This window comes from Streptomyces sp. NPDC046303 (assembly GCF_055588085.1).
The window spans coordinates 1-102,390 of the sequence record NZ_JBVJFA010000004.1; the positions used below are offsets into that span (position 1 = coordinate 1).

At 72.3% G+C, this 102,390-nt stretch carries 84 protein-coding genes, 2 tRNA genes and 1 riboswitch; of the genes, 33 read left to right on the forward strand and 53 right to left on the reverse strand.

What is annotated here, in order from left to right; translation table 11 throughout:
- Positions 1 to 92: 92 nt before the first annotated feature.
- The gene (locus ACZ6I1_RS05115) at positions 93 to 935 is read right to left on the reverse strand and encodes a MurR/RpiR family transcriptional regulator (protein ID WP_469283253.1); all 843 of its coding nucleotides are present in this window, start codon (positions 933 to 935) and stop codon (positions 93 to 95) included.
- Between the two features lie 140 nt (positions 936 to 1,075).
- Between ACZ6I1_RS05115 and ACZ6I1_RS05120 the strand changes: the two genes are divergently transcribed.
- Positions 1,076 to 1,447 carry a hypothetical protein gene (locus ACZ6I1_RS05120; RefSeq protein ID WP_469283255.1) on the forward strand — a complete coding sequence of 124 codons (372 nt, stop codon included), beginning with the start codon at positions 1,076 to 1,078 and terminating at the stop codon, positions 1,445 to 1,447.
- Positions 1,448 to 1,771: 324 nt separating this feature from the next.
- Here ACZ6I1_RS05120 and ACZ6I1_RS05125 read toward each other — a convergent pair whose 3' ends face one another.
- On the reverse strand, positions 1,772 to 3,157 hold the full coding sequence (locus tag ACZ6I1_RS05125) for a cystathionine beta-synthase (protein ID WP_469283794.1): 1,386 nt from the start codon (positions 3,155 to 3,157) through the stop codon (positions 1,772 to 1,774).
- Between the two features lie 134 nt (positions 3,158 to 3,291).
- Between ACZ6I1_RS05125 and ACZ6I1_RS05130 the strand changes: the two genes are divergently transcribed.
- The 3 genes from ACZ6I1_RS05130 to ACZ6I1_RS05140 all read left to right on the forward strand — a co-directional run bounded on the left by ACZ6I1_RS05130 (position 3,292) and on the right by ACZ6I1_RS05140 (position 6,881).
- Positions 3,292 to 4,326: an SGNH/GDSL hydrolase family protein gene (locus ACZ6I1_RS05130; RefSeq protein WP_469283257.1), complete on the forward strand. Its 1,035-nt coding sequence runs from the start codon at positions 3,292 to 3,294 to the stop codon at positions 4,324 to 4,326.
- Positions 4,327 to 4,542: 216 nt separating this feature from the next.
- Complete coding sequence (locus tag ACZ6I1_RS05135; protein WP_469283259.1) at positions 4,543 to 5,763, forward strand: acetyl-CoA C-acetyltransferase; 1,221 nt, start codon at positions 4,543 to 4,545, stop codon at positions 5,761 to 5,763.
- A gap of 287 nt (positions 5,764 to 6,050) precedes the next feature.
- Positions 6,051 to 6,881, forward strand: a complete 831-nt coding sequence (locus ACZ6I1_RS05140) for a hypothetical protein (protein WP_469283796.1) — start codon at positions 6,051 to 6,053, stop codon at positions 6,879 to 6,881.
- On the opposite strand, the gene ACZ6I1_RS05145 is transcribed toward ACZ6I1_RS05140, so the two are convergent.
- A complete protein-coding gene (locus ACZ6I1_RS05145) occupies positions 6,865 to 7,200 on the reverse strand; it encodes a hypothetical protein (RefSeq protein WP_469283261.1) in 336 nt (111 codons plus the stop codon). The two genes, ACZ6I1_RS05140 and ACZ6I1_RS05145, sit on opposite strands and share 17 nt — an antisense overlap.
- A gap of 101 nt (positions 7,201 to 7,301) precedes the next feature.
- Between ACZ6I1_RS05145 and ACZ6I1_RS05150 the strand changes: the two genes are divergently transcribed.
- Positions 7,302 to 7,532 (forward strand): DUF4287 domain-containing protein, encoded by a 231-nt coding sequence (locus ACZ6I1_RS05150; RefSeq protein WP_069920555.1) that lies wholly within the window; start codon positions 7,302 to 7,304, stop codon positions 7,530 to 7,532.
- Positions 7,533 to 7,652: 120 nt separating this feature from the next.
- On the opposite strand, the gene ACZ6I1_RS05155 is transcribed toward ACZ6I1_RS05150, so the two are convergent.
- Positions 7,653 to 8,507 carry a Bax inhibitor-1/YccA family protein gene (locus tag ACZ6I1_RS05155; protein WP_469283264.1) on the reverse strand — a complete coding sequence of 285 codons (855 nt, stop codon included), beginning with the start codon at positions 8,505 to 8,507 and terminating at the stop codon, positions 7,653 to 7,655.
- 146 nt (positions 8,508 to 8,653) lie between these two features.
- A tRNA-Leu gene (locus ACZ6I1_RS05160) sits at positions 8,654 to 8,735 on the reverse strand.
- Between the two features lie 486 nt (positions 8,736 to 9,221).
- Here ACZ6I1_RS05160 and ACZ6I1_RS05165 point away from each other — a divergent pair.
- Together ACZ6I1_RS05165 and ACZ6I1_RS05170 are read left to right on the forward strand one after the other, a co-directional pair.
- Positions 9,222 to 9,986, forward strand: coding sequence for an ABC transporter ATP-binding protein (locus tag ACZ6I1_RS05165; RefSeq protein WP_469283798.1), 765 nt, complete (start codon positions 9,222 to 9,224; stop codon positions 9,984 to 9,986).
- A gap of 53 nt (positions 9,987 to 10,039) precedes the next feature.
- Positions 10,040 to 12,592, forward strand: a complete 2,553-nt coding sequence (locus ACZ6I1_RS05170) for an ABC transporter permease (protein WP_469283265.1) — start codon at positions 10,040 to 10,042, stop codon at positions 12,590 to 12,592.
- Positions 12,593 to 12,669: 77 nt separating this feature from the next.
- Here the strand turns inward: ACZ6I1_RS05170 and ACZ6I1_RS05175 are convergent, their stop codons facing one another.
- The 9 genes from ACZ6I1_RS05175 to ACZ6I1_RS05215 form a co-directional block, all read right to left on the reverse strand.
- Positions 12,670 to 14,007, reverse strand: coding sequence for a class I SAM-dependent methyltransferase (locus ACZ6I1_RS05175; protein ID WP_469283268.1), 1,338 nt, complete (start codon positions 14,005 to 14,007; stop codon positions 12,670 to 12,672).
- Between the two features lie 136 nt (positions 14,008 to 14,143).
- A complete protein-coding gene (locus ACZ6I1_RS05180; RefSeq protein ID WP_469283270.1) occupies positions 14,144 to 15,529 on the reverse strand; it encodes an NAD(P)/FAD-dependent oxidoreductase in 1,386 nt (461 codons plus the stop codon).
- A 473-nt stretch (positions 15,530 to 16,002) separates the two neighbouring features.
- Positions 16,003 to 16,989 (reverse strand): Ppx/GppA phosphatase family protein, encoded by a 987-nt coding sequence (locus tag ACZ6I1_RS05185; protein ID WP_469283272.1) that lies wholly within the window; start codon positions 16,987 to 16,989, stop codon positions 16,003 to 16,005.
- Complete coding sequence (locus ACZ6I1_RS05190) at positions 16,986 to 17,525, reverse strand: DUF501 domain-containing protein (RefSeq protein WP_469283274.1); 540 nt, start codon at positions 17,523 to 17,525, stop codon at positions 16,986 to 16,988. Before ACZ6I1_RS05190 ends, ACZ6I1_RS05185 begins: the two co-directional genes overlap by 4 nt.
- Positions 17,526 to 17,568: 43 nt before the next feature.
- A complete protein-coding gene (locus tag ACZ6I1_RS05195) occupies positions 17,569 to 18,060 on the reverse strand; it encodes an FtsB family cell division protein (protein ID WP_384225154.1) in 492 nt (163 codons plus the stop codon).
- 105 nt (positions 18,061 to 18,165) lie between these two features.
- Entirely contained in the window at positions 18,166 to 19,461 is a 1,296-nt protein-coding gene (eno, locus tag ACZ6I1_RS05200; RefSeq protein WP_469283276.1) for a phosphopyruvate hydratase, read from the reverse strand.
- Between the two features lie 286 nt (positions 19,462 to 19,747).
- The gene (locus ACZ6I1_RS05205; RefSeq protein WP_469283279.1) at positions 19,748 to 20,449 is read right to left on the reverse strand and encodes a transglycosylase family protein; all 702 of its coding nucleotides are present in this window, start codon (positions 20,447 to 20,449) and stop codon (positions 19,748 to 19,750) included.
- Positions 20,450 to 20,452: 3 nt separating this feature from the next.
- A riboswitch (cyclic di-AMP (ydaO/yuaA leader) is annotated at positions 20,453 to 20,624 on the reverse strand.
- A 276-nt stretch (positions 20,625 to 20,900) separates the two neighbouring features.
- Positions 20,901 to 21,947: a LysM peptidoglycan-binding domain-containing protein gene (locus ACZ6I1_RS05210; RefSeq protein WP_469283282.1), complete on the reverse strand. Its 1,047-nt coding sequence runs from the start codon at positions 21,945 to 21,947 to the stop codon at positions 20,901 to 20,903.
- Between the two features lie 103 nt (positions 21,948 to 22,050).
- Positions 22,051 to 23,349, reverse strand: coding sequence for a cytochrome P450 family protein (locus tag ACZ6I1_RS05215; RefSeq protein ID WP_469283284.1), 1,299 nt, complete (start codon positions 23,347 to 23,349; stop codon positions 22,051 to 22,053).
- Between the two features lie 122 nt (positions 23,350 to 23,471).
- Here ACZ6I1_RS05215 and ACZ6I1_RS05220 point away from each other — a divergent pair, with 122 nt between their 5' ends.
- Positions 23,472 to 24,683: a globin domain-containing protein gene (locus ACZ6I1_RS05220; protein ID WP_469283286.1), complete on the forward strand. Its 1,212-nt coding sequence runs from the start codon at positions 23,472 to 23,474 to the stop codon at positions 24,681 to 24,683.
- Between the two features lie 64 nt (positions 24,684 to 24,747).
- On the opposite strand, the gene ACZ6I1_RS05225 is transcribed toward ACZ6I1_RS05220, so the two are convergent.
- A complete protein-coding gene (locus ACZ6I1_RS05225; RefSeq protein ID WP_469283289.1) occupies positions 24,748 to 25,749 on the reverse strand; it encodes a nucleoside triphosphate pyrophosphohydrolase in 1,002 nt (333 codons plus the stop codon).
- A 28-nt stretch (positions 25,750 to 25,777) separates the two neighbouring features.
- Entirely contained in the window at positions 25,778 to 26,401 is a 624-nt protein-coding gene (locus ACZ6I1_RS05230; RefSeq protein ID WP_469283290.1) for a SurA N-terminal domain-containing protein, read from the reverse strand.
- Positions 26,402 to 26,578: 177 nt separating this feature from the next.
- Between ACZ6I1_RS05230 and ACZ6I1_RS05235 the strand changes: the two genes are divergently transcribed.
- Positions 26,579 to 28,927, forward strand: coding sequence for a YfhO family protein (locus ACZ6I1_RS05235; RefSeq protein ID WP_469283294.1), 2,349 nt, complete (start codon positions 26,579 to 26,581; stop codon positions 28,925 to 28,927).
- On the opposite strand, the gene ACZ6I1_RS05240 is transcribed toward ACZ6I1_RS05235, so the two are convergent.
- Together ACZ6I1_RS05240 and ACZ6I1_RS05245 are read right to left on the reverse strand one after the other, a co-directional pair.
- Positions 28,915 to 30,429: a protein kinase domain-containing protein gene (locus ACZ6I1_RS05240; RefSeq protein WP_469283296.1), complete on the reverse strand. Its 1,515-nt coding sequence runs from the start codon at positions 30,427 to 30,429 to the stop codon at positions 28,915 to 28,917. The genes ACZ6I1_RS05235 and ACZ6I1_RS05240 overlap by 13 nt on opposite strands.
- A complete protein-coding gene (locus tag ACZ6I1_RS05245) occupies positions 30,426 to 31,085 on the reverse strand; it encodes a hypothetical protein (protein ID WP_469283299.1) in 660 nt (219 codons plus the stop codon). Before ACZ6I1_RS05245 ends, ACZ6I1_RS05240 begins: the two co-directional genes overlap by 4 nt.
- Positions 31,086 to 31,293: 208 nt before the next feature.
- On the opposite strand from ACZ6I1_RS05245, the gene ACZ6I1_RS05250 reads away from it, so the two are divergent.
- Positions 31,294 to 31,467 (forward strand): antitoxin, encoded by a 174-nt coding sequence (locus ACZ6I1_RS05250; protein ID WP_469283301.1) that lies wholly within the window; start codon positions 31,294 to 31,296, stop codon positions 31,465 to 31,467.
- A 58-nt stretch (positions 31,468 to 31,525) separates the two neighbouring features.
- Here the strand turns inward: ACZ6I1_RS05250 and mfd are convergent, their stop codons facing one another.
- The gene (gene mfd / locus ACZ6I1_RS05255; RefSeq protein WP_469283800.1) at positions 31,526 to 35,086 is read right to left on the reverse strand and encodes a transcription-repair coupling factor; all 3,561 of its coding nucleotides are present in this window, start codon (positions 35,084 to 35,086) and stop codon (positions 31,526 to 31,528) included.
- A 548-nt stretch (positions 35,087 to 35,634) separates the two neighbouring features.
- Between mfd and ACZ6I1_RS05260 the strand changes: the two genes are divergently transcribed.
- Positions 35,635 to 36,897, forward strand: coding sequence for a DUF2079 domain-containing protein (locus tag ACZ6I1_RS05260; RefSeq protein WP_469283803.1), 1,263 nt, complete (start codon positions 35,635 to 35,637; stop codon positions 36,895 to 36,897).
- Between the two features lie 121 nt (positions 36,898 to 37,018).
- On the opposite strand, the gene ACZ6I1_RS05265 is transcribed toward ACZ6I1_RS05260, so the two are convergent.
- Positions 37,019 to 39,601, reverse strand: coding sequence for an ABC transporter permease (locus ACZ6I1_RS05265; protein WP_469283303.1), 2,583 nt, complete (start codon positions 39,599 to 39,601; stop codon positions 37,019 to 37,021).
- A complete protein-coding gene (locus tag ACZ6I1_RS05270) occupies positions 39,598 to 40,374 on the reverse strand; it encodes an ABC transporter ATP-binding protein (RefSeq protein ID WP_469283305.1) in 777 nt (258 codons plus the stop codon). Before ACZ6I1_RS05270 ends, ACZ6I1_RS05265 begins: the two co-directional genes overlap by 4 nt.
- A gap of 472 nt (positions 40,375 to 40,846) precedes the next feature.
- Here ACZ6I1_RS05270 and ACZ6I1_RS05275 point away from each other — a divergent pair, with 472 nt between their 5' ends.
- Complete coding sequence (locus ACZ6I1_RS05275; protein ID WP_469283805.1) at positions 40,847 to 42,403, forward strand: MFS transporter; 1,557 nt, start codon at positions 40,847 to 40,849, stop codon at positions 42,401 to 42,403.
- 82 nt (positions 42,404 to 42,485) lie between these two features.
- A complete protein-coding gene (locus ACZ6I1_RS05280; protein WP_469283307.1) occupies positions 42,486 to 43,355 on the forward strand; it encodes a hypothetical protein in 870 nt (289 codons plus the stop codon).
- A 57-nt stretch (positions 43,356 to 43,412) separates the two neighbouring features.
- Here the strand turns inward: ACZ6I1_RS05280 and ACZ6I1_RS05285 are convergent, their stop codons facing one another.
- The 3 genes from ACZ6I1_RS05285 to ACZ6I1_RS05295 form a co-directional block, all read right to left on the reverse strand.
- Positions 43,413 to 44,285, reverse strand: coding sequence for a cellulose-binding protein (locus ACZ6I1_RS05285; RefSeq protein ID WP_469283308.1), 873 nt, complete (start codon positions 44,283 to 44,285; stop codon positions 43,413 to 43,415).
- Between the two features lie 123 nt (positions 44,286 to 44,408).
- The gene (locus ACZ6I1_RS05290; protein ID WP_469283311.1) at positions 44,409 to 46,928 is read right to left on the reverse strand and encodes an SUKH-4 family immunity protein; all 2,520 of its coding nucleotides are present in this window, start codon (positions 46,926 to 46,928) and stop codon (positions 44,409 to 44,411) included.
- 7 nt (positions 46,929 to 46,935) lie between these two features.
- Positions 46,936 to 47,943: an SMI1/KNR4 family protein gene (locus ACZ6I1_RS05295; protein WP_469283313.1), complete on the reverse strand. Its 1,008-nt coding sequence runs from the start codon at positions 47,941 to 47,943 to the stop codon at positions 46,936 to 46,938.
- 398 nt (positions 47,944 to 48,341) lie between these two features.
- Here ACZ6I1_RS05295 and ACZ6I1_RS05300 point away from each other — a divergent pair, with 398 nt between their 5' ends.
- Complete coding sequence (locus tag ACZ6I1_RS05300; RefSeq protein WP_469283807.1) at positions 48,342 to 48,839, forward strand: YwqJ-related putative deaminase; 498 nt, start codon at positions 48,342 to 48,344, stop codon at positions 48,837 to 48,839.
- Between the two features lie 2 nt (positions 48,840 to 48,841).
- Positions 48,842 to 49,351 carry an SUKH-3 domain-containing protein gene (locus ACZ6I1_RS05305; protein ID WP_469283315.1) on the forward strand — a complete coding sequence of 170 codons (510 nt, stop codon included), beginning with the start codon at positions 48,842 to 48,844 and terminating at the stop codon, positions 49,349 to 49,351.
- A gap of 3 nt (positions 49,352 to 49,354) precedes the next feature.
- Here the strand turns inward: ACZ6I1_RS05305 and ACZ6I1_RS05310 are convergent, their stop codons facing one another.
- On the reverse strand, positions 49,355 to 50,626 hold the full coding sequence (locus tag ACZ6I1_RS05310) for a sensor histidine kinase (RefSeq protein WP_469283318.1): 1,272 nt from the start codon (positions 50,624 to 50,626) through the stop codon (positions 49,355 to 49,357).
- A 131-nt stretch (positions 50,627 to 50,757) separates the two neighbouring features.
- On the opposite strand from ACZ6I1_RS05310, the gene ACZ6I1_RS05315 reads away from it, so the two are divergent.
- The 7 genes from ACZ6I1_RS05315 (at position 50,758) to ACZ6I1_RS05345 (ending at position 56,787) form a co-directional block, all read left to right on the forward strand.
- Positions 50,758 to 51,651 (forward strand): hypothetical protein, encoded by an 894-nt coding sequence (locus ACZ6I1_RS05315; protein ID WP_469283320.1) that lies wholly within the window; start codon positions 50,758 to 50,760, stop codon positions 51,649 to 51,651.
- Positions 51,652 to 51,666: 15 nt separating this feature from the next.
- A tRNA-Gln gene (locus ACZ6I1_RS05320) sits at positions 51,667 to 51,746 on the forward strand.
- 105 nt (positions 51,747 to 51,851) lie between these two features.
- Entirely contained in the window at positions 51,852 to 53,297 is a 1,446-nt protein-coding gene (gene glmU, locus ACZ6I1_RS05325) for a bifunctional UDP-N-acetylglucosamine diphosphorylase/glucosamine-1-phosphate N-acetyltransferase GlmU (protein WP_469283321.1), read from the forward strand.
- A 134-nt stretch (positions 53,298 to 53,431) separates the two neighbouring features.
- The gene (locus ACZ6I1_RS05330) at positions 53,432 to 54,409 is read left to right on the forward strand and encodes a ribose-phosphate diphosphokinase (RefSeq protein WP_031138975.1); all 978 of its coding nucleotides are present in this window, start codon (positions 53,432 to 53,434) and stop codon (positions 54,407 to 54,409) included.
- A 176-nt stretch (positions 54,410 to 54,585) separates the two neighbouring features.
- Entirely contained in the window at positions 54,586 to 55,170 is a 585-nt protein-coding gene (locus ACZ6I1_RS05335; RefSeq protein ID WP_469283324.1) for a 50S ribosomal protein L25/general stress protein Ctc, read from the forward strand.
- Positions 55,171 to 55,260: 90 nt separating this feature from the next.
- Positions 55,261 to 55,851, forward strand: coding sequence for an aminoacyl-tRNA hydrolase (gene pth, locus ACZ6I1_RS05340; RefSeq protein ID WP_469283326.1), 591 nt, complete (start codon positions 55,261 to 55,263; stop codon positions 55,849 to 55,851).
- 186 nt (positions 55,852 to 56,037) lie between these two features.
- Positions 56,038 to 56,787, forward strand: a complete 750-nt coding sequence (locus ACZ6I1_RS05345) for an LPXTG cell wall anchor domain-containing protein (RefSeq protein ID WP_469283328.1) — start codon at positions 56,038 to 56,040, stop codon at positions 56,785 to 56,787.
- A gap of 92 nt (positions 56,788 to 56,879) precedes the next feature.
- On the opposite strand, the gene ppc is transcribed toward ACZ6I1_RS05345, so the two are convergent.
- Positions 56,880 to 59,651 carry a phosphoenolpyruvate carboxylase gene (gene ppc / locus ACZ6I1_RS05350; RefSeq protein ID WP_469283329.1) on the reverse strand — a complete coding sequence of 924 codons (2,772 nt, stop codon included), beginning with the start codon at positions 59,649 to 59,651 and terminating at the stop codon, positions 56,880 to 56,882.
- Positions 59,652 to 60,000: 349 nt separating this feature from the next.
- On the opposite strand from ppc, the gene ACZ6I1_RS05355 reads away from it, so the two are divergent.
- Positions 60,001 to 60,981, forward strand: coding sequence for an acyl-CoA desaturase (locus tag ACZ6I1_RS05355; protein WP_469283331.1), 981 nt, complete (start codon positions 60,001 to 60,003; stop codon positions 60,979 to 60,981).
- Positions 60,981 to 61,652 (forward strand): TetR/AcrR family transcriptional regulator, encoded by a 672-nt coding sequence (locus ACZ6I1_RS05360; protein WP_030723342.1) that lies wholly within the window; start codon positions 60,981 to 60,983, stop codon positions 61,650 to 61,652. The genes ACZ6I1_RS05355 and ACZ6I1_RS05360 overlap by 1 nt, the downstream gene beginning before the upstream one ends.
- A 98-nt stretch (positions 61,653 to 61,750) precedes the next feature.
- Here the strand turns inward: ACZ6I1_RS05360 and ACZ6I1_RS05365 are convergent, their stop codons facing one another.
- Both ACZ6I1_RS05365 and ACZ6I1_RS05370 read right to left on the reverse strand, forming a co-directional pair.
- Positions 61,751 to 62,128 (reverse strand): VOC family protein, encoded by a 378-nt coding sequence (locus tag ACZ6I1_RS05365; protein ID WP_469283333.1) that lies wholly within the window; start codon positions 62,126 to 62,128, stop codon positions 61,751 to 61,753.
- A gap of 2 nt (positions 62,129 to 62,130) precedes the next feature.
- Positions 62,131 to 62,988, reverse strand: coding sequence for a trans-aconitate 2-methyltransferase (locus ACZ6I1_RS05370; RefSeq protein ID WP_469283335.1), 858 nt, complete (start codon positions 62,986 to 62,988; stop codon positions 62,131 to 62,133).
- 161 nt (positions 62,989 to 63,149) lie between these two features.
- Between ACZ6I1_RS05370 and ACZ6I1_RS05375 the strand changes: the two genes are divergently transcribed.
- Positions 63,150 to 63,647: a MarR family winged helix-turn-helix transcriptional regulator gene (locus ACZ6I1_RS05375; RefSeq protein ID WP_362591802.1), complete on the forward strand. Its 498-nt coding sequence runs from the start codon at positions 63,150 to 63,152 to the stop codon at positions 63,645 to 63,647.
- Here the strand turns inward: ACZ6I1_RS05375 and ACZ6I1_RS05380 are convergent.
- The 13 genes from ACZ6I1_RS05380 to rsmI form a co-directional block, all read right to left on the reverse strand.
- Positions 63,606 to 64,379 carry a LuxR C-terminal-related transcriptional regulator gene (locus ACZ6I1_RS05380; RefSeq protein WP_469283339.1) on the reverse strand — a complete coding sequence of 258 codons (774 nt, stop codon included), beginning with the start codon at positions 64,377 to 64,379 and terminating at the stop codon, positions 63,606 to 63,608. The two genes, ACZ6I1_RS05375 and ACZ6I1_RS05380, sit on opposite strands and share 42 nt — an antisense overlap.
- Positions 64,380 to 64,867: 488 nt before the next feature.
- Positions 64,868 to 65,827, reverse strand: a complete 960-nt coding sequence (gene galE, locus ACZ6I1_RS05385) for a UDP-glucose 4-epimerase GalE (protein WP_469283810.1) — start codon at positions 65,825 to 65,827, stop codon at positions 64,868 to 64,870.
- 74 nt (positions 65,828 to 65,901) lie between these two features.
- On the reverse strand, positions 65,902 to 66,591 hold the full coding sequence (locus ACZ6I1_RS05390; RefSeq protein WP_469283812.1) for a response regulator transcription factor: 690 nt from the start codon (positions 66,589 to 66,591) through the stop codon (positions 65,902 to 65,904).
- Between the two features lie 124 nt (positions 66,592 to 66,715).
- The gene (locus ACZ6I1_RS05395; protein WP_469283341.1) at positions 66,716 to 68,473 is read right to left on the reverse strand and encodes an outer membrane protein assembly factor BamB family protein; all 1,758 of its coding nucleotides are present in this window, start codon (positions 68,471 to 68,473) and stop codon (positions 66,716 to 66,718) included.
- Positions 68,474 to 68,514: 41 nt separating this feature from the next.
- The gene (locus ACZ6I1_RS05400; RefSeq protein WP_469283343.1) at positions 68,515 to 70,182 is read right to left on the reverse strand and encodes an outer membrane protein assembly factor BamB family protein; all 1,668 of its coding nucleotides are present in this window, start codon (positions 70,180 to 70,182) and stop codon (positions 68,515 to 68,517) included.
- Positions 70,183 to 70,337: 155 nt separating this feature from the next.
- Positions 70,338 to 72,146, reverse strand: a complete 1,809-nt coding sequence (locus ACZ6I1_RS05405) for an ABC-F family ATP-binding cassette domain-containing protein (RefSeq protein WP_469283345.1) — start codon at positions 72,144 to 72,146, stop codon at positions 70,338 to 70,340.
- Between the two features lie 28 nt (positions 72,147 to 72,174).
- Positions 72,175 to 73,536, reverse strand: coding sequence for an acyltransferase family protein (locus tag ACZ6I1_RS05410; RefSeq protein ID WP_469283347.1), 1,362 nt, complete (start codon positions 73,534 to 73,536; stop codon positions 72,175 to 72,177).
- 86 nt (positions 73,537 to 73,622) lie between these two features.
- On the reverse strand, positions 73,623 to 74,531 hold the full coding sequence (locus ACZ6I1_RS05415; protein WP_469283349.1) for a 4-(cytidine 5'-diphospho)-2-C-methyl-D-erythritol kinase: 909 nt from the start codon (positions 74,529 to 74,531) through the stop codon (positions 73,623 to 73,625).
- Entirely contained in the window at positions 74,528 to 75,430 is a 903-nt protein-coding gene (gene rsmA, locus ACZ6I1_RS05420) for a 16S rRNA (adenine(1518)-N(6)/adenine(1519)-N(6))-dimethyltransferase RsmA (RefSeq protein WP_469283351.1), read from the reverse strand. Before rsmA ends, ACZ6I1_RS05415 begins: the two co-directional genes overlap by 4 nt.
- 62 nt (positions 75,431 to 75,492) lie before the next feature.
- Positions 75,493 to 76,986, reverse strand: a complete 1,494-nt coding sequence (locus ACZ6I1_RS05425) for a ubiquitin-like domain-containing protein (RefSeq protein ID WP_469283354.1) — start codon at positions 76,984 to 76,986, stop codon at positions 75,493 to 75,495.
- Positions 76,987 to 77,112: 126 nt separating this feature from the next.
- Positions 77,113 to 78,009 (reverse strand): TatD family hydrolase, encoded by an 897-nt coding sequence (locus ACZ6I1_RS05430; protein ID WP_469283356.1) that lies wholly within the window; start codon positions 78,007 to 78,009, stop codon positions 77,113 to 77,115.
- A gap of 10 nt (positions 78,010 to 78,019) precedes the next feature.
- Complete coding sequence (locus tag ACZ6I1_RS05435; protein WP_469283357.1) at positions 78,020 to 78,517, reverse strand: hypothetical protein; 498 nt, start codon at positions 78,515 to 78,517, stop codon at positions 78,020 to 78,022.
- 160 nt (positions 78,518 to 78,677) lie between these two features.
- Positions 78,678 to 79,586 (reverse strand): 16S rRNA (cytidine(1402)-2'-O)-methyltransferase, encoded by a 909-nt coding sequence (gene rsmI, locus ACZ6I1_RS05440; RefSeq protein WP_469283360.1) that lies wholly within the window; start codon positions 79,584 to 79,586, stop codon positions 78,678 to 78,680.
- Positions 79,587 to 79,673: 87 nt separating this feature from the next.
- Here rsmI and ACZ6I1_RS05445 point away from each other — a divergent pair, with 87 nt between their 5' ends.
- On the forward strand, positions 79,674 to 81,446 hold the full coding sequence (locus ACZ6I1_RS05445) for a dolichyl-phosphate-mannose--protein mannosyltransferase (protein ID WP_469283362.1): 1,773 nt from the start codon (positions 79,674 to 79,676) through the stop codon (positions 81,444 to 81,446).
- Between the two features lie 67 nt (positions 81,447 to 81,513).
- Here the strand turns inward: ACZ6I1_RS05445 and ACZ6I1_RS05450 are convergent, their stop codons facing one another.
- On the reverse strand, positions 81,514 to 82,179 hold the full coding sequence (locus ACZ6I1_RS05450; protein WP_469283364.1) for a histone deacetylase: 666 nt from the start codon (positions 82,177 to 82,179) through the stop codon (positions 81,514 to 81,516).
- A gap of 186 nt (positions 82,180 to 82,365) precedes the next feature.
- On the opposite strand from ACZ6I1_RS05450, the gene ACZ6I1_RS05455 reads away from it, so the two are divergent.
- The 3 genes from ACZ6I1_RS05455 to ACZ6I1_RS05465 all read left to right on the forward strand — a co-directional run bounded on the left by ACZ6I1_RS05455 (position 82,366) and on the right by ACZ6I1_RS05465 (position 85,194).
- On the forward strand, positions 82,366 to 84,009 hold the full coding sequence (locus ACZ6I1_RS05455) for a penicillin-binding transpeptidase domain-containing protein (RefSeq protein ID WP_469283366.1): 1,644 nt from the start codon (positions 82,366 to 82,368) through the stop codon (positions 84,007 to 84,009).
- A gap of 157 nt (positions 84,010 to 84,166) precedes the next feature.
- On the forward strand, positions 84,167 to 84,667 hold the full coding sequence (locus tag ACZ6I1_RS05460; protein WP_469283369.1) for a hypothetical protein: 501 nt from the start codon (positions 84,167 to 84,169) through the stop codon (positions 84,665 to 84,667).
- A 47-nt stretch (positions 84,668 to 84,714) separates the two neighbouring features.
- A complete protein-coding gene (locus tag ACZ6I1_RS05465) occupies positions 84,715 to 85,194 on the forward strand; it encodes a YbaK/EbsC family protein (protein WP_469283371.1) in 480 nt (159 codons plus the stop codon).
- 139 nt (positions 85,195 to 85,333) lie between these two features.
- Here ACZ6I1_RS05465 and ACZ6I1_RS05470 read toward each other — a convergent pair whose 3' ends face one another.
- The 4 genes from ACZ6I1_RS05470 to ACZ6I1_RS05485 are packed head-to-tail and all read right to left on the reverse strand — an operon-like array spanning position 85,334 to position 89,126.
- Entirely contained in the window at positions 85,334 to 86,500 is a 1,167-nt protein-coding gene (locus ACZ6I1_RS05470) for a serine hydrolase domain-containing protein (RefSeq protein WP_469283814.1), read from the reverse strand.
- A gap of 22 nt (positions 86,501 to 86,522) precedes the next feature.
- Positions 86,523 to 87,290, reverse strand: coding sequence for an energy-coupling factor ABC transporter ATP-binding protein (locus tag ACZ6I1_RS05475; RefSeq protein WP_469283372.1), 768 nt, complete (start codon positions 87,288 to 87,290; stop codon positions 86,523 to 86,525).
- Positions 87,278 to 88,039 (reverse strand): cobalt ECF transporter T component CbiQ, encoded by a 762-nt coding sequence (cbiQ, locus tag ACZ6I1_RS05480; RefSeq protein WP_469283374.1) that lies wholly within the window; start codon positions 88,037 to 88,039, stop codon positions 87,278 to 87,280. Before cbiQ ends, ACZ6I1_RS05475 begins: the two co-directional genes overlap by 13 nt.
- A gap of 1 nt (position 88,040) precedes the next feature.
- Complete coding sequence (locus tag ACZ6I1_RS05485) at positions 88,041 to 89,126, reverse strand: energy-coupling factor ABC transporter permease (protein WP_469283376.1); 1,086 nt, start codon at positions 89,124 to 89,126, stop codon at positions 88,041 to 88,043.
- A 179-nt stretch (positions 89,127 to 89,305) separates the two neighbouring features.
- Between ACZ6I1_RS05485 and ACZ6I1_RS05490 the strand changes: the two genes are divergently transcribed.
- Positions 89,306 to 89,731: an SsgA family sporulation/cell division regulator gene (locus ACZ6I1_RS05490; RefSeq protein WP_469283378.1), complete on the forward strand. Its 426-nt coding sequence runs from the start codon at positions 89,306 to 89,308 to the stop codon at positions 89,729 to 89,731.
- 89 nt (positions 89,732 to 89,820) lie between these two features.
- Here the strand turns inward: ACZ6I1_RS05490 and ACZ6I1_RS05495 are convergent, their stop codons facing one another.
- Both ACZ6I1_RS05495 and ACZ6I1_RS05500 read right to left on the reverse strand, forming a co-directional pair.
- Positions 89,821 to 92,037 carry an MMPL family transporter gene (locus ACZ6I1_RS05495; RefSeq protein WP_469283380.1) on the reverse strand — a complete coding sequence of 739 codons (2,217 nt, stop codon included), beginning with the start codon at positions 92,035 to 92,037 and terminating at the stop codon, positions 89,821 to 89,823.
- Between the two features lie 141 nt (positions 92,038 to 92,178).
- On the reverse strand, positions 92,179 to 92,769 hold the full coding sequence (locus ACZ6I1_RS05500; protein ID WP_469283381.1) for a TetR/AcrR family transcriptional regulator: 591 nt from the start codon (positions 92,767 to 92,769) through the stop codon (positions 92,179 to 92,181).
- A 169-nt stretch (positions 92,770 to 92,938) separates the two neighbouring features.
- Between ACZ6I1_RS05500 and ACZ6I1_RS05505 the strand changes: the two genes are divergently transcribed.
- The gene (locus ACZ6I1_RS05505; protein WP_469283383.1) at positions 92,939 to 96,229 is read left to right on the forward strand and encodes a S41 family peptidase; all 3,291 of its coding nucleotides are present in this window, start codon (positions 92,939 to 92,941) and stop codon (positions 96,227 to 96,229) included.
- Between the two features lie 78 nt (positions 96,230 to 96,307).
- Here ACZ6I1_RS05505 and ACZ6I1_RS05510 read toward each other — a convergent pair whose 3' ends face one another.
- From ACZ6I1_RS05510 to ACZ6I1_RS05525, 4 genes are all read right to left on the reverse strand, one after another.
- Complete coding sequence (locus ACZ6I1_RS05510; protein WP_469283385.1) at positions 96,308 to 96,538, reverse strand: hypothetical protein; 231 nt, start codon at positions 96,536 to 96,538, stop codon at positions 96,308 to 96,310.
- 76 nt (positions 96,539 to 96,614) lie between these two features.
- Positions 96,615 to 97,499: an SDR family oxidoreductase gene (locus ACZ6I1_RS05515; RefSeq protein ID WP_469283387.1), complete on the reverse strand. Its 885-nt coding sequence runs from the start codon at positions 97,497 to 97,499 to the stop codon at positions 96,615 to 96,617.
- A complete protein-coding gene (locus ACZ6I1_RS05520; protein WP_469283389.1) occupies positions 97,496 to 98,431 on the reverse strand; it encodes an alpha/beta fold hydrolase in 936 nt (311 codons plus the stop codon). Before ACZ6I1_RS05520 ends, ACZ6I1_RS05515 begins: the two co-directional genes overlap by 4 nt.
- Positions 98,428 to 100,032 carry a flavin-containing monooxygenase gene (locus ACZ6I1_RS05525; protein ID WP_469283816.1) on the reverse strand — a complete coding sequence of 535 codons (1,605 nt, stop codon included), beginning with the start codon at positions 100,030 to 100,032 and terminating at the stop codon, positions 98,428 to 98,430. Before ACZ6I1_RS05525 ends, ACZ6I1_RS05520 begins: the two co-directional genes overlap by 4 nt.
- A gap of 191 nt (positions 100,033 to 100,223) precedes the next feature.
- Between ACZ6I1_RS05525 and ACZ6I1_RS05530 the strand changes: the two genes are divergently transcribed.
- Positions 100,224 to 100,883: a MerR family transcriptional regulator gene (locus ACZ6I1_RS05530; RefSeq protein WP_469283391.1), complete on the forward strand. Its 660-nt coding sequence runs from the start codon at positions 100,224 to 100,226 to the stop codon at positions 100,881 to 100,883.
- On the opposite strand, the gene ACZ6I1_RS05535 is transcribed toward ACZ6I1_RS05530, so the two are convergent.
- Positions 100,865 to 101,668 (reverse strand): exodeoxyribonuclease III, encoded by an 804-nt coding sequence (locus ACZ6I1_RS05535; protein ID WP_469283393.1) that lies wholly within the window; start codon positions 101,666 to 101,668, stop codon positions 100,865 to 100,867. The two genes, ACZ6I1_RS05530 and ACZ6I1_RS05535, sit on opposite strands and share 19 nt — an antisense overlap.
- A gap of 38 nt (positions 101,669 to 101,706) precedes the next feature.
- On the opposite strand from ACZ6I1_RS05535, the gene ACZ6I1_RS05540 reads away from it, so the two are divergent.
- Entirely contained in the window at positions 101,707 to 102,210 is a 504-nt protein-coding gene (locus tag ACZ6I1_RS05540; RefSeq protein WP_469283394.1) for a GNAT family N-acetyltransferase, read from the forward strand.
- The last annotated feature ends 180 nt before the right edge of the window (positions 102,211 to 102,390 follow it).

Here is a 102,390-nt window from a genome sequence, read left to right on the forward strand (position 1 = left end):
TGCCCGCGTACTGGACGTACGTGGGCTTTCGGCCGGTGCGGCGAGAGTGCGTGCCGGGCATCGCGACGCCGCGGACCTCCGTCAGACACCCCCTAATCCACGAACAGCCCGCGGGCGGCGGCCCTCGCGTCGAAGGCCTCCAGCCGCGCCTGGGCGTCCGGCAGCGCGTCCGCCATCGCCTCCAGCAGCACCCGGCCCAGCAGCATCGGCGCACACGCCGTGTCGAAGGCCAGGCCGGTGCCGACCGGTGCCGGAATCAGCAGGTCCGAGTGGCGGGCCACCGGGGCGAAGGCCGAGTCCGCGACCGTCACCACGGTCAGCCCGGCCCGCCGGGAGCGCTCCAGGGCGTCCACGACCTCCCGGGGGTGGCGCGGCAGCGCGAAGCAGAGCAGCGCCGAGGCTCCCGCGCCGACGGCGGCGTCGATCCGGTCCTCCAGCATCGAGCCGCCCTCGTCGAGGAGGCGTACGTCCGGATGCACCTTGGCGGCGAAGTACGCGAACCCGCGCGCCTGCGAGGACGCCGCCCGCAGTCCGAGCACCGGCAGCGGGGTGGAGGCGGCCAGCATCCGGCCCGCCTCCTGGACGGGCGAGGGGTCGGCGAGCATCGCCGCGAGCTGCCGCAGGTTCTCGATCTCGCCCTGCACGGCCTGCTGGTACTCGTTGTACGCGTCCTCGTGCACGGTCTCCGGCCGCTCCGCGGGGGCCACCTCGCGCAGGTGCCGGCGCAGCGCGGGATACCCGTCGAAGCCCAGCGCCACCGCGAACCGGGTCACCGAGGGCTGGCTCACCCCGGCCAGCTCGGCGAGTTCCACGCTCGACAGGAAGGGCACCTCCGCCGCCCCGCGCACCATGCAGTGGGCGATCCGCCGCTGGGTCGGCGTCAGCCGGTGCCCCTCGAACAGCTTCTGCAGCCGCGCGGCCGGGCTGTCGCTCATTCCCGTCCCCTCCGTCCCGGTGAGTTATTCAGTCACCGAGCACTCTGCATGTGGTTATGCAGCACGGCAAGCCGCGACCGCGGGGCGATACGGGGGCTAGCCCCAGTGCCGGGGCCTGCGGTGCTTCCTACGGTGGGGGCATGGACGCGCACGCCGCAGAGCTGAAGAAGGAACTCGATGCCGCGCTGGACGCCCGGCGGGAGCTGGGTCCGGAGTACGAGGCCGCACTGGTGGACTCGTTCGTCGAGAAGGTCGAGACGCAGGTCCGGCGGCGACTCGCGGAGGAACGCCTGTCCGCGGCCCGCGGGGGCCGCCGCCCCGATCCGGAGGAGGGGAACTTCGGCGAACGCTTCGGCTTCGCGATCATCACGCTGGTGCTGGCGATTCCGCTGTCGGCCATCGCCGCCACCCAAGCGCATCTGGCGGGCCTGCTGGTCGCCTGGGGCGGCATCCTGGGCGTGAACTTCGTCCACGCCGCCAAGCGCCTCGGGCGGCGGCGGTCCGCCGAATAGAGCACCGGCGGGCCGGTCCTGGCCCGCACAAGAGAGGTGTGCGGGGACCGCCGCACCCCGGTTGCCCGGGGGCGGGACGACGGCGGTCCCCGCCCAGGACACGGGCCGGGTCAGGGCCGTCCGCATCCGGTGGCGTACACGCGGTCCGGGAGCCGCTCCGGAGGTGCGTGGGAGCGTTTTCCGCTCCTGCCGACGACCACTACTGTGCCGGAGCCGTGTTAAGCCGGTGCTGCCGCTACGTGTCGGGCCCGTACCGTTTGCGCGACATCCCCGCCGGGCCCCGCGCACGCGTCCCGCCCGGCCGTGGGCCGGGCGGGACGACGGCTACTTCGCGGCCTTGGCCAGGAACGCCAGCAGGTCCTGGCGGCTGACGACACCCGTCGGCTTGCCCTCGACCAGCACGATCGCCGCATCCGCCTCGCCGAGCACCGCCATCAGCTCGGACACCGGCTCGCCGGAGCCCACCTGCGGCAGGGGGGCGCTCATGTGCTTCTCCAGCGGGTCGTTCAGGGAGGCCCGCTGCGCGAACAGCGCGGCGAGGAGCTCCTTCTCGACCACGGAGCCGATGACCTCGGCGGCCATCACGTCCGGGTGGCCCGCGCCCGGCTTGACGATCGGCATCTGCGAGACGCCGTACTCGCGCAGGACCTCGATGGCCTCGCCGACCGTCTCCTCGGGGTGCATGTGGACGAGGGAGGGGATGCCGCCCTCCTTGTCGCTGAGCACGTCGCCGATGCGCGCGGAGGGCCCGGCCTCCTCGAGGAAGCCGTGACCGGCCATCCACTCGTCGCTGAAGATCTTGCTGAGGTAGCCGCGGCCGCTGTCGGGCAGCAGGACGACGACCACGTCGTCGGGGCCGAGGCCCTCGGCGGCCTTCAGCGCGGCGACGACCGCCATGCCGCAGGAGCCGCCGACCAGCAGGCCCTCTTCCTTCGCCAGGCGGCGGGTCATCTGGAAGGAGTCCTTGTCGGACACCGCGATGATCTCGTCGGTCACGTTCGGGTCGTACGCCGTCGGCCAGAAGTCCTCGCCGACGCCCTCGACGAGGTACGGACGGCCCGAGCCGCCGGAGTAGACCGAGCCCTCGGGGTCGGCGCCGATGACCTTGACCTTCCCGCCGCTGACCTCCTTGAGGTAGTTGCCGGTACCGGAGATCGTGCCGCCCGTGCCGACGCCCGCGACGAAGTGGGTGATCTTCCCGTCCGTCTGCTCCCACAGCTCGGGACCGGTGGTCTCGTAGTGCGAACGGGGGTTGTTCGGGTTGCTGTACTGGTCGGGCTTCCAGGCCCCCGGCGTCTCGCGCACGAGGCGGTCGGACACGTTGTAATACGAGTCCGGGTGCTCGGGGTCGACGGCGGTCGGGCAGACCACGACCTCGGCCCCGTAGGCGCGCAGGACGTTGATCTTGTCCAGGGAGACCTTGTCAGGGCAGACGAAGATGCACTTGTAGCCCTTCTGCTGGGCCACGATGGCGAGTCCTACACCCGTGTTGCCGCTGGTCGGCTCAACGATGGTGCCACCGGGCTTGAGCGCTCCGCTCTGCTCGGCGGCCTCGATCATCCGTACGGCGATCCGGTCCTTCACGGACCCACCGGGATTGAAGTACTCGACCTTCGCAAGGACGGTGGCCTGGAGGCCTTCGGTCACACGGTTGAGCTTCACCAGCGGGGTGTTGCCGACGAGGCTGATCATCGAGTCGTGGAATTGCACCATGTTCTCCAAGGAGGGGACTCCACGGGTTCTCCGGGAGGCAGGGCCAGAGTATGCGGAAAGGGATTGGCCGACCGTGCGTACGGGGCAGGAAGGTCAACAGGAGCAGGCAGGGAAGCGAGGTGGCCTGAAGGGTGTCCAGGGCGAGAACGGCCCGCCGGATCGCGGCGGGGGCAGCGTACGGCGGGGGCGGACTCGGGCTGGTCGGGGTCGCCGCGGTGGGACTGGTGCTGGCCGAGATGCAGTTCGCCAAGCGCACGGTGGGGACCGGGCTGCCGGATCCGCCGCGCGCGGACGGGCTGTACGGGAGCGAGTTCAGCGGCTCGGCGCAGGGCCCGGGACCGCTACGCCTGGCCATGCTGGGCGACTCCACGGCCGCGGGACTGGGCGTACGGCGGGCCCGGCAGACTCCGGCGGCCCTGCTCGCCTCCGGGCTGGCGGCGGTGGCCGAGCGGCCCGTCGAACTGCGCAACGTGGCCCTGTCGGGAGCCATGTCGGACGACCTGGAACGGCAGGTGGGCCTGCTGCTCGACGGGCCGGCCGGCGAGGGCGGGCCGGCTCCGGACGTGTGCGTGATCATGATCGGTGCCAACGACGTGACGCGGCGGATGCCGCCGACCCAGTCGGTGCGCTGCCTGACCTCGGCCGTGCGCAGGCTGCGGCTCGCGGGCGCCGAGGTCGTGGTCGGGACCTGCCCGGACCTGGGGACGATCGAGCCGGTGTACCAGCCGCTGCGCTGGGTGGCCCGGCGGGTCTCGCGCCAGCTGGCCGCCGCGCAGACCATAGGAGTGGTCGCGCTGGGCGCCCGTACGGTCTCCATGGGAGATCTGCTGGGCCCCGAGTTCGCCGCGAATCCGCGCGAGATGTTCGGCCCGGACTCCTACCACCCCTCGGCCGAGGGGTATGCGACCGCCGCCATGGCCGTGCTGCCGACCCTGTGCGCGGCGCTCGGGCTGTGGCCGGAGTCCGACCGGCTGGACGTGTCCCGGGACGAGGACATGCTGCTGGTGGCGAAGGCGGCGTCGGCCGCGGCCGGCCAGGCGGGCACCGAGGTCACGCCGGCCCGCGGGCCCTGGGCTCTGCTCAAGCACCGGCGCCGTCGGCGGGTGCAGGCCGAGGACGTCACCTCCCCGACCGCCCCTCCCGCGGGCGTCTCCGGCCCGGCCTGACCGGCCGGCCCGGCGGGTGGCCGGGGGAGTTTGGGGAACGGGGACCCGGGGCAGGCCCCAGCAGCGGGCCGCGCAACCGCACACCCGTACGGGCCCGCCCAGGGCCGCGCGCGTGCGGGAGCGACCGGCATCACACCCTCCGCCCGGTGAATTCGACCGTACGGGGCGGTAACTTCGCATGCGGTCCCGCAACGACGCACCCCCCTTGGAGCCCCGATGCCCGAAGCCGTCATCGTTTCCACCGCCCGCTCGCCCATCGGGCGCGCCTTCAAGGGGTCGCTCAAGGACGTCCGCCCGGACGACCTGACCGCCACGATCATCCAGGCCGCGCTCGCCAAGGTCCCGGAGCTGGATCCGCGCCAGATCGACGACCTGATGCTCGGCTGCGGCCTCCCCGGCGGGGAGCAGGGCCACAACCTCGGCCGTATCGTCGCCGTGCAGATGGGCATGGACCACCTGCCGGGCCTCACGGTCACCCGGTACTGCTCCTCCTCGCTCCAGACCTCCCGGATGGCCCTGCACGCCATCAAGGCCGGTGAGGGCGACGTCTTCATCTCGGCCGGTGTCGAGATGGTCTCCCGGTCGGTGAACGGCTCCTCGGACGGCATGCCGGGCACCCACAACCCGCTCTTCGCGGACGCGGAGGCCCGTACGGCCGCCGTCGCCCAGAGCGAGGGCGCCTCCTGGCACGACCCGCGGGAGGACGGCCTGATCCCCGACGCGTACATCGCGATGGGGCAGACCGCCGAGAACCTGGCCCGCCTCAAGGGCGTCACCCGCCAGGACATGGACGAGTTCGGCGTCCGCTCGCAGAACCTGGCCGAGGCCGCCCTCAAGAACGGCTTCTGGGAGCGGGAGATCACCCCGGTCACCACCCCGGACGGCACGGTCGTCTCCGCCGACGACGGCCCGCGCGCCGGCGTGACCCTGGAGGGCGTCTCGGGCCTCAAGCCCGTCTTCCGCCCCGACGGCCTGGTCACGGCCGCCAACTGCTGCCCGCTCAACGACGGCGCCGCGGCGCTGGTCATCATGAGCGACACCAAGGCGCGCGAGCTGGGCCTGACCCCGCTGGCCCGGATCGTCTCCACCGGCGTCACCGGCCTCTCCCCCGAGATCATGGGCCTGGGCCCGGTCGAGGCGTCGAAGCAGGCCCTGAAGCGGGCCGGCCTGACGGTCGGCGACATCGACCTGTTCGAGATCAACGAGGCCTTCGCGGCGCAGGTCATCCCGTCCTACCGGGACCTGGAGATCCCGCTGGACAAGCTGAACGTCAACGGCGGGGCCATCGCCGTCGGTCACCCGTTCGGGATGACCGGTGCCCGCATCACCGGCACTCTGATCAACAGCCTGCAGTTCCACGACAAGCAGTTCGGCCTCGAAACCATGTGCGTGGGCGGCGGCCAGGGCATGGCGATGGTGATCGAGCGCCTGAGCTGAGGCCCTCGTCCCCAGACACCGCAAGGGGTCTCGCTTGATCCCTTGCGGCGTACTGGCGTCGGATCCAACCCCGTCGCGGCCAACCTGTGACCGAATCTCCCCCAGGATGTGACCTATCTCCTGGGGGATCGGCATTTATGCAGGTCAGACGATATGCGGACGGGGGCTTCGGGACGAAAGCCCTGTCCAATTCATGACGTAATGCACTGCATGCCATTCCCAGGTCAGGTCAAGCTGATGTAGGAAGTCGGGGGACCGAATCAATCAGGAGTTAGTCAGTGAGCGCCATGTCTCTTGCCCTGCTGCTGACCACGGCCGCTGCCACGGCCGTGGGCGCTGCTGCGCTGCACGCCGTCCACGGTCTGCGTAAGCAGGTCACGGCCCTGCGCGGCGAGCTGGCCACGCCGGTCCACTCGCGCGGTGCGAGCGTCCCGCACGCCCGCAGCGCCGTGCAGTCCCCCGCCGCCGAGATACGAGCCGCCGTGGCCGAGGCCCTGGCCGAGGAGCGCGAGCGCGAGCTCGCCGAGGCGCGGGCCTTCTGGGCCGCCCAGGAGGCCCGTGACGCCGCCGACGCCTCGCCCCGCCTCGCCGGGGAGGCCCCCAGCGCGCTGCTGGGCGGTCTGCCGGGCTTCGGCGAGGACAGCCCGGTCTTCCTGCCCCGGCAGGCCGATCTGGTGGGTCTGGAGCCCGTCCTGGGCGAGGAGTCCGTGGAGGAGTACCCCGAGGACTCGGCCGAGCTGGCCGCCGCCCGCCGGCGCCACCCCTCGCACCCCGACTTCGTGCCGGTCCAGCGCCACCACGGGGCCGACCACGAGCGCACCGTCAGCCGCCTCGAGGAGCTCGCGGAGGCCCGTACGGCCCTCGCGGACGTCCGCCCCGGCCCGCTGGGCACCCTGGACGTGTACGTGTTCACGGACGGCACCACGCTCTGCATGACCCCGGGGCACCGGGAGACCGCGGAGCGGCTCGCCGAGGCGCTGCGTTCGGGCACCGCGCCGGTGCTGCTGGGCGGCTCGGGCATCTCCGGCGCCTATGCGCTCACCTTCTCCTGCGGTGACGCCGAGGACCCGGACAGCAACGTCTACATCCTCGCGGACCGCGTCATCGCATCGCTCTGACTTCCGCCTGCTCCACCAGGCGCACGGCCTCGTCCAGCAGTTCGGACGGGGCCTTCGCGCTGTCCGGCGCGCGTACGGAGCGCAGCGCCTCGGCGAGGTCCCGCCCGGCCACCGCCACCTGGTCCCCGACGACGAAGATCCCCGCGTCCGGCATCTCGTGCGGCGGGAGGCCCTCCAGGGTCCGCGCCCGCGCGGCGAGCTCGCGGGCCAGCTCCAGCGCCGCGGCGGCGGCTCCTTGCCGGAGGCGGCTCTGCGGCGCGGCCCGCAGCCGGTCGGCGAAACGTTCCACGACGGCGGTCAGGGGCGAAGTATCAAGCACCCGGCCGACCTTACGCGCCGTCCCGGCACCATTGCCAACGGGCGAACTCTCCGGCACGGTGGCGTGAAGAGAACAGCACGGCAAACCTTCCGGAGGCGCCCATGTCCGTAGAGTTCTCCGAGCAGACACACCGGAACATGATCGACAGAATCCCCCAGGCCACCGGTCGTGAGCTCTCCGACTGGCTCCGCACCGTCGACGAAGGCCCCTCCCTCGTCCGGTTCGAGGAGAAGGTCAGCTGGCTGCGCGGCGCGCACGAGCTGTCCTACGGCCAGGCCAAGGCGATCATCCACGAGTACGACCTGCGCAGAGCCGCCCGCCGGTTCGGCTGAGCCCTCCCCCTCGCCCCCCGATCCCTGTTCCCCTCGAACGCGGGAAGGCCCCGCGAGCAGTCGCTCGCGGGGCCTTCCCCCTGCTGTGGGACCGGCAGCCTGCAGCGGCTGCCGGCCCTGCTAGTCGTCGCCCGAGAGGATCTGGAAGATGCGCAGCATCTCCAGGTAGATCCACACCAGGGTCAGCGTCAGACCGAAGGCGGCCAGCCAGGCCTCCTCGCGCGGGGCGCCGTACGCCAGCCCGTCCTCGACCTGCTTGAAGTCGAGGGCCAGGAAGCAGGCACCCAGGATGACGCCGATGGCGCCGAACAGCAGGCCGAGGCCGCCGCTGCGGAAGCCGAGGCCGTCACCGCCGCCGAAGAGGGCGAACAGCGAGTTCGCGACCATGAGCAGGATGAAGCCCATGGCGGCGGCCATCACGAAGCCGGCGAAGCGCCGGTTGACCCGGATCCAGCCCATCTTGTAGGCGAGGAGCACGGCGGCGAAGACGCACATCGTGCCCATCACGGCCTGGATGACGACACCCGGGCTCAGGTAGGTGCTGGTGGCCGCGCTGATGACGCCGAGGAAGACACCCTCCAGCGCCGCGTATCCCAGGATCAGGGCCGGGACCGGCTTGCGCTTGAAGGACTGCACCATGGCCAGCACGAACGCGACGAGCGCCGCGCCGATGCCGATGCCGTACGACTTGCCCAGGTTGGCCGGGTCGACCGGCAGCATGATCCAGGACAGGGTCGCCGTCACGATGAGCGTGCCGAGCGTCATGCCCGTGCGGCTCACCACGTCGTCCATGGTCATCGCGTTCGCGCGGACCGGCGCCTGCGGCATGCCCGTGGCCGGGTCGGTCGCATACGGGTTCGTCGCGTACGGGTTCGTCGCGGTCCCGGCCTGCTGGTGCTGCGCGTCAAACCCCGCGTAGCCACCGGTGTCGCGGCTGAACCCCCGTCGCGAGAAGACCGGGTTGCTGCTCCTCATCTCACTCCTCCGTGGCCACCGAGCGCGGCCTTGCATCAAGAGTAATGCGCTCGCAAAGAAAGCACCCTACTGCTGGAGGAGGATCTTAGGAGAAGGCACGGCACAGCGCAGGGGATAAAGAGCCCGGCCCCTCGCGGCCTACGGAGTGCCCGGAGCCGGACTCGAACCGGCACGGCCCGAAGGCCAGCGAGGTTTAAGCTCGCCGTGTCTGCATTCCACCATCCGGGCAGGGCGTGGCGGCCCCCGTGGAAAAAGCCTTGAACGCTGTGCCGAGCCTATCCGGAACGCCCTCGTCGCCAACGGGCCGTCTATCCGATGTTGTCTGATTTTATTGGCGCTTGAGGGATCGTCAGGCCCCAGAACGCACGGTCCGCCCCTTCTCGGCGACGATCACGCCCGAGCTGGGAATGACGGGATTTCGATGGCCCGCTCCCGGCCCGTCACCCGGCCCGCGCCACCCCGCGCGCCACCCTCACCGCCACCCGCCCGTCGCCCCGCCGCCGCCCCGCGCCGCCACCCCGTCGTCAGGGCCCTGTCATACCAGAGGAGGAGACGGGCCCACCCGCGGTCAGACTCCAGTGGGCCTGGGAACGGGCACCGCGGCTGATCCGGAGCGGGGGTGGGCGCGGCGACGATGGAGGAGTCCCGCAGACCAGCGGACCGCAGCCGCCCGTCCGCAGCCCCGCCCCGACAGGAGTCGCTCCCGTGACCACCATGAACTACGCCCCGCACACCACCCAGGCCGTGGCCGCCCGCGCCACCGGCCTCTCGAAGGTGTACGGCCAGGGCGAGACCCAGGTGGTCGCCCTCGACAACGTCACCGTGGACTTCGCGCAGGGCCAGTTCACCGCGATCATGGGTCCCTCGGGCTCCGGCAAGTCCACGCTGATGCACTGCGTGGCCGGCCTGGACACCTTCTCCGCCGGCTCCGTGCGCATCGGCGAGACCGAACTGGGCTCCCTCAAGGACAAGCAGCTCACCCAGCTGCGCCGGGACAAGATCGGCTTCATCTTCCAGGCCTTCAACCTGCTGCCGACCCTGACGGCCCTGGAGAACATCACGCTGCCCATGGACATCGCGGGCCGCAAGCCCGACCGGCAGTGGCTGGACTCGGTGATCAGCATGGTCGGCCTCTCCGAGCGCCTCTCCCACCGCCCCACCCAGCTCTCCGGCGGCCAGCAGCAGCGCGTGGCCGTCGCCCGCGCCCTGGCCTCCCGCCCCGAGATCATCTTCGGCGACGAGCCCACCGGAAACCTCGACTCCCGCTCCGGCGCCGAGGTCCTGGGCTTCCTGCGCAACTCCGTCCGCGAGCTCGGCCAGACCGTCGTGATGGTCACCCACGACCCGGTCGCCGCCTCCTACGCGGACCGCGTCATCTTCCTCGCCGACGGCCGGATCGTCGACGAGGTGATCAGCCCCACCGCCGACGGCGTGCTGGACCGCATGAAGGCGTTCGACGCCAAGGGCCGCACCAGCTGACCGGGGTCATCCCCAGCCCTCCTCCAGACTTCCAGATCCAGGACTGAGACCCCATGTTCCGTACCGCCCTGCGCAACGTGCTCGCGCACAAGGCCAGGCTGCTGATGACGGTGCTCGCCGTCACCCTCGGCGTCGCCTTCGTCTCCGGCACCCTCGTCTTCACCGACACCCTCGAGAAGTCCCTGTCCGGCCAGTCCGCCAAGAGCTACGAAGGCGTGGCCGTCTCGGTCACCTCGTACGGCCAGGGCCGCGACGAGAACGGCCAGAAGGAGGGCGAGCCCGGCCTCAGCCAGGCGACCCTCGACAAGGTCAAGGCCCTCAAGGACGTGGACTCCGTCTCCGGCCGCGTCTCCGGCTTCGCCGGTGTGGGCGACGAGAACGGCAAGCTGATCGGCGCCGGCTGGTCCAACAAGGGCGCCAACTACGCGCCCGTCAAGGACGGCAAGGACCCGCGCTACGCCTTCGTCCAGGGCGCCGGCCCCGTCAAGGCCGGCGAGGTCGCGCTCGACAAGGCGACCGCGGACGCGGGCAAGTACAAGGTCGGCGACAGGGTCCGCGTCGCGACCAACGGCCCGGTCAAGGAGTACGCCCTCGCCGGTGTCTTCACCACCGAGGACGGCGCCGTCCAGGCCGGCGGCAGCCTGGTGCTCTTCGACACCAAGGTCGCCCAGGAGCTCTACCTCAAGCCCGGCTACTACCAGGAGCTGTCGGTCGCCGCCAAGGCGGGCGCCTCCGCCGACCGGCTGCTCGCCGAGATCAAGCCGCTGCTCGACAGCGAGAACACCAAGGCGCAGACCGGCGCGGCGCTCGCCAAGGAGCAGGCCAAGGAGATCGAGAAGGGTCTGGGCCAGCTGGGCACCATGCTGCTCGTCTTCGCCGGGATCGCGCTCTTCGTCGGCGTCTTCCTCATCTACAACACCTTCACCATGCTGGTCACCCAGCGCACCAAGGAGCTGGCCCTGCTGCGCGCCGTCGGCGCCAACCGCGGCCAGGTCATGCGCTCGGTCCTCGCCGAGGCCCTGGTCGTCGGCACCCTGTCCGCCGTCATCGGCCTGGTCAGCGGCGTCGGCCTGGCCGTGGCCATCCGCTCCCTCATCGGCTCCTTCGGCGCCAAGCTCCCCGGCGGCGCCCTCGTGATCGCGCCGGGCACCGTGGCCGCGGCCCTGGTCGTCGGCATCCTGGTCACCACGATCGCCGCGGTGCTGCCGGCCTGGCGCACCGGCCGGATCGCCCCGGTCGCCGCCATGGGCAGCGCCCACCTGCCGGCCAGCGCGAAGTCCCTGGTGCTGCGCAACGTCATCGGCTCGGTCATCGGCGTCCTCGCCGTCGGCCTGGTCCTGCTCGGCGTGTCCATGGGCAAGGACGAGGGCCGCATGGTCATCGGCGCGGGCGCGTTCTTCATGCTCATCGGCATGATCGTGCTGCTGCCGCTGCTGTCCAGGCCGGTCATCGCCGCCGTCCGCCCGCTGCTGCAGAAGGTGTTCGGGGTCCCCGGCAAGCTGGCCGCCCAGAACGCCGTCCGCAACCCGCGCCGCACCGCCGTCACCGCCGCCTCCCTGGCGATCGGCCTGACCCTGGTCACCACCCTGTCGGTGCTCGGCATCACCGTGGGCAAGGTCGTCGACCGGATGAGCACCGAGAAGCTCAGGGCGGACTACCGGGTCTCCATGGCGAGCGACATGGGCGGCCTGGACAAGTCGGTGGCCGAGACCCTGGCCAAGGCACCCGGGATCAAGGCGGTCTCCCCGCAGGCGGCCGGCTACTTCATGGTCGGCGAGGACTTCCGCTCGGCCTCCGGCGTCAACCCCGCCACCATCGGCCAGATGCTGAACATCGAGGTCACGAGCGGTTCGCTGGACAGCCTCGGCAAGGGCGAGCTGGCCGTCGCCGAGAAGACCGCGAAGAAGCAGAACCTCGCCGTCGGCTCCACCCTCCAGGTCCGGTACGACGACGGCAGCCAGGGCACCCTGAAGGTCGGCGCGGTCTACAAGGACATGGACGGGCTGCTCTCCCCGTACGTCATCGACAACAAGATCCTCAGCGAGCACAGCGAGGAGCAGTACGTCCGCGAGGTGTACGTCAACGTCGACGGCGGGGAGTCCGCGGCCGGCCAGCAGAAGGTCGTCGACGCCCTGGGCAAGAACCCGGCGATCACCGTCGCCACCCAGCAGGACATGCGCAACGAGATGGGCGGCATGATCAACACGATGCTGAACATCATGTACGGCCTGCTCGGCATGGCGCTGATCATCTCGGTGCTCGGTGTGGTCAACACCCTGGCGATGTCCGTCTTCGAGCGGACCCAGGAGATCGGCATGCTGCGGGCGATCGGCCTCGACCGGAGCCGGGTCAAGAACATGATCCGCCTGGAGGCCGTGGTGATCTCCCTCTTCGGCGCGGTCCTCGGCGTCGCCATCGGCGTCTTCCTCGCCTGGGCCGTGGGCACCACGCTGGCGAACGCCATGCCGAACTACGAGCTCGTCCTCCCGTGGGACCGGATCGGGATCTTCCTCCTGCTGGCCGCCGTGGTCGGTGTCCTGGCCGCCATGTGGCCGGCCCGCAGCGCCGCCCGGCTGAACATGCTCACCGCCATCAAGACGGAGTAGCGGAGCGGCTGTTCCCTGATGCACGAAGGGCCCCGGGGCACGCGCCCCGGGGCCCTTGCCATGGGCCGTACGGGACGTCAGGCGCCGCCCCAGGTGCGCAGCCGCAGCGGCAGCCCGGAGTCCCCGGCCGCCCCGGGGCGCACCGCGAGGACCTGGTTGACGCCGAGCCGGCCGTGCTCGAAGCCGAGCGCGGAGGCCGCCATGTACAGCAGCCAGACCCGGGCCCTGCCGGGCGAGGTGAGGCGCACGGCCTCGTCCCAGTGGGCCTGCAGGCGGGCCACCCAGGCGCGCAGGGTCAGCGCGTAGTGCTCGCGCAGCGCCTCCACGTCGCGGACCTCGAAGCCGGCCCGCTCCAGCTCGCCGACGGTGCTGCCGAGCGGTGAGAGCTCGCCGTCGGGGAAGACGTACGCGTCGATGAACTCGTCGATCCGGTAGGCCTCTTCGTCGGGCTCCGGGGGCCGGGCGATCTGGTGGTTCAGCAGGCGGCCGCCGGGGCGCAGCAGGGCGTGCAGGGTGCGGGCGTACTCGCGGTAGCGGTCGGCGCCGACGTGCTCGGCCATGCCGATGGACGAAATGGCGTCGTACGGGCCGTCCTTGACGTCCCGGTAGTCCTGGACGCGGATCTCCACGCGGTCGGCCAGGCCCTCCTCGGCGACCCGCTTGCGGGCGTACGCGGCCTGTTCGCTCGAGAGCGTGATGCCGGTGACCTGGACCCCGTATTCCCGGGCGGCGTGCAGGGCCATGGAGCCCCAGCCGCAGCCGACGTCCAGGAGGCGGGCGCCGGGCGTGAGGGCGAGCTTGCGGCAGACCAGGTCGAGCTTGTCGCGCTGGGCCTCCTCCAGGGTGGCCCCGGGGCTCCAGTAGGCGCAGGAGTACACCATGGACGGCCCGAGCACGTGACCGTAGAACTCGTTGCCGACGTCGTAGTGGTGGCTGACGGCCGCGCGGTCGCGGACCTTGGAGTGTATGGGCCCGCTGCGGCGGGGGGCCTCCTCGGACGGCGGGGCGGGCGCGGGCCACGGCCGGGCCAGCGTGGCGAGGTCGCGTACGGCGGCCCGCGCGGCCGGGTCGCGCAGCAGGGCGAGGGTGCTGCCGGCGCGGGCGAGCCGGGCGTGCTTGGCGGGGGCGGTGGGCGCGGCGGCGGCCTCCCGCTCCCAGAGCAGCCCGGCCACCCGGTCGAGCAGGTCGAAGAGGTCGCCCTCGACGACGAGGTCCCCGGCGACCCAGGCGCGCGCCAGCCCCAGCTCGCCCGGCTTCCACAGCATGCGGCGCAGGGCCCGGCGGTGGGTCAGCACCAGCGTGGGACCGGTGGGGGCCCCGGCCTCGCTGCCGTCCCAGGCCCGTATGCGGACGGGCAGCGGGGCGCCCAGCAGGGTCTCGGCTAGTGCGGCCAGCCGCGGCGCGGCGTCGGTCATCGTAGGCACCTCCAGAAAGCTCCGACAGAGCGGCCTACCCATTCGCGGGGCGGGACATGCCGAAGGGGCCGCCCGCACCACGGATGGCGGGCGGCCCCTTCGGGGACGTGCTGGGGGTGTTCCGGTCAGGCCCGGGTCAGGAGGCCTTGGCCTTCTGGGCCGGCGCCGCGGCCGCGGCGGGAGCCGGGGCCGGCTTGGCGGCCTCGTAGAACTCCTCGCGCGGGGATTCCAGCGCACCGAGGGAGACGACCTCGCGCTTGAGGAACATGCCGAGGGTCCAGTCGGCGAAGACGCGGATCTTGCGGTTCCAGGTCGGCATGGCCATGCCGTGGTAGCCGCGGTGCATGTACCAGGCGAGCCGGCCCTTGAGCTTGATCTTCATCTTGCCCATGACGATCATCGCGACGCCCTTGTGGAGGCCGAGGCCCGCCACCGCACCCTTGTTGGAGTGGGCGTAGTCGGTCTGCGGGAAGCCCCGCATGCCGGAGATGACGTTGTCGCCGAGGACCTTGGCCTGGCGCAGCGCGTGCTGGGCGTTCGGCGGGCACCAGGCGTTCTCCACGCCGGCCTTGCGGGCGGCGAGGTCGGGCACCTGGGCGTTGTCGCCGGCGGTCCAGATGTAGTCCGTGCCCTTGACCTGGAGGGTGGGCTCGGCGTCGACGTGGCCGCGCGGGCCCAGCGGCAGGCCGTAGCGGGCCAGCACCGGGTTGGGCTTGACGCCCGCGGTCCACACGATGGTGTTGGAGTCGACCTCGAGGCCGTTCTTCAGCACCACGTGGCCGTCCACGCAGGAGTCCATGGAGGTGTTGAGGTAGATCTCGATGCCGCGGGACTCGAGGTGCTCCTTGCCCCAGGTGCCGAGCTTGGGCCCGACCTCGGGAAGGATCTTGTCGGCCGCGTCGACCAGGATGAAGCGCATGTCCTCGCGCTTGATCGTGGCGTAGTACTTCGCGGCGTCGCGGGCCATGTCCTCGACCTCGCCGATGGTCTCCGCGCCGGCGAAGCCGCCGCCCACGAAGACGAAGGTGAGGGCCTTGCGGCGGACGTCCTCGTCCGTCGTGGACTCGGCCTTGTCCAGCTGCTCGAGTACGTGGTTGCGCAGGCCGATGCCCTCTTCGACGCCCTTCATGCCGATGCCCTGTTCGGCGAGGCCGGGGATCGGGAAGGTGCGGGAGACGGCGCCGAGCGCGATCACCAGGTAGTCGAAGGGCAGCTCGTACGCCTCGCCGACCAGCGGCGTGACGACGGCGACCTTGCGGTCCTGGTCGATGCTGGTGACCCGGCCGGTAAGTACCTCAGCCTTGGGCAGCACGCGTCGCAGCGGGACGACGACGTGCCGAGGCGAGATGCTGCCTGCGGCCACTTCGGGGAGGAAGGGCTGGTAGGTCATGTACGAGCGCGGGTCGACGACCGTGACGGTCGCCTCGCCGTAACGCATCTTCTTCATGATGCGCTTGGCTGCGTACAGGCCTACGTACCCACCTCCTACAACGAGGATCCTGGGACGCTCCGTGGTGCTCATGGAACGAGTATCCAGCACCCAATGGGGTGTCGCTCGTGAGCCCCTTCACAAGGTGTCGGAAGGCCTCTGCTACACTCCGCCGCCCACGTGACGGAGGTCATGGCGCGCAACGGGAACCACGGTGTAACGGGAGTCGTTGTTCACCCGTCCTGAACTGGCCTCCAGGCCTTCAACCGGACTGGACCACCGGCCTTCGTCCATACCTCCGACACGGAACCCGTCGCGTCCGCCGATCGCACGAACGGGCACGAAAAAGGGCCTGAGAGCCTCGGGAAGGGCCCCGAAGGCCCTTCCGTTGGCCCATCAGGCCTCTTTTCCTTGTGAAGAACTTCACGAACTTCGTGTGGATCACGGCGTCCGGGACCCCTCGGAGGGCCTTTCGGGACCCCCCGAGCCCCTCTCGAAACCCCCTACGCCCCCTGGCCCACCCGCCGTTCGGCCTCTTCGCGCCGCACCGATGCGTGTACCGATGTTCAGCGGTCCGGCAGGCCGGAACGCTGCTCGTCGGCCTCGACCTCTTCCGCGGCCTTGATCGCGATGCCGTCGAGGATGTCGTGCTCGGAGACGATGACCTCCGAGGCGCCGATGCGCTCCATGATCGCCAGGAGGACCAGGGCGCCGGCTCCGATCACGTCCACCCGGCCCGGGTGCACCACCGGGATCGCCAGGCGCTCGGCGTGGGTCGTCGTCAGCATGCGGCCGGCGATCTCGCGGACCTGCTCGTAGGAGATCCGGGAGTGGTGGATCTCCGACGACATGTACTCCGGCAGCCCCAGCGCGATCGCCGCGACCGTGGTCACCGAGCCCGCCAGGCCCACCAGGGTGCGGGCCTCGGCCAGCGGGACCGTCTCGGCGGCCAGGTCCAGCGCCGCCTCGATGTCGGCCCGTATGGCCGCCACCTGCGCCTCGGTCGGCGGGTCGCTGACGACCCCGTCCTGGACCAGGTGGCGCTCGGTCATCCGCACGCAGCCCACGTCCACGGAACGGGCCGCCCGCACGTGCTCCTCGCCGACCACGAACTCGGTCGAGCCGCCGCCGATGTCCACCACCAGGAACGGCCGCTCCAGGTGGTCGTGGGCGGTGAGCTCCTTGGTGGCGCCGGTGAAGGAGAACTCCGCCTCCTGCTCCCCGGAGATCACCTCGGGCTCGACGCCCAGGATGTCCAGGACGCCCTGGACGAACTCGGCACGGTTCTCCGCGTCCCGGGAGGCCGAGGTCGCCACGAAGCGGACCTTCTGCGCACCCAGCTCCTTGATGACCTCCGCGTACTCGCGGCAGGCCGCGAAGGTGCGCTCCAGCGCCTCCGGGGCGAGCCGCCCGGTCCTGTCCACGCCCTGGCCGAGCCGGACGATGGTCATCCGCCGGTCCAGTTCGACCAGGTCGCCGGTGGCCGGGTCGTAGTCCGCGACCAGGAGGCGGATGGAGTTCGTGCCGCAGTCGACGGCCGCGACCCGGGTCACTGCGCCTCTTCCTTCTTCTGCGCGCACGGGGTGACGCAGGCGCCCTTGGCCCACCACTCCGGCAGCATGGCGAGGGCCTCGTCGCCGAACGGGTTCACGCCGGGGCCCGCGGCCAGCGAATGGCCGACCAGCACGTGCAGGCACTTGACCCGGTCCGGCATCCCGCCGGCGCTGGGGAAGCCCTGGAGCACCTCGATGGCGTCGCGGCGCCGGATGTAGTCCTCGTGCGCGGCCCGGTAGGCGGCGGCGAGTTCGGGGTCCTCGGCGAGCCGGGCCTGCATCTCCTTCATCACGCCGTTGGCCTCGAGCGTGCCGATCGCGGAGGCCGCGCGCGGGCACGTCAGGTAGTACAGCGTCGGGAAGGGGGTGCCGTCGGGGAGCCGCGGCGCGGTCTCCACCACGTCCGGCTGGCCGCAGGGGCAGCGGTGGGCGATGGCGCGCAGCCCGCGCGGCGGGCGGCCGAGCTGCTGCTCGAACGCCTCGATGTCCGCGTCGGTCGGCTCGGTCCGGTCGGTCTGGGGCGGGGGCGTCTGCATGCCTGGAGTAAGTCTCTTCGTTTCGGTGTGCTGGGAGTGTGGGTCAGTCGCCCGGGCGGTCGGCCTTGTCGACGCCGTCCCAGACGTTGGAGTACCAGGGACGGTCGGAGCCGGCCTGGCCGGTCCGGTGCCGCTCGGCGGCCGCCTGGGCCCCGGGGTCGGTCATGATGTAGCCGATCTCCCCCGGGCGCAGGAAGTGCAGGTGCTTGCGCGCCTGCTGCTCGGCGTAGGCGTCGTCCTGCCAGCGGGCCTTCTCGTCGCGGAGCCGCTCCAGGCGCTCCCGCGCGGCGGCTGCGGCCCGCTGCTGCTCCGCGATCTCCGAACGCTGGGAGACGTACTGGCGCATCGGATACGCGAGGGCGACGACCAGGGTACAGAGGACGAGCACCAGCAGCGCGGCCCTGCCGGTCAGCCGGCTGCGGCGGACCTGGCGGCGCGACTGCGAGCGGTAGACGTGGGCGGCGGTCCGCTCGCCGAGCTGCTTGAGCCTGGTCGCGGTGGAGAAGGTGGAGAACCGATCCCGGTTCCCGGCCATTGGTCCGCCTCCCCTGTGTACGCACTACGCAATACGTCCCCGCACACGGTACGGGACCGAGTGCGGGGACGTACGGAGGCAGAGCGTGATTAGCCCTTGCCGCGCTTACTGGTTCGCCGGGCGAAACCGCGGGAAGGCGCTGCGGCCCGCGTACACCGCGGCGTCGTCGAGGATCTCCTCGATGCGCAGCAGCTGGTTGTACTTGGCGACGCGGTCCGAACGGGCCGGGGCGCCGGTCTTGATCTGACCGCAGTTCACGGCGACGGCGAGGTCGGCGATGGTGACGTCCTCGGTCTCACCGGAGCGGTGCGACATCATGCACTTGAAGCCGTTGCGCTGGGCCATCTCGACGGCGTCGAGGGTCTCGGTCAGCGAACCGATCTGGTTCACCTTCACGAGCAGGGCGTTCGCGGAGCCCTCCTCGATGCCGCGGGCCAGGCGCTCGGGGTTGGTGACGAACAGGTCGTCGCCGACGATCTGGACCTTGGCGCCCAGGCGGTCGGTGATGGTCTTCCAGCCGGCCCAGTCGTCCTCGAACAGCGGGTCCTCGATGGAGACGAGCGGGTACGCCTCGACGAGCTCGGCGTAGTAGTCGGTCATCTCGGCGGCCGAGCGGGACTGGCCCTCGAACTCGTACTTGCCGTCCTTGTAGAACTCGGACGCGGCGACGTCGAGGGCGAGCGCGATGTCCTTGCCCGGGGTGTAGCCGGCCTGCTTGATGGCCTCGATGATGAGGTCGAGCGCGGCGCGGTTGGACTCCAGGTTCGGGGCGAAGCCGCCCTCGTCACCGAGACCGGTGGACAGGCCCTTGGTGTGCAGGACCTTCTTGAGGGTGTGGTAGACCTCGGCGCCCCAGCGCAGCGCCTCGGAGAAGGACTCCGCACCGATCGGGGCGATCATGAACTCCTGGATGTCCACGTTGGAGTCGGCGTGCGACCCACCGTTGAGGATGTTCATCATCGGAACGGGCAGCAGGTGCGCGTTCGGGCCGCCGAGGTAGCGGAAGAGCGGGAGGTCCGAGGCCTCGGACGCGGCGTGCGCGACGGCGAGGGACACGCCGAGGATGGCGTTGGCGCCGAGCGAGCCCTTGTTGTCGGTGGCGTCCAGGTCGAACATGGCCTGGTCGATCAGGCGCTGCTCGGTGGCGTCGTAGCCGACGAGCTCCGGGCCGATCTGCTCGATGACGGCGAGGACGGCCTTCTCGACACCCTTGCCGAAGTAACGGTTGGGGTCACCGTCACGGAGCTCGATGGCCTCGAAGGCACCGGTGGAGGCGCCGGACGGAACTGCAGCACGGCCGGTGCTGCCATCGTCGAGGCCCACCTCGACCTCGACCGTGGGGTTGCCTCGGGAGTCCAGGATTTCCCGGGCTACGACGACGTCGATGGACGGCACGAGCATCTCCTTCTGGGATGTGACGCTGGGTGTGCGGTGGCATCAGGCCGTGGGATGGCCTTGCCGCCTAGAGCCTAACCGGATCCGGGTGCTCGACCAGCCGACCGCCCGGGTCCTGGGACGAAAAAGGGACCGAATACCCCTCTTCCGGGACATAGGGCTCCGGATCCGAGCGGTCCGATCCGCACGGCCGTGTCCGCGCACACGCCGCCGCCCGGCGCGTGGGGGGAGACGCGCCGGGCGGTGGGGAGGGTGCGTGCCGCGGGAGCTGCCGCGGCTATTGCCGCGGTGTTCAGCTGAGCTTCAGCTTCTGACCCGGGAAGATCAGGTCGGCGTCCGAGACGATGTCCTTGTTCAGCTCGAACAGCTTCTCCCAGCCGCCCTGGACGCCGTTGGCCTCGGCGATGGTGCCCAGGGTGTCACCGGACTTGACCTCGTACGAGCCGTTGCCGGTCTTCGGGGCCGGGGCCTCGGAGCGCTCGGAACGGGTGGTCGGAGCCTCGGAGCGCTTCGTCTCCTTCTTCGGCTCGGTCTTCTTCGGCTGGGTCTTCTTGGGCTCGGTCTTCTTCTCGGGCTTCGGGGCGGTCTCGGTCGAGCCGCCGCCGGTGTAGGAGGAGTTCGACAGGCCCTTGCCGCAGTGCGGCCAGGCGCCCTTGCCCTGGCCCTTGAGGACCTTCTCCGCGACGGCTATCTGCTGGGCCTTGGAGGCCTGGTTGGCCTGCGCGGCGTACGCCTTGCCGCCGTACGCGGCCCACGTGGAGGACGAGAACTGCAGGCCGCCGTAGTAGCCGTTGCCCGTGTTGATGGCCCAGTTGCCACCGGACTCGCACTGCGCGACCTTGTCCCACTCGGAAGCGGTGGCGGCGCTGGCGGTGCCCGCGGCCATCAGGGGGGCGGCGACGGCCACACCGGCGACACCGGCGAGCGTGACGAGGCGGGCGGTGCGCTCGATGGCGGTACCGCGGCGGTGCTTGCCCTTGCCGGAAAGCAGCATGGAGATTCTCCTCACCGACGCCTGCGAGGTGAGCTGTCGGGTTCGGGCGAGTGAGTTGCCCGGCCGTGCGTCCAGCGCACGTCTTGACCCCTAGCCGGTGGCGTGACCGTCTCTCAACGGCCGCTCCCGGCACCTACCTTGGTTCCCCCGCTCCTGCCTTCGGCGCTTGACGCGACGACTGTTCCCCCCGTCCGCCGGCAGGATTCGGCGATGCGGTCGAAGGAGCTCGCGGTGGCGAGCGATTCAGAAGGTAGACAGGTCCCTCCCCGATGTTCAACGAGCCCCATCGGGGAGAAACAGGCCCTACTTGCGCTCTTCGTACGGGTGTTTGCGCAGGTGAGGGCGGGGTTTGCGGAAGCTCCCGGGCGGGACACGCCAGTTGACCGGAAGAGACACATGTCTCACTTGCAGGAAACGGACAATCAACTCTTTACGGCCGCCCGAAGTGCCCTTATTCGGCGGTTAGATCCAGGTTCTGTCCGGGCTTGATCAGATCGGCGTCTCCGCCGATGACCTGCTCATTGGCCTTGTAGAGCGCGTTCCAGCCGCCCTTGAGTCCGTTGGCGTCCGCGATGGCGGCCAGGCTGTCGCCCGATTTGACCGTGTAGGTGGGCTCGGACGGGGTATCAGATGCGGCCGGCACCTCGACGGCCGGCGCACCGCGGTGCTTGCCGCTGCCGTCGGGGGCCGTCGCGGGCGGCGCGGTGGAGTCGGCCGGGGCGCCCGGGGTCGCCGGGGCCGTCGGGTCCGCCGGTGCCGTCGGGTCCGCCGGGACCACGGGGGCGCCCGGGGTCACCGGGGGCAGGCCGGGGGCGACCGGCGGCGCGGTGGTCTCGCCGGGCTGGACGGGGGTGGTCGGCGCGGTCGGGTCCACCGGGGCCGGAGCGGTGGAGGGGGCGTCCGGGGAGGGCATGACGGGCAGTCCGAGGGAGGGCGCCAGCGGGCCGTCGGGGAGCGCGTACGACGGGGTGCCGGAGGGGCTCGGCGCGGGGTGCGTCGGAGCACCGAAGTCCGTGGGCGCCTTGCCGGGGCCGGTGGTGGGCACGGTGTCGTCCGGGCGGGAGGGCGCGGTCGGGGTCACGGAGCCGCCGGGCAGGCCGGGGTCGACCTCGGCGGCGGCGCCCTGTCCGTCCAGCCCGGCCGAAGCCGCGCACAGCGGCCAGGCCTGCGGGCCCTGGGAGGCCAGTACGCGCTCGGCCACGGCGATCTGCTGGGAACGGCTCGCCAGGTCGGCCCGCTCGGCGAAGTCGAGGCCGCCCGCGTTCTTCCACTGCTCCTGGGTGAACTGCAGGCCGCCGTACTGGCCGCTGCCGAAGTTCGCACTCCAGGCGCCACCGCTCTCGCACTCGGCGACCTTGTCCCACGTGGACGTGTCGGCCGCACTGGCGTTGGTGGCGGCGAGCAGCGGCAGGGCCAGCGCGGAGCCGGTGACTCCGGCGGTGACGACTATCGCGGGCACCTGACGGGGCCGTCTGTGGCGGCCGTTCCCGGAACGCATGAGGCTGCACCTTTCGCATAACGGCTGGGTAACGGCAGAACCTAGCGGCCTTCGAACGGTTGTCACAACTCCGGTCGGCGGCTGACTTCCGGTCAGTTGTGCTTCAGACGTTTCGGGGTGTGAAGCGCACGGGAAGGGTGCGCAGGCCACGCATGATCAGTCCGCCGCGCCAGCGCAGCTCCGCGGGCGGAACAGCCAGTTCCAGATCTGGCAGACGCGTGAGCAAAGTCGCAAGCGCCGTCTGTCCTTCAAGTCGCGCGAGCGGAGCGCCCAGACAGTAGTGGATGCCGTGGCCGTACCCGAGGTGCTGGTTGTCCGTCCGGGACAGGTCGAGGGTGTCCGGCTCGGCGAACCGCCCGGGGTCGCGGTCGGCGGCCGCGAGGACGACCAGGACCGGATCCCCGGCCGCTACCGACTGCCCGCCGAGGGTGAGCGGCTCGGTGGCGAACCGCCACGTGGCCAGCTCCACCGGGCCGTCGTAGCGCAGCAGTTCCTCGACGCCGGTCTCCAGCAGAGCGCTCTCGCCGGCCGCGAGCGAGGCCTGGAGGCGCTCGCGCTCGCCGGGGTTCATGAAGAGGGAGTGGACGCCGTTGCCGATGAGGTTCACGGTGGTTTCGAAACCGGCGAAAAGCAGGATGAAAGCCATGGCCGTCGCCTCGGCCTCCGTCAAGTGGTCTCCGTGGTCGCTTGCCCGGATCAGATCGGAAATGAGGTCATTGCCCAGATCATCCCGCTTGCGGTGGATGAGCTCTCCGAGATAGGTCCGCATCTGCTTCACGGAACGGGCGACGCCGCCGCGCGGACCCCCGCCGTGCCGGATCATCATCCCGGCCCAGTCGCGGAAGTCGTCCTGGTCCTCTCGCGGTACGCCGAGCATCTCGCAGATGGCGTAGATGGGGAGCGGGAAGGCGAACTCGTGGATGAGGTCCGCCTCCCCCCTCCCCGCGAACCCATCGATGAGGTGGTCGGTCAGCTCCTGCACCCGCGGGGTGAACTCGGCGACCCTGCGCGGGGTGAACGCCTTCGACACCAGCCGCCGCAGCCGGGTGTGGTCCGGCGGGTCGATGTTGAGCAGGTGGGTCATCAGCTCCGCCTTGCGCTCGCCCGGGATCCCGGTCTTGCCCTTGGCGTGGGCGGGCTCGGCGTGGTGCGCCGGATTCTTGCTGAGCCGCTGGTCGGCGAGGGCCTGGCGGGCGTCGGCGTACCGGGTGACCAGCCAGGCCTCGACTCCGCTGGGGAGCTTGGTGCGGTGCACCGGGGAGTGCTCGCGCAGCCAGGCGTAGGCCGGATAGGGATCGGTCGCGAACTCCCAGTCGAACAGGGTCGGTCCCCCGCCCGAAGGGGAGGCCGAGGAGGAGGCCGAGGGAGTGTCTGCGGAGGCTGCGGGGGTCTGCTCGTGCACTCGATGACCGTATCCCGGCCGCCGGCCCCCATCCCATATGGGGTGCTTCGTCGCGGCTGTCCGTAGATCCGCCGTCGCTTGACCTCGACTTCCCCGACATTCCTACTTTCGGTTTTGTGGATGTGAGGATCTTGAAAAGCAGCTTCGCGGTGGTGGAGAGACGGGCCGAGCACGCGGTCAAGTTCTTCTACTCCCACCTCTTCTGGCACAACCCCACCGTCCGTGAACTCTTCCCGGCCTCCTTCGAGGACATGGAACGGCAGCGGGACCGGCTCTTCGCCGCGCTCACCCACGTGATCGCCCACCTGGAGGACGACAGCCTCGTCCCCTATCTCCGCGACCTGGGCCGCGACCACCGCAAGTTCCGGGCCGGGCCCGAGCACTACGCGGCCGTGGGCACCAGCCTGCTCGCCGCCCTCGCCGAGACCTCCGGCGAGGCCTGGACCCCTCGGGTGGAGAAGGCCTGGGCGGAGGCGTACCAGGTGATCGCCGACACGATGCTGGCCGGCGCCGCCGCGAGCACGGACCCGCCGTGGTGGGACGCCGAGGTCGTGCGCCACCTCCAGTACGGGCAGGACATCGGCGTGCTGACCCTGCGGCCGCACGCACCCTTCCCCTATCTGCCCGGCCAGTACGCGAGCGTCAGCAGCGAGCGCGTCCCGACGACCTGGCGCACGTACTCCCTCGGCAACGCCCCCCGCCCCGACGGCACGCTGGACCTGCACGTCAGCCGCATCGAGCGGGGGCGGCTGAGCACCGCGCTGGTCCGCGACGTGCAGCCGGGCGAGAGGCTGCGGCTCGGTGCGGCGGGCGGGCAGCTGACCTTCCGGCGCGCGGACCGCCCGGCCAGCCTGATCGCCGCCGGCACCGGCTGGGCCCCGATGCGGGCCATCGTGGAGGACCTCGCGGAGCGCCCTCCCGACCAGGACGTACGGCTCTTCGTGGTCGCGCGGGACGCCGCGCACCTGTACGACCGCCCGCTCATCGACGCGTACGCCGACGCCTGCCCCTGGCTCGCCGTCACCTACATCACGCCGGCGCCCGGGCAGCACCGCAACGAGGCCACCGGCCGGCTGGCCACCGCGCTCGGCACCCGGGGGCTGTGGCCGGAGCAGGACGTCTACCTCAGCGGACCGCCGCTGTTCGTCGAGGAGACCGCCCTCCTGCTGGAGGAGCTGGGCGCCGACCCGGGCCGGATCTTCCACGACGAGGTACCCGCCGCCGGAAGGGGCCACGGCCCGAACGGCCGCCCGCTGGGCTTCGGCGAGTGGTTCCTGAACCGCCCCTCGCCGCACTGGCACAACCCCGCGGGCCGCTCGCCGCGGGACTGCTGAGCCCCCGCAGCGGATTCTCTACGGCCGGGGTCCGGGGTGCTGCCGGGGGTACCAGGGCCGCGCCCTAACCGCCGAGGCCCTCCGCGGCCCGGATCGCGTCCCGGTAGACGCGGGCCGCCGCACGCAGCGCGGTCTCGGGGTCGATCCCCGCCGCCTCGGCGCGTGCCGCCAGCTCCAGCAGCTCGTACCCGATGCCCTCGCCCCGGGGCAGTTCCACGGGCACACCGCCCGTACGGACCCGCCCGGCGAGCTTGGCCGCGAGCGCGAGCCCCGGCTGGCCCAGCGGAATCCCGTCCGTGACGGACTCCCGGCGCTTCTCGGCCGCCTTGGTGCGCTGCCAGTGCGCGCTGACCTCTTCCGGGGTCTCGGCCTTCTCGTCACCGAAGACGTGCGGGTGCCGGTGGATCAGCTTCTCGACGAGGGTCCCGGCCACGTCGTCGATGGAGAACGCCTCCTCGTGGTCCTCGGCGATCCGGGCGTGGAACACCACCTGGAGCAGGACGTCCCCGAGCTCCTCGCGCAGCTCCTCCCGGTCCCCGGCCTCGATGGCCTCGACCAGTTCGTACGCCTCCTCGATCGCGTACTTGGCCAGGCCCCGGTGGGTCTGCCGGGAGGTCCACGGGCACTCGCGCCGTACCCGGTCCATCACCTGGACCAGGTCGAGCAGGCGGGCGCCCGGCAGGTCGTAGGAGCCGGGCAGCAGTTCCAGGTCGGGCATGGCGACCCGGCCCGAGCCCGCCAGGCGGGCCAGCCCGTCGGTGAGCCGCTGGTCGCCCTCGCCGCTCAGAAGCACCACGACCGTGCCGCCGCCGGCGCAGGCCCCGACCAGCTCCTGTGCGTCCGGGCGCTCGTGGAGCACCTCGACGCCCGCCTCCCGCAGGTACGGGAGCTGCGGGTGGCCGGGGTCGGCGCACAGCACCCGGTCCGCGGCGTGCAGCGTCCGCCACGCGGGCCAGGACAGCACGCCGGGGGCGACCCGGTGGCTGGTGGTCAGCAGGACGATGCGGCCGGTCGCCTCGGCGGCGGGCTCGGCCGTGGTGGATTCGGAGGGGTCGTGGTCGGTCACCCTCCGAACCTACCTCCGCGGGCGGGCCTCAGGCTCCGGCGGGGGCCTGCTCGGGCCGGGTCCGCTGGGTGATCCAGGGGGTCTGCCCGACGCCGAGCTTGATCTGCTGGACGTCGAAGGACCCGTAGCGCGGGTTGACCTCGATGCGCAGGGCCTTCGCGGCGGTCCGGGCGGGCTCCTCCAGCTTCCCGTTGCCGTACTTGGCGGTCAGCTTGGTCAGCAGGACCCGGTCCCGCAGGAAGCGGTCGACCTGGCCGGGGGCCATGGCGCCCTTCTGCAGCAGCAGCGCCTCGAACTGCTCGGCCCCCTGGTTCTCCTCGACGTACGCCTTGCGCTCGTCCTGGATCTCCTTGGCGGAGACGGAGATCCCGGCGGTCGTGGCCATCTTGTCGATGATGCGGCTCTGGAGCATCGAGTCGAGCTTCTGACGCTCCAGGTTGGGGGTGCTCGCGATGAGCTCGGCGGCGGCCTGCCCGGTGCGGTTCTGGGCGGCGCGCACCTCGCTCACCTGGGCCTGGAGGGCGGAGGTGGTGATCCGTTCACCGCCGACGACGGCCGCGGTACCGGGGCGCGCCTGCCCCGAGCAGGCGGACAGCAGGGGAGCCGCCAGCAGCAGGGCGGTGGAGACGGAGAGCGCAGTGCGACGGTGCAAAGGAGCCTCCAGGGCCGGGAGATTGTGCGTCGGTGCACAAGGGCCGTGCGGTGATCGATGGTATGCAGTCAGGATGGTCCGAGCCACTGGTTCGACCAACGATTCCCGGGGTGTTGGGGTGCGCGTTCACCCTCCGGCCATCCCGCGGCCCCCCGGCGGTGCCACAGTCGGCGCACCATGTCGACACCGCACCGCTCGCCGCGACGCCTGAGCCTGACCGCCTCCGCGCTCGCCGCCGTGCTCACGGTGGTGGCCGTGGCCGCCGGGGACGCCGTCGCCCGCGTCTTCCCGTACGGCCCGCGCCACCGCAGCATCAACGACCTCGGCAACCAGTTCGTCCCCTTCCACGCGCACCTGTGGGACCTCCTGCACGGCCGCGCGGAGGGCGGGCTGCTGTTCAACTGGCAGTCCGGATACGGCACGAGCTTCCTGCCGGACCTGGGCACCTATCTGGCCAGCCCCTTCGCGGTGCTGGTCGCCCTGTTCCCGCGCGCGGACATAGACCTCGCGGTGTACGTGGTCACGGTGCTCAAGACGGCGGCCGCGGCGGCGGCCATGACCTGGCTGCTGCGCACGCAGCGCCCGGGGGCCTGGTGGGCGGCGGGGCTGCTCGGGGCCTCGTACGCGCTGTGCGGCTGGTCGGTGATCGAGGCCTCCTACAACCCGATGTGGCTCGACGGGCTGATCGCCTTCCCCCTGCTGTGCCTGACCGGCGAGTGGGCGCTGCGCGGGCGGCGGCTCCCGGCCGCCGCGCTGATCGCGGCCGTCTGCTGGACGGCGAACTTCTACACCGCCTACATGGCCACCCTCGGCGCGGCGCTGGTGCTGCTGGTCCGGGTGGTGCTGACCCGGGAGGGGGCCGGGGACCGGCTCGCCGTGATCGGCCGGGCAGCCGCCACGACCGTGCTGGGGATCGCGCTCGCGGCGCCGGTGCTGGCTCCCCTCTTCCTCAGCTCCGGGCAGGCCTACCCGGGCTGGGTCAAGGAGTTCCGGCCGGTGTCCTGGGCGGACTTCTTCGCCCGGCTGTTCCCGGCGACGTACTCCTTCTCCTCCCCCGCCGTCTTCCTGGCCGCCGGGACCCTGCTGCTGGTGGCCGCGCTGCCCTTCCACCGGGCGGCGCCGGCCCGTACCCGGCTGGCCTGGTGCGGGCTGACGGCGGCCGTGGCGCTCTCCCTCCAGTGGGCTCCGGCGCACCTGGCCTGGCACCTGTTCGCGACCCCGAACGGAAGCCCCTACCGGCAGACCTTCGTACTCGCCGGGATCGCCGTGATCGCCGCCTGGGCGGGGCTGTCGGCGGGACTTCCCGGTCCGCGCGCGCTGGCGGCGGGGGCGGGCCTGCCGGCGGCCGCCGCCCTGTGGGCGGGCGGCAGCACGCTGGTGACGGCCTGGGGGTACGTGCTGTTCTGCGGCGGGCTGCTGGCGGCGGCCGGGGCCTGGTGGGCGCTGCGCCACCGCCGCCTCGCGGTTCCGGCGGCCGCGCTGCTGGCGGCCGTACTCGTCGGGCAGGGGGCCGCGACGACGGCGTACGGCCACAAGGGCAAGCTGGGCGGCCTCGACGACTACCCGTCCTGGGGCCGTGCGCACACCGCCCGCGCCGAGGCCCTGGCGGGCGCCGGGGGCTGGCCGGCCTACCGCACCGACCCGGGCCGGCCGGCCCTGACGGGCAACGACCCGCTGCTGCTGGGCGGGGAGGGCGGCGCGTACTACAGCAGCCACACCCCCGAGGTGTTCACGCGCACGATGGCCGCCCTGGGGGCCGGCTGGACCTCGCGCGGGCGCAGCGTCCAGAGCATCGACAGCCCGGTGACGGACGCGGTCTTCGCGGTCGGCGCACGCCTGCGGCCGGACGGCACGGTCCGCCGCGCCGAGGTCCCCCCGCTGGTGACGACCCGGCCGCCGGGCCCACCCCTCGCCTACGGCGATTCGCCCTTCGCCAACCAGGAACTGCTGCTGGGCGCGCGGGTGTACGAGGAGCCGCTCGCGCCCGGCGTCTGCCGCGCGGGCACGGAGGCCTACCTGTGGGCGCCGGAGTACCACGCGACGGCCCGCCTCGCCGACGGCCCGGCCTTCCGGCTGAACGGCAACGCCCCGCGCAACCGGGCCGCCGTCCAGCCGATGGGCATCTCCCGGGGCCCCTCGTCGGCGCTGGTCTTCGACGGGCCCGCGCCCGCCCGGTGGACCCTGTCCTGCCTGGACCGGGACCGGCTGGACACCGCCGTGGCCCGGCTGCGCGCCACGGCCGCGACCTCGGTCGCGGTCGGCCCGGCGCAGGTCCGTGCCGAGCTCCCGCCGGGCAGCACCGGCACGGCCGTCCTCTCGGTCCCCGCGATCGCGGGCTGGAGGTGCAACGGCCGCCCCGCTTCGGCCCGCCTGGGCCTGGTGGCGGTCCCCCTGGACGGCCGGACCACCGAGGTGACCTGCACCTTCCGCCCGCCGGGCCTGCTGCCGGGCACGGCGGCCGGCGCGCTGGCCCTGGCGGTCGTCCTGGGCCTGGAGCTCGCGCGCAGGAGGCGTCAGCGGACCTGACCGAGCCAGTGGAGGGTGCGCCGGATCTCCCCCGGGAAGGGGTGGTTGGGACCGTGCAGGCGCTCCGCGTCGAACAGCAGGCGGGCCAGGGTGTCACGGGCCGAGGGCCGGTCGCCGAGGGAGAGCAGCAGGTGGGCTATCCGCCGGCGGACCTCCAGGGGGAGTCCGGGGTCCGGGTTGGCGTAGTGGTTCTCGAAGAGGGGCAGCAGCGAGCGGTACTCCGCCAGGGCCGCGGCCGGTTCGCCGAGTTGCTCCAGGCACTGCGCGGCGTCGTAGCGGAAGCGCAGCGACTGGGGGTCGCCGGCCGGGAACTCGTCGGCGAGGCGCCGCAGTTCGGGCAGGGCGCGGCGGTACTGGCCGTCGTCCATCAGCGTGGCGGCGTATTGCTTGCGCAGGGAGCGGACCACCGGCGAGTGCTCGCCGTGCTGGGCGGCCGCGGCCGGGAGGATGCCGCCGAGGATGTCCCCGGCCTGGGTCAGCCGGCCCTGGTCCAGCAGTGTGCGCGCCTCGTCCACGGCGCCGGGGATGTCGGGCTGCGCGGGCACCGGGCTCGGCGGGGAGGTCGGCTGCGGGGGGATCACGGTGGCCCGGTCGGGCCACGGGGCCTGCGGGCGCAGGAAGGGGCGGGTGGGGTCGAGCGGGCCGGCGGGGGCGCGGCTGCCCCGGGCGGGCAGCAGCGGAGCGAGGGCCTCGTAGACCGCCTGCGCGGAGGCCGGGCGGTCCTGCGGGTCCTTGGCGAGGAGGCGGAGCATGAGCGCCTCCAGTTCCGGCGGGATCTCCGGGCGCTGGGGGCGGACCGGCGCCGGGGGCTCGTACAGGTGGCGGTGGAGCACGCCCAGGGCGGTGGATCCCGCGAAGGGGACGTTGCCGCTGAGGAGTTCGTACAGCAGCACGCCCAGCGCGTAGAGGTCGGTGTAGGGGCCGACCGAGCCGCTCATGGCCTGTTCGGGCGCCATGTACGCTGGACTGCCGATCGGGGTGCCGGTGCTGGTGAGGCGGGTGGTGTCGGTGTCCATGACGGAGGCCACGCCGAGGTCGAGGACCAGGACGGTGCCGTCCGGCCGGACCATCACGTTGCGCGGCTTCAGGTCCCGGTGCACGATCGGCACCGCGTGCACGGCCGCGAGCACCGAGCACAGCTGCGCGACGACGGCGACCGCCCACTGCCAGGGGTAGGGGTCGTGCGCCGCGAGGTGGTCGGCGAGGTCGGAGCCCTCCACGTATCCCATGACGAGGAAGAGTTCGTCGGCGTCGCTGCCCGCGTCGTGCACGGTGACCAGGCCGGGGTGGTCGACCTGCGCCGTGACCCGGCACTCGCGCACGAAGCGGCGGCGCAGTTCCTCGGCGACGGTGCCGGGGCCGGCGACCTTGTCGGGGCGCAGCAGTTTGACGGCGACCCGCCGGTCCAGGCGCCGGTCGTACGCCGTCCAGACCTGGCCCATGCCTCCCTGGCCCAGGATGGACGACAGTTGGTAGCGGTCTCCGATGAGCCGGTCGGTCACTGGTTCGGGTCCTGGATCGCGGTCTGGTGGTTCGGGTCCTGGTGCGGGGCGCCGGGCGGCGGGGTCTGCTTGCGCAGCAGTTCGCTGAGCTCGTCGAGTTCGGCGCGGACCTGCCCGATGCGCGGGGGCGGGGTGGGCTGCGGGGGCTGCGGCGGGACCTGCGGGGGAACCTGCGGGGGAACCTGCGGGGACAGGTGCGCCGGGACGGTCGTCTGGGTGGACGGGTAGCCGTAGGCGGGCGTGGCGGCCTGCTGCGGGCGGGCGTACGGGGCGGGCTGCGCCGGGTACCAGTGCGCCCGGGGGCCAGCGGTCCGCAGGCGTTCGTGGTGGCGGATGTCGGCCACGAGGAAGTACACGCAGGTCGCGAAGCCGGTGAGGATGATGACGCCGGCCCCGGTGTTGCCCTGCCAGCCGTTGGTGTCCGGGGTCGGGTCCAGGCCGATCAGCACGACGGAGCCGACGGAGAGCGCGCAGCTCAGCGCGAGCAGCGTCCAGTCGCGGGCGGTGCGGGTCACGATCGCGAGCCGCAGCATCGAACCCCAGGCGAAGAAGCCGCAACTCAGGATCGGCAGCAGCGCGAAGACCACGCGCAGGGCCACCACGCCCCCGGTACTGGGCTGGTGACCGTGCTGCGGCGGGATGCCGGGGGCGTGCATCGGTGCTCCTGACGGGCCGTGCGGAAAAGGGTTTCGGGTATGAGCGTATACAGCGATTCCGGCCACGGTGAGGGGATGTGCCCAACCGTTGTACGGTCGCCGCGCGATCGCCGCCCAGGCGGTCTGAGCAGCGGGTTCCGGACCCCGGCGAGCGGATCACCCCAAACGGGCGTACCGTCGCAAACGGGATACGGAAGGAGCCCGCGACATGGGGATCTTCGACAGGTTCAGGGACCAGGCCAAGACCAAGGGCAAGGACATGTCCGACCGGGTCGAGCGAGAGGCCGACGAGCGGACCGGCGGCAAGCACACCGAAAAGATCGACCAGGCCCAGCAGCAGATGGAAACGAGGCTGGGCATCGACGAGGATCCGACGAAGTAGCCCGCCGTTCGGGCCGGGAGGCCGGCAGCCCCGGGAGGGCTGCCGGCCTCCCGGCGCGTCAGGAGCCGAGGACGGTCGTCAGGAACTCGCCGGTCCAGGCCAGCAGTTCCCGCCCGACCAGCGGCTTCCCGCCGACCCGGCCGGTCTTGGGGCGCGGGATGAGGACCTGCGAGGTGGCGGGCTTGAGCACCGCCCCCGGGTAGAGCCGCTTGAGGCGCAGCTCCTGCGACTCGCGCAACTCCACCGGCCCGAAGCGGATGTTGGGCCCCTGGAGGGTGATGTCGGCGACCCCGCAGGCCCGCGCGAGCATCCGCAGCCCGGCGACCAGCAGCAGGTTCTCCACCGGCTCGGGCAGCTTGCCGTAGCGGTCGGTGAGCTCCTCGCGCACGGCCTTGACGTCCGCCTCGGAGTTCGCCGACGCGATGGACCGGTACGCCTGGAGGCGCAGCCGCTCGCCAGGCGCGTAGTCGTGCGGGACGTGCGCGTCCACCGGCAGCTCGATCTTGACCTCGAGCGGCGGCTCCTCCTCCACCTGGCCCTCGACGGCGGCCCGGTAGTCGGCGACGGCCTCGCCGACCATGCGGATGTACAGGTCGAAGCCGACGCCCGCGATGTGGCCGGACTGTTCGCCGCCGAGCAGGTTGCCCGCGCCGCGGATCTCGAGGTCCTTCATCGCCACGTACATGCCGGCGCCCATCTCGGTGTGCTGGGCGATCGTCGCGAGCCGCTCGTGGGCGGTCTCGGTCAGCGGCTTCTCCGGCGGGTAGAGGAAGTACGCGTACCCGCGCTCGCGGCCGCGGCCCACGCGGCCGCGCAGCTGGTGCAGCTGGGAGAGGCCGAAGTTGTCGCCGCGCTCCACGATCAGGGTGTTCGCGTTGGAGATGTCGATGCCGGACTCGACGATCGTCGTCGACACGAGCACGTCGAACTTCTTCTCCCAGAAGTCCACCACGACCTGCTCCAGGGCCTGTTCGGACATCTGCCCGTGCGCGGTCGCGATCCGCGCCTCGGGCACGATCTCACGGAGCTTGGCCGCGGCCCGGTCGATGGACTCGACCCGGTTGTGGATGTAGAAGCACTGGCCCTCGCGCAGCAGTTCGCGGCGGATGGCCGCGCCGATCTGCTTCTCCTCGTACGGGCCGACGAAGGTGAGGACCGGGTGGCGCTCCTCGGGCGGGGTGGTGATCGTCGACATCTCGCGGATGCCGGTCACCGCCATCTCCAGGGTGCGCGGGATCGGGGTCGCGGACATCGTCAGGACGTCCACGTTGGCGCGCAGCTTCTTCAGCTGCTCCTTGTGCTCGACGCCGAACCGCTGCTCCTCGTCGACGATGACCAGGCCCAGGTCCTTGAACTTGGTCTCCTGCGAGAAGAGCCGGTGGGTGCCGATGACCACGTCCACCGAGCCGTCCTTCAGCCCCTCCAGGGTGGCCTTGGACTCGGCCTCGCCCTGGAAGCGGGACAGCGCCTTCGTGACGACCGGGAACTGCGCGTACCGCTCGGAGAAGGTTCCGAAGTGCTGCTGCACGAGCAGGGTGGTGGGGACGAGGACGGCGACCTGCTTGCCGTCCTGCACCGCCTTGAACGCCGCCCGGACCGCGATCTCGGTCTTGCCGTAGCCGACGTCGCCGCAGATCAGCCGGTCCATCGGGACCGACTTCTCCATGTCCTCCTTGACCTCGGCGATGGTCGTGAGCTGGTCGGGCGTCTCCGCGTACGGGAAGGCGTCCTCCAGCTCGCGCTGCCAGGGGGTGTCCGGGCCGAAGGTGTGGCCGGGCGCCGCCATGCGCGCGCTGTAGAGCTTGATGAGGTCGGCGGCGATCTCCTTGACCGCCTTCTTGGCGCGCGCCTTGGTCTTGGTCCAGTCGGCGCCGCCGAGCCGGTGCAGGGTGGGGGCCTCCCCGCCGACGTACTTGGTGACCTGCTCCAGCTGGTCGGTGGGGATGTAGAGCCGGTCGCCGGGCTGGCCGCGCTTGGCGGGGGCGTACTCGACGAGGAGGTACTCGCGGGTCGCTCCCTGGACGGTGCGCTGCACCATCTCGATGTAGCGGCCGACGCCGTGCTGCTCGTGGACGATGTAGTCGCCGGCCTCCAGGGTCAGCGGGTCGATCGTCTTGCGTCGGCGGGTCGGCATCCGGCCGAGGTCCTTGGTGGCGGTGCGCTGCCCGGTCAGGTCGGTCTCGGTCAGGACGGCGAGCTTCAGGGCCGGGTCGACGAAGCCGTTGTCGAGCGAGCCGCAGGCGACGTGGACGATCGACGGCTCCAGGGTGCCCAGCTCGGCCTCCAGCCGGGCGGGGATCCCCTCGCCGCCGAGCACCTCGACGGTGCGGGCGGCCGGGCCGTGGCCCTCGGTGAGGTAGACGGTGTGCCAGCCGTCGGCGATCCAGCCCTTGGTGTCGGCGAGGGCGCGGGCGGTGTCGCCGCGGTAGGCCTCGGGAGCGTGCATGCCGAGCTTGAGGACCGCCGGCTCGCCGGCTGATGTCACCGTGCTGCCCGGGTCCGCCTCGCCGGCGGCGAAGGGGGAGACGGACCACCACATCATGCCGAGCTCGCGGGCGTGGTCGCGTACGTCGGCGATGCCGCGCAGGGAGGCGGCGCCGACGTCGATGGGGGCCTCGCCGCCGCCCGCGGTGGCCGCCCAGGAGGCCATCAGGAACTCCTGGCTGGTGGCGACCAGGTCGGCGGCCCGGGTCCGGACCCGCTCGGGGTCGCAGACCACGGCCATCGCCCCGGCGGGCAGGACGTCGATGAGCAGTTCCATGTCGTCGACCAGGACCGGGGCCAGGGATTCCATGCCCTCGACCGCGATCCCCTCGGCGATCTTGTTCAGCAGCTCGCCGAGCTCGGGGTGGTCCTCGGCGAGGGCCGCGGCCCGCTCCCGCACCTCGTCGGTGAGCAGCAGCTCGCGGCAGGGCGGGGCCCACAGGCCGTGCTCGGCGATCTCCAGCGACCGCTGGTCGGCGACCTTGAAGTAGCGGATCTCCTCGACCTCGTCGCCCCAGAACTCGATGCGCAGCGGGTGTTCCTCGGTGGGCGGGAACACGTCGAGGATGCCCCCGCGCACGGCGAACTCGCCGCGCTTCTCCACGAGCTCCACGCGGGCGTACGCGGCGGCCGCCAGGGCCTGGGTCACGTCGCCGAGGTCGACGCTCTGGCCCTGCCGCAGGGCCACGGGAACCAGGTCCCCGAGCCCCTTGACCTGCGGCTGGAGCACGGAGCGGATCGGCGCGACGACCACGGAGACGGGCCCGGCGGCCGGGTCGTCCTGGCTCGGGTGCGCCAGGCGGCGCAGGACGGCGATGCGGCGGCCGACGGTGTCGCTGCGCGGGCTGAGCCGTTCGTGCGGGAGCGTCTCCCAGGACGGGTAGTCCACGACCTGGTCGGGCGAGGGCAGCAGTGAGCGCAGGGCCGCGGCCAGGTCCTCGGCCTCGCGACCGGTGGCCGTGACGGCGAGGATGGTCCGCTCGGTCTGCCGGGCCAGCGCGGCGATCGCGAAGGGCCGGGCGGCGGCGGGGCCGACCAGGTCCACATGCATGCGGTTGCCGTCCCCGGCCGCGGTGACCGCCTCGGCGAGGGCGGGGTCCCGGGTGACGGCGTCGAGCAGTCCGTGCAGGCTCATGTAGAGGCTTTCCATCCGGTGAGGGTCGTGAAAGGGCAACGCGAAGGACCCGACACGTCGCACGGGCCGGGGGTTCCCACCCTACGACGGGGCCCGCCGCCACGCGCGGGGGATTCGGGTCACCCGCGGGGGTGACGGAGCCGGCGCAGTCGGGTCCGCCGCGGTGAGACCGGAAAACCGACCCGTCAGCCCCGGCCCGCCCTTGGAGTGTCCAACCCGTTCACCGGGCAGCACCCGGTCCACGAGTGAGCCGGATCCGTGCCCCCGGGGGGCGGCGCCCGCTCTGCTCCCGGCGGGAGGTGGGGAGGATGTCAAGATGGTTCCGTGGTGACCGTGCCGTCTGAGCTCACCGGGTCGCTTCCACTGGAGTTCACGCCGACCGGCCGAGGGAGCAGCAGTTCGTGACGAGCGATGCGATAGCCCGGCCCGACGCCGCGGCCGGGCAGGGGGCGGCCAGGCCGGGCAGGGGCTGGTGGGCCGGGCCGTACGCGGTGGCCGGCGCGCTGTTCGCCGTGTACCTGGTGCTGTCCGTCGGGCGGTTCCGGCGGATGGAATGGGCCTCCTGGGACCTGGGGATCTTCGAGCAGGCCATCCGCGCCTACGCGCACCTCCAGGCGCCCATCGCCGATCTGAAGGGGCCCGGGGCGAACATCCTCGGGGACCACTTCTCCCCGATCATCGCGCTCATCGCCCCCGTCTACCGGATCTTCCCCGGCCCCCTCACCCTGCTGGTCGCGCAGGCCGCGCTCTTCGCCGTGTCCGCGGTCCCCGTCACCCGGGCGGCCGGACGGCTCCTCGGCCGGGCCCGCGGGCTCGCCGTCGGGATTGCGTACGGGCTGTCCTGGGGGATCCAGCGGGCCGTGGAGTTCGACTTCCACGAGATCGCCTTCGCCGTGCCGCTGCTCGCCTTCGCGCTGGAGGCGGTGCTCGACCGGCGCTGGCGGGCCGCCCTGCTGTGGGGACTGCCCCTGCTCCTCGTCAAGGAGGACCTGGGCTTCACGCTCGCCGCGCTGGCCGTGGTCGTCGCCTGGCGGGCCATGCCCACCGACCGGCGGGCCGGCCGGCTCGCGCTCGGGACCGCCGCCGGGGCCGCCGTCTTCGCCGTCCTGGTGTTCACCGTGTTCATACCCGCCTTCGCGACGGCCGGCTACGGCTACTGGGACAAGATCGGCGGCGCCGGCCCCTTCGCCGGCCTCGACACCAAGCTGACCACCCTGGCCTGGGTGCTGATCCCCACCTCCGGGCTGCTCGCCCTGCGCTCGCCGCTGCTGCTGGTCGCCGGCCCCACCCTCGGCTGGCGGTTCCTGTCCGGCGACGACCACTACTGGTCCACCGACTGGCACTACAGCGCCGTGCTCATGCCCGTCGTCGCCCTCGCCCTGGTCGACGCCATCGACACCGTCCGGCGCGGCGAGCGGCCCTGGCTGCGCGCGTACGCCCTCCAGCTGCCGACCGCCGTCCTGGCGGCGGGCCTCGCGCTGAGCGCGACCAGCCTGCCGACCGAGAAGCTCGCCCGGGCCGCCACGTACGAGAAGCCGGCCCGCGTCACCGCCATCGAACGGCTCCTCCGCACGATCCCGGACGGGGCCACGGTGGAGGCCGACACCGGCCCGCTGACCCGGCTGACCTCCCGCTGCCGGGTGCTGTGGATCGGCGGCAGCAAGGGCGTCGTCCCGGACTGGATCGCCCTCGACAACTCCTCCCGGTGGGCCGGCGAGGATCCGACCGGCTACGCGCACCAGCTGCACCCCGGCGCACGGTTCACCCTGGTGGGCGAAGCGGAGGGCGTCGTCCTGATGCGGCGGGTCTGAAGCGCCCCCTCCTGCCCTCCTGCCCTCCTGCACGACTGGACCCCGCGCCGGGGCCGGAAACGACGCCGGTCCGGAACCCTGAGGTCCCGGACCGGCGTACCCCCGTACGACCGCGGTCCCGCTACTCGCTCGCGATCGCGTTCAGGACGTTCATCCGCCCCGCCCGGAAGGCCGGGACCAGCGCGGCGAACAGGCCCACGAGCGCCGAGGCGGCGAACACCCCGAGGATCGTCGGCCACGGGATCTCCAGCACCTTCAGCCCCTCCAGGGCGAGGAGCTGCTGCGCGGTGGCGCCCCAGCCCATGCCCAGCCCCAGGCCCAGCAGGGCGCCGAAGAGGGCGATGACCACCGACTCCAGGCGGATCATGCGGCGCAGCTGGCGGCGGGAGAGGCCGATGGCGCGCATCAGGCCGATCTCGCGGGTCCGCTCGACCACCGACAGGGCCAGGGTGTTCACGACGCCCAGGACCGCGACGATGATGGCGAGGGCGAGCAGCCCGTAGACCATGTTCAGGAGCTGGCCGACCTGGTCCTTCAGGGACTGCTTGTAGTCGGTCTGGTTGCGCACCTTGTACTGCGGGTACTCCGCCAGCGCCGCCTTGACCGCCGTGTACGCGGTGTCCTGCTGCCCGTCCTTCGCACTGGCCAGCAGCATGAAGGGGCGCGGCATCCGGTCGGCCGGGACGTTCGCCTCGGCGAGCGCGGTGCTGACGTACTTCATGGACTTGTCGAGGTTGCCCTCGTCGCTGGTGATCGCCGCGACCTTCAGCCGGACGGTGTTGCCGCCGGTGAAGGCCACCGTCAGCTCGTCCCCGAGCGTGATGCCGTGCCGGGTCGCGTACTCGGAGCCCACCGACATGGAGTCCTTCCCGTACGCCGCCGCGTGCTCACCGGCGACCATCTTGCGCCGGATGTCCTTGGCGTAGGTGGGGTCGGTGGCACCCAGGCCCACCGTTTCGGTGGCGCCGCCGGGCGCGGTGACCTTGGCCTCCACCTCCCGGTAGGCGGTGACGTGGTCGAGTCCGGCGGTGGCGCGCAGCGCCTGCTCGGCCTGCGGCATGACGGGCTGGCCCGTCTCGGAGTTGACGATGTAGTCGGCGCCGACCGACTTGTCGAGCTCGTCGGTGGCGGAGGCCACCATCGAGGAGCCGACCACGGACAGGCAGGCGACCAGCGCCAGGCCGATCATCAGCGCGGCGGCGGTGGCCCCGGTGCGGCGCGGGTTGCGCAGCGCGTTGCGCTCGGCGAGCCGGCCCACGGAGCCGAAGGGCCGCAGCACCACACCGGAGAGCACCCGCACCACGCCCGCGGCGAGCAGCGGGCCGATCACGATGAACCCGATGAGGGTGAGGACGACGCCCAGGCCCAGCCAGAGCGAGCCGGGTCCGGCCTCGTCGGCCGCGGAGGCCAGGGAGAGGCCCGCGCCGCCCAGGCCGGTGAGGACCAGGCCGAGGACGGCACGGACGGCGCCGGCCCTCTTGTCGCCGGGAGTGCCCGACTCGCGCAGCGCGGCCATCGGGGAGACCTTGCCCGCCCGGCGGGCCGGGACGAAGGCGGCGATGACAGTGACCACCACGCCGAGGAACACGCCGACGACCGGGGTGGTCCAGGCGACCGTGAGGTCGTCGGTGGACAGGTGCATGCCCATCTGGCCCATGAGTTCCATGAGTCCGATGGCCAGCCCGATGCCCGCCCCGACACCCAGCAGCGAACCGACGACACCCAGCAGGAAGGCCTCGACGACCACGGACTTCAGCACCTGCCCGCTGTCGGCGCCGATGGCGCGCATCAGGCCGATCTCGCGGGTCCGCTGGGCGACCAGCATGGAGAAGGTGTTGAAGATCAGGAAGATGCCGACGAGGAAGGCGACCCCGGCGAAACCGAGCATCACGTACTTCATGACGTCGAGGAAGGAACCGACGTCCTTGCGGTTGGCGTCCGAGGCCTCCTTGGAGGTCTGGAGCTTGTAGGTGTCCGCGCCGACGGCCGCGGCGATGTTCGCCTTGAGCTGCGCGTCGCTCACCCCGTCCACGGCGGTGACGTTGACGTGCGTGAACACGCCCTGGGCGCCGAGCAGGTGCCGCTGGGCCGTGGGGGTGTCGAAGTAGACCATCGCCGCGCCCGGGTTGGTCACGGTGAAGGCGGCGATACCGCTGATCTTGGCGCGGAGGTCGCCGGTGACGGCGATGGTGCGCAGTTCGTCACCGAGCTTGAGGTGGTGCTTGTCCGCGGTGTCGGCGTCGACCATCACCTCGGTGGGGCCGCGCGGGGCGTGACCCGAGGTGATCTTCATGGACTTGAGCTCGTTGTCGTTCCAGTTGCCCGCGATGGTCGGGGCGCCGCTGGACGAGCCCATGTTCTCGTTCTCGGCGTTGACGACCGTGACGGACATCGACATGACCGCGCCCTCGGCCTTCGCCACGCCCTCGGCCTTGGCGACCTGCTGCACGGCGCTGCCGTCCAGCATCTCGGGCTTGCCGCGCTCCGAGATCTCCTCGCCGTCCTTCGCGGCCTTCGGGCTCACGGTCACGTCGGACGTGGTGATGGCGAACAGCTTCTCGAAGGTGGTGTTCATGGTGTCGGTGAACACCAGCGTGCCGCAGACGAAGGCGACGGAGAGCATGACCGCGACGGCGGACAGCGCCATCCGGCCCTTGTGCGCGACGAAGTTGCGCCGCGAGGTCTTCAGGACGGTATTGCTCATGACGTCCGCCCGCGTGCGTCGAAGTCCTTCATGCGGTCGAGGACCTGCTCGGCGGTGGGCCCGTACATCTCGTCGACGATCCGGCCGTCGGCGAGGAAGATGACGCGGTCCGCGTAGGAGGCGGCGACCGGGTCGTGGGTGACCATCACGATGGTCTGGCCGAGCTCGTCCACGGAGCGGCGCAGGAAGCCGAGGACCTCGGCGCCGGCCCGGGAGTCCAGGTTTCCGGTGGGCTCGTCCCCGAAGATGATCTGCGGGCGGGCGGCGAGGGCGCGGGCGACGGCCACGCGCTGCTGCTGGCCGCCGGAGAGCTGGGTGGGGCGGTGCTTGAGGCGGCCGGCGAGACCGACGGTCTCCACGACCCGGTTCAGCCACTGCGCGTCGGGCTTGCGGCCCGCGATGTCCATGGGGAGCGTGATGTTCTCCAGGGCGTTGAGCGTCGGCAGCAGGTTGAAGGCCTGGAAGATGAAACCGATCTTGTCCCGGCGCAGCTGCGTGAGCTTCTTGTCCTTCAGCCCGGTGATCTCGGTGTCGTCGAGGTGGATCTGCCCGCTGGTCACCGTGTCCAGGCCGGCGAGGCAGTGCATCAGCGTGGACTTGCCGGAGCCCGAGGGGCCCATGATCGCGGTGAACTGGCCGCGGTGGATGTCCACGTCCACGTCGTCGAGGGCGACGACCCGCGTCTCCCCGGAGCCGTAGGCCTTGACGACCTTCCGCGCCCGGGCCGCGACGGCAGCATGCCCTCCAGTACCCCCGTGCCTGGTTTCGGTCATAGCCGTTGTCACGGTCTTTCTCCTTCTCGATGTGCCGCTGTGTCCGTGCGTCGCCGCGCCCACAGTCTGTTGCGGACCGGGCCGCGGCGCGCTGGTGCCCATCGCCGTATCCACCCGGGGGTTAACCCCACCCCCCGGGGGCTCCGACCCATGTGAACCAGTTAAGGAGGCGCCGGATCCTTCCACCTCCTCCGCCGGGACGAGCGGTCCCTGGACCGTTGTGCGGAGCCTCCCCTAGGGGTCCTCCACCGTTCGGCGGAGCTGCCGTGGGGGATACCGCCGGATACGGCCGCGGTGAGAAGGTGTTCCCCGCGAGTACGTGCAGGGGGAAGGAATCTCGGTGGCGGCAGCGGAGAGCGCGGACGGAAGACCGGACGGCACACCCGGGGGCGCCGCCGCCGCGTCCGGCACGGCCGGTACGGGAGGCACGGGCGGTACGGGCGGTGCGCGCGGCCCGGGCGGTGCGCGCGGCATGGACAGTGCCCAAGGCACGGGCGGCACGGGCGCCGGATCCGGGACCAGGCCCGCGCCCGCGCAGGGTCGGCCGCCCGCCGCCGTGGTCGCGGCGCTGATGCTCGGCATGTCGCTCGTCGCCATCGACAGCACCATCGTCGCCACCGCCGTCCCCCAGATCGTGGGCGACCTCGGCGGGTTCTCCGTCTTCTCCTGGCTCTTCTCCGGCTACCTGCTCGCCGTCACCGTCACCCTGCCCGTCTACGGCAAGCTGTCCGACACCTTCGGCCGCAAGCCCGTACTGCTCTTCGGCATCGGCCTGTTCCTCGTCGGCTCGCTGCTGTGCGCGCTCGCCTGGAACATGGCCGCCCTCATCGCCTTCCGGATCGTCCAGGGCCTGGGCGGCGGCGCCCTCCAGGGCACGGTCCAGACGCTGGCCGCCGATCTCTACCCGCTCAAGGACCGGCCGAAGATCCAGGCGCGGATGTCCACCATATGGGCCCTGTCGGCGGTGGCCGGCCCGGCGCTCGGCGGCCTGCTCGCCTCGTACGCCCACTGGCGCTGGATCTTCCTGATCAACCTGCCGCTGGGCGCCTTCGCCCTGTGGATGACCACCCGTCACCTGAAGGAGCCCGTGCGGTCCCCCGGGCGCCGCGGCCCGGTCGACTGGGCGGGGGCCCTGTCGATCTTCGCCTGCGGCGGGCTGCTGCTCTTCGCGCTCGTCCAGGGCGGGGTCGCCTGGCCCTGGCTGTCCGCGCCCTCGCTGGGGCTGCTCGGTGCGAGCGCGCTGCTGGCCGCGGTGGTGGTACGGGTGGAACGCCGGGCCGAGGAACCGATCCTGCCGGGCTGGGTGTGGCGCCGGCGCACCATCGCCGCCGTCAACCTCGCCATGGGGGCGCTCGGCCTGCTGATGGTCGCCCCGATGGTGTTCATGCCGACGTACGCCCAGTCCGTGCTCGGCCTCGGGCCCGTCGGCGCGGGCCTGGTGATGTCCGTGATGACCCTGAGCTGGCCCATCACCGCCGCCGTCAGCCAGCACGTCTACCGGCGGATCGGCTTCCGCAACACCGCGGCCGTCGGCATCGGGCTCGCCGCGGTGATCCTGTACTCCTTCACCCTGCTCCCCCATCCCGCCCGCCCCTGGCAGCCCGCGCTGATCATGCTGCTGCTGGGCGGCGCCCTCGGCCTCTTCCAGCTCCCGCTGATCGTCGGGGTCCAGTCCACCGTCGGCTGGGCGGAACGCGGAACGGCGACCGCCTCCGTGCTGTTCTCCCGCCAGGTCGGCCAGAGCATCGGCGCGGCCCTGCTGGCGGCCGTCGCCAACGCCACCATCGCCGCCCGCCTGGTGGACGCCCCCGTGCCCGGACTGCCGGACGCCCTGGACGACGTGACGAAGGCCCTGGACCAGCCGGGACTGCTCGCCCCGGCAGCCGCCGACTACCTGCGCGAGGCCGTGGCCGCCGCCGTCGACCACATCTTCCTCGGCGCGACCGGCGCGGCCGTGGCCTCCCTGCTGGTGCTGCTGCTGGTGGCGCCGCGCAGGTTCCCGGTGCTGCCGGAGCACCTCGAGGAGTAACGGCCCCCGCCCCACGGCGACTTGTCATGCCTCCCATCAACGGGTTAAGTCGGAGCCAAGACCGTTTCCGGGGGGACGACGCATGGCTTCCGCATTGCTCGCACTGCTCCTGCTGGCCGCACTGGCCGGCCCGATCGCCCGGCGGCTGTACCGCAACCCCGCCTTCATCACCGGCCGCGACGGCCGGCTCTCCACCTCCACGGCCATGGCCCTCGCCTGGACGGTGATCCTGGTCTGGCTACTGCTCGCCACCCTCGGCTACGGGCTCACCGCGGGCGGCGGAGCCGCCTACTTCCAGGGCTCCCCCGGCCCGCTGTCCTCGCTGACGACCGTCTACCTGCCGCTGCTCGGCGGCCCGTACGTGGCCATGATCGCCGCGAAGACGGTGGTCGGCATGCGCGTCGAGAAGGGCAGCATGGCCAAGCCGGCCGCCAAGCCCACCGCGTCGGGACGGCGGCCGCTGCGGGAGCTCATCGCGAACGACGGCGGGCGCACCGACCTGGTCGACCTCCAGTACGTCGCCCTCAGCACGGTCACGATGCTCTACGTCGTCCTGTTCTTCCTCTCCGACACCGGCGCCGGACTCCCGCCCCTGCCCTCCGAGATCTGGGCCCTGACCGGCGCCCCGGCGGGGGCGTACCTGGTGAACAAAATGGCCGTCCGCCCCACCCCGGTCATCACCGACGTCAGCGTCTGCGAGGGCCGCCTCACGGTGCGGGGCGGCGGCCTCACCCCGCCCGGCCCCACCACGCCCGGCTCCGCCGCCCCCGGCTCCGCCACCGCGCCCTCCGCCGCTCCCGAACTCACCGTCAACGGCTCCCCCGTCCCCGCCGAACCCGACCCGCTGAGCGGCGCCCTGACCGCCCCGCTCCCCGCCTCGGCCACACCCCCCTTCACGGTGGTCGTCACCGCCCGCGGCCTGCGCAGCGACCCCTACCGCTACGAAGGCTGACCGGGGCCGCGCCGCGGCCGCCCCGGCCGCAGCGCAGCCCCCGTCCGCGCGCCCGGGTCAGCCCTCCGCGGGAGCGCGCCCCGTGAGGGCGGCCAGACTGGTGCGGACGTGGTCCATATGGGCCCGCATCTCCTCCTGCGCCTCCGCGTGCTCCCGCAGGATCCGCTCCGTTTCCCGGCCCACCCGCTCCTCCGCCACCCGCGCCTCCGCGATCAGCTCGGCGGCCAGCGCCTCCGCGTCCTCCTGACCGTGCCGCCCCGCCTCCTCCGCCTCCGCGAACCCCCGGCGCGCCTCCGCCAGACGGGCCTCCGCGTACCGTTCCAGCTCCGCGTGGCGCGCCTCCATCTCCGCCTCCCGCGCCCCCAGTTCCCGCTCCGCCGCCTCCCACCGCTCCCGCTGCTCGTGCTCCCGCTCCGCGAGCAGCGCCTCCGCCCTGCGCCGCGTCTGCGCCAGCCCCTCCTGGGCCTCCGCCCGCCACGCCTGCGCCTCCTCCCGCGCCTCCGCCCGCGCGTCGTCCGCCTCCCGCTGCGCCCGCAACAGCCCCTGCCGCGCCCGCACCTCGGTCTGCTCGCGCACCGCCTCCGCGTCCTGGCGCGCCAGCTCCGCCACCCGCTGCGCATACGCCTCCGCCGCGCCCAGCGCCTCCGCAGCGTCCACCCGCGCCTCGCCCCGCAGGGCCTCCGCCTCCTCCTGCGCCAGCAGCAGGATCCGGCGGGCACGCTCGCTCAGGTCCTCGTACGTCTGCGGAGCCAGCGCGGCCACCGCCTCGCGCAGCCGCCCCGCCTCCCCCTCCATCTGCTTCGCCAGGACGGTCAGCCGCGCCACCCGCTCCCAGGCCTCGTCACGGCTGCCGGACAGCCGGGCGAGGTACCGGTCGACCTGATCCGTCCGATAGCCACGGCCGCGCACAGTCGCAATGGGTGCACTCATCCTGGAAGCGCCTCTCTCGCGGGGATTCCTGTCAAGGATGCGTCATTTGCTCCCAGAAGCCGGAATGGCCGGGCCGAGACCCCGTTCGAGGGTCTCGGCCCGGCCATTCAACCGATCATCCGATCAGAGCAGTCCGTCCCACATCTGCTCCAGCAGCACCGACCACCAGCTCTCCGGCGAAGCCAGCGCCGCACTGTCGAGCCCGGCCAGATTCGCCTGGAAATCGACGGTCCAGCGCCCCGCCTGCTCCGGCGTCAGATGCTGCCGCAGCCGCCACATGTGACCCAGCATCGCCAGGGACCGTACGAACTGCGGCAAGCTCGAATTCACGAACTGCGGAGGCACCGGAGCACCGCCCGGACCGCCCTCCACCGGCACCGCCACGATGTTCGCCGTGCCGTACTGCACGCACAGCGCCTTGCCGAAGTCACTACCGATGACGAGGTACGAACCCGCGTCCGACGCCGGCTGCACCTGCCGCTGCGCCGCCATCTCGGCCAGCGTCGGCACCGGCTGGCCCGGCACCGCCTGCGCCCAGAAGAACGGCCCGAAGTCGACGGGCAGCCCCGCCCACATCAGCGTCTGCGCCACGATCTCCGGCACACCCTGACGGGACACGGCCCGCTGATCGAAGCGGAACACCCCCTGCGGGCCGAACGCGCCCGCCAGCTCGCTCCGGATCGCATCCAGCGGGATCGCCGGCTGCAACGGGACCTGCGGCAGCGGCGCCCGCACCGGCGCGGGGCGCGCCGGCCCGTCCGCCACTTGGTGCAGCTCGCCCTGATGGGTGAGCAGGTGCCGCATGCCCTGCTGACGGCCCGCATGGTCCTTGCCGTACGGAGCCACGCTCGTGATCCGCACCTGCGGCCACGTCTCCCGGATCATCCGGGCGCAGTAACCACCGGGCAGCTCACAGGACTCCAGCTCCGTGTGCAGCTCCAGCACCTGCTGCGGCGGCACGTTCATCGCCCGCAGCTCGTACAGGATCTGCCACTCGGGGTGCGGGGTACCGGGCGCCGAACGGCGGATGATCTGCTGCTCGGAGCCGTCGGGGGCGCGGTAGCGGAGCACGGCCTGGTAGCCCGGACCGACCGTGGGCGCCCCGGTGGGCGCCGGCTGCGGCACGGGCGCACCCGGCCCGACCGGTGCACCCGGTGCACCCGGCGGCGGGCCGGGGGGCGCGAGCGGCTGACCCGTCACGGCGGGACCGGCCAGCATCGTGGCGGCATGATCCAGCCCGCCACCGGGCACGCCGGGCGGACCGGGAGGCTGCGGCGCGCCGGCACCGGGCGCCCCCGGCGGGCCGGGGGGCGCGGGCGGCTGACCCGTCACCGCGGGACCCGCCAGCATCGTCGCCGCGTGATCCAGCCCACGACCCAGCGATCCGGGAGCACCCGGCGGACCGGGAGGACCAGGCGGACCGGGCGGACCGGGCGGCTGAGGTACGCCGGCCCCGGGCGCCCCGGGCGGACCGGGAGGCGCCGGCGGCTGACCCGTCACCGCAGGACCTGCCAGCATCGTCGCCGCGTGATCCAGCCCACGACCCAGCGACCCCGGAGCCCCGGGCGGACCGGGAGGACCAGGCGGACCGGGCGGCTGGGGTACGCCGGCACCCGGAGCCCCGGGCGGACCGGGAGGCGCCGGCGGCTGACCCGTCACCGCGGGACCCGCCAGCATCGTCGCCGCGTGATCCAGCCCACGACCCAGCGACCCCGGAGCCCCCGGCGGACCGGGAGGCGTCGGCGGACCGGGCGGAGTCGAGGGCCGGCCCGCACCGGGCGCCGGCTCGGCCGGCCGGGAGACCTGCGCCTTGCTCGTCGGCGCATCGGCGATGGAGCTCGCCTCGGGCGTCTCCAGCGCCGGTACGACCGCGGTCCGCGGCAGCCGGCTGCCGCCCGGCATCAGCGTGGTCTTCGCCTCCGGAGCCACCGCCGACGGCGGCGCCTCCTCCAGGTCCGAACCGGACAGCGGCGGCGCGAACACGGTCGCGGGCAGCGGCACGGACGCGTCGTCCGCACCGGGGTTCACATCGGTCCCGGCCCACGGCGTGGACCCGGCCGGAACCCCGTCGTTGGCGGTCGGCTCGTACGGGATCTCGCCCCCGCGCCGCAGCGGCACCGCGTCCACGGGCGCCGCAGCCGCAGCCGCAGCAGCCGCCGGAGCGGGCTCGGCCTCGACCGCCGCCACGGATGCCGGAGCCTCCACCGGAGCCGGAGACGCAGCCGGAGCCGGAGCAGCCGCAGCCGCAGCCGGGGCAGCCGGCGGAATCCCCGCACGGTCCGCCGCCTCCTGCAGCCACTCCGGCGGGCTCAGCATGAACGACGTCTGCTCGGAGTCGATCCGCGGCGGCGGAACCGAAGCCTCCGAAGCCGGAGCGGCAGCCGCCGCCCCGTACTCCTCCTCGTACCGGCGGATCACCTCACCCACCGGCAGCCCCGGCCACAGCGTCACCTCCCCGCTGTCCCGCGCGATGACCAGCCGCTGCCGGCCACCACCGGACACGGGACCGGCCGCACGGTCCTCGGCCCACACCACGAACCCCAGCCCGAACTCCCGCACCCGCACCTCCCGGTGCTGGTACGCGGGCACGTCGCCGTTGATCCATTCCTCGGCGCGCTCCTGCGCCTGCGCGAACGTCACCACCGCGCCATCACCCCTCATCCGAACCGGCACGGGGACCCGGCCCCGCCACGGGAACCGAGCGTGCGAATCCGCCGTCCACCATCAGACCGGCCACCGTCTCCAGTTCCGGCGGGTTGCCCGCCAACCGCTCCAGAAAGGCGTCGAAATCACCGCCGCACGGCAACAACAGCCGCTCCACGCGCTCCTGCACGGACCAGCCGTCACGGTCGCGCGCATCGTCGTACGGGGAGAACCACACCGAACCGATGCCCTCCCCCTTCACCTTCAGCGCGAGCAGCCCGCCCTGCACGAAGGCCACGCACAAGTAGTCCTTCGTCAGGTGGTCCCGCAGACACTTGTTGACGTAGACGAGGTCGTTGACCGCCGCCTCCTCACGCACCGTGAAGAACGGCTGGTCCACCAGCAGGCCCAGGTCCACGTCCAGCCCGGCACCCACCGGCGCGCAACCGCCCGCGGCCTTCAGGAACGAGCGGTACGCCTCCGGCAGCCGGTAGCCCAGGTCCTCCTCGACCCCCTGCACCTGCTCCTCGGACACCGACACCACGGACTTCGGCAGCCCCATGTGCACCGGACGCACCTCCTGCAACGGCCGCGTGCCGCGCTTCCCGTGGTCCACGGGCGCCGTCGCCAGCCCCGCGTGGTGCCGCAGCAGCGTCTTCACCTCGACCGGAACCAGCTCCATGCGCCGCGAACCCGCGACGTGGTGCCAAGTCCAGCCGTGCGGGGTCGCCACCGGACCGACCGTGTCCCACAGCTCGTGCCCCGCCGCCCGCATGGCCGCGTTCGCGGAGACGTAGTCCGTCAGCCGCAGCTCGTCCACGCCGAACCCCTCCGGCGGCTCTGCGATCTCCACCGCAGCACGCGCGTACGCGGAGAAGTCCGGATGCCCGTTGCCGTCCATCCGCACTCCGTGGGGATGCCGAGCGGCCCGGACCGGGTCCGGGAAATGCACGACCTGCCCCGAATAAGCGGCGTTGGGTGGCGCGGCCTGCTGCCCGAGCCGACCTGTCGTCATGGCGGTAGCCCCCTGCTGGATCTGGCTGGTTCACCACAGCCTATGCGCTGGGGCAAGGGGCTCACCCGCACGCGACCCCCACGCCCGGCCGACGGCCGGGAACATCCGAATTGATACGAATATTCGACCCCGCTTCCGCATGACAGGTGACATTTGGCAGGCTGTCCCCGCAGCACGGGGGCGTGCGCGACAGCGGCCACCACCGCCGCCACGGGAGGGAAAGCGCGACCATGCACAACACGGCAACACGCACGAATCCGGGCGGCTCCACCCCGGAATCCGCAGCTACCGCAGGTATCACGGCCATCGCGGGCACCCCGGCCACCCCGGGAAACCCCGCAGGCCCGCAAGCCGCCGGACCGTCAGGAACCGCCCCCGAAACGGGCGGCCCCGCCGGCATCCCCACCGGCATCCCCGCCGGCGACCCACGCCTGCGCTGGAGCAGCACCGACGGCCGCCCCACCGTGCCCGTCCTGCGCTTCCGCCGCGACGGCATCCTCCCCACCGTCGCCGCCGCCCTCTCCGTACGCGGCGAAACCCTCACCGGCACCGCCGGAAAGGCCGACCAGCCACCCGTACTCCACCCCCTCGTACAGGACTTCCTCGACACCCTCACCAGCGGCCAGCGCGAACGATTCACCGGCCGCTGCCCCGAAGCCATCCTGCTCTCCCGCCACCTCACCGCCGTCGAAAGCGCCCGCTCCCGACGCGCCTCACGCAAACCCCTCTCCCCCAGCGAAGCCCGCCGCTCCCTCAAACACGCGAAGATCACCGCCCGCCGCATCCGCGAAGACGGCGACCCCCTCCACGGCACCTACGCACCCCCCTGCCGGTCCTGCGACGCACTCCTCACCCACTTCGGCGTCCGCCCCGTCGACCTCACCCCCTCCGAGTAGCCATGACCACCGCCTCAGCCTCCTACGACCGCTCCTCCGCGACCCGCTTCCCGGTCCCCGTCGACTCCGCCCTGCGCACCGCCGGCTGGGAACCCGGCCGCTGGGACATCAAGCAGGCCGAGTACTGGGCCGACGCACTCCGCGACCACACCACCCCCGCCGGCCACCAGCACACCGTCTTCCCCGCCGCCGTCGAGGCCTGGGCCGAATTCGGCGGCCTCACCATCGCCGCCCCCGGCCCCGGCCGCCAGATAGCGCCCGTCACGGTCCGCCTCGACCCGCTCACCGGCCTGCACCTGGCCCGCACCTTCGCCGACCTGGGCCGCGCCCTCTCCACACAGCTCTGCCCCCTCGGCGTCGAGGCCGACGCAGGCTCCCACCTCGCCCTCGACCGCGAAGGCCGCGTCTACGGGATCGACCACACCGGCGACTGGTACCTCGGCGCGGGCATCGACGAAGCCCTGACCCTGCTCCTCACCGGCCTCCAGCCGACCCGCCTCACCACCGGCTGACCCCTAGCCCGCGGGAAGCACCGCCGACACCTTGAACCCGCCCTCGTCGGTCGGCCCCGACACGAACACCCCACCCAACCCCACAACGCGCTCCCGCATCCCCACCAGCCCGTTGCCCCCGCTCGGCAAACCGGGCTCCGCGGCCTTCCCGTCACACGGCCCGTTCTCCACCTGCATCGCCACCTCCCCCTCCCGGTGCGCGAGGCGCACGGTCACCCGCGCCCCGGGAGCATGCTTGTGGCAATTGGTGAGCGCCTCCTGCACCACCCGGTACGCCGTCTGCTCCACCTCCGCCGCGTACGCCACCCACTCCCCGTGCACCACCATCTCGACGGCCATCCCAGCCGCCCTCGACTGCCCGACCAGCACCTCCAGCTCATCGAGCGAGGGCCCCTCGTCGAAACTCCCCACCAACGCCACGGACACCGGCCGCGCCTGCGCCTGCGCCTGCACCTGCGGCTGCCGCACCGGCTTCTCGGCCGCCCGCAGCACGCCCAGCATCTCCCGCAGCTCGGTCAGCGCCTGCCGCCCCATGTCCCCCACCAACGCCGCGTTCCTCGCGGCACGCGCCGGATCCTTCGCCGCTATCGCCTCCAGCGCAGCCGCGTGCACCACCATCAGCGACACCCGGTGCGCCACCACGTCGTGCATCTCGCGCGCGATCCGGGTGCGCTCCTCCTTACGCGCCCACTCGGCCCGCTCCTCGGCCCGGTCCGCCAGAAGCGACAGCTCCCGCTCCAGCGAATCCGCCCGCTCCCGCAGGCTCTCCATCAACCGCCGCCGAGCCCCGATGTACAGCCCGAACAGCAGCGGCGGCACGGTCAGCGCCACCGCCACGAACCCGGACAGCGCGACCACGAGCAGCGGATCGGCCTCGACATCGGTCCGAGTCCGCAAATACATCACCACGAACGTCGCGGCCAGCGTCATCGAAGCCAGCGTGGCGATGATCCGCCGGGGCACCTCGGAGGAGGCCAGCGTGTACAGGCCCACCACCCCGAGCAGGAACCCCATCGCGGCAGGCGCCACGGCGATCCCCACCAGCACCACGGCGACCGGCCACCGCCGCCGCAGCAGCAGCGTCGCGCCCACCAGGAACCCGAACAGCACCCCGACCGCCGTCGGCACCCCCGCCTCACCGGCGAAGGCCACCCCCTCCGACGCGCACTCCACGACGGACACCCCGCCGAGCCCCACGTCCACCACGGCATCCCGCCGCCGCACCCACCACAACGGCGGCCCAGCGCGGCCTTCCACATCCCCCGTACTGGTCATGGCGACCAGCGTACGCAGCGCCCCCAGCACACGGTCGAACGAAAATCCCGAGAACCGCCAGTAATCGCACGTACGACGGAAACGTCCGCTGACCGAGACCTGAATCCCGCATTCCGGACGACATTGGCGTCATGACCGACATCCGACGTCGCCCCGGCGACGGCACCGGCGGCCTCCGCAGCGGAACCGCGACCTTCGAATCCCTCCGCGAGCAGGCGGTGGCCCTGCGCCGCGAGGGCCTCAGCCTGCGCCAGATCCGCGACCGCCTAGGGGTCCACAACAACAACATCCTCAACGCGCTGGTGAAGGGTGAGCCCCCACCCGAGTGGACGAAGCGCCCGAACGCCAAGGACGACCTCCGCGCGAAGGCCCGCGAGCTCCGCCTCCAAGGCATGACCTACGACGAAATCCAGGTCGAGCTGGGCTGCTCGAAGAGCTCGATCTCCCTCTGGGTCCGTGATCTCCCGAAGCCGGAACCCCGCTACACGGAGGAGGAACACAGGGCCCTCATGAACGCTGGCCTGAAGCGGCTGCGGCAGTCCCAGGCCGACACCCGCCAGGCAACCAGGACAGCCGCCGAGGCGGAAATCGGCACCCTCACCGAACGCGAACTGTTCCTCGTCGGCATCGGCCTCTATTGGGCGGAGGGTCAGAAGAGCAAGCCATACGCCCGTCGCGAGCGAGTGATCTTCGTCAACAGCGACCCCGGCATGGTCCAGGTCTTCTTGGCCTGGCTCGACCTCCTTGGAATCGAGCCGGAGCGCATCCGGTATCGCGTGATGATCCACGAGTCGGCCGATGTCGTGGGCGCCGAGCGCTACTGGGCTGACCAGGTACAAGTGGATCACGCCCACCTGCAACGGACGACCCTCAAGAAGCACAATCCGAAGACAGTCCGCAAGAACGTGGGCGAGAACTACAGGGGTTGCCTGGTCGTCGGCGTGCTGGACAGCGCCGAGCTCTACTGCCGCATCGAAGGGTGGTGGTCGAGCATGGCAGTGGAGGCGCGCGACAGAAACGCGTAGGCTGGCGGCGGCCATTCCCGGGTTGCTCTGTCGGCAGGGGCGACCAGACTTTGAATCTGGGTACGACGCAGGTTCGACTCCTGCCCCGGGAGCCAGCAGGTTCGGGTCCTGACCTCCACGGTCGGGACCCGGCCTCGTTTCGGGCCCTTAACGCCCCGGTATCCTTCACGGGTCCACCCCCGAAGCCGAAGGGCATCCCCGTGAGCGCCAACCGCCCGGCAGCCGTCGTCGTACTCGCAGCGGGTGAAGGCACCCGCATGAAGTCGGCCACTCCCAAGGTTCTGCACGAGATCTGCGGGCGCTCGCTCGTCGGTCACGTCGTCGCCGCCTCCCGTGAGCTGGACCCCGCCCACCTCGTCGTGGTCGTCGGGCACGCCCGGGAGCAGGTCACCGCGCACCTCGCCGGCATCGACGCCGGGGTCCGCACCGCCGTCCAGTACGAGCAGAACGGCACCGGGCATGCCGTCCGGATGGCCCTCGAAGAGCTCGGCGGGGTCGTCGACGGCACCGTGATCGTCGTCTGCGGCGACACCCCGCTGCTGACCGGGGAGACGCTCCGGCAGCTCGCGCGGACGCACGAGGCCGACGGCAACGCCGTCACCGTGCTCACCGCCGAGGTGCCGGACTCCACCGGCTACGGGCGGATCGTGCGGGACGCCGGCGGCGCCGTGACGGCCATCGTGGAGCACAAGGACGCGACCGACTCCCAGCGTGCCATCCGCGAGATCAACTCGGGTGTCTTCGCCTTCGACGGCGCCCTGCTCGCCGACGCGCTGGGCAAGGTCCGTACGGACAACAGCCAGGGCGAGGAGTACCTCACCGACGTGCTGGGGATCCTGCGCGAGGCGGGTCACCGGGTCGGCGCGGCCGTCGGCTCCGACCACCGGCAGATCCTCGGGATCAACAACCGGGTCCAGCTCGCCGAGGCCCGTGCCCTGCTGAACGCGCGGCTGCTGGAGCAGGCCATGCTGGCGGGTGTGACGGTCGTGGACCCCGCCGGGACGTTCGTGGACGTGACGGTCACGTTCGGGCAGGACGCGACGGTGCACCCGGGGACGCAGCTGCTCGGCGCCACCCACATCGCCGAGGGGGCCGAGGTCGGCCCGAACACCCGGCTGAAGGACACCCGGGTGGGTCAGGGGGCGCGGGTGGACAACACGGTGGCCGAGGGTGCGGTGATCGGCGACGGGGCGTCGGTGGGGCCGTTCGCGTACCTGCGTCCCGGTACGGTCCTGGGCGCGAAGGCGAAGGCGGGCACGTACGTCGAGATGAAGAACGCGACGATCGGTGAGGGCACGAAGGTGCCGCACCTGTCGTACGTGGGCGACGCGACGATCGGCGAGTACACGAACATCGGTGCTGCGAGCGTCTTCGTGAACTACGACGGTGAGCACAAGCACCACACCACCGTCGGCTCACACTGCAAGACGGGCTCGGACAACATGTTTGTGGCACCCGTCACGATCGGGGACGGTGCCTACACGGCTGCCGGGTCTGTGATCACGAAGGACGTGCCGCCCGGTGCGCTGGCCGTGGCCCGTGGCCAGCAGCGGAATATCGAGGGTTGGGTGGCCCGGAAGCGTCCGGGGAGTGCTGCCGCGACGGCGGCTCAGTCGGCGGTTGAGGTGGACTCCGACAGCCGTTGAGGTGAACCGGGCGGAAACGAGTGGGTCCGCGACGGCGTACCGTGATAGGTGCACGCAATTCGGCTGGCTCACCGTGTGCGGGACGGACGCACATGGGGGCGAGCAGCTTTCAACACGTCTGAGGAGACAGTGCTGTGACCGGGATCAAGACGACCGGCGAGAAGAAGCTGATGCTCTTCTCCGGCCGCGCCCACCCCGAGCTGGCCGAGGAGGTCGCGCACCAGCTGGGAGTCGGCCTCGTGCCGACCAAGGCTTTCGACTTCGCGAACGGTGAGATCTACGTCCGCTTCCAGGAGTCCGCTCGTGGTGCGGACTGCTTCTTGATCCAGAGCCACACGGCTCCGATCAACAAGTGGATCATGGAGCAGTTGATCATGATCGATGCGCTGAAGCGCGCATCGGCCCGTTCCATCACGGTGATCGTGCCGTCGTACGGGTATGCCCGTCAGGACAAGAAGCACAAGGGCCGTGAGCCGATTTCGGCCCGTCTGGTCGCCGATCTGCTGAAGACGGCGGGTGCTGACCGCATCCTGACGGTGGACCTGCACACGGACCAGATCCAGGGGTTCTTCGACGGTCCGGTGGACCACCTGTCGGCGCTGTCGGTGCTGGCGGATTACGTGGGTGCGAAGGTGGACCGCACCAAGCTGACGATCGTGTCGCCGGACGCCGGCCGTGTGCGGGTGGCGGACCGCTGGTGTGACCGTCTGGACGCGCCGCTGGCGATCGTGCACAAGCGTCGTGACAAGGACGTCGCCAACCAGGTGACCGTTCACGAGGTGGTCGGTGAGGTCCGGGGTCGTGTGTGTGTCCTGGTGGACGACATGATCGACACGGGTGGCACGATCTGTGCCGCGGCGGATGCGCTGTTCGCGCACGGTGCGGAGGATGTGATCGTGACGGCGACGCACGGCATCCTGTCGGGTCCTGCTGCCGATCGTCTGAAGAATTCCAAGGTCAGTGAGTTCGTGTTCACGAACACGCTGCCGGACCCGTCGGACCTGGAGCTGGACAAGATCACGGTGCTGTCGATCGCTCCGATGATCGCGCGTGCCGTGCGTGAGGTGTTCGAGGACGGTTCGGTCACGAGCCTGTTCGAAGAGCAGCAGTAGGCGTCACAGGAGATCCTTTTGGAGGCGGCCTCCCCGCCGGGTAGACTCATGAAGTTGCTCGGCGAGGGAGGCCGCACTTTCATGTGCGGGCACTCCGTTATCGACGCGCTCTTCGTAGCAGGCCGTTCCGGCCGGGTGACTGTTGTCCGTTTTCCGTCACCCCACGAGGAGTGAGCATGTCCGAGATCAAGCTTTCCGCCCAGTCCCGCACCGACTTCGGCAAGGGTGCTGCCCGTCAGGCCCGTCGTGACGCCCTGACGCCCGCGGTCATCTACGGCCACGGCACCGACCCGAAGCACGTCAACGTGGACGCCCACGCCCTTCAGCTGGCGCTGCGCACCCCGAACGTCCTGATCTCCCTGGACATCAAGGACGGCGGCACCGAGCTGGTCATCCCGAAGGCGGTGCAGAAGCACCCGCTGAAGCGTTCGGTTTCGCACGTGGACTTCCTGATCGTCAAGAAGGGCGAGAAGGTCACCGTCGACGTCGCGATCGTCACCGAGGGTGAGCTGGCTGCGGGCGGCAACATGCTGGAGACCCTGCAGAACACGGTCTCCGTCGAGGCCGAGGCCACCCACATCCCGACCGAGGTCACCGTCTCGATCGCGGGCCTGGAGGCCGGTGCGACCATCCACGCCAAGGACCTGGTCCTGCCGGCGGGCACCACCCTGGCCGTCGACGGCGACATCGCCGTCCTGCAGGTCGTCGCTCCGCAGGCCGAGGAGCCGGCCGCCGAGGGTGCCGAGGGTGCCGAGGCCTGAGCCTCGCCGCACTCCCTCAGCAGTTGCTGACCGACCGCCGTCCGGCTCCACTGGAGCGGGACGGCGGTCGTCTCGTTTAAGGAGCTTTTGATGTCGGACGATGCGGCGCCCTGGCTGATCGTGGGTCTTGGCAATCCGGGGCCTGAGTATGCGGGCAACCGCCACAACATCGGGTTCATGGTGGCCGACCTGCTGGCGGACCGGATCCGGGGGAAGTTCAAGGCGCACAAGGCGCGGGCGCAGGTGGTGGAGGGTCGCATCGGGCCGCCGGGGCCGGCGAACCGGCGGGTGGTGCTGGCCAAGCCCATGACGTACATGAATCTGTCCGGGGGGCCGGTGACGGCGCTGCGGGATTTCTACAAGGTTCCGCTGGAGCGGATCGTGGCGGTCCATGACGAGCTGGACATCGACTACCCGACGTTGCGGTTGAAGCTGGGTGGCGGGGACAACGGTCACAACGGGTTGAAGTCGATGACGAAGGCCATGGGTGCGGACTATCACCGGGTACGGTGCGGTATCGGGCGGCCGCCGGGGCGGATGCAGGTGGCGGACTTCGTGCTGAAGGACTTTTCGTCTGCTGAGCGCAAGGAGTTGGACTGGTTCGTGGACCGGGCTGCCGACTCGGTGGAGTGTCTGATCCAGGAGGGTCTGGAGCGGGCGCAGTCGGCGTACAACTCCTGACGTGGTGTGGGCGGCGCTCCGTCAGGGCGCCGCCGTGCAGGGATCGTTACACCGGACATATCGGTGGTGACGGGGCCAACTCCGCACGAATACTGACGAGTACCTCTTGACCGCAGTGGCTTCCTGTCAGGAAGCTGAGCGCCGCCCCCCACGGCTCTTCCTCCTCATCAGTGTCAGAGGTTTTTCATGGCCCTTTCCAGGATCCGCCGGGCGGCCTTCGCCGTCGCCGCGTCCTCGTTCCTCGTCGCCGCCGGTTCGGTCCCCGCCTTCGCGACCGACTCGTACACCATTCCGCTGCACCAGCCGGTGCCGATCACGGCGGGTTCGTTCGAGAAGACCGAGCCCAAGTGCGCCGACATCCCGGCGACTCAGGACGGCTGGCACTTCATCGCGCCGGGCAGCCCGAACGAGATCTCCTTCGTGAAGCTGACGGTGACGTTCGAGCCGGGCGGCCAGCAGGTGATCACGAGCTTCGGCCCGCCGAACGACAACCACGCGTACGTGGCCTCCGCGGCCGGCGCCAAGCTGACCTCGGCCGTGGCGGAGGTGAAGGGCGGGAAGCTGGAGTGGTTCAACCTGTCGCACACCTGCCCGGCCACCGTCACGCCGACCCCGACGAAGACGACGACCGTCTCGCCGTCCGCGTCGGTTTCCACGTCCGCGTCCGCGTCGGCCTCGGCGTCGGCCTCGGCGTCGACTTCGGCGTCGGCCGGCACGTCCGCTTCGGCTTCGTCGAGCGTGTCGCCGTCCGGGTCGGTCTCCTCCCCGGCTCCGTCGGGTTCGGCTGCCGCGACCGGTGGTTCCACCGGTGGGGGCGACCTGGCGAACACCGGTTCCGACGCGCCGGTCGGCCTGATCGCCACGATGGCGGCCGCGCTGATCGCCGCCGGTGCCGTGCTGGTGGTCCGCCGCCGCAAGGCCGGCGCCGCGAGCTGAGCCGCGTAGCCCGGTAACGACGGGGCCCCCGCACCAGATCGTGGTGCGGGGGCCTTGTCGTGCGGAGGTGTGCGGAGGTGTGCCGGTGCGTGTCAGCCGGTGTTGCGCAGGCCCGCGGCCACGCCGTTGACCGTGAGCAGCAGGGCGCGGGCGAGCAGCGGGTCCGCTTCTTCGCCGCGGGCGGCCGCCGCGCGCTGGCGGGCCAGCAGGGAGACCTGGAGGTAGGAGATGGGGTCCAGGTAGGCGTCGCGGACGGCGAAGGTCTGCTGGAGTACCGGGTGGGAGTCGAGGAGCTTTTCGCCGCCGGTGATGCGCAGGACTTCGCGGACGGTCAGCTCGTGTTCGGCTTCGATGCGGGTGAAGACGTGCTTGAGGTGGTCGGGTACGAGGGTGTCGACGTAGTGGCGGGCGATCCGCAGGTCGGTCTTGGCCAGGGTCATCTCGACGTTGGACAGGAAGTTGCGGAAGAAGTGCCAGCGTCCGCCCATTTCGGTGAGGACGTCTTCCTGTCCGGCTTCGCGCAGGGCCTTGAGGCCGGAGCCGACGCCGTACCAGCCGGGGACGATCTGGCGGGACTGGGTCCAGCCGAAGACCCAGGGGATGGCACGCAGGCCGTCGAGGCCGGCGCCGGAGTCGGGGCGGCGGGAGGGGCGTGAGCCGAGGTGCAGGTCGGCGAGCTGGTCGACGGGGGTGGCGGCGAAGAAGTACGCGGGGAGGTCCGGGTCTTCGACGAGCGCCCGGTACGCGGCGTGGGCGGCGTCCGAGACGGTGTCCATGGCCGCGTCCCAGCGGGCGAGGGCTTCGTCGGACTGGCGGGGCGCGGTGTGCAGGGCGGAGGCCTGCAGGGTGGCTGCGACGGTCAGTTCGAGGTTTTCCCGGGCCAGGGAGGGCACGAGGTACTTGTCGGAGATGACCTCGCCCTGTTCGGTGACCTTGATCTCGCCTTCCAGGGTGCCCCAGGGCTGGGCGAGGATCGCGTCGTGGGAGGGGCCGCCGCCGCGGCCGACGGTGCCGCCGCGGCCGTGGAAGAGGCGCAGCCGGACGCCGTAGCGGTGTGCGACGTCGCGCAGTCGGCGCTGGGCGCGGTGGATTTCCCACTGGGAGGTGGTGATGCCGCCGAACTTGGAGGAGTCGGAGTAGCCGAGCATGACCTCCTGGACGTCGCCGCGCAGGGAGACCAGGCGGCGGTAGGAGGGGTCGGCGAGCATGTCGTCGAGGATGACGTCGGCGGCGCGCAGCTCGTCGGTGGTCTCCAGGAGGGGCACGATGCCGATCTTGGCCCAGCCGCTGTGGAGGTCGATGAGGCCGGCTTCGCGGGCGAGGACGGCGGCGGCGAAGACGTCGTCGGCGCCCTGGCACATCGAGATGATGTAGGACTCGATGACTTCGGGGCCGAACTTCTCGAAGGCGTCCTTGATCGCGAAGAAGACGCCGAGGGTCTTGTGGCCGGCGGCGTCGAGGGGGGCCGGGGTGGGGGCGAGCGGGCGGCGTGAGCGCAGCTCCTTGGCGAGGAGCTTTTGCCGGTAGTCGCGCGGCATGTCGGCGTAGCGCCAGGATTCTTCGCCGAGGCGGTCGAAGAGCTGGCCCAGGGCGTGGTGGTGGGCGTCGGCGTGCTCGCGTACGTCCATGGTGGCGAGCTGGAGGCCGAAGGCGGCCAGGGTGCGGATGGTGCGGTCCATGCGGCCGTCGGCGAAGAGGGCGCCGCGGTGTTCGCGCAGGGAGGTCTGGATGAGGGTGAGGTCGGTGAGGAGCTCGGCGGTGCCGAGGTAGTCGCGGCCTTCCTCGTGGGGGGTGCCCTTGGCGAGGCGCTCGCGGGTGTTGACGAGCTTCTGCCGGATGCAGGTGGCCTTGAGGCGGTAGGGCTCTTCGGCGTTGAGCCGCTTGTAGCGGGGGCTGATCTCGGGGAGGCGTTCGAGGTCGGCCTGGAGGGAGGCGAGGAGTTCTTCGGTGGCGCCGGTGTAGCGGATGGAGTTGGAGAGCAGTCCGCGCAGGAAGTCGATGAGTTCGAGGGCGTCGGTGATGCCGTGCTCGTGCTGGAGGATCAGCACGTCCCGGGTGACGTCGGGGGTGACGTTGGGGTTGCCGTCGCGGTCGCCGCCGATCCAGGTTCCGAAGGTGAGCGGGCGGGTTCCGGCGGGGAGCTCGACGCCGACGCGCTGGAGCTCGGCGGCCAGGTCCTCGAGTACGTCGCCGACGGCGCCGGCGTGCAGTTCGTCGAGGTAGTAGATGGCGTTGCGGGCTTCGTCGGCGGGCTCGGGGCGGACGACGCGCAGTTCGTCGGTCTGCCAGACGAGGTCGATGTTCTCGGCGAGGCGCAGGTCGTGGCGGCGGCGGTCGCCGGCTCCGGTGACGGGCTCTTCGAGCAGGGCGGCGATGCGGCGCAGCTTGTTGAGGACGCTGCGGCGGGCCGCTTCGGTGGGGTGGGCGGTGAAGACGGGGCGGACGTTGAGGTTCCTGACCGTTTCGCGCAGGTGTTCGGGGTCGGCGTCCTTGAGCATGTCGGCGGTGCGGGCCAGGAGGCCGCCTTCGGCGGCGCGGTGGGCGCGCAGCTCCTTGCCGCGGTGCACCTGTTCGGTGACGTTGGCCAGGTGGAAGTAGGTGGAGAAGGCGCGCACCAGCTTGGCGGCGGTCTCCAGGTCGGTCTCGCCGAGGAGGGCGGCGGCGGCTTCGCCGTCGGTGCGCGTCAGTGCGCGCACTTGTTCGACGAGGTCGAGGAGGTCCTGGCCTTCCTGGCGTACGAGGGTCTCGCCGAGGAGGTCGCCGAGCCGGCGGATGTCCGCGCGCAACTCTGCGTTCGCGGTGGCGGCCGGGGTGGCGGGGGCGGCCGGCTGGGTGGCCAGGGGGGCCTGGTCAGCACTGCTCACAGGTGCGGCTCCTTGCAGTGTTCGAGCGCTACTGGGCGGTGGGCTCCCGACCGCGCACGGCGATGCCGGTCCTGCTGCGCAGCTCGGGCTGCCCGTGCGGACCGCGCTGTCCGACGACAACAGGATAGGTGTCCGAGGCGTGTGCCTGGGCAAATGTCTCATCAGGCGGCTCGTTGGGAGCACCTCCCAGCGGTGGCTGGGGGAGGCTGGGGCGTCCCGGTGGGGCCCTCGGCGGTGCTCCTGTTGCCGCGGGCCCCTGCTTTGCCATACTTACGTTGCCGTAGGTTACGGGTCCGTAGGGTCCGTGACCGGGAGCCTGCCGACATCTCTCACCCCCCAGGGGACACCCATGACCACCAGTCCCGATCTGATGGAGGGCGCTTCCGCGTCCTCCGGCACATCTGCGCCGTCCGCCACGCTCGGAGGCGAGAACAAGCGGTCCATCGAGCAGATCGCCCTTCTGCTGTTCATCACCGTTCCCTTCCTGGCGCTGCTGGCGGCGGTGCCGCTGGCGTGGGGCTGGGGGGTGAGCTGGCTCGACCTCGGCCTGATGGTCTTCATGTACTTCCTGGCGTGCCACGGGGTCACCATCGGTTTCCACCGCTACTTCACGCACGGTTCCTTCAAGGCGAAGCGGCCGCTGCGGATCGTCCTGGCCGTGATGGGTTCGATGGCGGTGGAGGGCCCCCTGGTGCGCTGGGTGGCGGACCACCGCAAGCACCACAAGTTCTCCGACCACGAGGGCGACCCGCATTCGCCGTGGCGGTTCGGGGAGACCGTGCCGGCCCTGATGAAGGGCCTGTGGTGGGCGCACATCGGCTGGCTCTTCGACGAGGAGCAGACCGATCAGCAGAAGTACGCCCCCGACCTGATCAAGGATCCGGCGATCCGGCGGATCTCGCGCGACTTCATCTACTGGACGATCTTCTCGCTGGCGATCCCGCCGCTGGTGGGCGGTCTGGTGACGATGTCCTGGTGGGGCGCGTTCACGGCGTTCTTCTGGGGCTCGCTGGTGCGTGTCGCGCTGCTGCACCACGTGACGTGGTCGATCAACTCGATCTGTCATGCGGTGGGCAAGCGGCCGTTCAAGTCGCGTGACCGCTCGGGCAACGTGTGGTGGCTGGCGGTGCTGTCGTGCGGGGAGTCCTGGCACAACCTGCACCACGCCGACCCGACCTCGGCCCGGCACGGGGTGCTGCGTGGCCAGGTCGACTCCAGTGCGCGGCTGATCCGCTGGTTCGAGCAGCTGGGCTGGGCCACGGACGTGCGCTGGCCCTCGGCGGAGCGCATCGAAGCCCGGCGCAGGGAATCCGAGCCGAACGCGGCATGATGGGAGGCGTGGCGATCGACGGCGGTAATTCCAGCAGCGACAAGCCCAGGCGTGGCCGCCGGGTGCGGATGACGGGCGCCGAGCGGCGCCAGCAACTGCTGGACATCGGCCGGGCCCTGTTCGCGGAGAAGGGCTTCGAAGGCACCTCGGTGGAGGAGATCGCGGCGAAGGCCGGGGTGTCCAAGCCGGTGGTGTACGAGCACTTCGGCGGCAAGGAGGGCCTGTACGCGGTCGTCGTCGACCGGGAGATGCGCCAGCTGCTGGACGGGGTGACGGGCGCGCTGACGGCCGGCCATCCCCGGGAGCTGCTGGAGCAGGCGGCGTTCGCGCTGCTGGACTACATCGAGTCCTATACGGACGGGTTCCGGATCCTCGTACGCGATTCCCCGGTCGCCCAGTCCACCGGCACGTTCGCCTCGCTGATCAGTGACATCGCCACGCAGGTCGAGGACATCCTGGGTCTGGAGTTCAAGGCGCGGGGCTTCGACCCGAAGCTGGCGCCGCTGTACGCGCAGGCGCTGGTCGGGATGGTGGCGCTGACCGGCCAGTGGTGGCTGGACGTCCGCCGTCCGAAGAAGGCGGAGGTCGCGGCGCACCTGGTGAACCTGGCCTGGCACGGTCTGGACGGCCTGGAGTCGAAGCCGCAGCTGGTGGGCCGCCGCAAGAGCTGAGCCCGCCGCGCGTGCACGCGGGTACGGCGGCGCCCCGTCACCGGCAGGTCCGGTGGCGGGGCGCCGTCGCGTGGGGGCGCGTCGCGTGGGGGCGCGCGTCAGGCCGCGGGGTGCGGGCCGTGCGGTTCGAGGAACTCGAGCCGGTTGCCCACGGGGTCTTCGGAGAAGAAGCGGCGGTGGCCGGGCAGGTCGTCGTCCCAGACGACCAGGGCACCGTGTTCCTCCAGTCTCTTCGCGTAGGCCGCGATGCCGGTCACCCGCAGCCCGGGGTGGGCCTTGCGGGCGGGCCGGAAGCCTTCCTCGACGCCGAGGTGCAGCTGCACCGGTCCGGCGGTGAACCAGCAGCCCCCGCGCGCGGCGAGGACGTCCGGTTTGGAGATCTCCGTCATGCCGAGGACGTCTGTGTAGTAGGCGCGCAGCCGGTCCTCCGACCCGGGCGGTGCGGCGAGTTGGACGTGGTCGACTGCGGTGAGCACGCTCAGGCCTCCTTGCGGGCGATGGCGAAGATCCGGCGGAAGGGGAACACGGTGCCGCGCGGGCCGGGCGGGTAGGCCTCGCGCAGCCGGTCGCGGTATTCGGTGAGGAAGGCGTCCACGGCGTCCTGGTCGTCTCCCAGGGCGGTGAGGACGGGCCGCAGCGCGGTGCCCTTGACCCAGTCGAGCACCGGATCGGGTCCGTGGAGCATCTGGTGGTAGGTGGTCTCCCAGACGTCCACGGCGCAGCCGAGCTCGGTGAAGCGGGCCAGGTATTCGGCGGGTTCGAGCAGGTGGGTGTAGCGGGCGCCGTGTCCGGCGAGCCGGCCCCGCCAGCGGGGGGCGTCGCAGAGTTCGGCGAGCAGCGCGTGGCTGGGGGCGTGGAAGTTGCCGGGGATCTGGAAGGCGAAGGTGCCGCCGGGGCGCAGGCCGTTGATCCAGGCGCCGAAGGAGCCGGGGTGGCTGGGGACCCACTGGAGGGCGGCGTTGGAGACGATCAGGTCGTAGGGCTCCTCGGGCAGCCAGGTGGCGAGGTCGCCGTGGCGGAACTCGAGGCTCCCGCCGGCCTTGGTGGGGCCGGCGTATTCCTGTGCGGCCCGGTGGAGCATCTCGGGCGAGAGGTCGAAGCCGGTGATGCGGGCCTCGGGCCACCGGTCGGCGAGCAGGGTGGTGACATTGCCGGGGCCGCAGCCGAGGTCGGCGATGCGGGCGGGCCGGGTGGGGAGTTCGGGTATGCGGGTCAGCAGGTCCAGGAAGGGGCGTGTGCGGTGTCCGGCGTGCCGGAGGTACTGCTGGGGGTCCCAGGTGGGCGCGGAGGGCGCGGTGGCGGTGGGGATCCCGGCCTGCGCGCTATCGGAATACATGTTCGAGCCTCCCTGCTGGCGGGGCGGTCGGAAGCGGAATCAGTTCCGGCCCCCTCCATGCCCCATGGTCGCCGCATTTATATCTTGATGTCAAGATACTTGATCACGAGAAGCATGACGTGAAGAGACTTCACATCGACAGACCCCTTACACTGATCGGCATGGAGGACGAGGTCGACCGACTGGTAGCGGCATGGCGGCGGGAGCGCCCTGACCTCGACGTGGAACCGCTCGAGGTGCTCAGCCGCGTCAGCAGGCTCGCCCGGCACCTCGACCGCGCCCGCCGGCTCGCCTTCTCCGAGCACGGCCTGGAGCCGTGGGAGTTCGACGTCCTCACCTCCCTGCGCCGCGCCGGCGCGCCGTACCAGCTCTCTCCCGGACAGTTGCTGACGCAGACCCTGGTCACCTCCGGGACCATGACCAACCGGATCGACCGGCTCGCCAAGAAGGGCCTCGTCGAGCGGCTGCCCGACCCCAGCGACCGCCGGGGGGTCCTGGTGCGGCTGACCCCCGAGGGCCGTGACCGCGCCGACCAGGCCCTCGCCGGGCTGCTGGCGCAGGAGCGGGCGATCCTGGCCCAGCTCTCGCGCATCCAGCGTGGCGACCTCGCCGCGCTGCTACGCCAGTTGACCGCTCCGTTCGACAACATCCCCGGCTAGGTCGGCCGGTCGTACCCCGGCCCGCCGGGCCAGCGCCACCGCCGCGAGCGTGGAGTGCACGCCGAGCTTGCCCAGCACGTTCTGCATGTGGGTGCGGACGGTGTGCGGGGACAGGAACAGCCGCGCCGCCACGTCCTTGCGGCCCAGCCCCGCCACCATGCAGCGCAGCACCTCGTGTTCGCGCGGGGTGAGCGACTCGACGAGCCGTTCGCTGTCCGTACGGTGCTTGCGGGCGGCGGTCAGTTCGCGGAGCACTCCCGTCAGCAGCGCGGGCGGAAGGTGGGTCTCCTCGCGCAGGACCCCCCGGATGACGGCAAGCAGCCGCTGCAGCGAGCAGTCCTTCGCCACCCATCCCGAAGCCCCGGCCTGCAGGGCCAGGGCCGCCCGCCGGGGGTCGTCCCGCTCGGCGAGGACGACGGTGCGCACCCCGGGGTGGGACACGCGCACGCCCGCGACCAGCGCGATCCCGTCCGAGGAGGGCGGCGGCGGCCCGGACCCGGAGCCGGGCTCCCGCTGGGCGGGCACGCCTGCGGCGACGGCGCCGAGATCGGCGTCGACCAGCATGACGTCGAAGCGGCGGCCCTCGGCCACCGCGCGTTCGAGGCAGCGCAGCGCGGCAGGGCCGCTGCCGGCTGCGGACACCTCCACGTCCGGCTCGGCCGCGAGTGCGGCGGCGAGCGATTCGGCGAAGATGCGGTGATCGTCGACCACGAGAACCCGGATACGAACCACAAAACCCCCAAGGGTCGGGGAACGGACGACGGCGGGTACGGCGCCCGGACCGGGTGATCCGCAGCTGCCCCGGCCGCCGCCGTGACATCTCTGCACTACCCCGGACCGGACGCCGTACCCGACTTGTCTCGACCCCTGAATCAACACCGGCCCCCACCGGTGTCACGCATCAGCGTAGGGCGCGCCGCGGCGCGCGGTTGGCCGAATAGCAGAAGTTTTTCCGGGGATTTTCCGGCGCGGGCGTCCTGAACGGCCGTGATGGTGGCTTGATTTCGCCTGCTCCGACGGTGCGCGGGGCGGCTTTCCGACCGGCGTGTGCCACGGGCAGTTGCACGGTGCGCAGTTCACCCGGCGTGTGCACGCCGGGCGCCCGCGCACAGCGCCCGCCCACAGCGCGCCGCGGACACGCGCGCGCCCCCCGCACCGGGATCGGTGCGGGGGGCGCGCGGGAAGAGCGTGTGCGGGACGGTGCGGCAGGTGCGCAGGGGTCAGGAGGTGTGCGTCCGCGCGAAGTTCCACGCGTCCGTGATGATGCCGGTGAGGTCCGAGCGGCTCGGCGTCCAGCCCAGCCGCTCGTGGGCCGTCCTGGCCGAGGCGACCAGTGCCGCCGGGTCGCCCGCCCGGCGCGGGGCGACGACCTCGGGGATCTCGTGGCCGGTCACCTTGCGGACCGTCTCGACGACCTCCCGGACCGAGAACCCGCTGCCGTTGCCCAGGTTGCAGATCAGGTGCTCGCCCGCGGTGGCGTGCTCCAGGGCAGCCAGGTGGGCCTCGGCCAGGTCCGCGACGTGGATGTAGTCGCGCACGCAGGTGCCGTCGGGCGTGGGGTAGTCCTCGCCGAACACCGAGATCGAGGCGCGCTCGCCCAGCGCCACCTGGAGGACCAGCGGGATCAGGTGGGTCTCGGGGCTGTGCCGCTCGCCGAACTCGCGGTAGGCGCCCGCCACGTTGAAGTAGCGCAGGGACACCGCGGCCAGGCCGTGCGCCACGCACTCCCCCGCGATCATGTGGTCCACGGCCAGCTTCGAGGCCCCGTACGGGTTGGTCGGCGCGGTCACCGAGGCCTCGGTGAGCAGTCCCTCCGACGGCTCCCCGTACGTGGCGGCGGTGGAGGAGAACACCAGCTTGCCCACGCCCGCCCCGCGCATCGCCGCCAGCAGGGCGAGGGTGCCGCCGACGTTGTTCTCCCAGTACTTGCCCGGGTTCGCCACGGACTCGCCGACCTGCGAGGAGGCCGCGAAGTGCAGTACCGCGTCGTAGGAGGGGTCCAGGTAGCGGGCGGCGTCCTGGATCCGCCCCTCGATGAAGGCGGCGCCCGCCGGCACCCCCTCGCGGAAGCCGGTGCTGAGGTCGTCGAGGACGGTGACCTCGTGGCCCGCCTCCAGCAGATGGGCCGCGACCACACTGCCGACGTAGCCGGCGCCGCCGGTCACCAGGTATTTGTGCATCGCCGTCTCGCTCACTCGCCTACTGCCTCTCGCGGGGGACACGCGCGGCTGCGCGCGCGTGCTGGGTCTCCCCGTCAAACTACCGTCTGCCCGGCCCCCGCCGGAGCCGCCCGGTCCAGCAGGCCGGTACGGGCGGCCAGCGCGGCCGCCTCCAGCCGCGAGCCCACGCCCAGCTTCATCAGCACCCGCTGGACGTGCGTACGGGCGGTGCTCGGCGCGATGGCCATGCCCGCGGCGATGAGCCGGGTGTCCTCGCCCTCGGCGACCCGCACCAGCACCTCCACCTCGCGCGGGGTGAGCAGCCGCAGCAGCCTGCTGCCCTCGTCGTCGGGCTGGGCGGCGGGGTTGAGCAGTTCGGCGAAGGCGCCTTGCAGCAGCTGCGGGGCGATCGCCACCTCGCCCGCCCGTGCCTTGGCCAGCGCCCGCTCCACGCCTTCGATCCGCTCGTCGTGGCGTACGTAGCCCGAGGCGCCCGCGGCGAAGGCGGCCGCGATCCCGCGGGGGCTGGGCACCGGGCCGAGGACGACGACGGCGATCTGCGGGCGCTCCCGCTTGATCCGGACGACGGGTTCGAACACGCCCGGCTCGGCGGGGACGGCGGTACCGAGCAGGCAGACCTCCGGGGCGCGGCCGATGACCAGTTCGGCGGCTCCCGCGGCCGGTGCGGCGGCGGCGAGCACCCGGTGACCCCGCAGTTTCAGGGCCGAGGCGAGCGCCTCGGCCAGCAGCCGGTGCTCGTCGACCACCACGACCCGTACGCCCATTGCGGCACCCACCCCCGACCCTTCTGACCCGGCAAGCTACACGCTTGTTCGACGGTGCGCCGGGGTTACCGCGCAGAAGCCCCCGGAAGGCGGACCTTCCGGGGGCTTCGTGGACGCGGGCCGGTCAGCTCGCGGTGAACGAGGAGAAGATGTACTCCGGGTCCGAGGTGGCCGAGTACGGCTTCTTCACCGCCGTACGGGCGAGGAACAGCTTGCCGTTGTGGTAGCGGTACTCGTGGTGGCCGGGCGAGAAGGACGTCTCGATGCGCTGGGTCGTCTTGTCCGACGGGTTCTCCATCAGGACGGTTTCCTTCATCGTCGTGCCGTCGATGCTGACGATCTGGCCGCCCTTGTCGTACGGGGGCTCCTTGTAGGCGATGATGTTGGACCCGTCCATGCGCAGCGGGAACAGCTTGTACCGCTCGCCCGCCGGGGCGGCGTCGTTGGTCTGCTTGCCGGTCTCCAGGTCGAAGGACAGCAGCTCGTTGGTCTTGCCGTAGGGGTCCTTGCCCTGGTGCTCGTACGAGGGCACGTAGAGCTTGCCGTTGCCGACGACCATGCCGGAGCACCGCTCGACCTCGGTCTCGCACTCACCGCCGAAGTTGCCGGAGGAGAGCGAGATGCGCGACTTCAGCTGGCCCGCGGCGTCGATGACGAAGAGGTCGCTGACGCCGCTCGCGTTCTTGGCGGTCTTGCCGACGTCGGCGGCGACGATGAGGGGCTTGGTGGAGAGGATGCTGGCGTAGTCGATGCCCGCGGAGAGCTTGTACGAGGACTGCGGCGCGCCGGTGGCCGGGTCGAGGACCTGCGCGAAGAGGGTCGGGCTGGAGCTGGAGCCGCACTTGCGCAGGGCGGCGAGGGCCTCGCCGCCCGCGTAGCCGGCGTCGCGGCAGCCTTCGCCGTCGGTCTTGGGCAGCCACAGCGACTTGCCGTCGGCGAGGTTCCAGGCGGCGCCGCCCGAGGTGCCGCCCGCGGCGACCGTCTGCCCGCTGATGGTGATCTCGTCGTAGGAGACGGGCTTGTCACCGCTGGTGGCGCTCTTGGCGTTGCCGGTCCACACCAGCTTGCCGGCTTCCAGGTCGATGACGGCGACCTCGGTGCACGGCGGGTACTTGGCCTCCGGCGTGGGCTTCGCGGGCCGGAAGAGCACCGCCGACTTCTTGTCGGTGACGTGCGGGGTGGCGCCGCAGAGTTCACCCGGGAGGGGAACTTCCCACTTCTTGCCGCCGTCGACGAGGTTGTAGCCGACGATCTTGTATACGTCGGACTTGACGTAGGTGGAGTCGGTCAGCCAGGAGCCGGGGACCTGGACCATCTCCTCCGGCGTCGGGCTCGGCTGGTTGAGCAGCACCTTCGACTTGGTGTTGGCGGGCACCTTCTCGGTGCCGCCCGCGCCGGGCTTGGCCTTGTCGTCGCCCGGCTTGGCGGGACCGCTGTCCGCGGTGTCGTTCGTGCCGTCGCCGTCGCCGGAGACGTACCAGAAGCCGCCGCCGACGATGAGGACGATGGCCAGCAGGGCCGCGCCGACGATCATCAGCTGGTTGCGCACGTCGTTGGCGCCGCCGCCCGTGGCTCCGCCCGTGCCGCCGGCCGGGGGCTGGGCGGTGTACATGGGCGTGGTGGGCGGGCCGAAGGGCGGTGGCGTACCGGGCTGCTGGGGGTAGCCGTATCCCGGCTCGGGCTGCTGCGGGTAGCCGTACGCGGGCTGCGTGGGCGGCTGCTGGGGCGCTGCCGGCGGCATCTGCGGGGCGGTCGGCGGCATCTGCGGCGTGGGCGGGAGGTCCTTCGGCGCCCCGAAACCGCCGGACGGCGGCTGTTGGGGATCCTGCGGCGCTCCGAAGCCGCCGGACGGCGGCTGGCTGGGGGGCGGCGGGGTACTCATGGGTTGCTACTGCCTCTCGCTGGGCGGCTCGGGGGGCGCGTTCACTTTCCGAAGACCATCAGGAACTTCTCGTCCTTGCCCTGGGCGAGCAGACGGACGGTGGAGATGAAGAACCGCCCGTCCACGTAGTCGACCTCCGGGGCGTAGAAGGTGCTCTCCACCTCGGCGGCCGGGCCGGACGGGTGGCGCAGCACCGCGGTGGGGGTGCCGCCGCCGGCCGGGATCGTGAGGACCTCGCCGCCCGTGGAGTCCAGCGCCTGGCGGTAGGCGACGAGCTGGCCGTTGGCGGCCTTGAGCGGCACGATGGTGCGCTTGTCCCCTGCGGGAACACGCCACTTGACCTTGCCCGTGCCCAGGTCGAAGGCGACGATCTCGTTGGCGGTGAGGAGGCCGGTCGACGTGGGCATGTAGAGGGTGCCGGAGTCGACGACGGTGGTGGCGCAGCTCTGCAGGGAGTCGTCGTGCCTCGTCCCGCACTCGGTCGAGAAGCTGCCCTCGCCGGTGAGGGTGGCGCGCTGCTTGCCGTCGGGGCCGAGGACGACGATGGAGCGTTCCTTGGAGTTGTTCCTGTTGACGAGGTCGAGGACGATCGGGTCGAGCGAGAAGACCCGGTTGACCTTCCAGCCCTTGGGGAGCCGGTAGGACCAGGTGCTCTTGCCGGTGGCCGGGTCGGCGTCGCGCACCTCGACGGTGCTGTCGGCGTCGTGGCAGGTGGCGATCGCGAGCATCTTGCCGTTGCCCGCGGGGTAGGCGCCGGGCATGCAGCCCTCGGCCGGGCTGGCGAAGAGCTTGTCGCCGGTGGAGAGCTTGAAGGCGGTGGCGCGGGTGAGGCGGCTGACGGAGAAGGTATCGCCGGTGATGGCCAGGCTGGGGTCGACGAAGAGGTCGAACGCGCCCTCCTTGGGCACCTCCTTCGACCAGCCCTCCTTGCCCGCCTTCAGGTCGATCAGCCGCATCTGGTTGCAGTTGGCGGAGTCCGACTCGCCGTCGCGGTACATGACGACGGTCGTGCCGTCGGCGCTGGTCTGGCGCGTGACGGCGCAGACCTTGGCGGGAAGGGTGATCGTCCACTTCTGCTTGCCGTCGGCGACCGCGTAGCCGGTGACGGCCTTGTCGACGGTCTTGACGACGGTGTCGCCGACGACCCACTGGCCGTCGGCGTCCACTCCGGCGCCGGGGCCGTCGATCTTGACGGTCTTGAGCCAGAGGACCTTGTCCTCGCCCTGCTTGCGGCCGGAGTTGAGGTCGGCGTCGGCGCCGCCGTTGCCGCTGCCGTCCCCCTTGTCGACGGACGGGGAGCCGGAGGGCTTGGCGTCGGGCGAGGAGGACTCCTGCGCGACGGGCGGCTTGGGGTCCTTGTCGTCGCCCCGGAAGAAGGCGAAGTACGTGCCGGCGCCCAGGACGAGGGCGCCCGCGACCGCCGCGGCGATCAGCACGGTGGTCTTCTTCCTGGCGGGCGGCGGCGTGCCGGGGGCGCCCATCGGCATCGTGGGCGCGCCCGGGGGCGGCGGCGGGTATCCGGCGGCCGGCTGCTGCGGGACGGTCGGCGGCTGCTGGGCGTAGGGGTTCGCGCCCTGCGGCGGCTGGCCGTAACCGGAGGTCGGCGGGCCGGGCAGGTGCCCGTAACCCGAAGGGGTAGGCGGGCCGGGCAGGTGCCCGTAACCCGAAGGGGTAGGCGGCTGGTTCGGCGGCTGGGGCGGCTCGGTCATCAGCGCGTACCTTCGAAGTCAGGGGGCGGGGAGGATGACCTTTCTATCACTCGCGCAGGCCGTGTGCCGGGCCGGTCCGCCCCCTGTTCCCAAGGGCGGACCGGGCCGTGATGACGTCGTTATCCGGCCAGTTGGCCGCGCGGGCGGAGCGCGGGTCAGGCGTCCTCGGCCAGCTCCAGCCAGCGCATCTCCAAGTCGTCGCGCTCGGAGAGCAGTTCCCGCAGCTCGGCGTCGAGCTTGGCGACCTTGTCGTAGTCGGTGGAGTTCTCGGCGATCTGCGCGTGCAGGTTGCTCTCGCGGTCGGAGAGCTTGTTCAGCTGCCGCTCGATCTTCTGGAGCTCCTTCTTCGCGGCGCGGGAGTCGCCGGAGGAGGTGGTGGTCTTCGCGGCGGCCGCGGCGGCCGGGGCGGGCGCCGGGGCGGCCTCCTCGATCATCCGCTGACGGCGTTCGAGGTACTCGTCCAGGCCGCGCGGCAGCATCCGCAGGCTGGCGTCGCCGAGCAGCGCCATCACCGTGTCGGTGGTGCGCTCGATGAAGAACCGGTCGTGGGAGATCACGATCATCGAGCCCGGCCAGCCGTCGAGGAGGTCCTCGAGCTGGGTCAGGGTTTCGATGTCGAGGTCGTTGGTGGGCTCGTCGAGGAAGAGGACGTTGGGCTCGTCCATCAGCAGGCGCAGGATCTGCAGCCGGCGGCGCTCGCCGCCGGAGAGGTCGCCGACCGGCGTCCACTGCTTCTCCTTGGTGAAGCCGAACTGCTCGCACAGCTGGCCCGCCGTCATCTCGCGGCCCTTGCCGAGGTCGACGCGGTCGCGGACGCGCTGGACGGCCTCCAGGACGCGCAGGGACGGGTCGAGTTCGCCGACTTCCTGGGAGAGGTAGGCCAGCTTGACGGTCTTGCCGACGGAGACCTTGCCCGCGGCGGGCTGGACCTCTCCCTGGGTGCGGGCGGCCTCGGCGAGGGCGCGCAGCAGGGAGGTCTTGCCGGCGCCGTTGACGCCGACGAGGCCGATGCGGTCGCCGGGGCCCAGGTGCCAGGTGAGGTGCTTGAGGAGGGTCTTGGGACCGGCCTGGACGGTCACGTCCTCCAGCTCGAACACGGTCTTGCCGAGACGGGCGTTGGCGAAGCGCATCAGCTCGGAGCGGTCGCGCGGGGGCGGCACGTCGGCGATGAGCTCGTTGGCGGCCTCGATGCGGTAGCGGGGCTTGGAGGTGCGCGCGGGGGCGCCGCGGCGCAGCCAGGCCAGCTCCTTGCGCATGAGGTTCTGCCGCTTCTGCTCCTCGGTGGCGGCGATGCGCTCGCGTTCGGCGCGGGCGAAGACGTAGTCGCTGTAGCCGCCCTCGTACTCGTGCACCTCGCCGCGCTGCACGTCCCACATGCGGGTGCAGACCTGGTCGAGGAACCAGCGGTCGTGGGTGACGCAGACCAGGGCGGAGCGGCGCTCCTGGAGGTGGCGGGCCAGCCAGGAGATGCCCTCGACGTCGAGGTGGTTGGTGGGCTCGTCGAGGACGAGGAGGTCCTGGTCGGCGATGAGCAGCTTGGCGAGTGCGATGCGGCGGCGCTCGCCGCCGGAGAGCGGGCCGATGACGGTGTCGAGGCCCTGTCCGAAGCCGGGCAGGTCGAGGCCGCCGAACAGGCCGGTCAGCACGTCGCGGATCTTGGCGTTGCCGGCCCACTCGTGGTCGGCCATGTCGCGGATGATCTCGTGGCGGATGGTGGCCGCGGGGTCGAGGGAGTCGTGCTGGGTGAGCACGCCCATGCGCAGGCCGCCGGACTGGGTGACCCGTCCGCTGTCGGGTTCCTCCAGCTTGGCGAGCATCCGGATGAGGGTGGTCTTGCCGTCGCCGTTGCGGCCGACGACACCGATCCGGTCTCCCTCGGACACGCCGAGGGAGATGCCGTCGAGCAGGGTACGTGTGCCGTACACCTTGCTGACTGCCTCGACATTGACCAGATTGACGGCCATCAGACGCGCTCCAGAGAAAGGGTGTGGATCAGCCCCTCAGCCTAACCCTCCGGGCGGGGCCGGACCGTTCCACGAGGAGCCAGCCGCCCAGGGCCATGCCGATGGCGGCCGGGGCGGTGACCGGGAGGGCGATCAGGGTGGCGCTGTGCCCTTCGAGCAGGCCCCCGAGGCCGGTCATCGACAGGCCGAGGATGCCGAGCAGGCACAGGGTGATGCCGAGGGCGGCGCGGGGGCCGCTGCCGGGGGGTGCGGCGGCGGGGCCGCTGTCGGGGGGCGCGGTGGCGGGGCCGCCGCGGCGGCCGCCGGGGGCCTCGAAGCGCCGGAAGAGGGCGACGAGTACGCCGGTCAGCGCGGCGGCGAGCAGGATTCGTACGGGCACCTGCGCCCACCAGGCGGCGCTCGCGGGCTCGGGGAGCGGGACGCCGAGGGCGAGCTGCGCCCCGTACACGCCGAGCATCGCGGTGAGGTGCCAGAGGAAGGCGGTCATGGCGATCCCGTTGGCGGCGACCACGCCCCGCCAGACGCGGGGGCGGGCCAGCCAGGCGCCGGCGGGCCGGGCGAGCAGCTGGACGGCGCCGACGAGCCACAGGCCGTGCGCGAGCAGCGCGAGGGTCGGCGGAGCCATGTTGGACACCTTCTCGCCCGGCATCCCGACCATGGACAGCGGGTACGGGCCGTAGGCGACGAGCAGGGCCGCCGAGGCGAGTCCGGCGGCGGCCGGCACGGCGGGCCGGCGGATGCGGCCGTCGGCGCGCAGGAAGCCCAGCTGGTGGACGGCGAGCCAGACGAAGGCGAAGTTGAGGAACTCCACGTACGGGACTCCGAGCGCGAAGCGCAGCACGTCGACGGCGGCGGCCGCGCCGGCCAGCCCGGCGAAGGCGGCCCATCCGTGGCGCTCGTGCAGCCTGAGCAGCGCCGGGGTGAACGCGACCATCGCGAGGTAGATCCCGATGAACCAGAGCGGCTGGGTCACCAGCCGCAGCGCGGCCCCGCCCAGCCCGCCCGCGCCCCGCCCGGCGAGCTGCACGGCGAGCGCGGCGGCGGCCCAGACGAGGACGAAGACCAGCGTGGGCCGCAGCAGCCTGCGGAGCCGGGCCCGCAGGAACGCGGCGTAGACGGGCCCCTCGGAGCGGCGGGCCAGGGAGCGGTAGGACAGGGCGTGCGAGAACCCGCCGACGAAGAAGAACACGGGCATGACCTGCAGCCCCCAGGTGACCACCTGGAGCCCGGGCACGAGCGCGAGCAGGTTCCCTATGCCGTCCCCGCTGACGGCGGCCATCAGCCAGTGCCCCAGCACGACGGTCCCCAGCGAGGCGACCCTGAGCAGGTCGACGTACCGGTCCCGCGTGGCGGGGGTGGCTGCGGCCATGTCACGTGCGCTGGCTGTCATGGCCTTGAGGCTCGCCGCCGCCCGCCTCCCCCGACAGGGTGCAGGTACTCAACTCCCGCCTGAGTACGGCGACAGAAGGCGTCGGGTCAGGTGGAGAGGACCGTGGCTCCCGGGGCCGGGCTGGAGGCCACGCGGGTGGTGCGGCACGTGCCCGAGGCCTCGAGCCCGGCGGCGACCTTGGCGGCGGCTTCCGCGTCGCGGACCAGGAAGGCCGTCGTCGGGCCGGAGCCCGAGACGAGTGCGGCCAGCGCCCCGGCCTCGGTCCCGGCCGCCAGCGTCGCGGCCAGCGCGGGCCGCAGCGACACCGCGGCCGGCTGGAGGTCGTTGGCCAGGACGGGCGCCAGTACGTCCGGGTCCCCCGAGGCCAGGGCCGCCAGCAGGGCCGGCGAGGCCACGGGCTCCGGGATCGGCGTGCCGGCCGTCAGCCGGTCGAACTCCCGGAAGACGGCCGGGGTGGACAGGCCGCCGTCGGCGACCGCGAACACCCAGTGGAACGCCCCCGCGGCCACCGGGGTCAGCAGTTCGCCCCGGCCCGTCCCGAGCGCCGCCCCGCCGACCAGGCTGAACGGCACGTCGCTGCCCAGTTCCGCGCAGATGTCGAGCAGTTCGGCGCGCGGCGTGTCCAGCCCCCACAGGGTGTCGCAGGCCAGCAGCGCCGCCGCCCCGTCCGCGCTGCCGCCGGCCATGCCGCCCGCGACCGGGATGTTCTTCGTGATGTGGAGGTGCACCGAGGGGGAGATGCCGCCCCGCGCCGCGAGGATCTCGGCCGCGCGCGCCGCGAGGTTGGTGCGGTCCAGCGGCACCTGGTCGGCGTCCGGACCGGCGCAGGTCACGGTCAGCTCGTCCGCCGCCGTCGCCGTGACCTCGTCGAACAGCGAGACGGCGAGGAAGACGTTCGCCAGGTCGTGGAAGCCGTCGGGGCGCGCCGCGCCCACCGCCAGCTGGACGTTGACCTTGGCGGGGACGCGTACGGTCACGCGCGTACGGGGGCTCACAGCGCCGGCCTCTGCGCCTCGGGCTTGTGCTCGGCGATCGCGGCGAACTCCTCGACCGTCAGCGATTCACCGCGCGCCTGCGGCGAGACCCCGGCGGCGACCAGCGCCGCCTCGGCGCCCGCCGCCGACCCGGCCCAGCCGGCCAGGGCGGCGCGCAGCGTCTTGCGGCGCTGCGCGAAGGCCGCGTCCACGACCGCGAAGACCTCCGCCTTCGAGGCGGTGGTCTTGATCGGCTCCGCCCGCCGCACCAGCGAGACCAGCCCGGAGTCGACGTTGGGCGCGGGCCAGAACACCTTGCGGCCGATAGCCCCGGCGCGTTTGACGTGCGCGTACCAGTTGGCCTTGACGGAGGGCACCCCGTAGACCTTGTTGCCGGGTTCGGCGGCGAGCCGGTCGGCGACCTCCGCCTGCACCATCACCAGGGTCCGCTCGATGGTCGGGAACCGGTCGAGCATGGTCAGCAGCACCGGCACGGCCACGTTGTACGGGAGGTTCGCCACGAGCGCGGTCGGCGCCGGGCCGGGCAGCTCGGTGACCAGCATCGCGTCGGAGTGGACCAGCGCGAAGCGGTCCTTGCGGCCGGGCATCCGGGCCTCGATGGTGGCGGGCAGCGCCGCGGCGAGGATGTCGTCGATCTCGACGGCGGTGACCCGGTCGGCGGCCTCCAGCAGTGCGAGGGTCAGCGAGCCCAGGCCGGGGCCGACCTCGACGACCACGTCATCGGGCCGCACCTCGGCGGTGCGCACGATCCGGCGCACCGTGTTGGCGTCGATGACGAAGTTCTGGCCCTTCTGCTTGGTCGGGCGCACCCCGAGCGCTGCGGCCAGTTCCCGGATGTCGGCCGGCCCGAGGAGGGCGTCGGAAGGGGTCTCGTTGGGCTGCTGCTCTGCGGTGCTCACCCGCTAAGCGTCTCAGATCGGCGGAGTGATCCCGCGCCGGGCACTGGGTCGTCTCTTTCGGCCTAGGTGAGCCTGCGGCCGCAGTGCGGCCACGGACTCGCGCCCCGCTGCACGTAGAGCTTCTTCGCCCGGTACGTCTGTTCCGCGGCGGGCGCGTCCTGGGGGCGGCCGCTGCCCCCGAGGCTCTGCCAGGTCCGTACGTCGAACTGGTAGAGGCCGCCGTACGTGCCCGAGGGGTCGGTGGCCGAGGGGCGGCCGCCCGACTCGCACTGGGCGAGGGCCCCCCAGTTGAGGCCGTCCGCGCCGGAGACGGAGGTCGGCAGCGGCTTCGTACCGACCTTGACGAGTTGGGTGACGGGCTCGCGGACGGTCTCCTCCGCGATGCGGCGGGGCTTCTGCCGGACCCCGTTGACGGTGCGCAGGCTGTAGGTGACCCGGCGGGCCCCGGGCCGGCCGGCCCGCTCGACGACCTCGGTGCCGGCGAAGAGGGTGTCGTCCCTGACCTTCTCCGTCGCGTACGGGATGCGCTCCTCGCGGACCTCGCGGGTGCCGGTGATGCGCAGCACGGTGATGGTCTGGCCGTCGCGGGGGAAGTCGGTGGGCGGTACGGAGGTGGTGTCCTGGCCGTGCAGGGCGATGCCGGCCTGGTCGAGGGCCTCCTGGACGGTGGCGGCGTTGGTGCGGATGGTGCGTTCGCGGCCGTCGGCCATGAAGGTGACGCTGCGCTCGGTGCGGACGCTGAGGGCGAGTCCGGCGCGCGGGACGGGCGCGGTGCGCGGTGCGGAGAGGTAGGCGCCTTCGGCGCGGATGCCGAACTGGCGCAGCGCGCCCTCGACGGTGCGGGCGGTGGTCCACACCTGGCGCTGCTGTCCGTCGAGGGTCAGGCGCAGGGGGCGGCCGTAGCGGACGACGATCTGTTCCCCGTCGTCGAGGGCTTCGCCGGGGGCGGGGGCGACGAGGTCGTGGGGGCCGACATCAAGGCCTTCGGAGGCGAGCAGTTCGTCGACGTCGTCGGCGAAGGTGTGCAGGGTGCGCGGGACCCCGTCGACGGTGAGCCGTACCGACTTGTCGGCGGCGACGAACGCGGTGGTGCCGCCGGCGAGGAAGGCGACGACCAGGGCCTGGGGGACCATCCGCCGCCAGTTCCCTCCGGGGGCGGGCTCGGGTGCGGCTGCGGCCCGCCGGCGGCCGGTGCCCGGTCCGGCGGGGGTCAGCAGGGCGGCGGGCGCCCCGCTGCGGCGGCGGCCGGTCCCCGGCGGGGCCGCGGTGCCCGCCGTCTCGGCCGGCGCGCCGCGCCGCCGCCCGGACCCCGGCGGGGGCTGCCCGGGGGCCGGGCTGCGGCCGGGACCGTTCGGGTCGTCCTCCGGCGCGGGTCCCGCGGCGGCCTGGCCGCGGGCCCGGCGGCGGGAGGGGCGGTGGTCGGCGCGCGGGGCGGGGACGCCGGGCCCGGGGTCCGCGGCGGCGGCGCCGGCGCCGGCGGGCCAGCCCGGGAGGGTGGGTTCGTACGCCCCCGGAACGGGACCGCCACGGCGGTGACTGCCCTGTGTATCGCTCACGACGCTCGCTCCACTGGTGTTCCGCCGCCCGCTGGTTCGGGCACGGCACCTTAGCGGAGGAGTCGTCACACACCAAAGCCGGACCGCTACACAGCGTGTCGTCGGCCGGGGGTGGCCGTCAGGCGGTCAGTAGGCGAAGGCGCGCGCCGTGTTGGCCGCCAGCGCGGTGGCCATCGCGTCCTCGCCGATGCCGCGGACCGCCGCCATCGCCCGGACCGTCAGCGGAATGAGGTACGGGGCGTTGGGCCGTCCGCGGTACGGCGCCGGGGTCAGGTACGGGGCGTCCGTCTCGACGAGCACCAGCTCCAGCGGGGCCACGGCCAGGGCCTCGCGCAGCGGGGCCGCGTTCTTGAAGGTGACCGTTCCGGCGAAGGACAGGTAGTAGCCGGCGGCGGCGCACTCCCGGGCCATGTCGGCGTCCCCGGAGTAGCAGTGGAAGACGGTGCGCTCGGGCGCGCCTTCCTCCCGCAGGATGCGCAGCACGTCCGCGTGGGCGTCGCGGTCGTGGATCACCAGGGCCTTGCCCTGGCGCTTGGCGATCTCGATGTGGGCGCGGAAGGAACGCTCCTGCGCGGCCATTCCCTCCGGCCCGGTGCGGAAGTAGTCCAGTCCGGTCTCGCCGACCGCCTTGACGTGGTCCAGCGCGGCCAGGGCCTCGATCTCGGCCAGGGCCTCGTCGAGCGCGGCCTGCCCGCCGCCGGTCCTGGCGCCCTGGCGGGACCAGCCGTCGGGGTCTCCGTGGACGATCCGGGGGGCCTCGTTCGGGTGCAGGGCCACGGCCGCGTGGACGTTCGCGTACACGGCGGCCGTCTCGGCGGCCCAGCGGGAGCCCTTCACGTCGCAGCCGACCTGGACGACCGTGGTCACGCCCACCGACGCGGCCTTCGCGAGGCCTTCCTCGACGGTGCCGGACTGCATGTCCAGGTGGGTGTGCGAGTCCGCCACCGGCACCCGGAGCGGTTCGGGCAGCGGCGGCGGCGCGTCCTTGGAGGCTTTGGAGGACGAGGCTGGCGGAGTGCTCATACGGCCGATCTTATGACCGGCGAAGGATCCCCAGCAGGCGGGAGAGGAGGCCCGGGTTCTTCTCGGCCTCGTCGATGGCGACGGGCCCGGGGGCGTCGTGCGTAGGGGGCGTCTTGTGCGGCTTGGGCGGCCGGGGGACGTTCGCGCCGGCCGGGACGGGTCCGGCGATCCCCGGGGCGATGCGGTGGTGGTAGAGCTGGTCGAGCATGCCGAGGACCGAGGAGACCTGTCCGGCGCGCATGATCCGGACCACGTGGCCGCCGCAGTTGTGGCAGGTCGGGTTGGACAGCGGGGACGGCACCCGCTCGCCGGCGACCTTGTACATGATGAACGGCTCGCCCTTGCCGTCCACGTGGTGCTCTATGGCGTAGGCCTGCTCCCAGGCGTACGCGCACCTCATGCAGGCGAAGGAGTACGCCTCGTGCACCGTCTGCACCGGGGCGCCGACGGGGGTGCCGGGCGCCCCGGGCGCGGTGACGGTTGCCGGGGTGTCAGCGATCTCACTCATGCCAGCTCCTCTTGTTCCACTGGTGCCATGGCCAGTGGACGCCTCTTCGGGCGGGAGCGCATCAGTCCCTGTCCAGTGTTGGACGGACCTTGGGCGACTCATGCCCAAAGCGCCCGGCGCGCGGTCTGAGCTTTGCTTTTCAGGTTAGCCCTTTACCGATTTACGGCACCTTTTGTGCCGCGTTCTTTGCCGCCACGACGGCATCGAACACCTCGCGCTTGGGTACTCCGGCCTCGGCGGCGACCGCGGCGATGGCCTCCTTGCGCCGCTCCCCCGCCTCCTCGCGCACCCGCACCCTGCGCACCAGCTCCTCGTCGTCCACGTCGCCGGGCGCTGCCGCCGGGGCACCTTCCACGACGATGGTGATCTCCCCTCGGACGCCCTCGGCGGCCCAGGCCGCCAGCTCGCCGAGCCCGCCGCGCTTGACCTCCTCGTACGTCTTGGTCAGCTCCCGGCACACGGCGGCGCGGCGCTCGGCGCCGAAGACCTCGGCCATGGCCGCCAGGGTGTCGTCGAGCCGGTGCGGGGCCTCGAAGTAGACGAGCGTGCGCCGCTCGGCCTCGACCTCGCGGAGCCGGCCGAGGCGCTCGCCCGCCTTGCGCGGCAGGAACCCCTCGAAGCAGAAGCGGTCCACCGGCAGTCCGGACATGGCCAGCGCGGTGAGCACCGCGGACGGCCCGGGGACGGCGGTCACCTTGATGTCCTTCTCCACGGCGGCGGCGACCAGCCGGTAGCCGGGGTCGGACACCGAGGGCATGCCGGCGTCGGTGACCAGCAGGACCCGCTTGCCGTCCTGGAGGGCCTCGACCAGCTCGGGGGTGCGCGCGGACTCGTTGCCCTCGAAGTACGACAGGACGCGCCCGGTGGTGTGCACGCCCAGGCCCTGGGTCAGCCGGCGCAGCCGCCGGGTGTCCTCGGCGGCGATCACGTCGGCCCGCTCCAGCTCGGCCGCGAGCCGCGGCGGGGCGTCCGTGAGGTCGCCGATGGGGGTGCCGGCGAGTACGAGGACTCCCGGCGCGGAGGTGGGCTGGGGGCCGGGCTCGGTACCGCGGGGCTGGTCAGTGGTCACCGGCCCATCCTCTCAGTCCCGCCCGGTCGCGCGCCCGTACGCCCCCGCTGCTGGGGTTCCCACAGATCCGTTCCCTACGATGTGCCGGTGACCAAGACCGCGATGCCGCCGCCCAGCCCCGCGGGGGCCCCGCCCGCCCCGCCGGCGGGACGCGAAGAAGAGCCGTCCACCTGGCTGCGCCGGCTGCGCGCCTTCGGCTATGCGCCGCGCGGCGCCGGCGGGGCGGGGCGCGGTGACGTGCGCAGCCGCCTGGTGCCCCCGTACGCCCAGCCGTCCCCCCAGCTGTGGATGACCTTCGGGCTGCCGCAGCAGGTGTGGGGGACCTGGCAGCGGATCCTGTCGTGGGTGGGGCCGCTGCTGGTGGCGCTCGTCGCCGGGGCGCTGCGGTTCGTGCACCTGGGCAGCCCGAAGGCGGTGATATTCGACGAGACGTACTACGCCAAGGACGCCTGGGCCACGATCAAGCAGGGCTACGAGGCGAGCTGGCCCAAGGACGTCGACAAGTCGATCCTGGCCGACCCCGGGTCGGTGCCCCTCCCGCTGGACCCGGGCTACGTCGTGCACCCGCCCGTCGGCAAGTGGGTCATCGGGCTCGGCGAGTGGATGTTCGGGCTCACCCCCTTCGGCTGGCGGTTCATGACCGCCGTGCTCGGCACCCTGTCCGTGTTCATGCTGTGCCGGATCGGGCGGCGCCTGTTCCGCTCGACGTTCCTGGGCTGCCTGGCGGGGGCGCTGCTCGCGGTGGACGGCCTGCACCTGGTGATGAGCCGTACCGCGCTGCTCGACCTGGTGCTGATGTTCTTCGTGCTCGCCGCGTTCGGGGCGCTGCTCATCGACCGGGACAAGGCCCGGGCCCGGCTCGCGGACGCGCTGCCGGTGGACGACGAGGGCCGGACCCGGCCCGACGTGAAGATCGCTGAGAGGCTGCGGCTGGGCCGGCGCCCGTACCGGATCCTGGCGGGGGTCTGTCTGGGTCTGGCCGCGGGCACGAAGTGGAACGGCTTCGTCGTCCTGGCGTTCTTCGGCATCCTCACCGTGCTGTGGGACGCCGCCGCGCGGCGCACGGCGGGCGCGGGCGCTCCGTACGCGGCGATGCTGCGCCGCGACGCGCTGCCCGGGTTCCTGTCGACGGTGCCGGTCGCCGTGGTGACGTACGTGGCTTCGTGGTCGGGCTGGATCTTCAGCCCGGACAACGGCAAGGGCGGCTACCTGCGCGACTGGGCCGCCAAGCACGACCAGGGCAGCGCGCTGTCGTTCCTCCCGGAGTGGCTGCGCAGCCTGTGGCACTACGAGACCGAGGTGTACAAGTTTCACGTCGGCCTGACCTCGGGGCACACCTACGAGTCGAACCCGTGGAGCTGGCTGGTGCTGGGCCGGCCCGTCTCGTACTTCTACGAGTCCCCGGAGCCCGGCACCGACGGCTGCCCGGCGACGGAGGCCGGCAAGTGCGCCCGCGAGGTGCTGGCGCTGGGCACTCCGCTGCTGTGGTGGGCGGGCTGCTTCGCGCTGCTGTACGTGCTGTGGCGGTGGTTCTTCCGCCGCGACTGGCGTGCGGGCGCGATCGCGTGCGCGCTGGGCGCGGGTCTGCTGCCCTGGTTCAACTACCAGGAGCGGACCATCTTCTTCTTCTACGCCGTGGTCTTCGTCCCGTACCTGTGCCTGGCGGTGGCGATGATGATCGGGGCCCTGCTGGGCCCGGCCGGATCGAGCGAACGGCGGCGGACGCTGGGCGCGATCGGGGCGGGGGTGCTGGTCCTGCTGATCGTGTGGAACTTCATCTACTTCTGGCCGATCTTCACGGGCCAGACCCTGCCGATGGACGCGTGGCGGGCCAGGATGTGGCTGGACACCTGGGTGTAGCGGGCCCGGAACGACGGCCCCGGCGCGTGCGCGCCGGGGCCGTCGTCATGCGGTGGGCATGCGGAGGTCATGCGGAGATCAGGAGGTCCAGGATCTGGTCCGCGCTCCAGTGGCCGGCCGCGCCCGGGCACCGTACGAGGTACTCGGCGATGGACCGCTCGTCCCAGGCCGCGGCTTCCAGCAGGCCCGCCGCCAGGTACTTCACGTACGCGGCGGACGGTGTGACCCAGTCCACGTCGTGCATGACCCAGGGTGCGGTGAAGGTCAGCACCGGGATGCCGTCCAGGACGCCGGAGCAGATCAGCGTCTCGTACCGGCCCGGCCCCCACTCGTCGCGTCCCGACCGCAGGACCTCGGTCAGGTCGAAGTCGGTCCCGGGCTCCCGGTACATCTCCTGGGCGGCGATGTCGGAGAACTGCTGGGCCGTCACCAGGTGGGCGCGGGCCCGGGTGCGGCCCGGCGCCGCCGGGTCGTAGAAGCCGCGGCCGCCCGTCCAGACGGGGGACTCCGTGGCGAAGTACAGGCGCCCCGGCAGCTCGACCGGCACCGACCGCGCCGGCGCGCGGCGGTCGCGGCAGCCGGGGTAGCGGCGTGCGGCGCCCGGCGGGGTGCCTCCGGCGAGGTAGCAGGCGAGCCGGTCCCGGTGCATGTTCGAGGCGTAGGACGTGTACCAGACCAGTTCGGGCGCGGCCGCGTCGATGCGGGCCGCTTCCACCGTGCGAACGATGTTCATCGGGCGATCTATACCGCCTGGCCGCCGTCCGGCCGCCGTCCGGCCGCCTTTCACCCCTCCTTTTCAGCCATCGATGTTCCGGTCCGGTAACAAACGAGTGGGGAGAGAGTGGCGCAGCGTAATGTCTGCGCCACAGGTTCTTTGAACACGTTCAGAGAACGGGGTTCCGGGGGAGGGACTGAAGAAGTGAACGGGGCAGCGAAGGGCGCCATCGTCGGCGGGGTATTCCTCGCATTGGTCGGCGGCGCCGGATACGGGGTGTACGCCCTGGTCGGGGACGCCGGCGAGGACGGAACGGCGGGCTCCAAGAGCGACACCGGCGTCCAGTCGCAGAAGGGCAGCGGCCCCGTCACCGACAAGGAGACCGCCGCGACCGCGAAGGCGTTCCTGGCCGCGTGGGCCGCCGGGGACGATCGGGCGGCCGCGGACCTGACGAACAACGCGCAGGCCGCGCAGACCGCCGTGGCCGATTACAAGGCCAGGGCGCACGTGTCCAAGGCGGTGATCACGCCGGGTACGCCGAACGGCACGACCGTGCCGTTCACGGTCCAGGCGGAGATCACGTACGAGGGCACGACCAAGCCCCTCGCGTACGACTCCCAGCTGACCGTGGTGCGCGGCCTGAGCAGCGGAAAGCCGCTGGTCGACTGGCAGGCCTCGGTGATCCACCCGCAGCTGCAGAAGGACGAGAAGCTGCGCGCGGGCACCCCGGCGAACCCGCCGGTCAAGGCCGTCGACCGCAACGGTGTGGAGCTGACCGCGGAGAAGTACCCCTCGCTGCGCCCCGTCCTGGACCAGCTGCGCGAGACGTACGGGGCCAAGACGGGCGGCAAGGCGGGCGCCGAGGTCTGGATCGAGCCGGCGGTGCAGGGCGCTCCGAAGCGGACGCTGCTGACCCTGGTCGAGGGGGAGCCGAGCGTCCTCAAGACGTACCTGGACGCGAAGGTCCAGGCGGCGGCCGAGCAGGCGGTCGCCACGTTCCCCGAGGCCTCGGTGGTCGCCGTCAAACCGAGCAACGGGCACATCCTGGCCGTCGCGAACCACCGCAAGGACGGCTTCAACGCGGCGATGGCGGGCAACCGGGCGCCCGGCTCCACGATGAAGATCGTGACGGGGGCGATGCTGCTGGACCGCGGCCTGGTCGCCGCCGACAAGCCGGCGGAGTGCCCGAAGGAGGTGTCCTGGGGCGGCCGGCCCTTCCACAACCTGAAGAACTTCGATCTGCCGGCGGGCACCAGCTTCGCGACCTCGTTCGCCAAATCCTGCAACACCGCCTTCATCAAGCAGATCAAGCCCGTCGACGACGACTCCGCGCTGCCGAAGGAGGCCACGGAGGTCTTCGGCATCGGGCTGGACTGGAAGACGGGTATCAAGTCCACCGACGGCAAGGTCCCGCCCGCGACGGGTGCGGCCGCGGCCGCCGCGTACATCGGGCAGGGCCAGATCACCATGAACCCGCTCAACGTCGCGTCCATCACGGCGACCGCCCGCACGGGCGTCTTCCGCCAGCCGCTGCTGGTCTCCCCGGAGCTCGACGGCCGCACCATCGCGACGGCGCAGCGCCGCATGAAGCCCTCGGTGCAGCAGCAGCTGGTCTCGATGATGAAGCTGACGGCGGCCAGCGGCACGGGCCGTGAGGCGATGTCCTCGGTCCGCGGCTCGGACAAGGGCGCGAAGACCGGCTCCGCGGAGGTCGACGGCGCGGGCAGCCCCGACAGCTGGTTCACGGGCTTCAGCGGCGACCTCGCCGCGGCGGCCATGGTCGAAGCCGGCGGCCACGGCGGCGACGCGGCGGGCCCGATCGTGGCGTCGGTCCTGAACGCGGGCTGAGGCCGGGGCCGGCCGCGCCGTAGCGGGCGCGTGGCCCCGCCGACCGCTCTTTTCCCGGCAGGCGGACCGCTCTTCGGCGTGTCTGCGGGGTTCCGTTTCCGGCGGGCGGTACGGGTGGCCGGGGGCTGGTGCCGAGGGTCGAGAGCGGGAGTCGGTTGTGGCGATGGTCGGGCTGTTCTGGGTCACTCCGGACGCGGTGTACGTCGGTTCGCCGCCCGCCGCCGGCGGGAGCTGCGTGCGGCTGGGCGCGGACGGGCTGGAGGCCTTCGACCTCGACGGCTCCCGCATGTGGGCGTGGGAAGGGCTGCGTTCCGCGGTCGTGGACGACGTGCCCATCGAGGGTCCGGCGGGCCGCGCACCCAAGTTCCTCGGGGCGGTGCTCTCGGCCGCGGTCGGCACCTTCCTCGGGGAGGGGCCGCCCGAGATGACGCTGCGGCTGGAGACGGAGTACGGGCCGGAGGCGGTGACGGTGTACTCGGCGGCGGCCGGCGGGTACGGCGCGGAGGAGGCAGCGCTCTCGCAGGACCTGCTCGCCCGCTTCGTGGCCGGAACCGCCGATCCGCGGGCGGTCGAGGCGTGGGGTCGCGAGCACGCCCCCGAGGGCACCCCGAAGCCGCACGTGCGGGAGTCCTTGCTGCGTGGCTGGGCGGCGGCGTGAGCCGCAAACCGCTCCCTGGCCGTGCCGCGCGGCGATAGCGTCGCCGTATGACGACCTCCACGCACCCCCTGTTCGCCGAGGCCCTGGCCGGGCTGGGGCTCGAGCTCTCCGTCCGGGCCTTTCCCGAAGGGACCCGTACCGCGGCCGACGCGGCCGCCGCGATCGGCTGCGAGCTCAGCCAGATCGTGAAGTCGCTGGTCTTCGCCGCGGACGGGGTCCCGGTGCTGGTCCTGATGGACGGGGCCTCGCGGGTCGACGCGGAGGCCGTGCGCCGGGAGCTCGGGGCGGAGGAGGTCACCCGGGCGGATGCCGCACTGGTGCGCGAAACGACGGGCTACGCCATCGGCGGGGTCCCGCCCTTCGGGCACCGCACCCGCACCCGGGTGCTCGCCGACCGGCGGCTGCTCGGCCACGACGTGGTCTGGGCCGCCGCCGGCACCCCGCACACCGTGTTCCCCATGCGGCCGGAGGAGCTCGTCGAATACGCCGGGGCCACCCTCGCCGACGTACGGGAGACCGCCCACTGACCCCACCGCACCCGCCCCCGACGGACGGAGTCCGGCGCAGCGACGCGAAGCCGGAGAGGCCCGCCAGGGCCGAGCCGTGCGAGCGGCACGTCGGGAAAGGGGCCGCCGGGGCCACCCTCGCCGACGTACGGGACGAGCCTCAGGCCAGGGACGCGCGCAGGGCCCGTACCAGGGCCTGGGCACGGGGGTCGGCGGTGACCGACTTGGCGTGGGCGTTGGTGACGTAGCCGAAGCCGATGCCCGCCTCCGGGTCCGCGAAGGCCAGGGAGCCGCCGCGGCCCGGGTGGCCGAAGGAGGCGGGCGAGAGCAGCGGCGAGGCCGGGCCGTGCAGCATGTAGCCGGGGCCGAAGCGGGTGTTGACCACCAGGACCCGGTCCGGGCCGGCCGAGAGTTCCTGGCCGGCGAGGGCGGTGGTGGCCGGGGTGAAGATCCGCGCCCCGTCCTCCACCACGCCGACGGTGGCCGCGTAGAAGCGGGCCAGGGCGCGGGCCGTGCCGATACCGTTCGAGGCCGGCAGCTCGGCCGCCCGGTAGGCGGGGTCGTTCTCGTCCGGCAGGGGGTCGATGGCGGCGAAGGCGCGGCGGGTGAGGGAGTCCGGGTCGGCGTAGGCCTCGGAAACGTTTCGCCTCGGCCGGGTCTTGAGCATGCCCGCGCTCTCCGGCGGGTCGACCGGCGCCACCCGGCCCACCCGGTGGACCTCGTCCTCCGGCAGGCCGATCCAGAAGTCCAGGCCCAGCGGCTCGGCGATCTCCTCCGCCAGGATCCCGCCGACGGTGCGCCCCGTGGCCCGCAGCACCAGCTCGGACAGCAGCCAGCTGTAGGTCTGCGCGTGGTAGCCGTGCGCGGTGCCGGGCTCCCAGAACGGCTGCTGCGCGGCGACCGCGCGCGGTCCGGTGACCCCGTCCGCGGCCTGGGCCGCGGTCAGCCCGCGATCCAGCGCGGGAACGCCCGCCCGGTGCGCGAGCAGGTCGCGGACCAGGACCCGGTCCTTGCCGCCCGCCTTGAACTCCGGCCAGTACGAGCCCACCGGCGCGTCCAGGTCCAGCAGGCCCCGCTGGTGCAGCAGCAGGGGTACGGCGGCGGCCACCCCCTTGGTGGCGGAGCGGACGATCTGCGCGGTGCCGGCGGTCCACGGCTCTGTGCCGTTCGCGTCCCTGGTGCCGCCCCACAGGTCCACGACCTTGCGGCCGTCCCGGTACACGGCCACGGCCGCGCCCCGGTCCCCGAGCACCTCGAAATTGCGTACGAACGCGTCTCTGACGGGCTCGAAGCCCTCCGTCACCACACCCTGGATGTCCACGCGCAGTCCAACAACCTCCGACCGGTGCTTATGCCACCGATACGGAACGCGGGTCGAAGCCGAAGGGCAGCTCCAGGCGGTGGGCCCGCATGAGCTCCTCGTCGCACAGCAGGTCCTGGGTCCGGCCGTCGGCGGCGATCACGCCCTCGCTCAGGATGACCGAGCGCGGGCACAGCTCCAGCGCGTACGGGAGGTCGTGGGTCACCATCAGCACCGTCACGTCGAGCGCGCGCAGGATGTCCGCGAGTTCGCGCCGCGAGGCCGGGTCCAGGTTGGAGGAGGGCTCGTCGAGGACCAGGATCTCGGGCCGCATGGCCAGTACGGTCGCCACCGCGACCCGGCGGCGCTGCCCGAAGGACAGGTGGTGCGGGGGCCGGTCGGCGAAGCCGGCCATGCCGACCTGCTCCAGCGCGTCCCGGACGCGTTCCTCCAGCTCGGCGCCGCGCATCCCGGCCGCGGCCGGGCCGAAGGCCACGTCCTCCCGGACGGTCGGCATGAAGAGCTGGTCGTCGGGGTCCTGGAAGACGATCCCGACCCGGCGCCGGATCTCGGCGAAGTTGCCCTTCTCCACCGGCATCCCGGCCACCCGCACGGAGCCGGCCCCGCCGGCCAGGATGCCGTTGAGGTGCAGGACGAGGGTGGTCTTGCCGGCGCCGTTCGGCCCGAGGAGGGCCACCCGCTCACCCTGCCCGACGGTCAGGTCGACCCCGAAGAGGGCCTGGTGCCCGTCGGGGTAGGCGTAGGCGAGGCCGGAGACCTCGAGGGAGGGGGAGGGAAGGGCGTTCACAGGGTCCATCCCATCAGACAGACGGCGAGGGCCGTCACCGGGAGCGCGGCCGCGTACGCCCACTGCGTGCGCGAGGCCGCCGCTTCGTCGATCACCGGCATGGAACCGGCGTAGCCGCGGCTGACCATCGCCAGGTAGACCCGCTCGCCGCGCTCGTAGGAGCGGATGAACAGCGCGCCCGCCGTCTTGGCCAGCACCCCCCAGTGCCGGATCCCGCGCGCCTCGAACCCGCGCGAGCGCCGTGCGATGGACATCCGCCGCAGCTCGCCGGTGATCACGTCCCCGTACCGGATCATGAACGAGGCGATCTGTACCAGCAGCGGCGGCAGCTTCAGCCGCTGGAGGCCCAGCAGCAGTGCCCGCAGCTCCGTCGTGGAGGCGAGGAGTACGGAGGCGGCGACGCCAAGGGTGCCCTTGGCGAGCACGTTCCAGGCGCCCCACAGTCCGGAGACGCTGAGCGAGAGGCCCAGTACGTCCACCCGCTCGCCCTCGGCCACGAAGGGCATCAGCACGGCGAAGGCCACGAACGGGATCTCGATCAGCAGCCGCTTCAGCAGGAAGCCGGCCGGGACCCGGGCGGCGGCCGTGACGGCGGCGAGCAGGACGGCGTAGGCGCCGAAGGCCCACACCGCCTCGCGCGGGGTGGAGACCACGACCACCACGAAGGCGAAGGTCGCCGCGAGCTTGCAGTGCGGCGGCAGCGCGTGCACCAGTGAGTGCCCGTGCCGGTAGAGCCGGTGGGCGTGGCCCGCACCCATCTCAGGCCGCCGGGGCCTGGGCGGGGGCGGCCTGCTCGTCCGTACGGCGGCGGCGGACCACCCAGAAGACGCCCGTGCCGACGGCGACGGTCGCCCCGACGCCGAGGGCGCCCGCGAGGCCGCCGGAGAGGCGGGCGTCGGCGACGTCCTTGACGGCGTAGTCGGCGAGCGGGGAGCCGGCGGCCGCGTGCTCCTCGACCGTGGCGTCGATGCCCTGGTCGGCGGCGACCTTCTCCAGGCCGTCGGGGCTGGCGGAGGCGTAGAAGGAGACGAACCCGGCCAGGGCCAGGGCGGTGACGAGGCCGGTGGCCCACACCTTGGTGGTGGAGCGGGCCGCGGCCGGAGCGGGGGCGGGGGCGGCGGCCGGGGCGTCGACGAGCACGCCGCCGACGCGCAGCTTCAGCGGGGCGGCCAGTCCGCGCGCCCCGTGCACCAGGTCGGGCCGTACGGCGATCACGGCGCCGACGGTGGCCGCGGTGATGGCGGCCTCGCCGATGCCGATGAGCACGTGCACGCCGACCATCGCGGTGAGCACCTTGCCGAGGGAGACGTCGGTGGTGCCGCCGATCGCGTAGAGCGCGGTGAAGGCGGCGGCCGCGCCGGGCACCGAGAGCAGGGCTCCGGCGAAGGCGGCGACGGTCACCGAGCGGCGGGTCGCGGGCAGCACCTTGAGGAGCCCGCGGAAGACCGCGTAGGAGAGGACGACGGTGACGACGCCCATGACGGTGATGTTGACGCCGAGGGCGGTCAGGCCGCCGTCGGCGAAGAGGATGCCCTGCATGAGCAGGACCACGGACACGCACAGCACGCCCGTATAGGGGCCGACGAGTATCGCCGCGAGGGCGCCGCCCAGCAGGTGCCCGCTGGTGCCGGCGGCGACGGGGAAGTTCAGCATCTGCACGGCGAAGATGAAGGCGGCGACGAGGCCGGCCAGCGGCGCCGTCCGCTCTCCCCCTGGGCCTCCGGCCTGGGAGGTGCCCCCAAGCTCCCGCCGGGCTCCGCGGAGGCACACGGCGACGGCGGCGGCTGCCGCCACTCCGGCGGCCACCGATACGGGTGCATTGATGAATCCGTCGGGCACATGCATGGAGTGGCTCCGCTTCTCACACCGTCTTCTTACACCGTCTTTAACCGTTCAAGAATAGTGCCCAGTTGCAAACGATTGGCAAGAGCGTCTGCATCACAAATAGATCCGTGCGGATTCGTGTGAGTATGCGAGGCTTGAGGACAACGGACGCATATGGCCCGAATAAGAGGAGCCTTGTCGTGTCAGCCACCGCCGAGAATCCCCCCGCGAGCGCCACCGCGAGCGCCACCGCCACCGCGACCGCCACCGCCACCGCGATCGCCGTCGAGGAGCGCGTCACCGCGCGCGTGATCAGCGACGATCCGCTCTACCGGAAGGTCCCGGTGGCCCTGCGCTTCGCCGCGTCCGAGCCGCTGGCCGTGCGGATCGTCTTCCCCGCGGGCCTGTCCCCCGAGGGCACCGACAACGAGTGGGTCTTCCCCCGCGCCCTCCTCGAGGCGGGCCTCCAGGCCCCGACCGGCACCGGGGACGTACGCATTTGGCCGTGCGGCCGCGTCCAGGCCGTCGTGGAGTTCCACTCCCCCGACGGCGTCGCCGTGGTCCAGTTCGACATCGCCGCCCTGCGCCGCTTCCTGCGCCGTACGTACACCGCCGCCACCCGTTAGGCGCAACGCGACGGGCCCCGTACCGCCTGGTGTTCAGGCGGTACGGGGCCGGGGTGTTCAGCCGTACGGAGAACCCGTACGCGCCGGGGTCAGGCGCTGACCAGCTCGCGGTCCTTGTCCGGGCCCTCCGAGGTGTCCGACGCGCCCGCGAGGTGCTTGCGCAGGCTCTCGCCCTCCACGTCGACGTTCGGCAGCAGCCGGTCCAGCCAGCGCGGCAGCCACCAGGCCTTGTGGCCGAGCAGCGCCAGCACCGCCGGGACGATGGCCATCCGGACCACGAAGGCGTCGAAGAAGACGGCGACGGCCAGGCCGAAGCCGATCATCTTGACCATCTGCTCGCTGGCCCCGATGAAGCCCGCGAACACCGCGATCATGATGACGGCGGCGGCCACCACCACCCGCGCGCTGTACTGGAAGCCGGTCACCACCGCCTGGCCCGGGCGCTCGCCGTGGACGTACGCCTCCCGCATCCGGGTGACGAGGAAGACCTCGTAGTCCATGGCCAGACCGAAGACCACGCCCACCATGAAGATCGGCATCATCGACATGATCGGGCCGGTCTGCTCCACGCCGAAGAGCGAGCCGAGCCAGCCCCACTGGAAGACCGCGACGACCGCGCCGAGGGCGGCGACCACCGAGAGCAGGAAGCCGAGGGCCGCCTTGAGCGGGACGAGGATCGAGCGGAACACCAGCATCAGCAGCAGGAACGCGAGGCCGACCACGAGCGCCAGGTAGGGCAGCAGCGCGTCGTTCATCTTCTGCGAGAAGTCGATGTTCATCGCGGTGGCGCCGGTGACCATGACGTCGTCCCCGCTGCCGTCGCGGATGGTGTGGACCAGGTCCTCCGTCTGCGTGGAGGACGGGCGGTCCTTCGGGACGACCGTGATCACCGAGGCGTCCCCGGCCTCGTTGGGCATCGGCGGCATGACCGCGGCCACGCCCTCCAGGCCCTTGATCCGGTCCACGGTCTTGTCGGCGAGCGCCTTGTCGCCGTCGACGACGACCATCAGCGGGCCGTTGAAGCCCGGGCCGAACCCGTCGGACAGCAGGTCGTACGCCTGGCGCTGGGTGGTGGAGACCGGCTGGGCGCCGTCGTCCGGCAGGCCCATCTCCAGCTTGCTCGCCGGGATGGCGATGATGCCGAGGCCGATCACACCGGCCAGCAGGACCATGACCGGGCGGCGCAGGACGAAGCGGGCCCAGCGGGTGCCGCCGTTGGGCTTCTTCTCGAGGTCCGCGGCGGAGGACGCGTTGCGCGCGCCCTTGCCGAACAGCTTGCTCTTCTCGCCCGCCGGCAGGACCTTCTTGCCCGCGAAGCCCAGGATGGCCGGGACGAGCGTGAGGGCGACCAGCACCGCGATGACCACGGTTCCGGCGGCCGCGAAGCCCATCTTGGTCAGCATCGGGATGTTGACGACGGCCAGGCCCACCAGGGCGATGACCACGGTCAGACCGGCGAAGACGACGGCGGAGCCGGCGGTTCCGGCGGCCCGGCCGGCGGCCTCGTCCCGCTCGCGGCCCTCGGCGAGCTCCGCGCGGTAGCGGGAGACGATGAAGAGGGCGTAGTCGATGCCGACCGCGAGGCCGATCATCATCGCGAGGGTGGAGGTGGTGTTGCCGAGGTCCAGCACGTTGGCGAGCGCGGTGATGGAGGAGACGCCGATGCCCACGCCGATCAGCGCGGTCAGCAGCGGCAGCCCGGCCGCGATCAGCGAGCCGAAGGTGATGACGAGGACGACCGCGGCGACCGCGATGCCGATGATCTCACCGGAACCGGTCTCGGGGGCCGCCATCAGCGCGTCGCCGCCGATCTCGACGGTGAGGCCCTTCGCCTGGGCGTCCTTGCCGGACTCCTTCAGCGCGTCGCGGGTCGCGTCGGTCAGCTCCATGCCGCTGACCTTGTACTTGGCGCTGATGTAGGCGATGGAGCCGTCCTGGCTCACGGCCTGGCTCTGGTACGGGTCGGCGACCGAGGAGATCTGGTCCTTGCCCGGACCGGACTTCAGGTCCTCGACGATCTTCTCGACCTGGGCCTTGGGCTCCGGGTCGGTGACCTTGGCGCCGGCCGGGGCCTTGATGACGATCCGGGCGGTGGCGCCGTCGGCGGCCATTCCGGGGAACTTCTCGTCCAGCACGTCGAAGGCCTTCTGGGCCTCCGTGCCGGGTATCGAGAACGAGCCTGAGGTGGGTGCGGACGCCGATGCCGCGCCGAATCCGGCGGCGAACAGCAGCGCCACCCAGATGAGGGCGACGAGGCCGCGGCGCCGGAAGGCGCCCCGGCCGAGGCGGTAGAGGAAGGTGGCCACGTCGGTGGTTCTCCCGTTCGGGTCGTGGGATGGATCCGGTGCGGATCAGGGCATGGGGAGCCGGCCCGACGACGAGAGCGGCGTGTCAGGAACAGCAGGCGGTGCAGCGGGGACGGGGCGTGGCGGGGCGGGGCGGGGAGTTCAGACGCCGAGGGCGGGGAAGACCACGGCGTCGATGAAGTGGCCGAGGAAGTCCCGGTCCACCGGGCGGTCCTCGATCAGCGGGAGCGCGATGAACGCCCCGATGAGCATGTGCGGTACGAAGTCCAGTGCCGGGCAGTCCGGGCGGATCTCGCCCCGGTCCACCGCGCGCCGGAGCATCGCCTGGAGGCCGTTGATCTCGGGGTCGACCAGCAGGTCCCGCAGGGCCTTGTGGAGCTCCGGGCTCTCGTGGACGGCATGGGCCAGACCCCGCATCAGGGCGGTGTCCTTGGCCATCTGCGCGTCGTCGGAGCACTCGACCATGCGCGCGAAGTCCGTGCGCAGGCTGCCCGTGTCGATTTCCCGCAGCGAGACGGGCTGCGTGCATCGCAGGGCCTTGGCGACCAGCTCGGGCTTGCTCCCCCACTGGCGGTAGAGGGTGGCCTTGCTGGACTTGGTGCGGGCGGCGACCGCGTCCATGGTCAGCGCCTCGTAGCCCACTTCGCGGAGCAGGTCCAGGACCGCTCCGTGGAGTTCGGCTTCCCGCTCGGGGGTGATCCGGCTGCGCCGGGCCGCCATCGCCTCGGTCATCTCCGTGCCTCCCGTCCGAGCGCGCCTCTTATCGAAACGAACGTGTTCCGTACGTGTACGACGATACCCCGGCCCCCAACGAAACGAAACCGTTCCGTTTCGATCCGGGGGGTGGCATGGATCACCTGTACGAGTTGCCGGTGCCCCCCTGCGCGGAAAGCATTGGGGGGTGAGTCACGACGTCGCGTACCTCCGCTTCCCGCACCTGCACGACGACCTCCTGTGCTTCGCCACCGAGGACGATCTTTGGGTGGCGCCCTTGGTTCCCCCTGGAGCTCCGGTCGGCCGCGCCTGGCGGATCACCGTCGACCGGACCCGGGTCAGCCACCCGCGCTTCTCCCCGGACGGACGGCACATCGCCTTCACCACCTGGCGCACGCTCGACCCCGAAATCCACCTCGTCCCCGTCGACGGGGGCCCGGCCCGCCAGCTCAGCCACTGGGGGTCCATCGACACCCGGGTCTGCGGCTGGGACCCGGACGGCAACGTCCTGGCGGTCTCCTCGCACGGCCAGCCGTTCTCCTACTTCGCCTGGGCCTACAAGCTGCCCACGGACGGCAGCCCCGGCGGCCGCCTGCCCTGGGGCCCCTGCTCCGACATCCAGGTCGCCGACATCGGCGGAGAGCACCGCACCCTCCTGCTGACCGGCAAGCCGCCCCACGAGCCCGCCGCGTGGAAGCGCTACCGCGGCGGCGCCACCGGCCGGCTGTGGCTGCACGGCGAGCAGTTGCTGGAGGACGTCGAGGGGCACCTCGACTCCCCGATGTTCGTCGGCGGCCGGATCGCCTTCCTCTCCGACCACGAGGGCATCGGCAACCTCTACTCCTGCCTGCCCGACGGCACCGACCTGCGCCGGCACACCGACCACGAGGAGTTCTACGCCCGGCACGCCTCCAGCGACGGCACCCGGATCGTCTACCAGTGCGCCGGGGACATCTGGCTCGTGGAGTCCCTGGCTCCCGACGCCCTCCCGCGCCGGCTCGACGTCCGGCTCGGCGGGCCGCGCGCCGGCCGCCGCAGCTACCAGGTACCGGCCGCCAGCCACGTCGACTCGCTGTCCGTCGACACCACCGGCCGGGCCAGCGCGGTCGTCGTACGCGGCAGCCTGTACTGGCTGACCCACCGCGACGGCCCGGCCCGCACCATCGCCGACACCCCGGGCGTACGGGTGCGGCTGCCCGAGATGCTCGGCAGCAGCGGGCAGGTCGCGTACGTGACCGACGCCGAGGGCGAGGACGCCATCGAGATCGCCTACCTGCCGCGGGCCTCCGGGGACCGGGAGCCGCGCCGGCTGGCCTCGGGCGAGCTGGGGCGCGTGACCGAGCTCCTGTCGGACCCGGACGGGGACCGGCTCGCCATCGCCTCCCACGACGGGCGGCTGCTCCTGATCAACGTGTCCGAACAAGCGGCCGACGCCGCGGATACGGAGGAGTCCGAAGGCGAGGTCACCGAGCTGATCCGGTCCATCAACGGGCCCGTCACCGACCTGGCGTTCTCTCCCGACGGGGCCTGGCTGACCTGGTCGCACCCGGGCATCGGCCGGTCGCTGCGGCAGATCAAGATGGCCCGGATCGCCGGCCCGGGCGCGCGGATCGTCGTGGACGTCACCAACGGCCGCTTCGAGGACGAGAATCCGGTCTTCACCCGGGACGGCCGCTACCTGGCCTTCCTGTCGTGGCGCGGCTTCGACCCGGTGTACGACGTGCACACCGGAGACCTGTCCTTCCCGCTGGGCTGCCGCCCCTACCTGGTGCCGCTCTCCTCCGCGACCCCCTCGCCGTTCGCCCTGTCCGCCGAAGGGCGCCCGGCGGCCGGCGGGCTCGACCCCGGCGAGGGCGAGCCGGACACCGGCGACGGCGCGGTGACCGTGGAGGTGGAGGGCCTGGAGAGCCGGGTCACGCCCTTCCCGGTGACCGCGTCGAAGTACTCGGCCCTCTACCCCGTGCACGGCGGCGGACTGGTGTGGCTGCGCTGGCCGATCTCGGGCGCGCTCGGCGAGACCTTCGCCAACCCGGCCGACATCAGCGGCAAGCCGACGCTGGAGCACTTCGACCTCACCAAGGCCCGCAAGACCGAACTCGCCTCGGGGCTGGACTGGTTCGCGGTCAGCGGCGACGGCACCCGGCTCGTGATCAACGACGACGGCGACCTGCGGGCGGTCCCGGCCACCGAGTCGGGCGACAGCGACTCGACCGTCTACCTGGACCTGCGGCGCATCCTGCACGAGGTGGACCCGGCGGCGGAGTGGCGCCAGGCCTTCGAGGAGGCCGGGCGGATCATCCGCGCGTACTTCTGGGAGCCCAAGATGTGCGGCATCGACTGGGACGGCGTCCTGCGCCAGTACCGCCCCCTGGTCGAACGGGTCGCCTCACCGGACGAGTTCGGCGACCTGCTGCGCGAGGTCCTCGGTGAACTGGGCACCTCCCACGCGTACGTCGCCGCCTCGCGCCGCAACGAGGGCCCCCCGCACTACCAGCGGGCGATCGGACTGCTCGGCGCCAACTTCGTGCCCCGGGACGGCGGATGGGTGCTCAGCCGGATCCTGCCCGGCGAGTCCTCCGACTCCAAGGCTCGCTCCCCGCTGGCCGGCACCGGCATCCGGGAGGGCGCCCTGCTCACCCACGTGGACGGGCGCCCGGTGGACCCGGTCAGCGGCCCCTACCCGCTGCTGGCGGGGGCCGGCGGCACCACCGTGGAGCTGACCTTCCAGCCCGCGGAGGGCGAGGGCCCCTCCCGCCGGGTGGCCGTCGTACCGCTGATCGACGAGCGGCCGCTGCGCTACCAGGACTGGGTGTCCAAGCGGCGCGCGGTGGTGCGCGAGCTCAGCGGCGGCCGGTGCGGCTACCTGCACATCCCCGACATGGGCGGGTCGGGCTGGGCCCAGTTCAACCGCGATCTGCGGATGGAGATGTCCCGGCCCGCGCTCATCGTGGACGTACGCGGCAACGCGGGCGGGCACATCAGCGAGCTGGTGGTGGAGAAGCTGACCCGCTCCATCCTCGGCTGGGACCTCACGCGCAACGCCCAGCCGGTCTCGTACGCCTCCAACGCGCCCCGCGGTCCGATCGTGGCGCTCGCCGACGAGGCGACCTCCTCGGACGGGGACATGATCACCGCGGCCATCAAACTGCTCGGGCTGGGCCCGGTGGTGGGCCAGCGCACCTGGGGCGGGGTGGTCGGCATGACCGGCCGGCACACCCTCGGCGACGGCACGGTGATCACGGTGCCGATGAACGCCGCCTGGTTCCCGGAGTACGGCTGGTCGGTGGAGAACCACGGGGTGGAACCGGACCTCGCGATCCTGCGCACCCCCCTCGACTGGGCGGAGGGTCGGCACGCGCAGCTGGACGACGCCGTGCACCTGGCGCTGGAACTGCTGGAGCAGGACCCGGCCGCGGTGCCGCCCGGCTACACGGACGTACCGGACCTGCGGCGTCCGAAGCTGCCGCCGCGGCCGTAGGCAGCCGGCGCAACCGCCGCCGGCGAGGGCATGCGGAAGGGGCGCGACCGGATGGTCGCGCCCCTTCGGCCGATCGGATCAGGCGTCCCAGTTCTCGTCGAACTCGTCGCGGGCCCTGTCGGCGGGCGGCCGCTTGGCCTGCGGCTGCTGCGGCTGCTGCGGCTGCCTGGCCTGCGGCTGCTGCGGCTGCTTCTTCTCCCTCAGCTGCCGGGAGCGCTCGGACGCCTCGTCCTGCACGCCCTTCGCGGCCTGGGAGGCCTTGCCCTTGAGTTCCTGCGCCTTTTCGTTGAACTGGTCCTTGATGCCCATGCTTTTCACTCCATGAGGGGTGTTGGTGGTGGGGCCTCGACCAGATTGGCATGGGCGGACAAAGGACGCATTTCGATCAGTTACTCTGCGTGCGCTCCCGCTCGTCCGCGGCCCCGCCGGCCCCCACCAGCCCCTTCGACACACCGGCCAGCCGCGGCTCGAACCGCTTCATCTCCCGCGCGCCGACCGTCGCGATGATGCCCGGCAGGTAGCCGCGGGTGCCCTGCATGCCGCGCAGCCACCACTGCGCGTACACGTGCGCCGAGCGCCGCTCGATGCCCGCGACGATCCGGTCGACGGCCGGGCCCAGCGGGTACGTGCGGTTCGAGGGCCACGGCAGCCGCCGGCGCAGCTCCCGCATGACCTCGTCCTGGTCGGCCCCGCGCACCATGTCGGTGTCGGTCCAGGAGAGGTAGCCGACGCCCACCTTGACGCCCTTGTGGCCGACCTCGGCGCGCAGGCAGTGGGCGAAGGCCTCGACACCGGACTTGGAGGCGCAGTAGGCGCTCATCATCGGCGCCGGGGTGATCGCCGCGAGCGAGGCGATCTGGAGGAAGTAGCCGCGGCTCTCGGTCAGCACCGGCAGGAAGGCGCGGGCGGTGACGGCCCCGCCGATGAGGTTGACCTCGATCACCCGGCGCCAGGCGTCGGGGTCGGAGTCGGCGAACGGCCCGCCGGAGGCCACGCCCGCGTTGGCCACGACGATGTCGACCTTGCCGAAGCGCTGCTTGACCTCCTGGGCGACCCGGGCCATGGCCTCGTGGTCGGTGACGTCGGCGTGCCAGTGGTCGCTGTCGGTGTGCAGCCGCTCGGAGACCTCCTTGAGGGCCGCCGGCTCCAGGCCGACGAGCGCGATCTTCGCGCCGCGCGCGGAGAGTTTGCGGGCGAGCAGCTCGCCGACCCCGCGGGCGGCGCCGGTGACGACGGCGACCTGGCCTTCCAGACTCCTGCGTGCGCTCACAGCGACTTCTCCTTCTGGTCGAGGCCGCGCTGTTCCAAGAACTGCGAGGCCAGCTCGCGCACGGCGTTGGCGACGGCCTCCGGGGCCTCGATCGGGGTCATGTGCCCCATGCCGGTGAGCTCGGTGAGGCCCACGCAGTTCGGCAGCGCGGCCGCGAGTCCCCGGGCGTGCACGACGGGCGTGAGCCGGTCGTCCTTGCCCCCGATGACGGCGGTGGGCACCGTCAGCCGGGCCACGTCGGCGTCCAGGTCCAGGCCGGCCAGCACCTCGGACCAGGCGTGCCGGACCCGGGTGGGGCAGGCGTGCACGATACGGGCGCACGCCTCGACCTTCTCGGGAGCCGAACCGGCGCCCATGGTGGCGTACTTGAGGATCCTCCTGGCGACGGGCGTGACCGGGCCGAGCGGGGCCCGGGAGCCGAGGACCGCGCCGGTGAGACGGGTCCGCGCCCGCCCGGGGCGCAGCGGCAGGACCTGCGCCTCCGCGACCAGCCGGGCGCTGCCGGTGCTGCACAGCAGCGCGGCCGCGGCGTGCTCGGCGAACTCCGGCCGGGCGGCCGCCGCCATGATCGTCATGCCGCCCATGGAGTGCCCGGCGACGACCGCCCGCTCCCCGGGGGCCAGGGCGGCCTTGAACACGGCCACCAGGTCGTCGGCGAGGGCGGTGGTGCTGTGGGTCAGGGCGGCGGGGCTGCGGCCGTGGCCGCGCTGGTCGTAGGCGATGACCCTGTGGTCCTCGGCCAGGTCCCGTATCTGCGCGGCCCAGAAGGCGGTGGAGCAGGTCCAGCCGTGCGCCAGCACCACGGCCGGCGCGCCCTCGTCCCCGTGCACCTCGACGTGCAGCCGGGCGCCGTCGGCGGATTCGGCGACGAGCTCGCGCCGCGCGGCGGGCGGAGCGTACGGCCCGGCGGTGACGTGCGTCAGCCGGCTCACGCGGCGTCCTCCACCTTGTCAGCCGCGCCAGTGGCAACTTCGGCTCCGTCTCCAGCCCCGCCGGCGTTTGAGGCGCGGGGGTCCGGGGGCAGCGCCCCCGCGGCGGCCGGGACCGGCTCGCGCTCACGCTCACGCACCCGCACGACCTCGTACTCGGCCAGGTCGACCTGCCGGGTCTCGCGGCGGAACTCACCCGTGGTGCCGGGCCAGACGGTGGTGTTGCGCCCCTGGGCATCGAGGTACCAGCTGGTGCAGCCCCCGGTGTTCCACACCGTCCGCTCCATCCGTGCCTGGACCTGCCGGTTCCACTTGTTCACGGCCGAGGGCCGGGCCGCCAGCGCGACCTTCCCGCCCAGCATGCCCAGCTGCCGCAGGTAATCCGCCATGTAGTTGAGCTGCGACTCGATCATCAGGATCATCGAGCTGTTCCCGAGTCCGGTGTTCGGGCCGATGATCGTCATCCAGTTGGGGAAGCCGGCCGCGGTGGCCCCGCGCAGCGACTGCATCCCGTCCTTCCACTCCTCCGCGAGGGTCTTGCCCTCCGCGCCCACCACCCGGTCGGCGATCGGCATGTCCGTGACGTGGAAGCCGGTGCCGAAGACGATCGCGTCGGCCTCGGTCTGCGTCCCGTCGGCGGCGACCAGGACCGAGCCCCGGATCTCCTTCAGCCCGGAGGCGACGAGGTCCACGTTGGGCCGCGCCAGCGCCGGGTAGTACTCGCTGGAGAGCAGGATCCGCTTGCAGCCGATCCGGTAGGAGGGCGTCAGCTTGGCGCGCAGTGCCGGGTCCTTGATCGAGCGGGCCATGTTGGCCTTGGCGAGCGATTCGATGAGCCCGAGCTGGTTCGGCCGCTTGGTGAAGGCGCTGACCTGCAGTTCCCGGATGCCCCACAGCAGGCCGCGGCGCGCCGCCCGGGTGAAGGGCAGCTGGCGGTGCAGCCAGCGCTCCACGGCGGTGATGGCCCGGTCCGTGCGCGGCATCACCCACGGCGGGGTCCGCTGGAAGAGGGTCAGCCGCTCCACGTCGGGCGCGATGGCGGGCACGATCTGGATGGCGGAGGCGCCGGTGCCGATCATGGCGACGCGCTTGCCGGCGAGGTCGTAGTCGTGGTCCCAGCGCGCGGAGTGGAAGACCTTGCCGGGGAACCCGGAGAGCCCCGGGACCTCCGGCATCTTCGGGTCGGACAGCGGCCCGGTCGCCGAGACCACGACGTCGGCGGTGAGCGTTCCGGCCGAGGTCTCGATCTCCCAGCGCAGCTCGTCCGCGTCCCAGCGCATCATCAGGACCTCGTGGCCGAGCCGGATGTGGCGGCGCAGCCCGAAGGTGTCGGCGACGTGCTCGAGGTACGCGCGGATGGCGGGCTGCCCGGAGAAGGTCCGGGGCCAGTCCGGATTGGGCGCGAAGGAGAAGGAGTACAGGTGCGAGGGGACGTCGCACGCGCACCCCGGATAGCTGTTGTCGCGCCAGGTCCCGCCGACCGAGTCCGCGCGCTCCAGCACGACGAAGTCCGTGATCCCCTCGCGCCGCAGCCGCACGGCCGCGCCGAGCCCGCCGAATCCCGACCCGATCACCGCCACGCGTACGTGCTCACGTTTCGTGATGTCGCCGCCGCCCATGCCGCCCATGCCCGCCGCCTTCCCATCCACATCCGCATCCACAACGCTGCCAGCAATCACTGGCACAATCGGGAGAGTAGAGCAGCCCCGTACTCATGGGTAGGGGTCGCGCTCGGAAAGTTACCGCCAGTACGCCATAGGCTTCGGACGTGGCGGAGAGGGAAGCAGGAGCGACAGTGCGCGAATACCGTACGGAGGAACTGGCCGAGGCGGCCGGCATCCCGGTCCGCACCCTGCGCTTCTACCGCGAGCGCAAACTGCTCCCGCCGCCGCGCCGCGAGGGCCGCATCGCCTGGTACGACGACCACCACCTGGCCCGGCTGCGGACCATCGCCGCCCTGCTGGAGCGCGGCCACACCCTCGGCGGCATCGCCGAGCTGACCGCCGCCTTCGAGAGCGGCCGCGACGTCAGCCAGCTCGGCGAGCTGCTCGGCATCGGCTGGTCGGAGGAGACCCCCGTCCGGCTGACCCCCGAGGCGCTGGCCGACTACTTCGAGGGCGAGGTCACCCCCGAGAACCTGGCGGCCTCGCTCGCCCTCGGCTACCTCGCCACCGACGGCGACGAGATCGTGCACGTCAGCCGCCGCCTGCTGGACGTCTCCTCGGCCCTGGTCCGCGAGGGTGTACCCCTGGCGGCCGTCCTGGAGACGGGCCGCCGCGTCCGCGAGCACGCGGACGCGATGGCGGCCCTGTTCACCGAGCTGATCTCGGCCCACCTCACCGAGGACGCCCTGCCCCGCCTGCGCCCGCTGGCCAAGAGCGTGGTCGAGGCCGAACTGACGATGGCGATGGACCGCCTGCTGGCGTCCGGCTCCGGTCATACCCCGAGTTCGTAGACCACCGTCACCGGCGCGTGGTCGGACCAGCGCTCCGGGTGCGTCTCGGCCCGCTCCACGAACGCCTTCACGGCCTTCGCCGCCAGGCCCGGAGTGGCGACCTGGAGGTCGATCCGCCAGCCGGCGTCGTTGTCGAAGGCCCGCCCGCGGTAGGACCACCAGGAGTACGGGCCCTCGGTGTCGGGGTGCAGCTCGCGCACCACGTCCACGTACCCGGCCTCGTCGTAGACCTTGCCGAGCCACTCCCGCTCCTCGGGCAGGAAGCCGGCGTTCTTCCGGTTCGTCTTCCAGTTCTTGAGGTCGGCTTCCCGGTGGCAGATGTTCCAGTCCCCGCAGACCACGACCTCGCGCCCGTCCGCGGCGGCCCGCGCCCGCAGGGCCTGGAGGTAGACGTGGAACTCCGCCATGAAGCGGTACTTCTCCTCCTGCTTCTGCGTCCCGGCCTCACCGGAGGGCAGGTAGAGGCTGGCGACGGTCACACCGGGCAGGTCGATCTCGAGGTACCGCCCGCTGGCGTCGAACTCGTCACTCCCGAACCCCACCTGCACGCGCTCGGGCGCGCGCCGCGTGTACAGCGCGACCCCGGCCCGCCCCTTGACGGCGGCGGGCGCGAACACGGTGTGCCAGCCCGCGGGACTGCGCACCTCGTCCGGGATCTGCCCCTCCTCGGCCCGTACCTCCTGAAGGCACACCACGTCGGCGTCGGATCCCTCGAGCCACGCCCCGAAGCCCTTCTTGGCGGCAGCGCGGATCCCATTCACATTCACGGAGGTCACGATGAGCATCCCCGCACCATAGCGGCACGGTTCCGTACGATGTTCTGATGTCTCACGGGATCCAGCTCCAGCCAGTGCCGTACGACCACCCGGACGCGGTCAAACTCAGTGACCAGGTCCAGCTGGAGTACCAGGCGCGGTACAACGACGACGAGGGCGACGCCACCTTCCTCGACCCGGCCATGTTCACCCCGCCGCAGGGCCTCTACCTGCTGGCGTACGACGCCGCGGGCGCGCCGGTCGCCAGCGGCGGGTGGCGCAGCCAGGACCGGAACGAGGAGGGCTACGCGGACGGCGACGCCGAGCTGAAGCGCATGTACGTCATCCCGGAAGCCCGCGGCCTGGGCCTGGCCCGCCGGATCCTGGCCGCCCTGGAGGACGACGCCCGCGCCGCGGGCCGCACCCGGATGGTCCTGGAGACGGGCGACCAGCAGCCGGAGGCGATAGCCCTCTACCTGTCCTCGGGCTACACCCTGTCCGCCAAGTTCGGCCACTACCGCTTCCACGACTCCAGCCGCTGCATGACAAAACCCCTCCACTCCCCTTCTTGACACACCCCCCGCACCGCTCGCCCCTAAAAACCCCGACCCCCATCCAGCCCCGCCGGCGCTCGAGGCACGGGGCCTGGGGCGGAACCCGAGCCCCATCCAGCCCCGCCGGCGCTTGAGGCGCGGGGCCTGGGGCGGAGCCCCAGCAACCGACCCGCACACACCCCACCAGCCCGAGCCCCC

Bases quoted from the DNA above. Each gene is read 5' to 3' on its own strand.
- ACZ6I1_RS05115 (WP_469283253.1), bottom strand. From the start codon at position 935: ATGAGCGACAGCCCGGCCGCGCGGCTGCAGAAGCTGTTCGAGGGGCAC.
- ACZ6I1_RS05120 (WP_469283255.1), top strand. From the start codon at position 1,076: ATGGACGCGCACGCCGCAGAGCTGAAGAAGGAACTCGATGCCGCGCTG.
- ACZ6I1_RS05135 (WP_469283259.1), top strand. From the start codon at position 4,543: ATGCCCGAAGCCGTCATCGTTTCCACCGCCCGCTCGCCCATCGGGCGC.
- ACZ6I1_RS05140 (WP_469283796.1), top strand. From the start codon at position 6,051: ATGTCTCTTGCCCTGCTGCTGACCACGGCCGCTGCCACGGCCGTGGGC.
- ACZ6I1_RS05150 (WP_069920555.1), top strand. From the start codon at position 7,302: ATGTCCGTAGAGTTCTCCGAGCAGACACACCGGAACATGATCGACAGA.
- ACZ6I1_RS05155 (WP_469283264.1), bottom strand. From the start codon at position 8,507: ATGAGGAGCAGCAACCCGGTCTTCTCGCGACGGGGGTTCAGCCGCGAC.
- ACZ6I1_RS05165 (WP_469283798.1), top strand. From the start codon at position 9,222: ATGAACTACGCCCCGCACACCACCCAGGCCGTGGCCGCCCGCGCCACC.
- ACZ6I1_RS05170 (WP_469283265.1), top strand. From the start codon at position 10,040: ATGTTCCGTACCGCCCTGCGCAACGTGCTCGCGCACAAGGCCAGGCTG.
- ACZ6I1_RS05175 (WP_469283268.1), bottom strand. From the start codon at position 14,007: ATGACCGACGCCGCGCCGCGGCTGGCCGCACTAGCCGAGACCCTGCTG.
- ACZ6I1_RS05180 (WP_469283270.1), bottom strand. From the start codon at position 15,529: ATGAGCACCACGGAGCGTCCCAGGATCCTCGTTGTAGGAGGTGGGTAC.
- ACZ6I1_RS05190 (WP_469283274.1), bottom strand. From the start codon at position 17,525: ATGCAGACGCCCCCGCCCCAGACCGACCGGACCGAGCCGACCGACGCG.
- ACZ6I1_RS05195 (WP_384225154.1), bottom strand. From the start codon at position 18,060: ATGGCCGGGAACCGGGATCGGTTCTCCACCTTCTCCACCGCGACCAGG.
- eno (WP_469283276.1), bottom strand. From the start codon at position 19,461: ATGCTCGTGCCGTCCATCGACGTCGTCGTAGCCCGGGAAATCCTGGAC.
- ACZ6I1_RS05205 (WP_469283279.1), bottom strand. From the start codon at position 20,449: ATGCTGCTTTCCGGCAAGGGCAAGCACCGCCGCGGTACCGCCATCGAG.
- ACZ6I1_RS05210 (WP_469283282.1), bottom strand. From the start codon at position 21,947: ATGCGTTCCGGGAACGGCCGCCACAGACGGCCCCGTCAGGTGCCCGCG.
- ACZ6I1_RS05235 (WP_469283294.1), top strand. From the start codon at position 26,579: ATGTCGACACCGCACCGCTCGCCGCGACGCCTGAGCCTGACCGCCTCC.
- ACZ6I1_RS05245 (WP_469283299.1), bottom strand. From the start codon at position 31,085: ATGCACGCCCCCGGCATCCCGCCGCAGCACGGTCACCAGCCCAGTACC.
- ACZ6I1_RS05250 (WP_469283301.1), top strand. From the start codon at position 31,294: ATGGGGATCTTCGACAGGTTCAGGGACCAGGCCAAGACCAAGGGCAAG.
- mfd (WP_469283800.1), bottom strand. From the start codon at position 35,086: ATGAGCCTGCACGGACTGCTCGACGCCGTCACCCGGGACCCCGCCCTC.
- ACZ6I1_RS05260 (WP_469283803.1), top strand. From the start codon at position 35,635: ATGGAATGGGCCTCCTGGGACCTGGGGATCTTCGAGCAGGCCATCCGC.
- ACZ6I1_RS05265 (WP_469283303.1), bottom strand. From the start codon at position 39,601: ATGAGCAATACCGTCCTGAAGACCTCGCGGCGCAACTTCGTCGCGCAC.
- ACZ6I1_RS05270 (WP_469283305.1), bottom strand. From the start codon at position 40,374: ATGACCGAAACCAGGCACGGGGGTACTGGAGGGCATGCTGCCGTCGCG.
- ACZ6I1_RS05275 (WP_469283805.1), top strand. From the start codon at position 40,847: ATGGACAGTGCCCAAGGCACGGGCGGCACGGGCGCCGGATCCGGGACC.
- ACZ6I1_RS05280 (WP_469283307.1), top strand. From the start codon at position 42,486: ATGGCTTCCGCATTGCTCGCACTGCTCCTGCTGGCCGCACTGGCCGGC.
- ACZ6I1_RS05285 (WP_469283308.1), bottom strand. From the start codon at position 44,285: ATGAGTGCACCCATTGCGACTGTGCGCGGCCGTGGCTATCGGACGGAT.
- ACZ6I1_RS05295 (WP_469283313.1), bottom strand. From the start codon at position 47,943: ATGACGACAGGTCGGCTCGGGCAGCAGGCCGCGCCACCCAACGCCGCT.
- ACZ6I1_RS05305 (WP_469283315.1), top strand. From the start codon at position 48,842: ATGACCACCGCCTCAGCCTCCTACGACCGCTCCTCCGCGACCCGCTTC.
- ACZ6I1_RS05310 (WP_469283318.1), bottom strand. From the start codon at position 50,626: ATGACCAGTACGGGGGATGTGGAAGGCCGCGCTGGGCCGCCGTTGTGG.
- ACZ6I1_RS05315 (WP_469283320.1), top strand. From the start codon at position 50,758: ATGACCGACATCCGACGTCGCCCCGGCGACGGCACCGGCGGCCTCCGC.
- ACZ6I1_RS05335 (WP_469283324.1), top strand. From the start codon at position 54,586: ATGTCCGAGATCAAGCTTTCCGCCCAGTCCCGCACCGACTTCGGCAAG.
- pth (WP_469283326.1), top strand. From the start codon at position 55,261: ATGTCGGACGATGCGGCGCCCTGGCTGATCGTGGGTCTTGGCAATCCG.
- ACZ6I1_RS05345 (WP_469283328.1), top strand. From the start codon at position 56,038: ATGGCCCTTTCCAGGATCCGCCGGGCGGCCTTCGCCGTCGCCGCGTCC.
- ACZ6I1_RS05355 (WP_469283331.1), top strand. From the start codon at position 60,001: ATGACCACCAGTCCCGATCTGATGGAGGGCGCTTCCGCGTCCTCCGGC.
- ACZ6I1_RS05360 (WP_030723342.1), top strand. From the start codon at position 60,981: ATGGGAGGCGTGGCGATCGACGGCGGTAATTCCAGCAGCGACAAGCCC.
- ACZ6I1_RS05370 (WP_469283335.1), bottom strand. From the start codon at position 62,988: ATGTATTCCGATAGCGCGCAGGCCGGGATCCCCACCGCCACCGCGCCC.
- ACZ6I1_RS05375 (WP_362591802.1), top strand. From the start codon at position 63,150: ATGGAGGACGAGGTCGACCGACTGGTAGCGGCATGGCGGCGGGAGCGC.
- galE (WP_469283810.1), bottom strand. From the start codon at position 65,827: ATGCACAAATACCTGGTGACCGGCGGCGCCGGCTACGTCGGCAGTGTG.
- ACZ6I1_RS05390 (WP_469283812.1), bottom strand. From the start codon at position 66,591: ATGGGCGTACGGGTCGTGGTGGTCGACGAGCACCGGCTGCTGGCCGAG.
- ACZ6I1_RS05395 (WP_469283341.1), bottom strand. From the start codon at position 68,473: ATGAGTACCCCGCCGCCCCCCAGCCAGCCGCCGTCCGGCGGCTTCGGA.
- ACZ6I1_RS05400 (WP_469283343.1), bottom strand. From the start codon at position 70,182: ATGACCGAGCCGCCCCAGCCGCCGAACCAGCCGCCTACCCCTTCGGGT.
- ACZ6I1_RS05405 (WP_469283345.1), bottom strand. From the start codon at position 72,146: ATGGCCGTCAATCTGGTCAATGTCGAGGCAGTCAGCAAGGTGTACGGC.
- ACZ6I1_RS05410 (WP_469283347.1), bottom strand. From the start codon at position 73,536: ATGACAGCCAGCGCACGTGACATGGCCGCAGCCACCCCCGCCACGCGG.
- ACZ6I1_RS05430 (WP_469283356.1), bottom strand. From the start codon at position 78,009: ATGAGCACTCCGCCAGCCTCGTCCTCCAAAGCCTCCAAGGACGCGCCG.
- ACZ6I1_RS05435 (WP_469283357.1), bottom strand. From the start codon at position 78,517: ATGAGTGAGATCGCTGACACCCCGGCAACCGTCACCGCGCCCGGGGCG.
- ACZ6I1_RS05450 (WP_469283364.1), bottom strand. From the start codon at position 82,179: ATGAACATCGTTCGCACGGTGGAAGCGGCCCGCATCGACGCGGCCGCG.
- ACZ6I1_RS05465 (WP_469283371.1), top strand. From the start codon at position 84,715: ATGACGACCTCCACGCACCCCCTGTTCGCCGAGGCCCTGGCCGGGCTG.
- ACZ6I1_RS05475 (WP_469283372.1), bottom strand. From the start codon at position 87,290: ATGGACCCTGTGAACGCCCTTCCCTCCCCCTCCCTCGAGGTCTCCGGC.
- cbiQ (WP_469283374.1), bottom strand. From the start codon at position 88,039: ATGGGTGCGGGCCACGCCCACCGGCTCTACCGGCACGGGCACTCACTG.
- ACZ6I1_RS05485 (WP_469283376.1), bottom strand. From the start codon at position 89,126: ATGCATGTGCCCGACGGATTCATCAATGCACCCGTATCGGTGGCCGCC.
- ACZ6I1_RS05500 (WP_469283381.1), bottom strand. From the start codon at position 92,769: ATGACCGAGGCGATGGCGGCCCGGCGCAGCCGGATCACCCCCGAGCGG.
- ACZ6I1_RS05510 (WP_469283385.1), bottom strand. From the start codon at position 96,538: ATGGGCATCAAGGACCAGTTCAACGAAAAGGCGCAGGAACTCAAGGGC.
- ACZ6I1_RS05535 (WP_469283393.1), bottom strand. From the start codon at position 101,668: ATGCTCATCGTGACCTCCGTGAATGTGAATGGGATCCGCGCTGCCGCC.
- ACZ6I1_RS05540 (WP_469283394.1), top strand. From the start codon at position 101,707: ATGTCTCACGGGATCCAGCTCCAGCCAGTGCCGTACGACCACCCGGAC.